The sequence below is a fragment of the Roseateles sp. AC306 genome, assembly GCF_979253795.1.
Genome location: NZ_CEEDEB010000004.1, coordinates 175718 through 286024, shown reverse-complemented (window position 1 = coordinate 286024; position 110307 = coordinate 175718). Strand labels below are relative to the sequence as shown.

Here is a 110307-nt window from a genome sequence, read left to right as displayed (position 1 = left end):
CCGGCGCATGTCACGCGAGCCGGTCTCGTGGTCGATGATGCCCACCGACATGAACAGCGACGCCTTGAAGGTGGCGTGGTTCATCATGTGAAAGACCGCGGCCACCGCGGCCAGCGGGCTGTTCAGACCCAGCAGCAGCGTGATGAGGCCGAGGTGGCTGATCGTCGAATACGCAAGCAGGCCCTTCAGGTCGTTCTGGAACATCGCCGCGTAGGCGCCGAGCAGCAGCGTGACGAGGCCCGCGCCGCCGACGATCCAGAACCATTCATCACTGCCCGCCAGCACCGGCCACAGCCGCGCCAGCAGGAACACGCCGGCCTTCACCATCGTGGCCGAATGCAGGTAGGCCGACACGGGCGTCGGCGCCGCCATCGCGTGCGGCAGCCAGAAGTGGAAGGGGAACTGCGCGCTTTTGGTGAGGGCGCCGAGAAGGATCAAACCGAGCGTCAGCGGATACAGCGCATGGCCGCGGACAAGCTCGCCCGCCGCCAGCACGCGGTCCAGGTCATGGCTGCCGACGATGTGCCCCAGCAGCAGCACGCCAGCCAGCAACGCGAGGCCCCCGGTGGCCGTGACCGTGAACGCCATGCGCGCGCCACGGCGGGCATCCTGGCGGTGATGCCAGTAGCCGATCAACAGGAAGGAGAAGACGCTGGTCAGCTCCCAGAACAGCACCAGCTGCAACAGGTTACCGGAGACCACCACGCCCAGCATCGAGCCCATGAAGCCGAGCAGCAGCGCATAAAAGCGCGCCGCCGGGTCCTCGGGCGAGAGGTAGTAGCGCGCATACATCACCACCAGCACGCCCATGCCGGTGACGAGCATCGCGAACATCCATGCGAAACCGTCGATGCGCACGACGAGGTCGAGGCCGAGCGAAGGCAGCCAGCTCCATCGCTCGACCACCACGCCGGCGTCCCGCACCTCGGGGTACATCAGCGCCAGCGGCACGGCCACGCACAGCGCCACCAGCCCGGCCCACAGCAACTCGACGTTGCGCGCACCGGTCGGCAGCACCGCGGCGACGGCGCTACCGATGAAGGGCAGCAGGAGCAGCAGCAGAAGGGACATCGCCGCAGTCTACGGACGGTTTCCTTCACGGGCTCCTTGGCGTCTGGGTCAGGACGCGTTTTGCGCGGAGAAGCTGGGGGCCTTGTGCAGCCAGGGCGCGTCCGCGGGCGGGCCGGCAAGTGCGGCGCCCGCAAGCGGCGGCGCACTGCGCGGCCGCGGCACGATCATCATGTCGCAGTCGGCGTCCCCCAGCACGCTGCTGCTGACGCTGCCCAGCATGAAGCCGAAGGTCGACTGGCCATTCTTGCCGGCGACGATCAGGTCGGCATCCAGCGTCCGGGCGCTTTCAAGCGCCACGAGATGAGCCGGGCCGCGCGCCACCGAGAAGGTGGTGCGGTTGCGGTCCACGCCTAGCCTGCCCAGGCCACGCCGCATGCGCGCCATGACACCCGCCTCCGCTCGCGCCCGCACACCGGCGATGGTCGCTTCGGCCACGCCGGCGCGCCGCAGCATCGACTCGACATAACTGTCCGTCGCGTGCACGAGATGCCGACGGGCGTCGACCGCGAGATGAGCGCCAGCCTGCACCGCGGTGTCGGAACCGCTCGTGAAATCCACCGGCATCAGCACGTGCCGGTAAGGCTCGACAGCAGGCCGCTTGACGACCAGCACCGGCCGGCGCGAGATGCGCAGCATGCGGTCCACGGTCCTGCCGACCAGCAGACTCTCAAGGCGGCGGTGTCCGCTACGCCCAAGCACCACGAGGTCGGCGCGCTCGGAGGCCTGGGTGAGGAGGATCAGCGGATCACCGACCTGGACCTCCACCGTCGTCTTCACGTCGTAGGCGCCGGTGATCTCGACGGCCACGCGACGCAGCGCGGCGCGTGCGAGCGCGGCCTTCAGGTCGAGGTCGATCATCGGCGAGAGCCATTCGCGCAGCGGCCGGATGCCTGTGGGCTTGAGCACGTGAAGGATGTGCAGCCGCGCGCTGTGGGTGTGTGCCAGCAACGCGGCACGCCGCACGGCGTTGTTGCCGTCGACGGAAAAGTCGGTCGCAACCAGGATGTTGTTGAACGTGGTCATGGAATGCCTTTCATCGCAAGGAGTCGTTGATGCACAGCGCGCGCTGCGCCTGGCAGCTACATCGCGTAGTCGCCGTTCGACTCGGGCTGGAAGAGGATGGCCATCAGGTACGCCGCCTTCGGCTCGCCGTCCGGCGTCAGCCAGCGTGCGGTGCTGCCGATACGCAGGCCGAGCAGCGCACTGCCCACTGGCGACAGCACCGACACACGGCCCACGGCGGGCTCGGCATCGGCGGGATAGCACAGCGTCATCAGGGTCTGTTGGCCGGTCTGCGGCTCGTGCAGCACCAGCTTGGAACCCATCGTCACGACGTCCGGGGCCACGTTGCGGGAAGGCACGACGGCGCAGTCGGCGAGCACGTCGTTCATGACGTCCGCCCCTGCGAAGCCGCATTCCGCATGCGCCTCGCGGCGCATCAGGTTCAACAGGCGAACGTGGTCGAGTTCAGTGAGCGTGCGCTCAAGGGTCATCACTTCCATGATGCGGTCCTTCAGTCATGCGCGCATCCCGAGTGGACACGCGCGATCGCGCGGGCTTAGAGGCCCGGCGATCTGAAGTTGCGCAAATGGTGGAGGGTGATCGCCGGGCTCAGTGATGTGCGACCGGCTGATGCGTTCGCCGTTTCACGACGTCGCGCCTGGCCTGCAGGCGCGCACGGCTCGCCGCTGCGGCGCGCGGGGCGCAGCACTTGGCAACGGTGTGAGGGATCGAACGCATGGGCCCAGTCTAGTGACGTGGGCATTTCGTGCAAGCAAGCGCGCGCAAGTCGCACTAAAGCGTGCGTGTATTGCAGAAGGGCCGCCCTTCAGACGTCCAGCCCCAGTTCCTGGATCTTGCGCGTGATCGTGTTCCGCCCGATACCGAGCTTCTGCGCGGCCTCGATGCGGCGGCCGCGGGTGATGTCCAGCGCGGTCAGGATGAGCTGGGCTTCGAAGCGCTTGGTGAGCGCGTCCCACACGTCGGGCTCGCCGGCCAGCAGGCGGGTGCGGGCGTCGGCGGCCATGTCGGCCAGCCAGCCTTCGCCGCTGCTGGTGCTGGCTGGCGCGGCGGCAGCGACCGGTACGGCGGCGACGGCCACGTTGAGCTGCGCGTTGGTGACCTGGCCGGGCGACGGCGCGGCGACATAGCCGGGCTGGATCTCGTCGGGCAGGTCCTTGGGCTCGACGGTCTGGCTGGGCGCCATGACGCTGAGCCAGTGGCAGATGTTCTCCAGCTGGCGCACATTGCCGGGGAACTCGAAGTTGGTCAGCACGACCAGCGCCGCGTCGGACAGGCGCTTGGGCTCGACGCCCAGTTCCGTCGCGCTGCGCTGCAGGAAGTGGCGGGCCAGCGAGGCAATGTCTTCCTTGCGCTCGCGCAGCGGCGGCAGGCGCAGGCGGATGACGTTGAGGCGGTGGAACAAGTCCTCGCGGAACACGCCCTGGCGCACGCGTTCTTCCAGGTTCTGGTGAGTCGCGGCGATGACGCGCACATTGCTCCGCATGGGGCTGTGGCCGCCGACGCGGTAGAACTGGCCGTCGGACAGCACGCGCAGCAGCCGCGTCTGCAGCTCGAAGGGCATGTCGCCGATTTCATCCAGGAAGAGCGTGCCGCCGTCGGCCTGCTCGAAGCGGCCGCGCCGCGAGGCCTGCGCGCCGGTGAAGGCGCCGCGCTCGTGGCCGAAGAGCTCGCTCTCCAGCAGGTCCTTCGGAATGGCCGCCGTGTTGATGGCCACGAACGGGCCTTCGCCGCGCGGGCTGTGCTTGTGCAGCGCGCGCGCCACCAGCTCCTTGCCCGAGCCGCTTTCGCCCGTGATCATCACGGTCACGTTGCTCTGCGATAACCGCCCAATTGCACGGAAGACGTCCTGCATGGCCGGCGCCTGCCCCAGCATCTCAGGCACCTGCGCCGAGGCTTCCTGCTCACCGGCTTCGCGCTGGCTTTCTTCCTGCGCGCGGCGGATGAGTTCGACGGCACGCGGCAAGTCGAAGGGCTTGGGCAGATACTCAAACGCGCCGCCCTGAAAGGCCGACACGGCGCTGTCCAGGTCGGAGTAGGCGGTCATGATGATGACCGGCAGCGCCGGCAGGCGCGCCTTGACCTTGGCCAGCAGTTCCAGGCCCGAGCCGCCGGGCATGCGGATGTCGGACACCAGCACCTGTGGTGAATCGTCTTCCAGCGCGGCGAGCATGTCTCGCGCATTGCTGAAGCTGCGCACCGGCAGCCCCTCGCGGGCCAGGGCCTTCTCGAGCACGAAGCGGATCGAGTGGTCGTCGTCAACAACCCAGATGGATTTCATGAGGTTCCTCAACCGTGCCCCTCACCTTGTGAGTTAGGGCAACGGCAGCGTGATTCGGAAATTCGTCAGGCCCGGCTCGCTTTCACAATCGATCATGCCCTGGTGTTGCTGCGCAATCGTCTGTGCAAGCGTGAGTCCGAGGCCCGAGCCGCCGTCCCGCCCCGAGACCAGGGGGAAGAAGATGCGATCCCGGATCTCGGCGGGGACGCCGGGACCGTTGTCCTCAATATGCAATTCCAGTGCCAAGCGCCAGCGCTGCTTGCCAACGGTGACCTGGCGGGCGACCCGCGTGCGCAGCACGATCTGCGCGTCGCCTGCGGCAATGCGTGAAGCGAGCACCTGGGCGGCGTTCTGCACGATGTTCAGCGTCATCTGGATCAGCTGCTCGCGGTCGCCTCGGAAGTCGGGCAGCGAGGTGTCGTAGTCGCGTGCGATGTCGAGGCCCTTGGGGTACTCGATCAACACCAGTGCCCGGACCCGCTCGCAGATCTCGTGGATGTTCACGTCGCCGACGACCTGGGCCTTGCGGTGCGGCGCGAGCAGGCGGTCCACCAGGCTTTGCAGCCGGTCCACCTCGTGGACGATGACCTGCGTGTATTCGGTCAGCTCGGGGTCACCCTCCTGCAGCTCCAGCGCCAGCAACTGGGCTGCGCCGCGGATGCCGCCGAGCGGGTTCTTTATCTCGTGAGCCAGGTTGCGCGTCAGCTCCTTGGTGGCCTGCACCTGGTCGAGGTTGCGCTCGTCACGGTCCTGGCGGGCCAACTGGGCAATCTCGATGAGCTCGACAAGCACGCGCGGCCCGCCATCGTCGTCCGGGTCCATCTGCGACACGATGACATGCACCGGCAGGCCGTCTTCATGGGCCCAGGCGCCACGGCGCAATACGGCGTCGAAGCGGCTGCTGGAGTAGTGGTTGGCGGCCACGCCGCCCAGCGTTTCGACCAGTCGCTGGGAGTCGTCGAACCAGTCGGGCAGCTGGGACTTGTGTACCGCGCGGCGCGACAGCCGCATCGCGTTCTCGAAGGCGGCGTTGGCGAACAGGCATTCACCGTCGGCACTGACGACGACGACCATGGTCGCAAGCAGGTCCAGGCCGGAGAACTCGGCCGGCAACAGGGAGGTATCGGTCATGGCGCTTGGGAATTCCCGTGGCGCCGCGCGCCGTCAGGAAGGTAGTTTGGCGATCTCTCGCTTGAGGGCCTGGACGTCGGCCTCGTAGCGGGCGATGTTGTCCTTGAGCTCGGCCATGCGGTCGAGGTACTTCTGGTAGTTGCGCTCGTCACCGCGGCGCTCCTGGCCGGCAGCGAACTCGCGCTGCGCATTGGCCAGGCGTTCCTCGGCCTGGCGCAGTTCGTTCTGCAGCACGCGGCGGCGCTCATCGTCGCGCACCCGCTGCTGGCCGGCCTCGACGCGGCTTTCAGCACCGCGCGCCTCCGCGGACGGCGCCGATGCCGTGCCCGTGCGGGGCCGGGGTGACTGGACGACGGTGATGGGCGTGCCCTCGATGGTCCGGCAGCCCTTGTCGTGCGCTTCCTTGGCGGACAGCGCGTCGGTGTAGAGCACCGGCGGGCCGGGGCAGCGGTAGACCGTGCCCTGCGCCTGCGCGCCCAGGCTGGCCAGGACGAGCAACGGTGCCAGCAATCGATTCAGCATGGCTGGATTGTGAATCAGACGCGGACATGAAAAAGGGGCCGCAGCAGCGGCCCCCTTTGCTGGGGATGACCAAGGCAGCGGTGAGGCTGCCCACGATCATCACAGCGCGTAGTACATGTCGAACTCGACCGGGTGAGTGGCCATGCGGAAGCGGGTCACTTCCTGCATCTTCAGGTCGATGTAGGCGTCGATGTAGCTGTCGGTGAACACGCCGCCCTTGGTCAGGAAGGCGCGGTCCTTGTCGAGATATTCCAGCGCCTGGTCCAGGCTGTGGCAGACGGTCGGGATCTTCGCGTCTTCTTCCGGTGGCAGGTGGTACAGGTCCTTCGTGGCGGCTTCGCCCGGATGGATCTTGTTTTCCACGCCGTCCAGGCCCGCCATCAGCAGAGCGGCGAAGCACAGGTAGGGGTTGGCGGACGGATCCGGGAAGCGCGCTTCGACGCGGCGGCCCTTGGGGTTGGCCACGTAGGGGATGCGGATCGAGGCCGAGCGGTTCTTGGCCGAGTAGGCCAGCTTCACCGGGGCTTCAAAGCCGGGCACCAGGCGCTTGTAGCTGTTGGTGCCAGGGTTCGTGATGGCGTTCAGCGCGCGAGCGTGCTTGATGATTCCGCCGATGTAGTACAGCGCGAAGTCGGAGAGGCCTGCATAGCCGTCGCCAGCAAACAGGTTCTTGCCGTCCTTCCAGACGGACTGGTGAACGTGCATGCCAGAGCCGTTGTCGCCAACCAGGGGCTTGGGCATGAAGGTCGCGGTCTTGCCATAGGCGTGAGCGACGTTGGCGACGATGTACTTCTGCAGCTGCGTCCAGTCAGCGCGCTCGACCAGCGAGCTGAAGCGCGTGCCGATTTCCATCTGACCCGCGTTCGCCACTTCGTGGTGGTGAACTTCGACGGGGATGCCGCACTGCTCGAGGATCAGGCACATCTCCGAGCGCATGTCCTGGCCGCTGTCGACCGGGGGCACGGGGAAATAGCCGCCCTTGACGGTGGGGCGGTAGCCGCTGTTGCCGTGCTCGTATTCCTTGGAGGAATTCCAGGCGCCTTCTTCCGATTCGATCTTGAAGAACGAGCCGGACATGTCGTTGCCCCAGCGGACGCTGTCGAACACGAAGAATTCGGGTTCCGGGCCGAAGAAGGCGGTGTCGCCCAGACCGGAAGACTTGAGATAAGCCTCGGCGCGCTTGGCCAGCGAACGCGGGTCGCGCTCATAGGCCTTGCCATCGGTCGGGTCGATGACGTCGCAGGTCAGGATCAGCGTCGGCTCTTCGAAGAAGGGGTCGATGTTGGCGGTGTTGGGATCGGGCATGAGGAGCATGTCCGAAGCCTCGATGCCCTTCCAGCCGGCGATCGACGAGCCGTCGAAGGCGTGGCCCGACGTGAACTTGTCTTCATCGAAATGGGACACCGGCACGGTGACGTGCTGTTCCTTGCCACGGGTATCAGTGAAGCGGAAGTCGACGAACTTGACTTCGTTTTCCTTCACAAGGGTCATCACATCGGCGACGGTCTTGGCCATCAATTGCTCCTACGGGATCGAGGGGGTTGGTTGCCGCCGCGAGCGCTCAATGCGCCCGCAGCCACGGGGGAAAGCAAAGCAGTTTGCATGCCAATTGCACCGACATGGGTTGTCGCTTGGCAGCTCTCAACATTATCGTTCTGGGCACAGCGATAGCGGCGAGGCTATCGCACCAGTTCCGTGCTGATTGATGCACCAAACTGGATCACGCCCCGTTTCAGGGCGCCATAGGCCGGATCAAGCTGATCCGCCTCGCCTTTGACGCCGAGTTCGATGCAGCGGCCCCATTGCGGGTGATCCACGCTCGGCAGGCTGAAAACCTTGATGCCGGTGAACTCGGCCTCGACCGCTTCCATCAGCGGCGTGAGGCTGGCCTCCATCGCGCCCTGCACGATCAGTGAGCGTTCGATGACGCCGAGCTTGCGGTGCAGTTGCGGGAAGCGGTCCAGCACCCAGGCCATCATCGGGTGGGCCATCACCGGGAAGCCGGGCACGAAATGCACGTTGCCGACGAAGAAGCCCGGGATCTTGTTGAAGGGGTTGGGGATGACGCCCGCGCCTTCGGGGAAGACGCCCATCTCGAAGCGGCGCAGCGTGTCAGGCTCGTCGGCGGCCACGGTTTTGCCCTGCTCGGCGGCCGTCTGCTGGATGCGCTGCCAGATCAGCTCGCGCGCCTCGGGGTGCAGGGCCAGCGGCCGGCCCAGGGCGGCGGCGGCGGACTGGCGCGTGTGGTCGTCCGGCGTGGCGCCGATGCCGCCACAGCTGACGATGAGGTCGCCGCTGGCAAAGGCTTCGCCCAGCCTGGCGGTCAGCAGTTCGCGGTCGTCGCCGAGGTACTGGGTCCAGGCGAGCTCCATGCCGCGCTCGGACAGCAGTTCGATGAACTTGGCCAGATGCGAGTCCCGGCGCTTGCCGGACAGGATCTCGTCGCCAATGATGATCAGGCCCACCTTCATTTCAAGCTCCGGTCAGGACTTCCGAGATGACGACCGGCTCGGCCGCGCGCCGCGCCTGCAATGCCGCAAGCGCGTAGTGCGTGAACCACGCCGTCGAGAAGGCAAAGACCAGCGTGTAGAGCCAGATGGCGAGCAGCACGAGGAACGGTGCAAAGATGACCGCCATCGCGCTGAAGGCCCAGATCAGCGACGGCGCCGCGCCCAGGTAGCCGCAGATGATGCCCATGGCCAGCATGGGCGTGCGGTGCTCCTTCAGCAGCGCACGGCGCTCATCGGCCGAGGCGTGTTCGGCCAGCACGTCGAAACCGAAGACGCGGTAGGTCAGCCAGCCCCAGATCAGCGGCGGCAGCACCATCACCAGCGGCGGGATCAGCCACAGCGGCATCGACAGCAGGATGAGCACGAGGGCAAGCAACGTGGCGCCCAGCGAGGCCAGCACGCTCTGCGCCAGCGTGCCGCCGCGCTTCTTCTCCAGCAGCGGGAAGCGCCGCTCGGCCACGAGGCGCACGATGGCCGGCGTCATGCACAGCGCCACCAGCAGCAAGCTGAGCAGGATGACCACCGGCAGCACGCCGGCCAGCACGACGATGGCTGCGAGCGCGCTGCGGAAGGCCTGCAGGCCGAAGGAGTCCAGCCAGTGCAGCAGGCTTTCGATCAGCATCCAGCTCTCCAGCGTGGCGCGCACGCTGGCGATGGCCCCCTCCCAGAAGAAGAACATGAAGCTGAACACCAGCACGCCGCAGATGAGCAGCGGCAGCAACGACAGGCCGATGACGCGCGGGTGCAGGCAGTAGGCGACGGCGCGCCAGAAGGAGTCGGCGAGACCTTGCATCAAATGGGCTTTCGGTAGGACGTGGCGAGGCGCACCAGCCCCAGCCACTGCTGGCGCCAGAAGCCCTCGCCGTAGTCGCGGCCGCCCTCGTCGGGCAGCTGGTCGCGCACGCCGGTGGGGTCGAAGCGGTTGTCGAAGTTGTGGGTGCGGAACAGCAGGTCCCAGACCGGCAGCAGCACGCCGAAGTTGTGGCCGCCCAGCGTGCCGCGGCCGGCGGATTCGTGGCCGATGCCGATGCTGTGATGCAGGCGATGAAAGCGCGGGCTGACAGCCAACCGCTCGCCGAAGCGGCCGAAGCTGATGCGTGCATTCGCATGCTGCAGACTCTCGTGCAACTGGGTGATGACGGTGATCGCGACGAACTGCCCCGGCTCGACGCCGATGAATCGTGCCAGCAGCGCAAAGGCGGTGCCCATGATCACGTCGTCCAGCAGATGGCTGCGGTTGTCGCTCCACATCGTCATCTGGCGCTGGCTGTGGTGCAGGCTGTGCAGGGCCCACCACCAGTTGAACTGGTGCTGGGCGCGGTGCAGCCAGTAGCCGACGAAGTCGAAGACGACCAGGTAGAGCAGCAGGCTGACCCAGGCGATGTCGGTCACGCCGGGCCACAGGCCATCGAGCTGCCAGGTCGACAGGCCGGCCAGGCGCAGCCCGCTGGACATGCTGTCCCATATCGGGTCGATGGCGAAGAACATCGCCAGGCGCACGAGGCCCAGGCGGTGGATCAGCGTGTAGAAAACGTCGACATGCACGGCCGCGTGGTCGGTCACCGGCTCGACGGGCCAGCGCCGCTCCAGCACACGGATGCCGATCAGAATGAAGACGATCTGCATCAGGCCCAGCAGCAGCCAGCCGGTCGCGTCGAACGCGTCTTCCAGCAGGTTGCCAAAGCCAAGCCCGAACACCAGCGGCTGCACGGCGCTCTCGTACAGCGCGAGCTGCACGCTGTCGAAGGTGTTGGAGATCCAGTCGATCACGGCTTCTTGAACAACGACGAATAGCGCGGATGATCGCGCAGCGGCGCGAAGCACATCCCGCGCTGCTCCAGGCCGGTCATCAGCGGCTCCAGCACGGCCGGCGCCCAGGGGTCCTGGCGTTCCCAGATGCCGAGATGGGCGATGAGGATGTCGCCGGCCTTGATGTCGCGCAGCGCCTTCTCCAGCAACTGCGCGTTCGGGTGGGGGCCGCTGGGCAGCTCGTCGCCCAGAAAGCCGGCGCGGGCCCAGCCCACATGGCTGAAGCCGCAGGCCTTGGCCGTGCTCAGCAGCGCGGCAGAAGTGCGACCGGCCGGCGCCCGGAAGATGGGCGCGAGCGGCTGGCCCGTCATCGCCATGAAGCGGTCCCCCACCTTCTTCAAACTGGCGCAGTACTGCTCGGTCGACAGCTCGCGCACGACGGGCGGGTTCACGCCGGCCTGGGTGCGGAACCTGAAGCGCGTGACCTTGCCCTCGGCATCGGGCAGGTCCTGCAGGAAGACGTCGTGGTCCCAGGTGTGGGCGCCGAAGTCATGCCCCTCGGCTGCGCGCTCGCGCCACCACGGCGCCCAGGTCTCGTCCAAGGTCGTGCCGCCGGTCTGCGTAGGCTCGCTGGCCAGGAAGAAGGTCGCCTTGGCGTTGTGCTTTTTCAGCGTCTGCGCGATCAGCGGCGCGACGCCCATGTGGCCGGTGTCGAAGGTCAGGTAGACCGGCTTGTCGCAAGCCGCCGAAACATGCGCACAGGCCGCCGCCGTGGAGACGACGAGCGCGAGGAGCCGGGCTTTCATAGACGGGGTTGGTGATCCAGCGTCCAGATGCCGTGCGGCGACTTGCCGACCTTGACCTGGCGCACGACCTTGCGCGTGACCGTGTCGATCTGCGTCAGCTTGCCGGCCCAGCGCGACGTGACGAGCAGCGTCTTGCCGTCAGTCAGCAGTTCCATGTCGTCCGGTCCGGCCGGTGCGGGGAACTGGTCGACGACGGTCAGCGTGGCCAGATCGATCTTGCTGATGGTGTTGGCGGCGCGGTTGGACACCAGCACATGGCGCTTGTCGCCCCAGGCGCGGAAGGAGTGGGCACCGTTGCCGGTCAGGATGCGCTTGGCCAGCTTGGGGCTTGCACCGCTGACGTCCCAGACCTCGACGAACTTGTCGCCCGTCAGGCCGATCAGCACGAAGCGGTCGTCGGGCGACAGATAGATGTCGGCCGGCATCTTGCCCACAGCTGTCTTCCACTTCACGGCCTGGGTGGCGAGGTCGATCGCCAGCAGCTCATCGCTGTCCTGCAGGCTGACGTAAAGCGTCGTGCTCCTGCTGTCGATGTTCAGGTGGCTGGGCGTCTTGGGCGCAGGGATGCGCTTGACAAGCTGCAGCGGCTCGGTTGCGACGCTGCCCTGCCAGCGATAGAGGTCGACGCGGTCGAGGCGGTTGGAGGCGGTGACGAGCCACTTCATGTCCGGCGAGAAGCGCAGGTGGTAGGGGTCGGAAATGCCGCGCACCACGCGCTGCACTTCGGCTGTCCGCGGGTCGACAAAGGTCAGCGAATCGCCCAGCGCGTTGGCAACGATGAGGGACTTCTCGTCGGGCGACAGGTAGAGATGATGCGGTTCCTTGCCCGTCGGGATGCGCTTGATGACCGTGAAGCTGACGGGGTCGACGACGGCGATGTCGGCGTCGAGGGAATTCAGAACGAATACGGGGGGCCGCGCCGGTTGGGCACTGGCCAGACCAGCCGACATCAACAGGGCCATGAAGCCGCTACGAAACATTCCGAGTCCTCAAAAAGCAGAAAGGGCGGCAGCCGCCGCCCTCACCCCGCCAGTTTACCGGGGCGACTCAGTCGTCGCTGCCGCCGAGGATGCCGCCCAGGATGCCGGCGCCGGCAAAACCACCGAGAACCGAGCCCTCTTCACGGCCACCGCCGCCGGTCTGCGGCGCCGCTGCGAAGATGCGCGACGCCAGGCGCGAGAACGGCAGGCTCTGCAGCCAGATCTCGCCCGGGCCGGTCAGCTTGGCCAGGAACAGGCCTTCACCGCCGAACAGCGCCGTCTTGATCTTGCCGACGTACTGGATCTCGAAGTTGACGTTGGGCGTGTAGGCCACCACGCAGCCGGTGTCCACCAGCAGCGTCTGGCCGTGGGCCAGCGTGCGGCGCACGACGGTACCGCCGGCATGCACGAAGGCCAGGCCATCGCCTTCGAGCTTCTGCATGATGAAGCCCTCGCCGCCGAAGAAGCCAGTCGACAGCTTCTGCTGGATGGCGATGCCCAGCGACACGCCGCGGGCGGCGCACAGGAAGGCATCCTTCTGGCAGATGAGCGTGCCGCCCAACTGGCGCAGATCCATCGGCAGGATCTTGCCCGGGTAGGGCGCCGCGAAGGCCACGCGCTGCTTGCCCGCGCCGTTGTTGGTGTAGACCGTCGTGAACAGCGACTCACCCGTGACCAGGCGCTTGCCAGCGCCCAGCAGCTTGCCAAAGAAGCCGCCGCCCTGGTTGGCCGAGCCGTCGCCGAACACGGTGTCCATCGCGATGCCGGCGTCCATGAACATCATTGAACCGGCCTCGCCAATCGCCGCCTCACCGGGGTCGAGTTCGACCTCGACGAACTGCATCTCGGCACCCTTGATTTCGAAATCCACTACATCCATCGCCATGCCCATCTCCTGCTGATCACACTTGGCTGAAAACGGCCGGCATCATAGCCAGGACGCGCAACGGACGCTTCTAATTCTCTATTGACAGAAATTTCAGCCAGCGTACGCTCTGCGCCATGGAACTCACCGACATCAGCCGCCGATTCATCGTCCACTGGGGCGAAATGGGCTCCAACTGGGGCGTCAACCGCAGCGTCGCCCAGATCCATGCGCTGCTTTATGTGCACGGCCAGCCCCTGCATGCCGAAGACCTCGCCGACACGCTGGCCCTCGCCCGCTCCAACGTCAGCAACAGCCTGAAGGAGTTGCTGAACTGGCGGCTCATCCGCGTCACCCACCTGCTGGGCGACCGCCGCGACTACTACGAGACTTCCGGCGACGTCTGGGAGCTGTTCCGCACCATCGTGCGCGAGCGGAAGGAGCGCGAGTTCGACCCCACCGTGGCGCTGCTGCACGAGCTGTCGCGTGACCCGGCGCTAGACAAAGAATCGCCCGCCATGCAGGACCGCCTGCGCAGCACGCTGGACTTCATGCAGACCCTGGGCAGCTGGAGCGACGAGATGCTGCGGCTCTCGCCCGCCACGCTGGAAAAGATCCTCAAGTTGGGCGCGCAGGTGCAGCGCTTCGTCCGCCCGGCCGACGCCGCCGACGCACCCAGCGTCTTTCCCGTCACCCCGCCGATCCCGCCCATGGGATGAAGCTGGCGCAACAAGGCTCCACGCCCTTTTTTTGTCCACTAATTTCTCTTCATACAGAAATAACAGCCATGACAACCAACAACAACATCCATACCGTCTACTACGACGGCGCCTGCCCGCTGTGCAGCGGCGAGATGGCGCTGCTGATGGCGCGTAACAGCGCCGGGCGCCTCGCCTTCGTCGACATTGCCGCGCCCGGCTTCGACCCGGCACCGCTGGGCGCCAGCCTGGACGCGATGCTGAAGCTGATGCACGTCCGCCGGCCCGACGGCGGCTGGCTCATCGGCATCCCGGCCTTCGTCGTCATCTACGAGGCCACGGGCTTCGACGGCGTCGCCCGCTGGCTGCGCCGGCCCTGGTTCGCCCGCCTGGCCGCGCGGGCCTACCCCTGGCTGGTGCGCCACCGCTATCAGCTGCCGCACACGCTCATCCGGACGGCCTTCCGCGTGCAGGAGCGCGCCTGCCCGGCCGATGGCGCCTGCCGCATCAATTGAATTCAACCCAAGGAGAGAACCATGTCTGAACTGAATTTCGCCCTCACCCTGTTCATCGCCATCGCCGGCCCCATCCTCGCGATCAGCTATCTCCGGCCCATCCTCGTGCCGGTGCTGAACGCCTTGTGCGTGGAGCCCATGCCGGGCGCCGTCGGCGCGCAGTTCTGGGTGCGCAGTGCCTACGTGCTCGCAGTTGCCGGCACGTTGGTGCTGGCGCTGTTGTTCGGCGACTTCAAGGGCGAACCGCTGGCCGCCGTGCATCGCGCCCTGCTGCTGGCAGCGGGCGGCTGCTTCATCAGCATCGCCGTCATCACGCGCCGCGTCTGGGCGCCCGTGCAGGCGCGGCTGGCCAAGCCCGCAGTGGCAGCGCCGCGCGGCCCCATCGCTGCGGCAGCAGCCTCCGACAGGTGGGTCTGAGCCATGAAGATCCTCGTCATCGGCGCTGGCGGCTTCATCGGCAGCCATCTGTGTCGCGCGCTCACCGAGGCGGGTCATGAGGCAGTTCGGGCCGGCTTGGTTCCCGTCACCGATTGGGGCCAGCCCGAAGCCTGGCGGCCGCTGCTGGCCGGCGTGCATGGCGTTGTCTACGCCGCCGGCTGCCTGCGCGACCAGGCCGGTGGCGTGGCCGACCTGCTCGACCTGCTGCACCACCGCGCACCCGTCGCGCTGGCCGATGCCTGCGAGGCGGCGGGCATCACACGCTTCGTGCACGTGTCGGCGCTGTGCGGCGGCGTCAGCGCCTATGCGCGCAGCAAGCACGCCGGCGAGGTGGCGCTGGCGGGCCGCGCCTGCATCGTGCGGCCCAGCCTCGTCGTCGGCCTGGGCGGCGTCAGCAGTCGCATGCTGGACCTGCTCGCCCGCCTGCCCTGGCTGCCGCTGCCGGCCGAGGTGGCGCGCTGCCGCGTGCAACCCATCCGCGTCGAAGACCTGGCCGGCGGTATCGTTGCGGCGCTGGTCTCGCCACAGCCACCGGCCTCATGGACGGCCGTCGGCCCCGAGGTCGCAACCGTGGCCGAGTGGATCTCCCGCCGCCGCGCCGCGCGTGGCAGTGGCGCGGCCCGCCACATCGAACTGCCGCAGGCACTGACACGCGCATCGGCTCGGCTGGGCGACCTCGTCCCATTCGGCCCCTGGTGCAGCACCGCGCTGGAACTGCTGGCTCACGACAGCGCCGAGCCGCAAGCCCAGTCACCGCTGGACCGGCCACTGCGCGATGCGATGGAAGGGGCCTGGGCATGAGGCCTGTGAACATCGCCCGCGCATCGCTCGTGCTGCTCTGGTGGGGCACGGTCGCAGCCAGCCTGCACGACGGCGGCGCGGCCGGCATCGCGCTGTTGCAGCAGGCCACCGGAATCTCCGCTGGCGCGGCGTTGGCCCTGGTGCTGCTCGGCTGCGCGTGGGACGCGGCCATCGGCCTGCTGCTCCTGCTCCGCCCCGGCGCCCTCACCTACCGGCTCGCAGCAGTCGGCGTTATCGGCATGACGCTGCTGGCGACGGCCCTCGTGCCCGCGCTGTGGCTGGATCCCTTCGGCGCGCTGCTGAAGAACCTGCCGGTGCTGGCCCTGCTCGCCCTGATGACAGAGAAGGACGCTCGCGCATGAACAGCTATCTGCTCATCAAGTGGCTGCACGTCGTCTCCAGCGTCGTCCTCGTCGGCACCGGCTTCGGCTCGGCCTTCTACCTGTTCTTCGCCAACCGCAGCGCCAGCCTTGAAGCCCGCGCCGTCGTCGCCCGACTCGTCGTGCGTGCCGACCTGTGGTTCACGACACCCGCAGTGATCGTGCAGCCAATCACCGGCATCTGGCTCGCGCACACCGCCGGCTGGTCGCTGGCCACGCCGTGGCTGCTGGCATCGGTGCTGCTCTACGCGCTGGCCGGCGCCTGCTGGCTGCCGGTGCTGTGGCTGCAGTTGAAGATGGCACGTGAAGTCGAAGCGGCGTTGGCAAAGGGCCGGCCGCTGTCAGTGCAATACCGGCGTTGGCAACGCGCCTGGGAATGGCTGGGCTACCCCGCCTTCGCTGCCATGCTGGCGGTGTTCTTCCTGATGGTGAACAAGCCGGCACTATGGGCCGTACCCTAGCCGCAGGCCCCGTTGGCGCGCCGCAACGACGCAGGCCCTTGCCGCTTGCGCACTCGCGTCGACACCCCCATCATTCGCGCCCTTGCTGAAGGCGCCCACGACAGCGCCCGCAAAACGGAGATCCCTCTTATGTCCTCCCTGTTCATCTCGACGATCGACTGAACACGGTTCCCGAGCCCCGGCTGGACCGTGTCTGTTCACAGATACGGCTTCAGACCGCGCTGGCTTAGCAAAGCCCCGCTGCCCTTGAGCCGGGGCTTTTGCTTTTCGGAACCGAAATGAGTGCACAACTCCGTTCCCGTGCCTTGCAAGAAGGCCGGGTCAAGGCCCTGCGCCGCATGAAACAGCCAATGACGCTGGTGCTCGAAACGAGCCCCGGTGCGCGCGACCCCGTGGCGCGCGCATTGGCCCAGCGTGGCTTGCGCGGCGCAGGCCAACACATCCAAAGCCGCGGCGCCCAGCGCCGTGCCGACCGCGTGGCGCTGCAGGCGCTGCTGCGAAGAAAGGATTGGGATGAGTGATTCCCAGAATGAATTGCGCTTGCAGCTGGCGCAAAGAAACCAGCAGCTGCAGGGCGTCGCCGCCCAGCTCAAGACCGAGCTGTTCGGCATCGACGCCATCATCGACCGCGTCATCGACTCGGTGCGCGCCTGGTACGTGCTGCCCGGCCTCGTCTCGCGGCCCGTCATCGTCTGCCTGTGGGGCCTGACCGGCACCGGCAAGACCCAGCTCGTGCGCCGCCTGGCGCAACTGCTGGGCTTCTACGACCGCTTTGTGGAAGTGCAGATGGACGGCTTCTCCAACGGGGCGAGCTGGCGCGGCGCGCAGAGCATCTCGGGCATGCTGGCGCAGTCAGGCGTGCGCGAGGGCGAGCCCGGCATCCTCGCGCTGGACGAGTTCCAGCGCTTTCGCACCATCGACGCCAAGCGCAACGAGGTGCGCGTCGAGCGCTACCAGGACGTCTGGGCCCTGCTCTCCGACGGCCGCCTGCCACCCGCACTCTCGCTGCTGGGCGACATCGAGTCGTCCATCGCCGAGGCCGCCTTCGACGCCGAGCGTGCCGAGGCCGACGACGCCCGGCTGCGCTTCAAGCTGAGCAGCTGGGACGCGAAGGAACTGCGGCGCACCCTCAAGCTCGACGTGCCGCTGCTGGAGATCATGGCCTGGACGCCCGAGCAGATCCAGGAGCGCCTGCACGCCTTCCGCGAGAGCGGCCAGCAGCAGTGGGACACCGACTACAGCCGGTTGCTCGTCTTCGTCTGCGGCAATCTCGACGAGATGTACGAGGATCTCGCCACCAGCGTGGACGACTGCGACAGCGACGCGGACACCTTCCACGCGCTGACGGGCAAACTGAGCGTCATCGACGTCAAGCAGGCACTCAACAAGCGCTTCAAGCCCGAGCAGGTGGCGCGCCTGGGCAACGAGCATGTGGTGTATCCGTCGCTGTCGCGCCGCGCCTACGAGCAGCTGATCGAGCAAGGCTGCACCCGCTATGCCCGCGAGACGGCGGACCGCTGTGGCCTGCGCTTCGAGCTGGCTACCACCGTGCGCGAGCAGATCTACGCCAACGCCGTCTTCCCCGCCCAGGGCACCCGGCCGCTGTTCTCGTCGCTGCACGCCATCCTGGGCGCCGGCCTGGCCAAGGCCGCGCTGTGGGCGCTCGAACACGGCGCTGACGCCGGCGAAGTCGTGGGCCTCACGGCCGACGGCCGCAGCCTGATCGCGCATTGGCGCGGCCAATCTCAGCCAATCGCCGCACCCTTCGAGATCAGCCGCCTGCGCCAGCGCAACAACGCCGACTTCCGCGCCCTGCTGGCCGTGCACGAGGCCGGCCACGGCCTGGTCCATGCGCTGCTCTTCGGCCGTGCGCCACAGGAGATCAAGATCCACGTCGCCAGCTTTGAGGGTGGCTACAACGCCTACACCTCGCGCAAGGTCTGGTCGCGCCACAACCTGCTGGACAGCATCTGCACCAGCCTTGCCGGCCGCGCCGCGGAGCTACTGGTCTTCGGGCCCGAGCTGTGCTCCAGCGGCGCGGAGAGCGACCTGCGCAAGGCCACCGAAACGGCGGCCCGCATGCTGCGCCACCTCGGCCACGGCGAGCGCATCGGCCGCATCGACGTGTCTGCCGACAGTGAGGACAACGTCTGCACCGACGTGGAAGCCACCAACGCTCCCCTCGAGGCGCTGCTGCAGGCCGAGCACGCGCGCGCAACGGGGCTGATCGAAACGCATCGCGGCGCGCTGCTGGCGCTGGTGGACGAGCTGATGACTCAGGGGCAGGTCACGCCGGCACGCTTTGCAGTCTTGGTGGGGCTGCCGCTGGCGAGGCCCGAGGACGCGCTGGACCCGTATGCGCAGAGCCTGGCGAACTTCCGCCTGGCGGACATTGCGGGGCGGGAACGGCTGAGTGCGTAGCCGGCGAGCCGACGGGAGTCAGGCCTCCGCCGTCCTGAACCTCGCCGCTGCATCCCGCAGCTGCCCCGCCCTGTCCTCCAGCAAGGACGCCGACGCCGCGGTCTCCTCCACCAGCGCCGCGTTCTGCTGTGTTGTCGTGTCGACCTCGCGGATGGCGACAGCGAGCTGGCGGATCTGGTCGGCCTGTGAGGTGGACTGGCTGGTGATGTCGCCGACGATGGCCGCCACGCGCTGGATGGCCTGCACGATCTCACCCATGGAGCCACCGGCCTGGGTGACGTAGGCCTCGCCCTGATGGACAGTCTCGATGGAGGTGTTGATCAGCGTCTTGATCTCCTTGGCTGCTTCGGCAGACCGTTGGGCCAGCGAGCGCACTTCGCTCGCAACGACCGCGAAACCGCGCCCCTGCTCGCCTGCGCGCGCCGCCTCCACAGCAGCGTTGAGCGCCAGGATGTTGGTCTGGAAGGCGATGGAGTCGATGACCTGGATGATGTCGCCGATCTTCCGCGAGCTGGCGGTGATCGCCCCCATCGAATCCACGGCGCGCCGCACGATCTCGCCGCCGCGGCCGGCCAGCCCGGCGGCGCCCTGCACCAGATCATGGGCCTCGCGCGCGCTGCTCATGTTGTGGTCCACCGTCTGCTCCAGCATGCCGGTGCTGGCGCTGGTCTGCTCGACGACGGAGGCCATGGCGTTGCCGCGCGATGACAGGTCGCGGTTGGCGCCCGAGATCTGCGTGGCGGACGTCGAAATGTGCTCGGCCCCGGCACGCACCTCGTGCACCAGGCCGCTCAGGCGGTGGACGGCGTTGCGCAGCGCGTTGGTGGCGAGAACCACCTCGTCGCGCCCGTCCAAGCCGTCGGTATCGCTGAGGTCGCCGGCACCGAGCGCCTCAATGCGCCGACCAAGGTCCACGCAGGTGCTCAGCGAGGCCATGTAGTAACTGATCAACGCGTAGGTGGCGATGGCGACGAAGACGATGGCCAGCGTCATGGCCATCCACAGGCCTCGAGTCAGGCGCTCGACACGCACGGTGACCAGCTCGGCCAGGCGCGCTTCGGCGGCGCGCTGCAGCTTGTCGGTCGCGGCGATCTGCTCGGTGCCGATCGCGAACCAGGCGGCCGGCTCGACCTTGGGCGCCTCGCCCAATACGAAGCTCTGGCCGAACTTCTCGCGAAAGTCCTTGCGGATGCGGTCGGGAAGCTGAAGATCCAGACCCTTGACGGCGTCCGGGTTGGCGGCGGCCACGCGCGTCAGCGCGCCGGTCAGGCGGGTCAGGTATTCCTCGGTCAACGTGTCGGCCTGGTGCAGGCGCTGCTGGACGCCATAGGGCGGGGTGCCCATCTGCGCTGCCGCCGCGCCCAGCGCGCGCATGCGGCCGATGGCGTCCTGCAGGCGCGGCAGCGCATCAGTGACGGTGAGCATCAGGTAGTAGGTGTCGGCATCCGGATCCAGCGCCAGGTTCGACTCGGAGGACGCCTGCTCGATGAGGGCCAGCGCCGTGTCGGTCAGCGCATAGCCGGCGGCAGTGACGGTTTCGGGTTCGGCCGCGCCCAGGGTCACCAGCGCCTTGGCCTTGTCGCGCGTGGCGGCCAGGCCGGGAGCCAGCTCCAGCGGGTCCTGCTCGGCAGCAATGAGCTGCTCCACGGCCTTGGCCTGGGCATTGAACTTGAGCAGCGCCTCGTCGCGCTTGGCCTCGCCGCCAGGCGATTTGGCGCTCAGGCCTATGGACGTGCCGCGCAGCACCATGGCCGCATTCAGCAGGCTGCTGGCCTGGCGCAGCTGGACGATGCCGACCAGTTCCTTGGCTGAAAAGTCGCGAGCGTCCGAGCGGTCACCCGCCAACGACACCAGCAGATAGACCAGCGGAATGGCAAAGCACAGGCAGACGATGAAGAACTTGTGCGCCATCGGCAGGCGGCGCATCAGCCTCACGGCGGGCAGGAAGACAAAGTTCATCTGACTCATTCCCAACCGCGGGTAGCGGCATCAGCGGCCCAATGTAGTCAGCTCCGGCGGCCGTTTGAATGGGGCATCTGCGCGGTGCGGCGTCCGTTTCTGCGCCAAGCGTGCATTTGTAGCCAGGCGCTGGGCAGCAAAAAGCCGGCTGCTTGCGCAGCCGGCTTGGCGGTGGCTTCACCCCGATGGGTGCGTCAGCCCATGTGCATGCCGCCGTTGCAGGAGAAGTCCGCGCCGGTCGAGAAGCCCGAATCCTCGCTGGCCAGCCAGACGACGATGGAGCCGATCTCCTCGGGCTTGCCCAGGCGCTTGACGGGGATGGTCGCGACGATCTTTTCCAGGATCTCGGGCTTGATGGCCTTGACCATATCGGTGCCGATATAGCCCGGGCTGACGGTGTTGACCGTCACGCCCTTGGATGCCAGCTCCTGGGCCAGCGCCATCGTGAAACCGTGCATGCCGGCTTTGGCGGCCGAGTAGTTGGTCTGGCCGGCCTGGCCCTTCTCGCCATTGACGGAGCTGATCTGGATGATGCGGCCCCAGCCCTTTTCGACCATGCCCGGCACGACCTGCTTGGTCACGTTGAACATGGAGTTGAGGTTGGTGTCGATGACGGCCTTCCAGTCCTCGGGGCTCATCTTCAGGAACATGCGGTCACGCGTGATGCCGGCGTTATTGACCAGCACATCGATGGCGCCATGCTCGGCGATGGACTTCTGGAAGGCTTCGACCGTCGACTCCCAGTCGGCCACATTGCCGACCGAGGCGTAGAACGTGTAGCCCTGGGCCTTCTGCTCGTCCAGCCACTTCTGCGCGTCGCGGCTGGGGCCACAACCGGCGATGACCTTGAAGCCGGCCTTGGCGAGCTTCTGGCAGATGGCGGTCCCGATGCCACCCATGCCGCCCGTGACGTAGGCAACTTTCTGGCTCATGGTTTGTCTCCTTCAGTGGTGATTTGAAAAATGGAATGAAACGAGGCGTGCAGCAACCGTAGCGAGCCGGCCCAGGGTGGGTCGAGCAGCGCAGCCGTACACCCGTACGGCGAGCAGCACAGGCCCGCCATGGGTTGGCGCAGTAGGTTGATGCATGCTTCGTTCAACGTTCGACGGTCAGGGCGACGCCCATGCCGCCGCCGATGCACAGCGAGGCGATGCCCTTCTTGGCGTCGCGCTTGACCATCTCGTGCAGCAGCGTGACGAGCACGCGGCAGCCGCTGGCGCCGATGGGGTGGCCCAGCGCGATGGCGCCGCCGTTGACGTTGACCTTGCTCGTGTCCCAGCCCATCTCGTTGTGCACGGCGCAGGCCTGGGCCGCAAAGGCCTCGTTGATCTCCAGCAGGTCCAGGTCGGCCGCCTTCCAGCCGGCGCGCTCCAGCGCGCGCTTGGCGGCAGGCACGGGGCCCATGCCCATGTAGGCAGGGTCCAGGCCGGCGGAGGCATACGACGCGATGCGCGCCAGCGGCGTGAGGCCCAGCGACGCGGCCTTGGCGGCCGTCATGACGACGACGCCGGCGGCGCCATCGTTCAGGCCCGAGGCATTGCCGGCGGTGACGCTGCCCGCCTTGTCGAAGGCGGGGCGCAGGCCGGCCAGGGCCTCAGCGGTGGATTTGCGGTTGATGAATTCATCGGCCGAGAAAACGACGGGGTCGCCCTTTTTTTGCGCAATGCTGAACGGGACGATCTCGTCCTTGAAGCGGCCGGCGTCCTGCGCGGCGGCGGCCTTCTGCTGCGAGCCGAAGGCCAGCGCGTCCTGCTGCTCGCGGGTGATGCCGTACTTCTTGGCGATGTTCTCGGCGGTGATGCCCATGTGGTACTGGTTGTACACGTCCCACAGGCCGTCGACGATCATCGTGTCGACCAGCTTCCAGTCGCCCATGCGCTGGCCGTCGCGCGAGTTGGGCAGCACGTGGGCGCTCAGGCTCATGCTTTCCTGGCCACCGGCGATGACGATGTCGCTGTCGCCGTCACGGATGGCCTGGGCGGCCAGCATCACGGCCTTCAGGCCCGAGCCGCAGACCTTGTTGATCGTGAACGCCGGCACCCCGTTCGGCAGGCCGGACTTGATGACCGCCTGGCGCGCGGGGTTCTGACCTACACCGGCCGTCAGCACCTGGCCGAGGATGACCTCGTTGATCTGGTCAGCCGCCAGGCCGCTGCGGCGCAGCAGGTCCTGGATGACGGCGGCGCCCAGCTCGCTGGCGGGTGTCTTGGCGAGCGTGCCGCCGAACTTGCCGATGGCGGTGCGCGCGGCGGCGACGATGAGGATGTCTTGTTGGCTCATGGTGTGTCTCCTAAAAAAACGATCAAGCCTTGACCTTGACGTAGCGGCCCGGGGCGGGCTCGATGGCTTTGAACTTGCGGTTGCCGGGCGTCTTGGGCGCCGGCTTGGCCTCCCCGGCATGCGAGGCCAGCCAGGCGGACCAGTCCGGCCACCAGCTGCCCGGATGCTCGGTGGCGCCCTTGAACCACGCGTCGGATTCAGCCGGCAAGGTAGCACCAGTTCGACCTTCGGCAATCCAATGGCTGCGTTTGGGTGGTTTGCCCGGCTTGGGCGGCGGGTTGATGACGCCGGCGATATGACCGGAGGCGCCCAGCACGAAGCGCTTCTTGCCCTTGAGCAGCTGGGTGCTGCGGTAGGCGCTCGTCCAGGGCACGATGTGGTCCTCGCGCGAGCCGTAGATGTAGACCGGCGCGTCGATGGCAGCAAAGTCCACCTTCTCTCCGCAGACGGTCAGCTTGCCCGGCTCCTTCAACTCGTTCTGCAGATAGGTATGGCGCAGATACCAGCAGTACATGGGCCCGGGCAGGTTGGTGGAGTCGCCGTTCCAGTACAGCAGGTCGAAGGCCGGCGGTGCCTCGCCCTTGAGGTAGTTGCCGACGACGTAGTTCCACACCAGGTCGTTGGGGCGCAGGAAGCTGAAGGTGGTGGCCAGCTCCTGGCCGTGCAGCAGCTGCGGGCCCTTGGGCGACTGGGCACTCAGCGTGGTCTCGCGCAGGCGCACCGAGGCCTCGTCGACAAAGATGTCCAGGATGCCGTTGTCGGCGAAGTCCAGCAGCGTGGTCAGCAGCGTGACGCTGGCGGCAGGCTGTTCGCCGCGCGCGGCCAGCACGGCCAGCGCGGTGGCGAGGATCGTGCCGCCGACGCAGAAGCCCAGCGTGTTGATCTGCTTCTGGCCGGAGATTTCCTGCGCGACGCGGATGGCCTGGATGGCGCCCGTCTCGACGTAGTCGTCCCAGCCCAGATGCTTGATGGACTCGTCCGGGTTGCGCCAGCTGACGACGAAGACGCGGTTGCCCTCGGCGACCGCATAACGGATCAGTGAGTTGTCAGGCTGCAGGTCGAGGATGTAGAACTTGTTGATGCAGGGCGGCACCATCAGCAGCGGCCGCGCCTTGACCTGCGGCGTCAGCGGCACGTACTCGATGAGCTGGAAGAGCTCGTTCTCGAACACGACGTTGCCGGCCGTCGTGGCCACGTTCTTGCCGACCTCGAAGGCGCTCTCGTCCGTCTGGGACACATGGCCGCGCTGCACGTCGCCCCACAGCTGCTGCAGGCCGCGCGCCAGCGTCTCACCCTTGCTGTCCAGGGCCAGCTTCTGCGCCTCGGGGTTGAGCGCCAGGAAATTGCTGGGCGAAGCAGCCTCGACGAACTGCTGCACCGCAAAACGGATGCGCGCCTTGGTCTTGTCGTCGCCCTCGATGGCCGCAGCCATCTGCTGAAGCGTGCGACCGTTGAGCAGGTAGAGCTGGGTCACGAAATTGGCGACCGGGCTGGCCCGCCACTCCGGCGCCGCGAAGCGCCGGTCGCTGATGGCGGGCGCTTCACCCTGGCCCAGCGACGCATTCCACAAGGCCGAAGCCTGCTTCAGGTACTCGGCCTGCAGGTCGGCCAGCGTGGTGGGAGAGATCTGGGGCAGATGCGTCATCTGCTGCATCAGGTCGGCAAAGGGCGGCTGCCCCTCGGTCGCGGGCGACGCATCGTTGCTCTTGCGGGTGGCCATGAATCTCCTAGGAACTCTGTCGCTTCAGCGGTCTCGCCGGTCCATTGCAATAAGCTTGCCACATCCTGCCGACCGGAAGTTTTAAACCCGGGCGTTGACGCGCCTATGACACACCCCGCAACACGCCGACCAGCCGATCATGCCCCTGTACCTCGTCGCCATCGCCTGGGCCTATGTTGCATTGATGATGGCAGCCGCGGAAGCGATCAGCCCGCAGGGCACGATCTTCGGCGCCCTCGTCACGCTGCTGCTCTACGGTGTTCTGCCGCTGGGCCTGCTGCTCTACATCCTCGGCACGCCGGGCCGCAGGCGGCGCAGGCGCGCTGCCGAGGCTTCAGCGCAGGCTGATGCAGGCGGCCATGCGCCCGCGGGGCCGGCCGAGGGGCTCCCCCCGAAACGAGAAGAAGCGTGAATCATCGGTCAGCGTGCACCAGCCGCCGCCGCTGATTTGGGTGACATTGACCGACGTCAAGCGTTCGCGAGCCAGCAAGGGCAGATTGGCCCGCCAGCGCGGCTCTGGGTTGGGGCGGTAGAGAAAGCCGGGCTGGTCGCGCGCTACGGGTTCGCGGCCAAAGGCGGTGACCACCTCGGGGCCGACCTCGAAGGCCTCGGGGCCGATGCAGGCGCCCAGCCAGGCCTTCACGTCGCGCGGCTCACAGCCGGCGGCGCTGCACAACTCGGCGACGGTGTTCTCCAGCACACCGGCCGCCAGGCCACGCCAGCCCGCATGCGCGCCCGCCACGCCGCCGGGCGCCGAGAAGAGCACGGGCAGGCAGTCGGCCACGAGGATGGCGACGGCCAGTTCCGGGTCGGTGGACACGGCGGCATCGGCCGTGGGCGCGTTGTCGTCATCCCAGTCGGCGCGCAGGCGGGCAACGTCGGTGCCATGCACCTGACGCACAAAGATCGGCCGCGCGCCCAGCAGTTCGGCGAGCCCGGCGCGGTTGGCCTTCACCTCCTCGGCGCTGCCTGCCGTGCGGCCGAAGTTGGGGCCGAGCGTGGTCATGAAGGCCGTGACGCCGGGCCAGTCGGGCCGCAGCCAGTGGGGGTCAAGCAGCATCGGGGCAGGCGTCCGGGTGGGTGCGGGCGAAGGCGGGAAGGGCCAGGCAGGCGGCGTTGACGCGCAACACCGTCGGGTAGGCCTCGAGCGGGCATTCGAAGCGCTGGGCGTTGTAGACCTGGGGCACGAGCAGGCAGTCCGCCAGCCCCGGCGTGTCGCCGAAGCTGAAAGTGCCGGCCGTCTTCGCCAGCCGCTGCTCGACGATGGCCAGGCCCGTCGCGATCCAGTGGCGGTACCAGGCGTCCACGTCCTCCTGCGAGTGGCCCAGGCCATGTTTCAGATGGCGCAGCACGCGCAGGTTGTTGATGGGGTGGATGTCGCAGGCGATGTCCTGGGCCAGCGCCCTCACCTGCGCGCGGCCGACCGCGTCGCGCGGCAGCAGCGGCGGCTCAGGGTGGGTCTCGTCCAGGTATTCGAGGATGGCCATGGACTGGCTCAGCCAGGTGCCGTCGTCCAGCACCAGGGCCGGCACGAGGTGCGAGACCTGCTGCGCCGCGAAGTCGCCGGCGAACTGCTCGTTCTTCGCCAGGTGAATGGACTCGTATCCGTAATCCATCCCCTTCAGCGCCAGGCCGATGCGCACGCGCCAGGAGGCCGAGGAACGGAAGTAGTTGTAGAGCTTCATGTCCGTCATTTTGCGACCTCTAAACTCGATGCCATGCCCTTCCCCAGCCGCTTCAAGCACTGCCCGAACTGCGGCACCGCCGTGGACTACCGCATCCCACCAGACGACAACCGCGAGCGTGCCGTCTGCCCGGCCTGTGGCGCCATCCACTACCAGAACCCGCTGAACGTCGTCGGCACGCTGCCGGTCTGGGAAGAAGATGGCCGCGTGCTGCTGTGCCGGCGCGCCATCGAGCCGCGCTACGGGCTGTGGACGCTGCCGGGCGGCTTCATGGAGCTGGGCGAAACCGCGGCTGAAGGCGCGCTGCGCGAGACCCACGAGGAAGCCGGTGCCGACGTGGAGATGGGCTCGCTCTACACCGTGCTCAACGTCGTGCGCGTGGGCCAGATCCACCTCTTCTACTACGCGCGGCTGCGCTCGCCGGACTTCAACCCCGGCCCCGAGTCGCTGGAGGCGCGGCTGTTTGCCGAAGCCGAAATTCCCTGGGACGAGATTGCCTTCAAGACTTCGCGCGAGACGCTGCGCTGCTTCTTCGAGGACCGCCGCGCGGGCCGTGAGCTGAGCCTGCATACCATCGACATCGCCTGAGCGGCGCCGTCGGCATCGACGGCTGAGGTTCGCACCGCCGACTCACGGCGCAGCCCTGTTTTCGTGACGCATTGGACAGCGCAGCCGTTTCGCTGCGGTTGACCCCGCACGCCCGATTGATCGGCGTCAAGCCCGGGGCACCAGGGCGCTTCTACGCTGACGTCGGCCAGCAAACATCAGGGAAGGGCCGCCACATGACCGCAATTTCACTGCTCGAACGAAGCGCCGTCACCGCCGCAGCACCGCCTCGCCAGGTTCTCAGCTCGCGGCTCGGCGGCGAGGAGTACGGCATCGACATCCTGGCTGTCCAGGAGATCCGCCGCTACGAATCGCCCACCCGAATCGCCAACGCAGCCAGCGACGTGCTGGGCATCATGAATCTGCGAGGCGTCATCGTGCCCATCGTGGACCTGCGTGAGCGCCTCGGCCTGCCGGTGGTCAACGGCACGGACACCGTCACCGTGGTCGTCAACCTCGGTGTGCGCACCGTGGGGCTGGTTGTGGACGGCGTCTCCGACGTCGTCTCGCTGACGCCCGCGCAGGTTCAGCCGCAGCCCCGCCTCGGCGGTCAGTGGGACGCGGAATTCATCGTCGGCATCGCCTCGCTGAACACCACCGCCGGGCAGCGCCTGCTGCTGCTGATCGACCTCGCCGCCCTGCTGCGCGATCTTTGAGACACGGACCTCCCGGAGCACAGACATGAACGCATTGAAGAACCTGCGCATCGGCGCCCGCCTGGCCATCGCCTTCGCCCTGGTGGCGATTCTGATGGCAGGCACGGCCGCCGGCACCCGCCTGGGTCTGGCGGATATCGGCAGCCGCATGGACGGCGCGCTGCACGATCGCTACGCCAAGCTCAAGATCGTCAACGACATCGCCGACCACGTGAACCTGCAGGCCCGCGTGGTGCGCAACCTGGTGATCTTCGACAGTGAGGACCAGCGCCGCCAGGAGATCGACGCGCTGCTGACATCGCGGCAGGGCATCGCCAAGGCCTACGACGACCTGCGCAGCCGCCTGAACACGACCCACGGCCGCGAGATGTTCGACAAGGTGCAGCAGGAGCGCGCCAGCTTCGTCGCCGAGCAGGACGAGCTCATCACGCTGGTGAAGACCGGCGACGCGGCGGGCGCGAAGGCCGTGCTCATCAACAAGCTGCGCCCCCGCCAGCTGGCCTACCAGAAAGGCCTGGAAGAGCTAACGACGTTCCAGGAGCAGCTCATGGAGACGGACGGCGCCAGCACCATCGACACCATCAGCAAGGTCACCGCGCTGACAACGGGTGGCGCGCTGGTGGGTATCGTCATCGCGATTGCGGCGGGCGTGATCGTCACCCGCTCGGTGACCCGTCCCCTCGATCGCGTCGTCGACGATCTCAGGACCATCGCCGGCGGCGACCTGACCGTGGATGTGCTGGTGGACCGCGGCGACGAAGTGGGCGAGCTGCAACGCGCGCTGTCCGGCACCGTGGATGCCCTGCGACAGCTGGTGGGCGAGGTGCGCTCGGGCATCGACTCGGTGACCACCGCGTCGGGCCAGATCGCAGCGGGCAACCAGGACCTGTCCAGCCGCACGGAGCAGCAGGCCTCCAGCCTGCAGGAAACCGCCAGCTCGATGGAACAGCTGACCGCCACGGTGAAACAAAGCGCCGACACGGCCCGCGCCGCCCGCGGCCTGGCCGCCAGCGCCAGCACGGCGGCCAGCCGGGGCGGCGACGTGGTGGCCCTGGTGGTGGGCACGATGGAAGACATCAGCCACAGCAGCCGCAAGATCGGCGAGATCATCGGCGTCATCGACAGCATCGCCTTCCAGACCAACATCCTCGCGCTCAATGCCGCCGTGGAGGCTGCGCGCGCCGGCGAACAGGGCCGGGGCTTCGCGGTCGTCGCCAGCGAGGTGCGGCTGCTGGCCCAGCGCAGCGCCGAAGCGGCCAAGGAAATCAAGACGCTGATCGGCGCCAGCGCCGACAAGGTCGAAGCGGGCAGCCGCCAGGTGGCCGAGGCGGGCCGGACCATGCAGGACATCGTGGCGGAGGTGTGCAAGGTCAATGACCTGATCGGCGAGATTGCCGGCACTGCGGGCGAACAGAGCCGCGGCATCGAACAGGTCAACATCGCCGTGACGCAGATGGACCAGGTCACCCAGCAGAACGCGGCGCTTGTGGAGGAAAGCGCGGCGGCGGCGTCCAGCCTTTCTCACCAGGCGCAGTCGCTGGCCGCTGCCGTCGCGGTCTTCCGGGTGGACGCCGCGAACCCCGCCGCGACCGCTGTCTCGCGCGTCGTGGCCAGAGCCGCGCGCGCAGCGAAGCCGGCGGCGGCGCCTGCGCTGGAATTGGCGTCCACCTGGCAATCGTTCTAGGCGCTCTGCCGGCCGGCGTTCACGTCGCGAGCCGACCGACCTGCGACGTCGATGAACACGGCGATCTCGCCTAACGCCCGCCCAGCACGCGGGCCGGCAGCATGACAACGGCACGTAGCAGGCAGAACACACCGTCGACGGCGATGCCCAGCAGTCGGAACGGCAGCGTGATCAACCACACCAGCGGCCACAGCAGCAGCGCCAGGATGGCCAGCGGCCAGCAGACGATGAACAGGATGCACCAGAGCAGAAAGCCGAGCATCTCAAAGCTCCTTTTTGAACGGACTGGCTGCACCTTAGCCTGCGCCGACACCCGGATCACGCCGCCTGTGACGAAGCGGCGATCGACCCGGATGAACCGTCAGACCCGCTGACGGCCGGCCACGTAGCAAGCGGCCAGGTTGCGCTCGTCCGCCAGCGTCATCCACGCGAAGACGCGCTCGTGCAGCTCGCGGGCGACAGCGTCGCGCGCCTCGGCAACCGGGCCCTTTGCCCAATCCCAGACGCAGATGTCCGCCGTCTGGCCGACCGACAGGCCGCCGATCTCGCCGCCCAGTTGCAGCGCCTCGGCCGCGCCGCGCGTGCTGGCGTGCAGCGCCGTCCATGCCGTCAGCCGCTCACCGCGCAGGGCCTGCACCTTGTAGGCGTCCAGCATGTTGCGCGGCAGGCTGAGCGTGGTGCCGCCACCCACGTCCGACGCCAGGCTGATGTTGAACGGCGCGCCCGGCCAGTCGAACAGACCGCTGCCCAAAAAGAGGTTGCTGGACGGGCAATGCGCCACCTGGGCGCCGCGCTCGGCGATCAGCGCCTTGTCGTGCGCATCCAGCCAGATGCCGTGAGCCAGCACCGCGCGCTCGTGCACGAGGCCGACGCGCTCGTAGACGTCCAAATAGCTGCGCGCGTCGGGGAAGAGCTGAGCCACCCAGGCGACCTCGGCGCGGTTCTCGGCCACATGGGTCTGCATGTAGAGGCTGGCGTCGGCGCGGCACAGCGCACCGGCCATGGCGAGCTGCCCGGGCGTGCTGGTGGGCGCAAAGCGCACGGTGACGGCGTAGGCCAGGCGGTCGCGGCCGTGGAAGCGCTGGATCAGATCGGTGCATTCCCGTTCCGCCTGCACCACATCGTCGCGCAGGCCGTCGGGGGCATGGCGGTCCATCAGCACCTTGCCGGTGATGAGGCGCATGCCACGCGCGGCGGCGCTGTCGAACAGCGCCTCGGCCGAGACCTTGTGCACGGTGGCGAAGACGACGGCCGAGGTCGTGCCGCTGGCCAGCAGCGCGTCCAGGAAGACCTCGGCCCCGGCGCGGCTGCGCGCCGGGTCGGCAAAGGCGCATTCGCTGGGGAAGGTGTAGCGCTCCAGCCAGTCCAGCAGCTCGGTGCCGTAGGAGCCGATGACCTCCAGCTGCGGGCAGTGGACATGCGTGTCGATGAAGCCCGGCAGCACGAGCTGGCCGGCATGGTCCTTGCGCGCCCAGCTGGCGTCCGGCTCGGCGGCCTGGCGCCCGACGATGCGGCCGTCTTCGATCAGCAGCCAGTGATCGCGGTCGAAACGCACCTCCGGGGTGTCGGTCTCGCCCCAGGCGGGTGCGGCGGTGAAGTCGAGCAGATCGCCCCGCAGCGCCCATCGCCGGGGACTGTCAGCGAATTTTTCCTGGTTAGTAAAACTCATATGGCAATTCTGGGGCAAGGTTCGACAATCGAGGCCAGCATGAATACTCGACCCATCCGCTTTTTCCACCGTGGCCAGATCGCCGAAGTGGCAAGCCTGCCCACCACCACGACCGTGCTGCAGTACCTGCGCGAGCACGCCCATTGCACCGGCACCAAGGAAGGCTGTGCCGAGGGCGACTGCGGCGCCTGCACCGTCATCCAGGGTGAGCTGGACGCGACGGGCCAGCTGCAGCTACGCAATGTCAATGCCTGCACCCAGTTCCTGCCCACGCTGGATGGCCGCGCACTGCTGACGGTGGAGGACCTGGGCGGGCCGGAGGTGCTCAACCCCGCACAGCAGGCCCTGGTGGACTGCCATGGCTCGCAATGCGGTTTCTGCACTCCGGGCTTCGTCATGACGATGACAACCTGCTATGAGGCCCACCAAGCCGCCGGCACGCGTCCCGACCGCCAGGAACTGGCCGACGCGCTGTCCGGCAACCTGTGCCGCTGCACCGGCTACCGGCCCATCCTGGATGCCGGGGAACGCATGTTTGACGTGCCCGCCCGCCTGCTGGACCGCGAGCCCATCACCGCCGCGCTGCACGAGCTGGCCACCGACGAGCCGCTGGGCTATCAGCACGCCGGCAGCCGCTTCCATGCACCGCAGAGCATTGCCGACCTCGCCCTGCTGCGCGAGACCTACCCGCAGGCGACGCTGCTGGCCGGCTCGACCGACATCGGCCTGTGGGTCAACAAGCAGTTCCGCGAGCTGCCGGCGCTCATCTACACGGGCCGCGTCGAGGCGCTGCGCGAGATTCGCGCGGAGGACTTCAACGGCCAGCCTGGCCTGTGGATCGGCGCCGCCGCCTCACTGGAAGATGCCTGGGCCGCGCTGACCGAACTGGCGCCGTCTCTTGCTGAGCTGTGGCGGCGCTTTGCCTCGCCGCCGGTGCGCCATGCCGGCACGCTGGGCGGCAACATCGCCAACGGCTCGCCCATCGGTGACGGCGCGCCGGCCCTCATCGCGCTCGGCGCCGACGTCATCCTGCGCCGCGGCAGCCAGCAGCGCCGCCTGCCGCTGCAGGACTTCTATCTCGACTACATGAAGAAGGACCTGCAGCCCGGCGAGTTCGTCGAGGCGCTGCATGTGCCAAGGCCCGACACGAGCTGGGCGATCTCGGCGCACAAGGTCTCCAAGCGGCATGACAGCGACATCTCCGCCGTCTGCGCCGTGCTGGCGCTGCAGCTGCGCAATGGCAGCGTGCAGCAGGCCCGCTTCGTGTTTGGCGGCATGGCGGCCATCGTCAAGCGCGCGACCGGGGCCGAGGCCGCTGTCGTGGGGCAGCCCTGGGTCAAAGCGACCGCCGAGGCCGCAGCCATCGCGCTGGTGAATGATTTCAAGCCCATGTCCGACGTGCGCGCGTCTGACCGCTACCGGATGAAGGTTGCACAGAACCTGCTGCGCAAGCTCTGGCTGGAAAGCCTGGACAGGCGTACGGTGACCGTGTGGCGCACGGCGAGGCTGGCAGCATGAACAAGCCTGAAGCCCTGCCGGCCTTGCAACCCGTGGTCGGCCAGTCGCTGCCGCATGAGTCGGCCCACCTGCACGTCAGCGGCGCCGCGCCCTACACAGACGACCTCCCCGAGCCCGCCGGCACGCTGCACACGGCGCTGGGCCTGTCGCCCATCGCCCATGGCAAGCTGCTGGGCATTGACCTCGAGCGCATCCGCAGGATGCCTGGCGTCGTCGCCGTGCTGACGGCTGCGGACATCGCCGGTGAGAACAACTGCGGCCCGCTGCTGCATGACGACCCCATCCTGGCCGACGGCGAACTGCGCCACGTCGGCCAACCGGTATTCGCCGTCATCGCGACCGACCGCGAGCTGGCGCGGCGCGCGGCCGGGCTGGCGAAGCAAGTCATCCAGGCCGAACCGCTGCCACCGGTGCTGACGGCGCTCGAAGCCCACGCGCTCGGGCAGTACGTGCTGCCGCCCATGCACCTGACACGCGGCGAGCCGGCCGAGCATCTCGCCGTCGCGCCGCACCGCCTGCAGGGCACGTGGAGCCTGGGCGGGCAGGAACAGTTCTACCTGGAGGGCCAGATCAGCCTGGCCGTACCGCAGGAAGGCGGCGACGGCATCCTCGTGCACTGCTCGACGCAGCACCCCAGCGAGATGCAGCAGCTCGTCTCGCACGCCCTGGGCTGGCCGGCCCACCGCGTCGTCGTGCAATGCCGGCGCATGGGTGGCGGCTTCGGCGGCAAGGAATCGCAGTCGGCGGTGTTCGCCTGCGTCGCGGCCATCGCCGCGCTGAAGCTGAAGCGGCCCGTCAAGCTGCGCGTGGACCGCGACGACGACTTCCTCATCACCGGCCGCCGCCATGGCTTCGACTACCGCTGGGACGTGGGCTTCGACAGCCAAGGCCGCATCGTCGCGGCGGACGTCGACCTGATCGCCAACGCCGGCCACAGCGCCGACCTGTCCGCGCCGGTGATGGCCCGCGCGCTCTGCCATTTCGACAATGCCTACTGGCTGCCGCACATCGCCATGCACGGCTACTGCGCAAAGACGAACACGCAGAGCAACACCGCCTTCCGCGGCTTTGGCGGGCCGCAGGGCGCCATCGCCGTCGAGATGATCCTGGACGGCATCGCGCGCCAGCTGGGGCTGGACGGGACCGAAGTTCGCCACCGCAACTTCTACGCACCAGGCCGCGATGTGACGCCCTACGGCCAGCAGGTTGAGGAGCTGCACGCCCAGCCGCTGACGGCCCAACTGCTGGCCAGCAGCCGCTACGCCGAACGCCGCGCCGAGATCGCCGCGTTCAACGCATCGAGCCCGGTGCTCAAGAAGGGCCTGGCCTTCACGCCGGTCAAGTTCGGCATCTCTTTCAACGTCGTCCACCTGAACCAGGCCGGCGCGCTGGTGCATGTCTACACCGATGGTTCGGTGCTCGTGAACCATGGCGGCACGGAGATGGGCCAGGGACTCAACACCAAGGTCGCCCAGGTCGTGGCGCATGAGCTGGGCCTGCCTCTGGCGTCGGTGCGCTGCTCGGCGACGGACACGAGCAAGGTCGCCAACACCTCGGCCACGGCCGCATCCACCGGCAGCGACCTCAACGGCAAGGCGGCGCAGGATGCCGCGCGCAAGAGCAGGCTGAGGCTCGCGGCATTGGCCGCTGAACGCTTCGGCTGCCCGCCCGAACTCGTTGCTTTTGAAGCTGGCCAGGTCAGCGGCGGCGGTCAGAGTTTGGCGTTCTGTGAACTCGTCGCCGCGGCCTACATGAAGCGAGTGCAGCTCTGGAGCGACGGCTTCTACGCGACGCCCGGCCTGCACTGGGACCGCGTCAAGCTGCAAGGCCACCCCTTCTATTACTACGCCTGGGGCGGCGCCGTTTGCGAAGCTGTCGTCGACACGTTGACCGGCGAGAGCCGCATCACGCGCGCCGACCTGCTGCACGATGTCGGCACCAGCCTGAACCCGGCGCTGGACATCGGCCAGATCGAAGGCGGCTTCATCCAGGGCATGGGCTGGCTGACCATGGAAGAGCTGGTGTGGCACCCCACCAGCGGCCTGCTGACGACACACGCCCCCAGCACCTACAAGATCCCGACCGCCAACGACTGCCCAGCCGAGTTGAACGTCGAGCTCTTCGGCGTGGCCAACGCCAGCGAAACCATCCACCGCAGCAAGGCCGTCGGCGAGCCGCCGCTGCTGCTGGGCTTTGCGGCGCTGCTGGCGATCAAGGATGCTTGCGCGGCCTGCGGGCCGGAGCGCTGCGACCCGCCGCTGCGCGCGCCGGCCACGGCCGAGGCGGTGCTTGACGCGATAGATGCCGTGCGGGTTTAACGGACCTTTTGCGTCGCCGCGACAACGGCCTGGGTGCGGGAGCTGACGCCCAGCGCCTTCAGCACCGCAGCGACATGGTCCTTCACCGTGTCGACGCTGACGCCGAGTTCACGGGCGATCAGCTTGTTGGGCAGGCCCTCGACCAGCAGATTCAGCACGGCCTTCTGGCGCGGCGTCAGTGGCAGATGGGCCCAGTCCTGCGGTGGCTGCGTGGCCTCCGGTGCGGGTTTGCCGGGCAGACGCGTCAACGTCGGTACATAGGTGCCGCCGGCCAGCACGAGATGAAGCGCCTGCACCAGCGTACTCAGATCACTGCGCTCGGGCACATAGCCGACCGCACCGGCGCCCAGGGCCTGCAGGGCGTCATCGATGCTGTCGGTGCCTGAAATGACCACCAAGGGCAGTGCAGCGTGTTCGCGATGGATGTACTCGAGCAACTCGGCGCCGCCGTCCATGCGCAGGTCCAGCAGCACCAGACCCGGCAGGGCTTGCTCAAGCGTCGTACGGGCGGCGGCAACGCTGTCGACACCCTGCACCTGGAAACCGGCGAAGTGCCGCTCGATCAGCCCGGTGAGCGCGGCACGCACCATCGGAAACGCATCGACCAGCAAGACCCTCATCTTTTCATCCCCCAAGTGCAGACGATGATAGTCAACGCAAGGCGGCGGCCAGCAGGGGTTTGGCCCAGGCGGGCACGCTGCGCAGCGGGGCGTGCGCCACCATGCGGCCGGTCTGCATCTGCAGCAGCAACACCGGCTGAGGCCTCTTGCCGGCGCGCGGGTCGGCCTCGAAGCTGTTGTCGTAGATGCGCAGGCTGGCCAGGTGAGGCATCAGCTTGACGAGGTTGCTGCGGCTGGCATCGAAGCGCTCGCGCACTTTCGCCGCAGGGATGTCATGGCCGCCGGCCGCCACGCGCGCGGCGATGCGTCTCAGATGCAGTTCGGGCGTCGCCAGGCCGGCAAACCAGACATGCACCGGGGCGCCGTTGCGGGCGCCATCCAGCAACAGCTTGACGATGGTGTTGCCGCCCAGCGTGGTCTCGAAGGCAAAGGTCAGGCCGTCGGCCAGTGCCTTCTCCAGGCCGCGCCGGCCCAGCGTCCAGGCCAGGCCGTTGGCTTGTTCGGCGGACAAGCCGGGCTGCTGCTCGCGCAAGCGTGCGGCGGCGATGTCGGGGTTGAAGAACTCGGCGCCGCTGGCCTGGATGGCTGCGCCGCCCAGTGAACTCTTGCCGGCGCCGTTGACGCCAGCCAGCACGAAGATGGGCAAGGCTCAGGCGGCCTTCTTGATGCGAACACGGGAGGGTTTGGCGGCCTTGGTAGCCGCCACGCCGATGGCCTCGGGCGTCATCGCAAAAGCATCGGTCAGCGCGTCACCCTGGCCCTGCATGCGCGCCAACATCGCGTCGAACTCGCCGCCCAGGGCGCCGAGGTCCGGCTCCGCGGCACGCTGCATCTCGCGGTAGCGCTCCACCGACATCAGCACGAAAGCCGGTTGATCGTGCTTGGTGATGAGCACGGCGCCATGCGCGGCCACCGTGCGGCCGACCTGCTGGATGCCGGCCACGAGCTGGGTGGCCGACACGCTGGGCAGTTGGTCGGCGATGGCTTGTTCGAGGACGGCGGACATGGCATCTCTCCTGGCGATCTGGGTATTTTGCCTGTTTTCTGTAAATTACCCAAATACCCGCACGACCGGCCCAGGCGGCGTGGCCGCCTGGGCGGGATATCAATGAGCCTCTTCCCAGTTCGAGCCGACACCCACCTCGGCCAGCAGCGGCACCTTGAGCGCTGCCACGCCGGCCATCAAGCGCGGCACCTCGGTGCGCATCCAGTCCAGTTCGGCCTCGGGCACCTCGAACACCAGTTCGTCGTGAACCTGCATGACGATCTTCGCCCGCTTGCCCGCCCGGTCCAGCTCGGCCTGCACCTGTAGCATGGCCAGCTTGATGAGGTCGGCCGCCGTGCCCTGCATGGGCGCATTGATGGCCTGGCGCTCGGCACCCGCGCGGCGCTGGCCGTTGCCGCCGCGGATCTCGGGCAGGTAGATGCGCCGGCCGAAAAGCGTCGACACATAGCCCAGTTCGGCCGCGCTCGCCTTGGTCTCGTCCATGTAGGTCTTCACGCCGGCAAAGCGCGTGAAATAGCGGTCGATGTAGTCCTTGGCGGCCTTCTGCTCGATGCCCAGCGCAGAGGCCAAGCCGAAGGCGCCCATGCCGTAGATGAGGCCGAAATTGATGGTCTTGGCGTAGCGGCGCTGCTCGTTTGAAACCTCGGCCAGCGGCACGCCGAACACTTCCGACGCCGTCGCCTTGTGCACGTCCAGGCCCTCCTGGAAGGCCTTGAGCAGGCCCGGGTCCTCGCTGATGTGGGCCATGATGCGCAGCTCGATCTGCGAGTAGTCGGCGCTGACGATGCGGCAGCCCTCGGGCGCGATGAAGGCCTCGCGCACGCGCCGGCCCTCGGCCGTGCGGATGGGGATGTTCTGCAGGTTCGGTTCGTTGCTGGACAGCCGCCCCGTGATGGCCACCGCCTGCGCATAGTTGGTGTGCACACGGCCGGTGTGGGCGTTGATCTGCAGAGGCAGCTTGTCGGTGTAGGTGCTCTTGAGCTTGGACAGGCCGCGGTACTCCAGGATCTTGGCCGGCAACGGGAAGTCGGCCGCCAGCTCGGTCAGCACCTCTTCGTCGGTGGACGGCGCGCCGGTGGCCGTCTTCTTCACGACCGGGAGGCCCAGCTTGGTGAAGAGGATGTCGCCGATCTGCTTCGGGCTGCCGATGTTGAAGGGCTGGCCGGCGATGTCGTAGCACTGCGATTCCAGCAGCACCAGGCGTTGACCGATCTCATGGCTTTGCGCTTGCAGCCGCTCGGAATCGATCAGCACACCCTGGCGCTCGACGCGGGCCAGCAGGTCGGCCGTCGGCATCTCGATGTCGCGGTAGATGTGCGTCAGGCCCGCATCGGCCTCGATCTGCGGCCACAGCACGCTGTGCAGGTGCAGGCACATCTCGCTGTCTTCGCCCGAGTAGGTCGTGGCCTTGTCGACGCTGACCTGCGCGAACGGGATCTGGTGCGCGCCCTTGCCGCACAGGTCCTCGTAGCTCAGGCCCTTGCGGCCCAGGTGGCGCTCGGCCAGCGCTTCGAGGTTGTGGGTCTTGTGGGCTTCGAGCACATAGCTCTGCAGCAGCGTGTCGTGCTGTACGCCGGCCAACGCGATGCCGGCGTTGGCCAGCACATGGCGGTCGTACTTCAGGTTCTGGCCGATCTTCTTGGCGGCCTCATCCTCCAGCCAGGGCTTCAGCCGCGCCAGCACCTCGTCGAAGGGCAGCTGCTCGGGCGCGTCCGGGCCGCTGTGGTGCAGCGGGATGTAGGCCGCCTCGCCGGGCTTGTCGGCAAAGGAAATGCCGACGATGCGCGCGGCCATCGGGTCCAGCGAATCGGTCTCGGTGTCCAGCGCGCACAGCGGCGCGGCGCGCAGGCGGGCGATCCAGGTATCGAGCTGTTCGAAACTCAGAATCGTGTCGTACCGGCCTGCCACGTCGGATGCACCGGCGGGCGGCTCGGGTTCGTCGAACAGGCCGGGGTTGGCCACAGGCGCCGCGGCCTTGGCTTTCGGCGCGGGTGCCGCACCCGTCAGTTCCTCCAGCCAGGCCTTGAAGCCGTTGCGCGTGTAGAACTCACCCAGCGCCGCCTTGTCCGGCTCGCGGAAGGCGAGTTCCTTCAGCGCGGGCCAGCCGGCGACATGCTCGGCCAACTCGCAGTCCACCTTCACGGTGACCAGCTTGCGGCCCATCGGCAGCCAGTCCAGTGCTGCACGCAGGTTCTCGCCGGCCTTGCCCTTGATCGCCGGCGCGGCGGCGATGACGCCGTCCAGCGAGCCGTATTCCGCCACCCACTTCGCCGCCGTCTTGGGGCCCACGCCCACCACGCCCGGCACGTTGTCCACCGTGTCGCCCATCAGCGTCAGGAAGTCGACGATGCGATTCGGCGGCACGCCGAACTTGGCCAGCACGCCGGCCTCGTCCAGCCGCTCGCCGCTCATCGTGTTGATGAGCTCCACGTCCGGGTTGACGAGCTGGGACAGGTCCTTGTCGCCGGTGGACACGATGACACGATGACCCTGGTTCGCGCCGATGCAGCACAGCGTGCCGATGACGTCGTCCGCCTCCACGCCGGGCACCGTCAGCGTGGGCCAGCCCAGCAGCTTGACGACCTCGTGGATGGGCTCGATCTGCGCGCGCAGCTCCGGGGGCATGGGCGAGCGCTGGGCCTTGTATTCGGGGTACCACTCGTCGCGGAAGGTCGGGCCAGAGGCGTCGAACACGCAGACCGCATGCTCGGCGCCGACATCGCTTTGCAACTTCTTCAGCATGGCCACCATGCCGCGCACGGCGCCAGTGGGCTGCCCTTCGGGCCCACGCAGGTCGGGCATGGCATGGAAGGCACGGTAGAGGTAGCTGGAGCCGTCGACCAGCAGCAGGATGGGTTTACTCATAGCGAGGCATTCTCGGCGAGCGCGCCACCTAGAATCGACAGCATGCGTCGCCTTGCCGTACCCCTGCTGATCGCTGCCTTCACCGGCAGCGCCCTCGCCGACCCACCGCCCGAGCCCAAGGTCGAGAAGACCGTGGCCGAGGACGACCAGGTGCGCATCGAGGAGCTGAAGGTGCGTGGCGAGGCGAAGAAGGTCACGGTCAAGAACAAGCTGACCAGGGCGCCCGACTACGAAATCGTCGTCAACGACGCGGGCCGCGAGTCGGCCGGTGGCACCGGCACAGGCATGCCCAAGAGCGGCTCGGGCTCACGGGTCTGGAACGTTCTCAAATTCTGATTGCGCGCGGCCCCCGGGTCGCCAATTTCCCAGACCCATGGCCGTTTTCACCGAAGTCAGCGCCGAGCAGGCCCAAGCCCTGCTGGACCACCTCCAACTCGGGAGCTTGAGCTCGCTGCGCGGCATTGGCGCCGGGATCGAGAACACCAACTATTTTGTCGACTGCACGCGCGACGGCCATCTGCACCGCTATGTGCTGACGCTGTTCGAGCGCCTGACGGCCGAGCAGTTGCCCTTCTACCTGCGGTTGATGCAGCACCTGGCCCAGCGCGGCGTGCCGGTGCCCGAGCCGCATGCCGACACGACCGGCGAGATCCTCTTCGAAGTGGCGGGCAAGCCGGCAGCCCTCGTCGACCGCCTGCACGGCGGCCACCAGATGGCGCCGGACGCTTTCCACTGCGCCCAGGTCGGCGCGACGCTGGCGCGCATGCACCTGGAAGGCAAGGACTACCCGCTGCACCAGCCCAACCTGCGCGGCCTGGCCTGGTGGCGCGAGGTGGTGCCGCAGCTGCTGCCCTTCCTGGCCGCCGAACAGGCCGAGCTGCTGACGAACGAACTGGCCTACCAGGAGCAGCTGGCCGCGTCGGCGCGCTATGGCGACTTGCCGACCGGCCCCATCCACGCCGACCTCTTCCGCGACAACGTGATGTTCGAGCCGGGCGAGGGCGCCGGCCGTGAGCGGCTGACCGGCTTCTTCGACTTCTATTTCGCCGGCGTCGACACCTGGCTGTTTGACATCGCCGTCTGCCTGAACGACTGGTGCATCGACCTGAGCGACGGCCGCCTCATCGAGGAACGCGCCGCCGTCTTCGTCGACGCCTACGAGCGGGTGCGGCCGCTGTCCGGCGCCGAGCACCGCCTGCTGCCGGCCCTGCTGCGCGCGGCGGCGCTGCGCTTCTGGGTGTCGCGCCTGTTCGACCTGCACCTACCGCGCGAGGCGTCGCTGCTCAAGGCGCACGACCCCACCCATTTCGAGCGCGTGCTGCGCGAGCGCATTGCCAAGCCCTGGCATGCCTTGCATGACGAGGCCCTTCAATGACGATGCAACTGCATCTGCAGGATGTGCCGGCTCGCAACGGCCGGCTGTGGATACGCCATGGCTTCAAGGTCTTCCAGCGCCAGCCGCTGGCCCTGTCCAGCCTGTTCGGCCTGTTCCTGTTCGTCGGCTTCGTCGCCTTGCTGCTGCCGGGCGTCGGGCCGCTGCTGACCTTTGCCTCGCTGCCGCTGCTGTCGCTCGGCTTCATGCTGGCCACCCACCTGGTGCTGCAGAAGAAGACGCCGACGGCCAGCGTCTTCGCCGCGCCGCTGAAGCTGACGCCCGAGCGGCGGCGCAGCCAGCTCGTGCTGTGCTTCAGCTATGCCGTCGCCGTCGTGCTGATCGGCCTGCTGGCCGACTGGGTGGACGGCGGCAGCACGCGTGACCTGCAAAAGCTCATCGCCGAGAACGCCGACAACGAGGTCATTGCCAACGCAGCGACCGACCCGCGCCTGTTCTGGGGCGTGGCCACGCGGCTGGGCCTGGTGGCATTGCTGTCCGTGCCCTACTGGCATGCACCGGCCCTCGTGCACTGGGGCGGCCAGGGCGTGGCCCAGGCGCTGTTTTCCAGCACGCTGGCGCTGTGGCGCAACAAGGGCGCCTTCGCACTGAACGCCCTGCTCTGGGCCGCGGTGCTGATGGGCGTGGCCGGTGTCATCAGCCTGGTGTTCGGGCTGCTGGGCCTGGCGCAGTTCGCGCCCATGGCACTGATGGCCACCGGGCTGCTGCTGTCGACGGTGTTCTACGCCTCGCTGTATTTCAGCTTCGTCGACTGCTTCATGTTCGGCGCGCCTCCGGGCCTGCTCGACGATCAGCCCTGACGAGGTATCGCGTAGGTGCCCGTCGCATGAGCGACCGGCTCGTCTTCACCTTCTGAGTAGATCCACACCTCGCCCACCGCGAGGGTTTTGCCCAGCTTCATCAACCGGCAGCGCGCCACCACGCGCCGGTCCGCGCGCGGCTTGCGCAGGAAGTTGATGGACAGATTGGTCGTCACCGCCAGCGGCACGATGCCGATGCGCGCCAGGATGGCGATGTACAGGGCCACGTCGGCCAGCGTCATCATGACCGGGCCCGACACCGTGCCACCGGGGCGCAACTCTGCTTCGCCGACGGGGTGGGCGACGACGACGCTGCCGTCCTCGTCCAGTTCCTCAAGCGTGCAGCGGTTCTGCGGGAATTCGGCCTGGAGGAAGGCGATGAGTTCCTGCAGGTTCACGGCGGGGGAAGGCGTCACGGCACGCTCCTGGAAAAGATGACGCAGCTTATGGGATGGACGGACGCAAGAGGCCGGGTAGGCCTGATGCTTCGTGTCCCCCGGGCCGCTACGCAGCCCTCCTCCTTTACCTGCGCATCAGGCCTACCCGTCCTCCTGCTCGCGTTGCGTTCGTTGATCGCCCCGAAACCCGCTGAGGGAGAAGCCGGGGTGCGGGGCGCGCAATTGCGCAGGTAAAGGAGGAGGGTCGCGTAGCGACCCGGGGGACACGGAGCAATTGCGCGCCCCCGCACCCCGGCGCTGGCCAAATCTCCACCCATTCAATCAATCGGCGTCAGCTTCGCCACCGACAGCGCCAGCCACTTGGTGCCGTGACGCCCGAAGTTCACCTGCGCCCGCGCATCCGTGCCGGCGCCTTCCAGCGTCAGCAGCACGCCCTCGCCGAATTTGGTGTGGAAGACGCTCTTGCCCACGCGCAGGCCGCCGTGTTCGTTGGAGACCTTCTGCTGCATGCTGGCTGGCACCGGCGGCTCGACCCATGCCGCCTTCTCCACGCGGCCGGCGCCCACCATGCCCTTGAGGCCCGTGCCGCGTTCCCAGGCCTGCTGATACTCACGCGCAAAGCCTGAGCCGAAGCCCTGATTGCGCGGCGTCAGCCACTTCAGCGCTTCTTCAGGCAGCTCGTCGAAGAAGCGGCTCTTGACGTTGTAGCGCGTCTTGCCATGCAGCATGCGCGTCTGGCAGAAGCTGAGTGACAGCTTCTGGCGCGCCCGCGTGATGGCCACGTACATCAGGCGCCGCTCTTCCTCGATGCCGTCGTGGTCGGACATCGAGTTCTCGTGCGGGAACAGGCCCTCTTCCAGGCCCGTGATGAACACCGCGTCGAACTCCAGGCCCTTGGCGGAGTGCACGGTCATCAGTTGCACGGCGTCCTGGCCGGCCTGGGCCTGGTTGTCGCCGGCCTCCAGTGACGCGTGAGTCAGGAAGGCCACCAGCGGCGACATGATCTCGCCCGTCTCCGCATCGGGCACCGCGCCGGGCGTGCCTGCCTCGGCCACCTCGTCGACCGGCAGGCCCACCGCGTTCTTGCCAAAGCCCTCCTGCATGACGAAGGCCTCGGCCGCGTTGATGAGTTCGTCCAGGTTCTCCAGCCGGTCGGAGCCGTCCTTGTCGGCGCGGTAGAAGTCCAGCAGGCCCGAACTTTCCAGCACCTGCTCGATGATCTCGCGCAGCGTCATGCCCTGCGTGAGGTTGCGCGTCGAGTCGATGAGGTTGGTGAAGGCCAGCAGGCTGGCGCCGCCCTTGCCCGCGAGCGCGCCCACGCTCTGGTAGAGGCTGCGGCCACTGGCCTTGGCGGCGTCCTGCAGGTTCTCCAGCGTCTTGGCGCCGATGCCGCGGGTCGGGAAGTTGACGACGCGCAAAAAGCTGGTGTCGTCGTTGGCGTTCTCCAGCAGGCGCAAGTAGGCCAGCGCGTGCTTCACCTCGGCGCGCTCGAAGAAGCGCAGGCCGCCGTAGACGCGATAAGGGATGCCCGAGTTGAACAGCGCCGACTCGATGACCCGCGACTGCGCATTGCTGCGATAGAGGACGGCGATCTGCTGCCGGTCCAGCCCGCCGCGCACCAGGCTCTGGATCTCCTCGATCAGCCACTGCGCCTCGGCAAAGTCGCTGGGCGCCTCCTGCACGCGGATGGGGTCGCCCAGGCCGGCGTCCGTGCGCAGCGTCTTGCCCAGGCGCTGGCTGTTGCGGCTGATCAGCTCATTGGCCGCATCCAGGATGTGGCCGAAGCTGCGGTAGTTCTGTTCCAGCTTGATGACCCGCTTGACGCGGTACTCGCGCTCAAAGTCGGCCATGTTGCCCACACGAGCACCGCGGAAGGCATAGATGCTCTGGTCGTCGTCGCCCACGGCCAGCAGGCTCTGGCCGTTATCCAGACCCGGCGGCGCGAACATCTTCAGCCACGCGTACTGCAGCTTGTTGGTGTCCTGGAACTCATCCACCAGCAGATGGCGGAAGCGCCGCTGGTAGTGCTCGCGGATCGCGGCGTTGTCGCGCAGCAGCTCGTAGGAGCGCAGCATCAGCTCGGCGAAGTCCACCACGCCTTCGCGCTGGCACTGGTCCTCGTAGTTGGCGTAGATCTCGACCAGCGTCTTCGTCTGGTCGTCGCGCACTTCCACGTCGCCGGGGCGCTGGGCTTCCTCCTTGCAGCCGGCGATGAACCAGCTGACCTGCTTGGGCACGAAGCGCTCTTCATCGAGCTTCATCGCCTTGATGACGCGCTTGATGGCCGACACCGTGTCGCTTGAATCCAGGATCTGGAAAGCCTGCGGCAGGTTGGCCTGCTTCCAGTGCGCGCGCAGGAAGCGGTTGCACAGGCCGTGGAAGGTGCCTATCCACATGCCGCGCACGTTGAACGGCAGCATGGTGGAGAGGCGGGTCAGCATCTCCTTGGCGGCCTTGTTCGTGAAGGTCACGGCCATGATGCCGCCGGGGCTGACCTGGCCCGTGTTCAGCAGCCAGGCGATGCGGGTGGTCAGCACCCGTGTCTTGCCCGAGCCGGCGCCGGCCAGGATCAGCGCCGGTTCGGCCGCTGCGGTGACGGCGGCAAGCTGCTCGGGGTTGAGGTTCTTGAGGAGGGGACTGGTCTGAGCAGCAGCGTCGGGAAAAACGTCTTGCACGGGGTTCATCGACGCATTTTAAAGAGGCGCCCTTCGGCACCGCCGCCGGCCGGCATCGCGCTGCGGCCGCGTCAATACTCCAACGGCGACAAGTGACACGAGGCGCCTCGCTCAACTGAGCAATAAGCAGCGGCTGCCATCGGGCGCCGGCTGCTTTCATTTGCGCCTTGCCCCTACCGGCGCCGCACCTTGCCGGCCCGTCCGGCCTTGGACCACTCGTAGGCCTCGCCGTCCGGCGTCCTGCCGCCCTCCACAGCCGAGACGCCCGGCCGCCCGACGCTTTCCGCCAGTTCAGTGGAGATGCTGACGTGGCGACGGCCCAGCCTTCGCTGGCTCTCTGCCCAACCCAGCGCCTGCGTCAATTCATTGCTACTGAAAAACTCGCACACCGGCAGCGCCGCGTCGCCCTCGCCTTCCAGCCAATACACCACGATGCCCACGCCCGCTCTCCCTTCAGATGCCTGGCGACAGCGTAGCGCGTCGCGGCATGATGCGCGCCATGGAACATGCCATCGAACTGCGCTCGCCACAGCCCGGCGACCTCGGCTGGATCGTCGAGCGCCACGGCGCCTTCTATGCCGCCGAGTACGGGCTGGACGTTCGCTTCGAGGCCTTGGTCGCCCGTATCTGCGCCGACTTTGTCGACCGCCTGCAGCCCGATCGCGAAGCCTGCTGGATTGCCGCGCGCGGGCCGGAGCGGCTGGGCTGCGTAATGCTCGTGCACGCCCGGGAGGAATCCACCGGCAAGCTGATCCCCGGCGTCGCCAAGCTGCGCCTGCTGCTGCTGGAGCCGCATGCGCGCGGCCTGGGGCTGGGCAAGCGGCTGGTGCGCCAGTGCAGCGACTTCGCCCGCGCCGCCGGCTACCAGCGCATCGAGCTGTGGACGCAGAGCGCGCTGACCTCGGCGCGGGCCATCTATGCGGCCGAGGGCTACCAGCTCGTCCACAGCGCCGCCGGCCACGGCTTCGGCCAGGACGTCATCAACGAGACCTGGGCGCTGACCCTCTAGAAGGCTGCACCTGCACCAGCCCTGTGCGACAAACCCGGGCAGCGAAGCATCAAAGGCACGTTTGCGGAGCTGCCTCCCGGGGCGAGCGCTGGCATGCGATTTGCGCCACCCCGCGCATGAACAGTCCCCAGGGTTACCGCACGCCAGCCGTTTCCGTCGAGCCCAGGGCACCGCGCGCCACCAGCAGCATGGCGGCGATGCCGCCGGACCTGGAGCGCGCCGCCGGCTTCGGCCGGTGGTGGCATGAGCCGCTGACCGGCCACAGCCAGCTGTCGCCCGTCGCGAGCGAGTTCCTGGAGATGCCGGGCGACTCTGCCGACAGCCTATACGCCTGCTTCGGCCATGTCGTCGAGGACGACATCCCCGAGTTGATCCGCCTGTGGACCGGCGCGCAGAGCGGGCAGCCGCTGGACATCCGCGTCATCGGCCTGGCGCGCGGCATGCGCTGGCTGCGCGTGACGCCGCTGCCACCCGACCCGGCGCGGCCCGGCTGGCACCACGGCCTGCTGCAGGACATCACCGACCTGACCCAGGCGGCCGTGCGCGAGCGCCTGGGCTACGCACTGACCGAATACCTCATCGGCACGCACACGCTGCAAGACGCCATCACCAACGTCATCCAGCTCATCTGCCGCAACCTCGGCTGGGAATGGGGCGCCTACTGGAGCATGGCAGAGGACGGCGCGGCAGGGCCGGCCACAGGCCTGCTGCGCTGTCGCCACTTCTGGCACCCGCCCGACCGCGATCTGGAGCAGTTCAGCGAGGTCAGCGCGGGGCTGGGCATGGCGCCGGGCGAGGGCCTGGTGGGCCGCGTCTGGGCCAGCGGCCAGGCCGAGTGGGTGGAGGACATGAGCACCGACGCGCGCTTCCTGCGCCGGGGCAGCGCGCAGATGTGCGGCCTGTGGTCGGGCTACGTCTTCCCCGTCACCTACGCCTCCGACAACGGCGAACACCACCGCCCCGGCGTGCTGGAGTTCTACAGCAGCCTGGCCCGCCAGCCCGATGCGCAGCTGCCCAAGGTCTCGGCCACCATCGGCGCGCTGATCGCGCAGACGGCCCAGCGCCTGGAGACCGAGGCCGTCATCCACCGCCTGGCCGAGGTGGACGAGATGACGGACCTGGACAACCGGGCCCACTTCTACGCCCAGCTCAACCGCCACTGCGCCTTCAGCCAGCGCGAGGGCGGGCGCTTTGCGTTGATGTTCATCGACCTGGACCGCTTCAAGCCCATCAACGATGCCTTCGGCCACGAGGCCGGCAACGCGGTGCTGCAGGAATTCGCCCGCCGCCTGCAGGCGCTGGCGCCACCGCCCGCCCGCGTCGGCCGCCTGGGCGGCGACGAGTTCGCCGTGCTGGTGCCGGAAAGCGGCGACGAGCGCGCGCTGGCGTTGCTGGTAGACGGCGTGCTGGCCGCCGCGAGCCGGCCCTTCGTCTACGACGGCGCGGTGCTGAACGTGTCGGCCAGCGTCGGCGTCAGCCGCTTCCCCGAGAACGGCGCGACCGGCCCTGAGCTGCTGCGCAGTGCCGACGCGGCCATGTACCGGGTCAAGCAGAACGGCCGCAACGGCAGCAACGTCTTCTCCACCAGCAGCCCCGACACGCTGGCCCTGCAGCGCGCCAGGCTCGCCCAGCGCCTGGGCATCGAGGCCGAACTGCGCGAGGCCTTGCAGACCGGCCAGCTGCACCTGGTTTATCAGCCTATCGTCGACATCGCCTCGGGCGCGCTGCACGGCGTGGAGGCATTGATCCGCTGGCGCAAGCCGGATGGCGAAATGGTGCCGCCCGACGTCTTCATCCCGATTGCCGAGCAGAGCGACCTCATCATCGACATCGGCCGCTGGGTGCTGGGCCAGTCGCTGCGCGACCTCGCCTCGCTGCAGGGTGGCGCGCTGGCGCCGCTGAAGGTGCACGTCAACATGGCCGCGTCGGAGTTCACGAGCAGCGCCCTGCCGGAAACGCTGCGCGCCATGTCCGCCGAGCTGGCCGTGCCGGCCTCGCAGGTCGTGCTGGAGCTGACCGAAAGCATGCTGATGCGCCAGCCCGAGCAGGTGCGGCGCGTCATGCACCAGCTGCGCGAGATCGGCTTCGAGATCTCGCTGGACGACTTCGGCATGGGCCACTCGTCGCTGGCCATGCTGAAGAGCCTGCCCATCAGCTCGCTGAAGATCGACCGCAGCTTCGTGCGTGACCTGCCCTGCGGCGAGCGTGACCGCGCCATTGCCCGGACCATCGTCGACCTGGGCCAGCACCTGCAGCTGGAGGTCATCGCCGAGGGCATAGAGAGCGAGGCCCAGCTGGCCGTGCTGAGCGCCTGCGGCTGCCGCTTCGGGCAGGGCTTTCTGCTCGGGCGGCCGCGGCCGCTGCAGGAGTTGATCCGCACCTTCCCGCACGGTCGATCGCTAACGGCCTGACACGCCGGCTGCGGCCGGGCGATGTAGAGTTTCAGCCAGCCCCGGTAGCTGGCCTCGGCGCCCAGAACGCCTTCGCCCAGCATCGAGACAGACGCTGCAAGCGACAAAGGCGTAAGCATGGACATCTCCACCTTCGTGGCGGCGGCAGCCCACGACATGAAGAACTCGGTCAGCGTGATCGCGGCCTACCTGGAGGACGCGCTTGCCAAGATGGCCGCCGACCCGCCCTCCCCAGCCGCGCTGTCCACGGCCCAGGCGCTGTACGAGACACAGCGCGTCAACGGCAACCTCGTGCAGCTGATGGCCATCTTCAAGATCGAGGAAGGCATGTACCCCTTCGAGCCGGCCGAGGTGGCGCTCGACGAGTTCGCCAACGAGCTGCTGGGCCGTGTGCGCCCGTTGGTTGCCCTCAAGGGGCTGGATCTGCAGTGCGACATCCAGGCCGACATGGCCGACTGGATCTTCGACCACGACCTGATCGGCAGTGTCGTCATGCAGTCGCTGTTCAACGCCGTGCGCTACGCCAGCCACACGGTGCGGCTGTCGATGCGGGTCACCGAGCATGGCCTGGCCATCGAGGTGGCAGACGACGGCCAGGGCTTCCCCGGCTTCATGCTGGAGCAGGGCTTCCCGTCGCGGCAGGGCATCGACACGCGCACCGGCAGCACCGGGCTGGGCCTGTATTTCTCGCGCCTGGCTGCGGGCCTGCACCGGCGCGGCACGCAGACCGGCAGCACGCGGCTCGCGAACGGGCAAGGGTCGACCGGCGACCTGGGCGGCGGCCACTTCATCGTCGAGCTGCCATGAAGGTACACACCTCGCCCGAGGACAAGCTGCGCGCCAGCGAGTTCCTGCTGGTGGAAGACTTCGAGGCCATGCGCACCGTGCTCAAGGGCCAGCTACTACGCTGCGGAGCCCTGCGGGTGGACACCGCCAAGGACGGCCGCGAGGCTGCAGCCATGCTCAGCGCCAAGTCTTACGGCGTGGTCATGTGCGACTACAACCTGGGCCCCGGCAAGAACGGCCAGCAGTTGCTGGAGGAGGCGCGCCTGAAGAGCTGGATTGGCCCGGCCACGGTCTGGCTGATGATCACCGCCGAGAAGACCAGCGTCATGGTCTCGGCCGCCGCCGAGGACGCCCCCGACGACTACCTGCTCAAGCCCATCACCGAGAGCCTGCTGCAGACCCGCCTGCTCAAGCTGGTGGAGCGCAAGTCGGCGATGGCGGGCATCGCCGTCGCGATGAAGGCCCAGGACTGGCGCGGCGCGCTGAAGCTCTGCGACGAGCAGCTGACCGCCGGCACCAAGAACCTGGCCGAGGTGCTGCGCCTGCAGGCCCAGCTCTACCAGAAGCTGGGCGAATGGCCCAAGGCGCAGGCCCTCTACGAAAGCGTGCTGCAACGCGGCCAGATCGCCTGGGCCAAGCTGGGGCTGGCTCAGGTGCGCGTCCAACTCAACGACCTGGCCGGCGCGCGCGCGCTGCTGCAGGACGCGGTGCGCGAACACCCCCAGTACCTCGAGGCCTACGACGAACTGGCCGGCGTGTTGCAGGCGCAGGGCGAGGGCCAGCAGCAGGTGGCCCTGCTGGAGCGCGCCGTCAACCTGTCGCCCAACTCCGCCCACCGCCAGTCGGCCCTGGGCGTGGCGGCGCAGGCGCAGGGCCAGCACGACATGGCGGAGCGGGCCTTCTCGCGTGCCATCAAGCTGACCGAGTTCAGCGCCGTGGAAGACCTGGAACCCTTCCTCGGTCTGGCCAGGCTGCACACCGAGGCCGGCGCCCCGGGCGAGGCGCAGAAGCTCATCGCCACCATGGGCCAACGCTACGACAGCCACGACGCGCAGCTGCTGGGCAAGGCCGAACAGGTGCGCGCGCTGCAGGCCATGGGCGACAAGGCCGGCGCGGCCAAGCTGGCCCGAGAGCTGGTGGCCCTGAGCGCGGACGAAAGCTCGCCCGGCGCGGCCGACACCGCCGCGCGCATCGCCGAGACCTTGATCGAGGCCCAGCAGGCCGACGCTGCCACCGAGCTGCTGAACCACCTCACGCGCAACCATTACGACGACGAGCGGCTGCTCAGGCGCACCCAGCTCGCCTTCGAACGCATGGGCCTGGGTGCCAGCGGCGGCGACCTGGCTGCCGCCGCCCGTCGCGAAGCCACCAATGCCATGAAGGACAGCATGCAGCTCATGGCCGCAGGCGACACCCAAGCCGCGCTGGAGAGCCTGCGCAGCGCCAAGACGTCCATGCCCCGCAACACCCGCGTGCTGCTGAACTTCGCCGCCGTGGCGCTTACCTGCCTGCAGCGCCACGGCCGCTCGGCCACGCTGGAGGCCGAGATGCGCAACAGCATCGCCACGGCGCAGGCGCTCAGGCCCGACGATGCGCGTGCGGCGGATCTGCTACAGCAGCTGGCCAGATGGACCAGCGCCTCCTGACGCGCCAGATGCCTGCGGCATCATGCGCGGCCTATGACCTCCTCGTCCCCCTGCCCCTGCGGCAGCGCCGTCGCCTACGGCGCCTGCTGCGGCCGCTGGCACACCGAGCACGCCGCTGGCGGCAAGCTCACCGCGCCCAGCCCCGAGGCGCTGATGCGCTCGCGCTACGCCGCCTTCGTGCTGGACCTGCGCCCCTACCTGCTTGCCAGCTGGCATGCCAGCACCCGCCCCGCGTCGCTTGAAGCGACCGAGCCCGGCCTGAAGTGGCTGGGTCTTGATGTGAAGCGCTGTGCGCAGCAGGACGCCGACCACGCCACCGTCGAGTTCGTCGCCCGCAGCAAGCTGGGCGGCCGGGCGCACAGGCTGCACGAGATAAGCCGCTTTGTCCGAGAGAACGGCGAATGGTTCTACGTCGATGGCGATCTCCATGTTTAGGCGTCAGACCATCCGCGTTGCCCTCACCTTGCTGGTGACGCCGCTGCTGCTGCTGCATGCGAGCTCAGCGGCTGCGAGTCTGCCGATCAGGCTCATGTCCGTGACGGCCTGCCTCTCCTTTGAGGCAGATGACCGCGCCACGTTCGACGCCGCCGGTGAAGGCGCGTGGCGCCGATTCGCGGAGATCACCGCGCAGGCTCATGCGACGCCCAACAGCGTCTCCATCGAGATTCCGCTGCAATGGGGCGGAACGCTGCGCCTGGACCACAACGGCAAGGCGGTGACCGACGCGCAGCAACGCTGGGCCGACCGCAGTCATCGCCTTGCCAACGAACTGCTGCGCGGCCATTCCGACTGGGCAAGCGCGCCGCTCAGCCTGCGGATAGGCGAGCAGACCAGTTACGCAGGCCGGCGCTGTGGTGCAAGGGTGTCGGTGCTGTTTCCGTTGAGCGAGGTCCCTCGCCTGTGCCCCGACGCGATCACAGGCAGCTGCATGGTGATTTGCGACCACATCGCATGCGAGCGGCGTTGAGCGGGCATGACGCTGACGGTCCTGCACCTCGACGAGCACCTCGTCGCCATCGACAAGCCGCCTGGCTTGCTGGTGCACCGCACCCAGCTCGCCGCGCGTGAGGAGCAGGCCGCGCTGCAACTGCTGCGCGACCAGCTCGGCCGGCCCGTCTGGCCCGCGCACCGGCTGGACCGTGGCACCTCGGGCGTGCTGCTGTTCGCGCTGTCGCCCGACGTCGCATCGCTGCTGGGCGCGATGTTCGAGCAGGGGCGCATGGCCAAGCGCTACCTGGCCCTCGTGCGCGGCTGGCCGGCGCTGGACGACGGCCTCATCGACCATCCGCTGGCCCGCGACCCCGAGCTGCCGTCGGCTGGACAGACCATGCTCGCGGCGCAGACGCGCTGGCGCGTGCTGGACCGCATCGAGTGGCCCGTCGCCATCGACCCGCGCTTTGCAGGCACCCGCGTCGCACTGCTGGAGGCCGAGCCGCTGCAGGGCCGCCGCCACCAGATCCGCCGCCACCTCAAGCACATCGCCCATCCCATCCTCGGCGACGCCACGCATGGCAAGGGACCGTTGAACCGCGCAGTCGCGGCCTTCCTCGGCGTGAACCGGCTGTGGCTGCATGCCCAGCGGCTGGCGCTGAAGCACCCGATCAGCGGTGCGGCGCTGACGCTGGAAGCGCCGCCCGCGGCCTGGCTGCTGCCTGGCGCAGCGTGGCCGTCGATTCCAGCCAGCGGCTGCGAATCCGCCGCAGTTCCCCCTGCGCATCCAGACGCAGGATGGCCTCGTTGAAGCGAGCCACCTCGGCCTCGCCGAAGTGCTTGCGGCTCAGCTTGTAGGCCACCACATCGCGGCGCACGGGCAGAGCCAGCTCGGTCACGGCGACACCGGCCGCGCGGGCCGCAAACAGCACGGCAAGCCGGTCGCCGATGAGCACGTCGCCCCGCTCCAGCTTGAGCAGTCGCACGCCCTTGGCGTAGTCCTCGAAGGAGGTGAGCCGCCGGCGCGCCGCGAACTCGTCGACGATGGGCACGACGCTGGGGCCCCGGTGGGCCAACAGACGCAAGCCAACCTCCAGCACCTGGGACAGCGTCTGCGGCGGCGGCCGGGCGCGCCGGTCGTCCGCACGCATGAAGGCGCCGAACTCCTCGTCGCGGTAGGGGCGGGTGAACCAGGACACCGCCGGGTCGTCCGGCCCGTCATAGGACGCGGCAACCAGCAGGTCCAGTTCGCCCGCAGCCAGCATGGGCAGGCGGCGGTTGCGTGGCAGGTCGCGCACGTACTCCACCGTGCAGTCCATCTCGCGAGCGACGGCGGCGAGCATCTCGGTCTCGAGGCCGGTGTGGCGCCCCGAGGCGTCGATGAAGGAATACGGCCGCCAGTCCTCGAAGGGCACGCGCCACGGCCGCACGCAGCCCGCCGCAGCCTCGAACGGCGCGCACAGAACCAGCAGCGCAATCAGCAGTCGTTGTCGCATCTCGGCGCCCGTCTTTGGGCCGTCAATAAAGAATAGCTGGTGATCACTGCGACACGGTGATTTCAGGTAAGGGGCGGAGTCCGACAGCGGCCCGGCGGCCGTGACGTTAGGCTGCGACTCTGCCCCGCTCACAGGAAGATGCATCCATGCCCGTCGACACCTCGGCCTACCGCGTCCCGCAAGGCGAAAAGGTCAAGCTCAAGCATTGGCCCACGGCCGTGGAAGCGCTGTATAGCGACGAAGACGACTACAAGCGCCAGCTCGGTGCCCAGGTCGAGCGCCTCAGCGAGCTGCAGAACCTGCTCTACGCCCACAACCGCTACTCACTGCTGCTGGTCTTCCAGGCCATGGACGCGGCCGGCAAGGACAGCATCATCAAGCACGTGATGTCGGGCGTGAACCCGCAGGGCTGCCAGGTCTTCAGCTTCAAGCACCCGAGCGCGCAGGAGCTGGACCACGACTTCCTGTGGCGCACCACGCAGTCGCTGCCCGAACGCGGGCGCATCGGCATCTTCAACCGCTCCTACTACGAGGAGGTGCTGATCGTGCGTGTGCACCCGGAGATCCTGGCGGCGCAGTCGCTGCCGAAGTCGACGGCCAAGCCGACCAAGCTCTGGGACGAGCGCTACGCCTCCATCAACAACCTGGAGCAGCACCTGCACCGCAACGGCACGCGGGTCATCAAGTTCTTCCTGCACCTGTCCAAGGAAGAGCAGCGACAGCGCTTCCTGGCGCGGCTGGACGACCCGGCGAAAAACTGGAAGTTCAGCGCCGCCGACCTGGACGAGCGCGAACTGTGGCCCAAGTACATGCAGGCCTACCGCGAAATGCTGCAGGCCACCAGCAGCAAGCAGGCGCCCTGGTACGTGGTGCCGGCGGACGACAAGCGAAACGCGCGGCTGATCGTGTCGCAGGTCGTCGTCGACGCGCTGGCAACGTTGAAGATGAGTTATCCGGAGTCCAGCCTCGGCGAGGCCGAACTGGCCGATATCCGGGACCGGCTCAGCCGAACTTGACGGCGTAAATGGGCGGCAGGTGGGCCGAGATGGTCTGCCAGCTGTCGCCCGCGTCGCCGCTGGCCCACAGGCCGCCGGTGGTCGAGCCCATCACCAGTTGCTCGCCGCTGTCGTCCACCGCCAGGCCGTGGCGGTAAATCAGGTCGTAGCAGTGCGTCTGCAGCAGGCCGGTGCGCAAGGCCTCGAAAGTCTGGCCGCCGTCGCGGGTGCGGGTCACGCACAGGGCGCTGTCGACGGGGATGCGGCGTTCGTCCTTGATGGCGGGTGCGAACCAGGCGGTCTGCGGGTCGTGCGGATGCGCGGCGACCGCGAAGCCGAAGCTCGATGGCTGGGCCTGCAGCTCCACCCACGTCGCACCGTTGTCGCCGCTGCGGAAGATGCCGCAGTGGTGCTGGCACCAGAGCACGTCGGGCACGTCGCGGCAACGGGCGATGAGGTGCGGGTCCTGCGAGTTTTCGTCGCCGGCCATTTCCGGCGGCATGAAGTCGGCACGCATGCCCTTGGCCCGCAGGCCCCAGCTGCCGCCGCCATCGGTGGTGCGCCAGGCGCCGCCGCAGGACACGCCCACGAGCAACTCCTCGGCATGCTGGGGATGCGGGCAGATCGAGTGCAGGGCCGGCGCCGGGTTGCCGCCGCCCATCCACTGCTCGCGGCGCGGGTCCCGCCACAGCGTCTCATCAAGCTGCCACGACTCGCCACGGTCGCGGCTGACGAACAGCCCGCCGGGGATGCTGCCGCACCAGATGGCGTCGCCCGAACGCTCCAGCGCGAACACCTGCTCCAGCTTCCACGCCGGCCCTTCGGCACCCTCGGGCTGCGGCGGAAAGCTGGGTGAGGCCACCTCGCGCCAGGTCCGGCCGGCATCGTCGCTGGCCTGCAGCTTGGCACCGAAGTGGCCCAGGTTGAGCCCGGCCAGCATGTGGCCCGAGGCATCGGGCGGCAGCAGCATGGTGACCGGGTCGGCCACGAAGCTGAGGTTCTCGATGCGCCAGCTGCCGGCGCGGCGGCGCAGCTCGAAAAGGCCTTTTCGGGTCGCGGCCCAGGCGCGGTCTGTGGTCATCTCAACCTCCGGAGAGTGCTTGCAGGACATGGATGCGGCTGTCGGCCCGCAACGGGTCGGTCAGGCCGCGCAGGTCACGCGCCCGTCGGCCATCGATGAAGACGACCACGTTGACGCGCAGATGGCCCTGCTCGTCGAGGATGTAACCGCGCAGCCGCGGCTGCTCGGCAAAGGCGGCATCTAGCGCTTCGCGCAGCGTGGCCGCTTCGCACTGGCAGGACGGTGCATCGACGAAGCGGCGCAACTGGGGCGTGAATTCAACAAGGGCCATCAAAGCATGACGAATGAGGTGGTGTCGATTCGACCGCCGAGCCCCTACGAAAACCTCCGGACTAACCCGCAACGAGAATGCCGGCGATGAACTCCGGTGTCCTCTTCGCCCTCGGCGCCTACCTGAGCTGGGGCCTGTTCCCGCTCTACTTCCGCCAGATCGCCAGCGTGCCGGCCCTGCAGATCGTTGCGCACCGGACCCTGTGGTCGCTGGTCTTCGTCGCCGTCGTGCTGCTGGTGACACGCCATCTGGTCTGGCTGAAGACGGTCAGCGGGGCGACCTGGCGGCGCTTTGCGGTGTCGGCCACGCTGATCGCCATCAACTGGCTGACCTATGTCTGGTCCGTCGGCCATGGTCATGTCATAGACGCAAGCCTGGGCTACTTCATCAACCCGCTGGTCAACGTGGCGCTCGGCTTCGCCGTGCTGCATGAACGGCCGCGGCCGGTGCAGTGGTTTGCGGTCGGCCTGGCGGCCTTCGGCGTCATCTGGCTGACCGTGGCGGCCGGGCGCCTGCCCTGGGTGGCCCTGGTGCTGGCGGTCAGCTTCGGCCTCTACGGACTGATGCGCAAGACGGCCGCGCTGGGTGCCATCGAGGGCCTGACGCTGGAGACGCTGATCCTGGCGCCGCTGGCCGCCGCCGGGCTGATCTGGTGGTCGCAGGACGGCAGCATGGCGGGGCAGACGGCGGTGGACTGGGCCTGGCTCGTCGGCACCGGGCCTGTGACGGCCGGCAGCCTGCTGCTGTTCGCGGCCGGTGCCCGGCGCCTGCCGCTGGCAACGCTGGGGCTGGTGCAGTACGTGTCGCCGTCGCTGCAGTTCCTGCTCGGCGTGTTCCTGTTCAAGGAGCCCATGGACGCGACGCGGCTGGTCGCGTTCGCCTTCATCTGGGGTGCCTTGGCGGTCTACAGCGCAGAAGGCCTGTGGCAAGCGCGTCGCCAAGGGCAACGCATGGTTACGGCTGATCTGGCCGGCCCGGTGTAAACCGAAACCCGTAACGCAACGTTGACGCTTGTCACCTCAGTGGGTTCGCCATGAAAACGCTCGTCCGCACTTTGATCGTCTCCACGCTCGTCGCCGCCGCCGGTGCTGCCAGCGCCGGGCCGCGCTACTACTCGCAGCAGCGCCACCATCACCACCACCACTACCGTGGTTCGGGCCTAGGCGGCTTGGTGTTTGGCCTGGCAGTGGCCGTGCCGCTGATCGCACTGGCCAACCAGGCGGACCGCGCGGAACGGGCGCCCGAAGTGGTCTACGTGCCGCCACCGGCCCCGCTGCCTCCCCCCGCGCCGGTCTATGCGCCAAGCCGCGCCGAGCCGGTCATCTATCCGCGCAACGGCCAGAGCAGCGCGCAGTTGGAGGCCGACAACCGCGAATGCAACCGCTGGGCGACGACGCAGCAGGCCGCAATGGCCGACGCCAGCGTGTTCAACCGCGCCGTCGAAGCCTGCATGGACGGGCGCGGCTACACGCTGCGCTGAGCCGTCTCCTGCGGACCGCTCGGGTGCCACGACAGTCGCCCGCGGCCGTAGTGCATGTTTTTGGGCCGAGCGCCGGGCCGCTCCCAAGCCGGCCCATCTGGCGATGTGCTTGCGGCTTGATGCCGAAAGCATCGCCGTCCCCTCGGGGGACCGACCAGGCCCACCGCGTTCAGCGAGGTGGGACTGGGCGAGGGGCCGTCAGTTCCGCATCAGGTAGTCGAAGGCACCCAGCGCCGCCTTCGCGCCGTCACCGGCGGCGATGATGATCTGCTTGAAGGGCACGGTCGTCACGTCGCCCGCTGCGAACACCCCCGGGAGGGACGTGGCGCCCTTGGGGTCGACGACGATTTCGCCGTGCTTGCTCAGCTCCAGCGTGCCGCGCAGCCATTCGGTGTTGGGCACCAGGCCGATCTGCACGAAGCAGCCTTCAACCTCCACGCGTCTGCTTTCACCGGACACACGGTCGGTGTAGTTCAGGCCGTCGAGCTTGCCGTTCGTGCCGGTGAACTCGGTCGTCTGCGCATTGGTATGGATGGTGACGTTGGGCAGGCTCTTGAGCTTGTTGACCAGCACCGCGTCGGCGCGCAGCTCGGCGCCGAATTCAATCAGCGTCACGTGTCTGACGATGCCGGCCAGGTCGATAGCGGCCTCGACGCCCGAATTGCCACCGCCGATGACCGCGACCGGCTTGCCCTTGAACAGCGGGCCGTCGCAGTGCGGGCAGTAGGCCACGCCCTTGTTCTTGTACTCGGCCTCGCCGGGCACATTGACGTTGCGCCAGCGAGCGCCAGTGGACAGGATGACGGTCTTGCCCTTGAGCTTGGCGCCGTTGGTCAGTTCGACTTCGACATAACCACCCGGCTGAGCGGCAGGCGTGAGCTTCTCGGCGCGCTGCAGGTTGTGGATGTCGACCTTGTAGTCCTTGACGTGGCCTTCCAGCGCGGCGGCAAACTTGGGACCGTCGGTCACGGAGACGGAGATGTAGTTCTCGATGCCCAGCGTGTCATTGACCTGGCCGCCGAAGCGCTCGGCGGCCACGCCGGTGCGGATGCCCTTGCGGGCGGCATACACGGCCGCCGCAGCACCCGCAGGGCCGCCGCCGATGATGAGCATGTCGTACGGCTCCTCGGCATCGAGCTTCTTGGCGTCACGCGCGGCGGCGCCGGTGTCGAGCTTCGCGACGATCTCTTCGAGTGACATGCGGCCCGAAGCGAACGGCTGGCCGTTCAGCCACACGGCCGGCACGGCCATGATGTCGCGCCCCTCGACCTCGCTCTGGAACAGGCCGCCGTCGATGACGGTGGTGCGGATGCGCGGGTTGACGATGGACATCAGCGACAGCGCCTGGACGACGTCCGGGCAGTTGTGGCAGGTCAGGCTCATGTAGACCTCGAAGTCGAGATCGGCGTCCAGCGCCTTGACGGCATCGATCTGCGCCTGCTCGACCTTGGGCGGGTGGCCGCCGGTCCACAGCAGCGCCAGCACCAGCGACGTGAATTCATGGCCGAGCGGGATGGCGGCGAAGCGCAGCGACTGCTCCGTGCCCGTTCGACGCAGAAGGAATGACGGCGTGCGCGTGTCGACGCCATCGGCACGGAACGAGATCTTGTCGTTCATGCCGACGATCTCTTCGAGCAGTTCACGCATCTCGTCGCTGGACGCGGAGTTGTCCAGCGAGGCGATGATTTCGAAGGGGACCTTGACGTGATCCAGGTAACCCTGGAGCTGGGTCTTCAGTGCGGCGTCCAACATGGTGAGGTCCTTTCAGTAAGGCGTGGCGACATCGGCCACTGCTGAAAGGGTCCCCGGGGGCGGAGGCCCTTTCAGCAGAACCTGTGAGGCTCTGCGGAAGGAAGGAGCCCTCCCGGGCTCCCTGCAAATGGCATCTTGATCAGTTGGGGTCAGAGGTCGCCGCTGCGCGGCTGCGGTCTGACCCTCAAGGTCATCAGATTTTGCCGACCAGATCCAGCGACGGAGCGATCGTCTTGGCGCCTTCGTTCCACTTGGCCGGGCAGACCTGACCAGGGTGAGCGGCGGTGTACTGGGCGGCCTTCAGCTTGCGCAGCGTTTCCTTGACGTCACGGGCGATCTCGTTGGAGTGGATCTCGGCGGTCTTGATGACGCCGTCCGGGTTGATCACGAAGGTGCCGCGCAGTGCCAGGCCCTCTTCGGGGATGTGCACGCCGAAGGCGTTGGTCAGCGTGTGCGTCGGGTCGCCCACCAGCGGGAACTTGGCCTTGCCAACGGCCGGCGAGGTTTCGTGCCAGACCTTGTGCGAGAAGTGGGTGTCGGTCGTGACGATGTAGACCTCGGTGCCCAGCTTCTGGAACTCGGCGTAGTTGTCGGCCGCGTCCTCCACTTCGGTCGGGCAGTTGAAGGTGAAAGCGGCCGGCATGAAGATCAGCACGGACCACTTGCCCTTCAGCGTTTCGTCGCTGACGGTCACGAACTTGCCGTTGTGGAAGGCTTCGGTCTTGAAGGGTTGGACTTGGGTGTTGATCAGGGACATGAGTTGCTCCGTGGGGGTGGGTGGATGGGATAAGAGGAACTATATCGGCGAAGCGTTTTCAGTTGAAAACATTTATCAAATCGGTGTTATTGATTCAGCCTATTGCGGGCCATCGACTCAGGCTCCGTAGCGGCGGCCGTAGAGCTTGTTGGGCGTCAACTGCACGCGCTGCTGCTGTTCACTGACGATGCCCGTGATGGCGTGCTCAGCCGACGCGCTGTCGCGGCGAACCGACGAGCCGAAGGCATCTCCTTGACGATTCATGACGGCGCTGACGATAGGTGTGTTGCCTGTGGTTCCGCGGCGCACGGCGACGGCGGTTTCACCGCTCGCGAGCTTAACCAACGTACCGGGCGGGAACATCCCCAGCTCCTTGACCTGCAGCGCCGCAAACGGATGGCCGTTCAGCGCCGCGCCGACGAGGCTCTTCTGGCGCTCCGGCGGCGAGCCCAGGCGGCGAGACAGCAGCCGGCAGACAGCGGCCGTGTGCAGCAGCACGGACAGCCGCGTCTGCAGCGCCTCCCAGCGGGCGAAGAAATCCTCGCCGCCGCTGCCGTCGTTGTTGCCGCGCCGCGAGGGGTCGCGTACTTCCTCCATGTCGACGAAGACGCTGCGGTTCAGAAGCGCCTCGCGCATCTGCTCGTTCGGCACCGACTGGCCCTTGGCCAGCCGCAGCTTGCCCTCGGCATCACGGACTCCGAACGGCAGCGCCGCCCCAGCCCTGACATGGCCGCCAACCTGTTGAATTGGGACGAGTTTTCAGGGCCGGATGACCTCCGGACTTTGGGCTAACGGGTTCAGCCAGCGGCAGCAGCGATGGCGCTGACCACGCGGTCCTGCTGCTCGCCCGTTAGGTCCGCACTCATCGGCAGGCTCATCACGCGCTGCGCTGCGGCAATGCTGTGCGGGCAGTCATGGGGCCGCGCGTAGCGGGCGTAGGCGGGTTGGTGATGCAAAGGCCGTGGATAGTGCACGGCTGTCGGAACGCCGGCCGCCTTCAGCTTGGCTTGCACGGCTTCGCGGTCGTCCACGAAGACCGTGTACTGCGCCCAGACGCAGTCGCGGTCGTCTCGCACAGCAAGCAGTTGTAGGCCCGGCGCCGCGGCTCGCAGCTTGCGCCGGTAGCCGTCACCGAGTTCAAGGCGGCGGCGGACTTCCCACTCGAAACGATCCAGCTTGCCGAGCACGACGGCGCATTGCAGCGTGTCCATGCGGCCGCCCACGCCCAGGCGCGTGTGGAGATAGCGCTGGCTCTGGCCGTGAGTTCGAATCTCGCGGCAGGCCTGGGCCAGCCTGTCATCGCTCGTGAAGATGGCGCCGCCGTCGCCGTAGCAGCCCAGCGGCTTGCTGGGGAAGAAGCTGGTGCAGCCAAAGGTGGAGAGGTTGCAGCTCTTCCTGCCTTTGTAGCTCGCGCCGAAGCTCTGCGCCGCGTCTTCGATGACGGCCAGACCATGCTGGCCGGCAATCGCGTTGATGGCGTCCATGTCGGCCACTTGTCCGTACAGGCTGACCGGCATGATGGCCTTGGTCCGCGCCGTGATGGCCGCTTCGATCAGCGTCGCGTCGATGTTGGCCGTGTCCGGCTCGATGTCGACAAACACCGGCACGCCGCCGGCCAGCACGATCATCTCGGCGGTAGCCGCGAACGTGAAGGGGCTGGTGATGACTTCGTCGCCGGGCTGCAGGTCCAGCGCCATCAGGCAGATCAGCAGTGCCTCGGTGCCGCTGGCGACGCTGATGCAGTGCTTCGCACCCGTGTAGGCGATGAGGGCAGCCTCCATCTCCTTGACCTCCGGGCCGAGGATGTACTGGCCATGGTCCAGCACCGCCTGGATGCGGGCGTTGATGTTGTCGCGCAGCGCCGCGTACTGGCTCTTGAGGTCGATGAAGTCCATCAGATCAGGTTCAAGGTTTGGCCGATGAGGCGATAGCGGTCACCGGTATGCGGACAAGTCGCTTCCACGGGATCGGTGCTGCGCACGGGCAGTTCGAGCTTCTCGCCGAAGCGGCTCATCCAGCCGATCTGCTTCGCCGGCACGCCGACCATCAAGGCGAAGTCAGGCACGTCGCGGTTGATGACGGCCCCGGCGCCGATGAATGCGTAGCGGCCGATGGTCGTACCGCAGACGATGGTGGAGTTGGCGCCCAGCGTCGCGCCCTGTTTGACCAGCGTGCGGCGGTACTCATCCTTGCGCGTGACGGCCGAGCGCGGGTTGTAGACGTTGGTGAACACCATGCTCGGGCCGCAGAAAACGTCGTCCTCCAGCGTCACGGCGTCGTAGACGGATACGTTGTTCTGGATCTTGACGTTGCTGCCGATGAGCACGTCGTTGCCGACGTAGACGTTCTGGCCGAAGGAGCACTTCGCACCGATGCGCGCACCGGCGCTGATGTGCACGAAGTGCCAGACGCGGCAGTCATCGCCGAGCTGAGCGCCGTCGTCAACGATGGCACTGGGGTGGATCGTCGTGGCCATCAGTAATTCAGCGGCAGGTTGACGCGCTTGCCGTCCCGGGCCGACATATAGAGCGCGATCAGCAGTTCCAGCGACTTCAGGCCTTCGCGGCCATCCGTCTCGGCCGGCGCTTCACCGCGCAGTGTGCTGATGACGTTGTCGTAGTAGGCCGGGTGGCCGAAGCCGTAGACCGATGTCGTCTGATAGCTCGCATCGGCCACCTGGGCGTCCATGTCGTGAGGCGCGTCGAACTCCCAGTGCTTGATCTCATTCACCGCCAGCCCGCCGATCCGCGCAGTGCCCTTTTCGCCTAGCAGCGTGATCGAGCCTTCAAGGTTCTTCGGGTAGGTCAGCATGCTGACGTTGACCGTGCCCAGCGCGCCACTGCGCCATTTCAGCGCGGCCACGCCCGTGTCCTCGACCTCGATATTGCGCGCCAGCGTGCCGGTGTAAGCCATGACGCTTTCCACCGGGCCGACGATCCAGTCCAGGAGGTCGATGTAGTGGCTGGCCTGGTTCATGAACGCGCCGCCGTCGAACTCCCAGGTGCCGCGCCAGTCGGCGCTGTCGTAGTAGGCCTGCGGGCGCGTCCAGAACACATTGACGGCGACGTTGTAGAGGCGGCCGAAGCGGCCTTCGGCCACCGCGCGCTTGAGCAGTTGCAGCGTCGAATTGCGGCGGTTCTGCTTGACGACGAAAAGGCGCACGCCGGCGTCATCACAGGCCTTGACCATCGCCAGCCCGTCCTGCCAACGCGTGGCCATGGGCTTCTCGGTCATCACGTCCAGGCCCGCCGCTGCGGCCTCGATGGCCTGGCGCGGGTGCAGTCCGCTGGGCGTGGTCAGCACGACGCAGTCGATGCCCAGCTCTGCCTTGGCGGCGAGCAGGTCGGTCAAGCTCGTGAAGCTGCGTGCACCGGTCTTAGCGGCCGCTGCCTGAAGCGCCACGGGATCGGTGTCGCACACGGCGACCAGCTCTGCGCGCTCGGCATGCCGCTTGACGGCTTCAATGTGGTTCTGGGCGATGCGGCCGCAGCCGATCAAGGCGAAACGAACCTTGCGGCCCTGGACGGGCGTGCGGGAGGTGGGCATGGGCGATTCGGGGAATTCAATCCCCGGATTGTCAGACCTCCAGAGCGAGCAATTCCTCGACCGTTTGCCGGCGGCGAATCAACCGCGCCGCATCGCCATCAACCAGCACCTCGGCCGCAAGCGGCCGGCTGTTGTAGTTGCTGGACATGGACGCACCATAGGCGCCGGCGTCGTGAATCACCAGCAGGTCGCCCACTTTTGCCTCGGGCAGGGCACGCGTCAGCACCTCGCCGCCGGCCGCCTGCGTGAACACGTCGCCCGACTCGCACAGCGGGCCGGCCACGACCGACTCGCGCACCGGCCGCGCCACGCCGTCGTTCGGCAACAGCGTCATCGCGTGGAAGCTGCCGTACATGGCCGGGCGCATCAGCTCGTTGAAGCCGGCATCCACCAGCACGAAGCGGTTGGCGCCGGCGCTCTTGACCGCCCTCACCTCGGCCAGCAGCACGGCGCTTTCGGCGACGAGGTAGCGGCCGGGTTCCAGCTCCAGCGTCAGCTTGTGGCCGACCAGTGCTTCCGCCTGGCGGCGGGAGGCGTCCCACAGGCCGAAGTAATGGTCGACGTCGATGCCGGCATCGCCTTCCCGGTACGGAATCGACAGCCCGCCGCCCGCCGAGATGGCGTGCAGGTCATGACCGGCCGCGACCGTCTGGCGGACCAGGCCCACCATGGCCTCGCCGACCTGGGCCAGATGGCCGTAGTCCACGCCGGAGCCGATGTGCATGTGCAGGCCGACGAGCTTGAGGCCGTGGCTGCGGATCACGCCCAGCGCTTCGACCAGATCGGCATGCCAGATGCCGTGCTTGCTGTGCTCGCCGCCGGTGTTGGTCTTGTGGCTGTGGCCATGGCCGAAGCCGGGGTTGATGCGCAGCCACACCGGGTGGCCGGGTGACGCCACGCCCAGCTGATGCAGCATGTCGATGGACCCGGCGTTGACGGGGATGCGGTGCTCGACGACGGTGGCCAGCGTGGCGTGGTCCAGCAGATCAGCGGTGAAGACGATCTCGTCGCCGCCCGTCTGGTAGCCGGCGGCCAGGGCGCGCAGGATCTCGCCTCGCGAGACGGAATCGACCTTGATGCCCGCCTCGCGCAGGAGCTTCAGCACATGGATGTTGGAGCAGGCCTTCTGCGCAAAGCGGACGACGTCGAACTGCTTGAGCGACGCGGCGCGAGCGCGGATGGTGGCGGCGTCATAGACCCAGAGCGGCGTGCCGTGTTCGGCGGCCAGGGATTGCAGGCGGCCGGGGGTCAGCGAGGAAGGCAGAGGCTTGGTCATGGCTTGCAGCATGCCCGGAGCAAGCGATTCAATCAAATTGCGATTTGTCGTCCGATAATCCAGTTCTGATATGGATATCCAGCACCGCCACATCGAAGTCTTTCGCGCCGTCATGACGGCCGGCAGCGTCACGGCCGCCGCCGCGCTGCTGCACACCTCGCAGCCGACGCTGAGCCGCGACCTTGCGCGCCTGGAACAGCTGCTCGGCTACGCCCTCTTCGAGCGCGAGCGCGGCCGGCTCAAGGCGACGGCGCGTGCGCGGGCCTTGTTCGACGAGGTGGAGCGCAGCTTCCAGGGCCTGGCCCGCGTCATCGAGCGCGCTGAGGCGCTGGGGCGCGATGCGGACGCGGAGTTGAGCGTGCTGAGCCTGCCGGCCTTGAGCCATGCGCTGCTGCCCGCAGCGCTTGCGGCCTTGCTCGCGCAACATCCCGGTGTGCGTGTCGACATCACGCCCGCCGAGCCGCCGCTGCTGGATGCCTGGATGAGCGAGCAGCGCTTCGACCTGGGCTTGGCCGAGCAGGCGACGCCACTGCCCGGCGTGCGCGTGGAGCCGGTGCTGGAGGTGGACGAGGTGGCCGTGCTGCCGGCCGGCCATGAACTCGCGTCACGCAAGCGGCTGGCGCTGAAGGACTTTGCCGGCCAGGACTTCATCAGCCTGGCCCAGGACGACCCTTACCGGCGCGAAATCGATGCCCGGTTCGATGCGGCGGGCGTGCAACGGCGTCTGCGCTTGCAGACGCACAGTGCCGTCGCCGTCTGCGAACTGGTGCGCGCAGGCCTGGGCGTGGCCATCGTCAATCCGCTGACTGCAGCGGCCTGCGCAGGATCAGGCCTGGAGGTGCGGCAGCTGACCGTGTCGATTCCCTACCGCGTCAGTGCCTTGATCCCGCTGCACCGCCCGGCGCAGCCGCTCGTCGACAGCCTGCTCAGCGCGTTGCGGCGCGGGCAACGACGGTAGGCTTCGCGCCAAAACGCTTGACGATGCTGGCCTCGATGCCGGCAGCGTCCAGGCCGCAGAGGCTCATCAGCTTCGCCGGGTCGCCGTGCTCGACGAACTCGTCGGGCAGGCCGAGTTGCAGCACGGGCACGTTGATGCCAGCCGCTGCGAGCGCCTCGGTCACGGCGCTGCCGGCGCCGCCCATGATGCAGCCGTCCTCGACGGTGACGATGGCGTCGTGCGTGCGCGCCAGCTCGGCGACGAGGTCGGCGTCCAGCGGCTTGACGAAGCGCATGTTGGCGACCGTGGCGTCCAGGCGCTCGGCGGCGGCCAATGCTGGATAGAGCAGCGTGCCGAAGGCCAGGATCGCCACGCGCTGCCCCTTGCGGCGCACCTCGCCCTTGCCCCAGGCTTGCGCCGTCATCGCCTTGACGGGCGTCACACCGGCACCGGCGCCGCGCGGGTAGCGCACCGTCACCGGGCCGTTGTGCATGAAGCCGGTGTACAGGGCCTGACGGCACTCATCCTCATCGGCCGGCGTCAGCACGGCCATGTTGGGAATGCAACGCGTGTAGGCGATGTCGTAGTTCCCCGCGTGCGTGGCACCGTCCGCCCCCACCAGGCCCGCACGATCCAGCGCGAACAGAACCGGCAGGTTCTGTATGGCCACGTCGTGGATCATCTGGTCGTAGGCGCGCTGCAGAAAGGTCGAGTAGATCGCCACGACGGGCTTGATGCCCTCGCAGGCCATACCGGCGGCAAAGGTGACCGAGTGCTGCTCGGCGATGCCGACGTCGTGATAGCGCTGCGGGAAGCGCTTGTGGAACTCGACCATGCCCGAGCCCTCGCGCATGGCCGGCGTGATGCCGACGAGGCGCGGGTCGGCCTCGGCCATGTCGCACAGCCAGTCGCCGAAGACCTGCGTGAAGGTGGTCTTGCCCGGCGTGGCCGGCTTGACGAAGCCCACGGCCGGATCGAACTTGCCTGAGGCCGCGTGGTACTTGACCGGGTCGGCCTCGGCGAGCTTGTAGCCCTGGCCCTTCTTGGTGACGATGTGGAGGAACTGAGGTCCCTTCTTGCCGCGCAGGTTCTCGAGCGTCGGGATCAATGAGTCGAGATCGTGGCCGTCGATGGGACCGACGTAGTTGAAGCCGAACTCCTCGAAGATCGTGCCCGGCACGACCATGCCCTTGGTGTGCTCCTCGAACTTGCGTGCGAACTCGTAGAGGGGCGTGTTCTTCAGCACGCTCTTGGCGCCTTCGCGGGCGGCGGCGTAGATGCTGCCGCTCATCAGCCGCGCGAGGTATTTGTTCAGCGCACCGACCGGCGGGCTGATCGACATGTCGTTGTCGTTCAGGATGACGAGCACGTCGCCCATGAGGCCGCCGTGGGACACGCCGGCGTTGTTCAACGCCTCGAAGGCCATGCCGGCCGTCATCGAGCCGTCGCCGATGATGGCCACGGCCTTGCGGTTCTCGCCCTTGAGCTTGGCCGCCATGGCCATGCCGTGGGCCGCGGAGATGCTGGTGGACGAATGGCCGGTGCCGAAGGTGTCGTACTCGCTCTCGTCGCGGCGCGGGAAGCCGCTGATACCGCCCAGCTGGCGCAGGCCCGGCATGCGGTCGCGCCGGCCGGTCAGCACCTTGTGCGGGTAGGTCTGGTGGCCGACGTCCCACACCAGCCGGTCTTCCGGCGTGTTGTAGACGTAGTGCAGGGCCACGGTCAGCTCCACCGTGCCCAGGTTGGAGCCCAGGTGACCGCCGGTCTTGGAGACGCTGTCCAGCACGTAGGCGCGCAGTTCGTCGGCAAGATTGCGCAGCTCGGTGCGCGGCAGCCGGCGCAGGTCGGCCGGAGTGTCGATGCCGTTCAGCAACGTGTATTCCATGGCAAAGCCCTCAGTTCACGCGCTCGACGACCGAATCGGCCAGCAGGCTCAGGTGGCTGACGTCGGCCAGCTCGCTGGCGACCAGCGCCCGCTTGGCTTCGATGCGCAGTTCCTGGGCCAGCCTGCGAGCCGGCTCCAGTCCCAGCACGCTGACATAGGTCGGCTTGTTGGCGTCCTGGTCCTTGCCGGCGGTCTTGCCCAGCACATGCGATTCCTGGGTCACGTCGAGGATGTCGTCGACGACCTGGAAAGCCAGGCCCAGCGCTGCACCGTAGTCGGACAGCGCCTTCGTGGCCTGCGCGGATGCAACGCCGCAGGCCGCGCCCATCATCACGCTGGCCTGCAACAGCACGCCGGTCTTGCGGCGGTGCATGTCGCGCAGCGTGCGTTCGTCGAGCTGCTTGCCGATGCTGGCGAGATCGATAGCCTGGCCACCGGCCATGCCGTCGTAGCCGGATGAGCGGGCCAGCAGCGCACACAGCCGGGCCTGCAACGCGGGCTCGATGCCGTCGTCCGGCGTGAGCACATCAAAGGCCAGGGCCTGCATCGCGTCACCGGCCAGCATGGCCTGGGCTTCGCCGAAGGCCACATGTGTGGTTGGCTTGCCACGGCGCAGCACGTCGTTGTCCATGCAGGGCATGTCGTCGTGTACCAGCGAGTAAGCGTGGATCAGCTCGACGGCGCAGGCGGCACGCATCGCCGCAAACCCGTCGCCGTTGACGGCTGCGCAGCTCGCCAGCACCAGCAGCGGCCGCAGCCGCTTGCCGCCGCCCAGCACGGCGTAGCGCATGGCCTCGCCGAGGCCGGCCGGCGCATTCGCGGGCACCAGGCTGTCGATGACCGCTTCAAAAGCGCTCAGCGACGTGTCCACCCAGTGGTCAAAGTCCTTTGCATCCATGTTCAGGAGCCCTCCCAGGCCTTCAATTCAGCACCGTCCAGCAGCTTGACCTGCTGTTCCACCGCCTGCAGGCGACCACGGCACAGGGTCAGCAGTTCTGCCCCGCGCTTGTAGCTTTGCAGGAGCTGGTCCAGGGGCAGCTGCTGGCCCTCCATGGCCGCTACCAGGCGCTCAAGCTCATCGAGCGCTTGCTCGTAGCTGAGTTCACTGCCGTCTGTCGCGGCGGCCTTGGTGCGGGGGGAGGACTTTGTCATTTCAGAACGCGAAACAGCGATTGTAGTCAGCGGGTTTTGACATTCCCCGCCTCCAAAGCCTTGCGGTAGCCGGTGACGGACGCCCTGGGTAGAATCCCGACCCTCTCCCCGCGGCCGCGCGATCGCGCAATCTTCATGGTTGACGCGCGCCAGCGCGATCCGCCCCCATCCACCACCTAGCAACCTGGCCGACTCGGCAACGAGATGCGCCGGAGGGACGCAGCACCCCTACCCCCCTGAAAGACCCGCCTGGATCATGTCCGACCTGAGTCTTCCCGTCTCGGCGCTCCAACGCAGCCAGACCCAGCTCCCGGTGAGCGCCTATTTCGATCCCGATCTGTTCCATCGCGAGCAGGCCAGCATCTTTCAGCGAGGGCCCCGCTATGTCGGCCATGCACTGGCTGTCCCTGAAATCGGCGACCATTACGCCCTGCCCCAGGAAGGCGAAGGCCGTGCGCTGGTGCGTTCGGCCCAAGGCATCGAGCTGATCTCCAACGTCTGCCGCCATCGCCAGGCGGTCATGCTGCGCGGGCGTGGCAACACGAAGGCCAACATCGTCTGCCCGCTGCACCGCTGGACCTATTCACATCAGGGCGAATTGATCGGCGCGCCGCATTTCGAGCAGGACCCCTGCCTGAACCTGAACCGCTACAAGCTTCAGGAATGGAACGGCCTGCTGTTCGAAGCCAACGGGCATGACGTCGCCGCCGAACTCGCCCAGCTCGGCCCGCGCGCCCAGCTCGACTTCTCTGGCTACGTGCTCGACAAGGTCCAGGCCCACGAGTGCAACTACAACTGGAAGACCTTCATCGAGGTCTACCTCGAGGACTACCACGTCGGCCCCTTCCACCCCGGCCTGGGTGGCTTCGTCAGCTGCGACGACCTGGCCTGGGAGTTCGGCAAGCACCACTCGGTGCAGACCGTCGGCGTGCAGAACGACCTGGAGCGCCCCGGTTCGCCGGTCTACCAGCGCTGGCACGACCAGTTGCTGAAGTTCCGCGAAGGCCGCCCGCCCGAGTCAGGCGCGATCTGGCTGACCTACTACCCGCACATCATGGTGGAGTGGTACCCGCACGTGCTGGTCGTGTCGACGCTGCATCCGCAGGGGCCACAGAAGACGCTCAACCTCGTCGAGTTCTATTACCCCGAGGAGATCGTCGCTTTCGAGCGCGACTTCGTCGAGGCCCACCAAGCCGCCTACATGGAAACCTGCGTGGAAGACGACGAGATCGCCGAGCGCATGGACGCCGGCCGCAAGGCGCTGATGATGCGCGGCGACAACGAAACCGGCCCTTACCAGAGCCCCATGGAAGACGGCATGCAGCACTTCCATGAGTGGTATCGCAAAGAACTCGGCAACGAGATCGGTACGCCGCCGTAATGCCCGCCCCGCTGCTCATGGTGCTGGCGACGCTCTTGTTCGCCACCATGGGCGTCTGCGTCAAGCTGGCCAGTGAGCTCTACGCAGCCAGCGAGATCGTCATGTACCGCGGCCTCGTCGGCATGACCGCGATGGCTTTGCTGATGCGGCAGCAGGGCATCAGCCTGGGTACGAAACTGCCCGGCATGCACCTGTGGCGCAGCATCTCGGGCGTCACCTCGCTGTGCCTGTGGTTCTACGCCATCGCCAAGCTGCCGCTGGCCACGGCCATGACGCTGAACTACATGTCTTCGGTCTGGATGGCCCTCTTCCTGCTCGGCGGCGCCGTGCTGATGGGCGCGCAGAAGCTGGACTGGCGGCTGATGGCCTCCGTGCTGCTCGGCTTCGCCGGCGTCGCGCTGATCCTGCGCCCGACACTGGACCAGCAGCAGCTGTGGCACGGTTTGGCCGGGCTGGTGTCGGGCATGCTGGCGGCGATGGCCTATCTGCAGGTCACGGCGCTGGGCCGGGCCGGCGAGCCGGAGCTGCGCGTCGTCTTCTATTTCTCGATGGGAGGCGCCATCGCCGGCGCCCTCATCACCGCCGTGACGGAGGGGGGCCTGCAGACGCACACGCTGTGGGGCGCGGCGCTGCTGCTGGCCGTCGGCCTGCTCGCCACCTCTGCCCAGGTCTGCCTGACACGTGCCTACGCCATCGGCCGACCGCTGGTGAACGCCTGCCTGCAATACCTTGGCATCGTCTTCTCTTTTGGCTACGGCATGCTGCTCTTCAAGGACCCGCTGACGTGGCAGGCCACCGTCGGCATGCTGCTCATCATCGGCGCCGGCCTGATCGCCACGCTGCTGCGCGCCAAGGTGGCGCCGCCCCCCAAGGACAGCCAGTTCAACCCCAACGAGGGATAGCCCACCCCCTACGCGCTTCGCGCGCCCCCTTCAAGGGGGCAACTGCCAGCGGCCTGGCAAAGCCGGTTCCGCAGCAGTCGCTGGGAAAGACACCACGCAGGATGATCCGAATGTCATTCAACACCTTGATCTCCCCCGCCGAGCTGCGCGCTCTTCAAGACCCGCTGATCCTCGACTGCGGCTTCGACCTTGCCGACACCGCTGCGGGCGAGCGTGCCTACGCCGCCGGCCACATCCCGGGTGCCTTCTACCTGCACCTGGACCGCGACCTCGCCGGTGCCACGACCGGGCCGGACGGCATCTTCCGGGGCCGCCACCCGCTGCCCGAGCGCGAGGCCTTCGCCGCGCTGCTGCGACGCCTGGGCCTGAGGGCCGGCCGCCAAGTCGTCACGTATGACGCCCAGGGCGGCATGTACGCGGCACGCGCCTGGTGGATGCTGCGCTGGCTGGGCCATGCCGAGGTCGCCGTGCTCGATGGCGGCTGGGACGGTGACCGCACCACCGACGTGCCCACTGCCATCCCTGGCGATTGGCAGCCGGGCGAGCCGCTGACCCAGCAGATCGACGCCACCACGCTGCTCAAGCAGCTCGGCAACGTCCGCCTCATCGACGCTCGCGCCGCCGAACGCTTCCGTGGCGAGGTCGAACCGCTGGACAAGGCGGCCGGCCACATTCCCGGGGCCAGCAACCGCTTCTTCAAGGACAACCTCGACGCCGACGGCCGTTTCAAGCCCGCCGCCCAGTTGCACGCCGAACTGGAGCCGCTCGCCACAGGCACTGTCGTGCACCAGTGCGGTTCGGGCGTCACCGCCTGTCACAACCTGCTCGCCATGGCGCATGCCGGCCTGGGCGACGGTGTGCTCTACCCAGGTTCATGGAGCGAATGGTCGGCTGACCCTGCCCGACCGATTGCCAAAGGCTGAGCAAAGGGTTGATCTCCGACAAGCAGCACGGCGCCTGATGGGCCACACTGCGGCTCTCCGCAACGACTGGAGGACCGAATGTTCAAGCGCATCCTCGTCCCCACGGACGGCTCCGACATCACCAGCCATGCCGTCGCCACCGCCATCGAACTCGCCAAGGTGCATGGCGCCCAGCTGCTGACGCTCAGCGTCATGGAGCCCTTTCCCTACAGCGCGGTGTCCGAGATCCAGCCCGTGCCGCCACAGGAGTTCATCGATTCCCAGCAGCGCGTCGCGGTGAAGCGCGTGGAAGACGTCTGCGCGGCTGCGGCGGTCCAGGGTCTGTCTTGCAAGGGGCACACCATCGAGGCGCTGCATGCCTGGGAAGCCATCGTCGACCACGCCCGGGCCGAGAACGTGGATCTCATCGTCATGGCCTCCCACGGCCGCAGCGGCCTGGCCGCGCTGCTGCTGGGCAGTGAGACGCAGAAGGTGCTGAACCACATCGACCTGCCCGTCCTCATCGTCAAGTAGGGCCGCCCAGAAGATGGCGGCGGAAGAAGTCCACCGCCGCAGCCACCCATCGCGCAGTGGCCGCCGCGCGGTCGAAGCCCGGCGGGTCGCACAGCATGGCGCATGCCAGCGCGTCCAGATCGGCGGCAGACGGGGGCGGAGCCAGCAGCGCGCCATGGCCGGCCCCTGGCAGGTCGGCCAGCAACACACAGCCAGCGCAGGCTGCAAGCAGCGGGTCGCTGTGAAAGCGCGGTAACAACCAACGGTCGTCACTGGCCGTGATCAGGCCCAGCGGCACGCGCGGCCGGGCCAGCGTGGCCAGGTCGAAGTCAGCTGCCAGCGGGACGCCGGCCACGACGGCCGCGATGCGCGGGTCGGCGTGTGTCTGCGGCGCGGCGTCGCCGCCGAACCTCCAGTTCAGCACGCGCTGGGCAAGCCAGAGCTTGAAGCCGTCCAGCGCACCGCCGGTCAGCCGCGTGGCCAGGCCGATGCAGGCCTGGAAGTCTTCGGCCAGGTGCCGCTCGCAGTGGGAGCGAAAGCGCTCGGGCGACCAGGCGCCGCCGGCCAGCGTCAGCACCGTGTGGCCGCCGGCCGACATGCCGAAGGCGCCGACGCGGTTCAGCCTCAGCCCGGCAAACCGCGGATCGGCCGCGACGCGGTCAATGGCGTGGCTGATCTCGGCCGGGCGCTGCTTCCAGCTGTCGGGACCGGGGCGGCCAGGGTCCTGCCAGTTGTCGCCACGGTGCAGCGGCAGCACGACGACGAAACCAGCGTCCACCAGCGCCCGCGCCAACGTCGTGTGCACCGAGGGCCCGCCGCCCGAACCGTGGGAGATGGCGATGAGCCGGCCATTGCCTGGTGCAGGCACGGCGTCGGGCGCCAGCATCAGCCGCAGATCGCCGCGCGTCTCGGGCTTGCCCACGGCGGCGGTGGGATAGAACAGCGTGACGGCACCGCCCTGCGCGTCGGCGGGCAAGGTCAGCGTGCCGAGCGTGGCGGCGTGCGCGGACAGGCTGAGCGTGAGGCCGGCCAGCAAAGTACGAACGAACATGAAGACTCCTCGGGTATGAGAAGCCTTCAGCGTCGGCGTCCGCAGCCGCCACGTCTGGCCGAAACCTGCGTCTTGCAGGTTTCGGCGCTGTTTTGAAGAAACGCCGAGGCGTTTCTAGGAATTGGCGAGGGCCTTCTGGCGGAATTCCGTCGGCGTCATGCCTGTGTCTGCCTTGAAGGCGCGGTTGAACGGCCCGATGGAGCCGAAGCCGACATCCAGCGCAATGCTCAGCACGGGCAGCGCGCGCTGAGCCGGATCGGCCAGGCGGTGCCTGGCTTCGGCCAGGCGCAGACCGTTCACATAGGCCGTGAAGTTGCGGTGGCCCAGACCCTGGTTGATGACGCGACGCAGCCGGTACTCGGGCGTGCCGAGCTGCGCAGCCAGGCCGGCCAGGCTCAGGCCTTCCTGCGCATAGCCACGGCCCTCGCCCATGAGCCTGGCAAGGGCTGCGGCGACCGCCCGGTCCTGCGCGTCAGCGGCCGGCGGCGTGGGCGTTGTTGCCGGTGTGTCTTCGCCCCAAAGCGCTTGAGCACGCGGAGCCAGCAGTTGCCAGGCGACCAGGCAGGTCAGCGTCAGCATCATGGCCACGTCCACCAGTGCGCCGATGTCGCTCAGGCTGCCGTCTGGAGAGCGGATGCGCTGGCTCACCATGACGAGGGCGTACAGCGCCCCGCCGCCGACGATGACACCTCGCCAGCGCCGCCGCTTCTCGACGAGGTCCACCCGCCATGGCCCCACCACGGCGGCCAGGCCCAGCAACGCGAAGGCGATGGGCACGGCGCGCAGCAGCGCGAACGCCAGCCAGAAGCCGGCCCAGTGGCAGATGGACGCGCCGAACGCCACCACCACCGCCCACAGCGCGCCGTGCCAGGCGCGCAGCCGGAAGCCGTCCTCGAACACCGCCCGCGCGAACAACCAGAACAGCGCTGCCGTGCCCAGCGACAGGCCGATGCCGGGCGACTGCGCCGCGCAGCTCAAGTGGTACTCGACCCAGGGGGATGCCGAGACGGCCTGCACAGCCAACGACAACGCCAGCGCGATGCTGACGCGCACCAGGCCGGCATGGCGGGCGTGCCGCCAGTGCGGCGCAAGGATGGCGACGATCAGGGCCAGCAGCGCGATCAACGCGCCGCGCAGCCCCGCGTCAATGAGTGCCATGCAGCAGCGTGGACACCCCGAAGGCCACGGCCAGGCCGACGGCCAGCCAGGCGACCTGGGCGAAGGTCTCGCGCCAGGCCAGACGCTGCTGCAGCTGCGGCAGCAGGTCGGCCACCGAGATGTAGATGAAGCTGCTGGACGCCAGCACCAGCAGATACGGCAGCGCCGCCTCGAAGCTGCCGATCAGGAAGTAGCCCAGCACGCCGCCCAGCACCGAGGCCATGCCCGAGATCGCATTGAACAGCAGCGCCTTGGCTCGGCTGAAGCCGGCGTTCAGCAGCACGATGTAGTCGCCGACTTCCTGCGGAATCTCGTGCGCCACGATGGCCAGCGCCGTCGCGAAACCCAGCCGCGTGTCGGCCAGGAAGGCCGCCGCGATGATGGCGCCGTCGCAGAAGTTGTGGATGCTGTCGCCCACCAGCACGGTGAGGCCGCCACGGCCGGCCTGCTCGGCGTCGAAATGGTGGTGGTGGTGATGGCCGTCGCCTTCGTGGTGGTGCACGTGGCGATACAGCTCGACCTTCTCCAGCAGCCAGAAGAACAACAGGCCACCCAGCAGCACGGCGAACAGCGTCTGCGGCGCGGCGGTGTGGCTCTCGAAGGCCTCGGGCAGCACATTGAGCAGCGAGGTGCCCAGCAGGATGCCGGCCGACAGGCTGACGAGGCTCTTCACCAGGCGGGTCAGCACGCCGACGGTCAGGCTCGCGGCGACGAGCACGGACAGCAGGCCGCCCGCGAAGGTGGCGAGCACGATGTAGAGAAGAGTCATGGAATCAGGCAAAGCAACGGGCCGCTATCGCGGCCCGAGGGCGGTCAGCGTAGCAGAGGCTTCAAGCGACGCCGTTCTTGCGGAACCAGGCCAGGCACTTGGCCCAGCCGTCATCCGCCGCCGCCTTGCGGTAGCTGGGCCGGTAGTCGGCATGGAAGGCATGCGGCGTGTCGGGGTACACCACGAACTCGCTCTTCAGGTTGCCGGCCGCCTTCAGCGCCGCTTCCAGCTGCGTCAGCGTCTCGACCGGGATGCCGCCGTCGGCCGCGCCATACAGCCCCAGCACCGGCGCCTTGATGCTGGCGGCGCGCTCGACGACGGTCTTGTCGCCCGGGTGGTAGCTGCGCGCCACCGGACCGTACCAGGCCACGCCTGCGGTCAGCTTGGGGTTGTGCGCGGCATAGACCCAGGTGGTGCGCCCGCCCCAGCAGAAGCCGGTGATGCCGAGCCTGGACGTGTCGCCGCCGTTTGCCGCAGCCCAGGCGACGGTGGCGTCCAGATCGCCGTTCACCTGCGCGTCGCTGGCCTTGCCGACGACGTCGCTGATCAGCTTGGGGATGTCCGTGTAGGCCGCCGCATTGCCGTGGCGCACGAAGAGTTCCGGCGCGATGGCCAGGTAGCCCAGCTTGGCGAAGCGCCGGCACACGTCGGCGATGTGCTCGTGCACGCCGAAGATCTCGCTGGCCACGAGGATGACCGCCAGGTTCTTCTTGCCGGCCGGCTGGGCACGGTAGGCGGGCATCTTGAAGTCGCCGACCGGGATGGTGACCGTGCCTGCCTCCAGGCCCGCTGTGTCGGTCGTGATGGTCTGCGCCGTCACGGGCAGCACGGCGGCCGCAAAGCCACTGCCGACCGCGGTCTGAACAAAGCCGCGGCGGCTGAAGTCGCGGCCGGGGGCGAGGCTGTCGATCTCTTCTTTCAACATGGAGGCTCCTGGGGGGCAGGGTTACGAAGAAGCGTCAAATTTTGCCCCGACAATCCGCGCCCATGACGACGCGCCCCGACCCGAACAGCCAGCCCTGGGCCTCCATCGACATCGGTTCCAACAGCTTCCGGCTCGAACTGGCCCGCCTCAGCGGCGACCGTTATCAGCGCGTCAGCTACATCAAGGAAAGCGTGCGTCTGGGCGCCGGCCTGGATGCCGAGGGCATGTTGACCGAAGCCGCCATGCAGCGCGGCCTGGACTGCCTGACGGCCTTCGGCGAGCAACTCGTCGGCATCCCGCCCGAGCGCATCCGTGCCGTTGCCACGCAGACCCTGCGCGAGGCGCGCAACCGCAACGCCTTCCTGGCCCGCGCCGAGGCCGCGCTGGGCCATCCGGTGGAGGTGATCTCCGGCCGCGAGGAGGCCCGCCTGATCTTTGCCGGCGTGGCGCGCCTGCAGCCGTCGGACAAGCCGCGTCTGGTCATCGACATCGGCGGCCGCTCGACCGAAATGATCCTCGGCAAAGGCCGCAAGCCGCTGTTGGCGGAGTCCTTCGGCGTCGGCAGCGTCGGCCTGTCCATGCGCTTCTTTGCAGAGGGCCTCTACACCGCAGAGGCCTTCCGCGCCGCGCAGGTGGCGGCCGGCGCCGAGCTGGAAGAAGCGCTGACGCTGTTCCGCCCCGAGCTGTGGAAAGAGGCACTGGGCTCGTCGGGCACGGTGGGCGCGGTCTCGCACATCCTTGCGGCCACGGGCCAGACCGATGGCCGCATCACGCCGGACGCGCTGCGCTGGTGCATGGCCCAATGCATCGCCGCCGGCGCGCAGGACAAGCTCCAGCTGCCCGGTCTCAAGGACGACCGCCGCCCCGTCGTGGCCGGCGGCCTGTGCATCCTCTACACGCTGCTGACGCAGTTCGGCATCGCCGAACTGCTGCCCACCAAGGGCGCGCTGCGCCAGGGCGTCATCTTTGACCTGGCCGAGCGCCTTCAGCCCAGCGGCGCTCGCGACCCGCGCGCGGGTTCGGTCGCCGAGCTGCAGCAACGCTTCGGTGTCGACACGGCGCAGGCCGAGCGCGTCGCCACCCAGGCCGAGCAGCTCTACCGCCAGCTCGTGCCCAAACCCCTGCCCGAGCCGCTGCGCGAGCTGCGCTGGGCCGCTGCCCTGCACGAAGTGGGCATGCTCGTCTCGCACCACGACCACCACCGCCACAGCGCCTACGTCATCGGTCACGTCGATGCGGCCGGTTTCTCCACCAACCAGTTGCAACGCCTGGCCACCCTGGCGCTCGGCCAGCGCGGCGGCCTGCGCAAGCTGGAGTCACAACTGGCCGACGCCAGCCTGCTGGACCCGCTGATCGCGCTGCGCCTGGCCGTCATCCTCTGCCACGCGCGCACGCCGGTGGCAGCGGGCAGCCCAAAACTCGAGCGTGCGGCCAGGCAGCTGACATTGCGCGTTCCCAAGAGCTGGTCGGGCGAGCAGGCGCGCACGCGCTTTTTGCTGAAGGAAGAGGCCGAGGCCTGGGCGCGCACGGGCGTCATGGAGCTGCTGGTCGCCTGAGGTCGAGTAACGGTCGGCAACGGTCGTTCTGCTGTCACAAGCTGACAGCGATGCTGGCGAGGATCTCCATTCCTCAACCACCCCGAGACCGCCATGCTCAAGACCTACACCGGCAGCTGCCACTGCAAGGCCGTGCGCTTCGAAGTCGACCTCGACCTGGCCCAGGGCACCGGCCGCTGCAATTGCTCCATCTGCTTCAAGACGCGCAACTGGAGCGCCAGCACCAAGCCCGAGCACTTCCGGCTGCTGACGTCCGAAGACGCGCTGAGCGACTACCAGTTCGGCTCCGACAGCATCCACAACCTGTTCTGCAAGACCTGCGGCGTGCGCTCCTTCGGCCGCGGCTATCTCGAGGAGATGGGCGGCGCCTTCGTGTCGGTCAAGGTCAATTGCCTGGACGACGCAACGCCTGAGGAGCTGATCGCCGCGCCGGTGACCTACTTCGACGGGCTGCACAACAACTGGTGGAACAAGCCGGAAGAGACGAGGCACCTTTAAAGCGCGTCAGGTCCTTGCACCGCGTGCAGCGTCACCTCCGGCTCGCCGTCGCGCTGGCGCCAGCGCAGCCACCAGACGGCGCCCTTCTTGACCGCCCAGTCCTGCTCCACGCCAGCCAGCAGATGCGCCGCCAGCTGCCCCAGCGTTGGCTGGTGGCCGCAGATCAGCACCGGCTCGCTCGCCCTGGGCCAGCGGGAGGCCTCGATCAGCGCGGCTATCGGCGCCTCAGGCGCCAGCGTCGGCACGATGCGGAGCTCGCGGCCGAGCGCATCGGCCGTCTGGCGGCAGCGCAGCGCCGGACTCACCAGCACACGCGTCGTTGCGGCCAGGCGGTGGTTGAGCCAGGCCGCCATGCGCCGCGCCTGCCGCTCGCCCTTGGGCGTGAGCGCGCGTTGCAGGTCATCCTGGCCGGCGGCAATGATCTCGGCTTCGGCGTGGCGCCAGAGGATCAAGTCCATGCGAGTGCCTTCTACTCCGAAAAGCGCCGCATCAAGGCCTGCTGGGCGCTGGCGCCGTGATCGCTGACGCGCACCGAGCGGCCATCGGGGCCAAGCTGCCAGGCGTCCATCGTGTCATGCAAATAGGGCGTCAGCGCCTCGTCGATGACACGCTGGCGCAGCTTGGGGTCGATGACCGGCCAGGCGACCTCGATGCGGCGGAACATGTTGCGGCTCATCCAGTCGGCGCTGGACAGGAACATCGCCTCACCGTCGTCACCCTCGGCCCAGCGGAAATAGCAGATGCGCGAGTGCTCCAGGAAGCGGCCGACCACCGAGCGCACGACGATGTTCTCGCTGACGCCCGGCAGGCTGGGCGGCAGCATGCAGGCACCGCGCACGATCAGGTCCACCTTGGCACCGGCCTGGGCCGCGCGCAGCAGGCCGTGGATGAGTTCGGCATCCGTCAGCGCATTGATCTTCACGACGACGCGCGCGCCCTTGTAGCCGCCCAGCGCCGCCGCCTCCACCAGCCCGAGCAGCTCCAGCATGCGGCTGTGCATATTGAACGGCGCCAGCAGCATGCGCCGCAGCGGCTTGAACTTGCCCAGCGACGCGAGCTGGCGGAACACCGAGTCGGCATCGGCCGTCAGGTCGCCGTCGGCGGTCAGCAAGCCGAGGTCGGTGTACAGGCGCGCCGTCTTGGGGTTGTAGTTGCCGGTGGAGATGTGGCCATAACGGCGCAGCTTGCTGCCTTCGCGGCGCGTGATCAGCAGCAGCTTGGCGTGGGTCTTGTAGCCGACGATGCCGTAGACAACCTGGGCGCCCACGGCCTCCAGCCGCTCGGCCCAGTTGATGTTGGCTTCTTCGTCAAAGCGCGCCTTCAGTTCCACGACGACCATGACCTCCTTGCCGCGCCGCGCCGCCTCGATGAGCAGGTCCATCAGCTCCGACTTGGCGCCGGCGCGGTAGATGGTCTGCTTGATGGCCAGCACATCCGGGTCGTCCACGGCCTCGCGCAGCATCGCCACTACCGGCTCGAAGCTCTCGAAGGGATGGTGCAGCAGCACATCGCCCTTTTTGAGCTTCTCGAAGATGGACTTGTGGCGCGGCAGGCGGCCCGCCGGCCAGGCCGGCTCGTAGGGCGAGAAGCGCAGCGCGGGCGCATCGGTCTGGTCGATCAGCTCGTTCAGGCGCACGAGGTTGACCGGGCCGTTGACGCGGTACAGCGCGGCGTGGGGCAGGCCGAACTGCTCGAGCAGGAATTCCGACAGCTCGGCCGGGCAACTGTTGACGACCTCCAGCCGCACCGCGCGGCCGAAGTGGCGAGTTGTCAGGCCTGAGCGCAGTGCATGGCGCAGATTGGCGAACTCCTCCTCGTCCACTTCCAGGTCAGAGTCGCGCGTGACGCGGAACTGGGAAAACGCCTCGACCTTGCGCCCCGGAAACAGATCCTCCAGATGAGCGCGGATGACGCTGGTCAGCAGCGCAAACGCCTGGCGGCCATCGCTCAGATTGGCCGGCAGCTTGATGACGCGCGGCAGCACGCGCGGCACCTTGACGATGGCGATGCGGTTGTCGCGGCCGAAGGCGTCCTTGCCCGACAGGCGGGCGATGAAGTGCAGCGACTTGTTGGCCACCTGCGGGAAAGGATGGGCAGGGTCCAGCCCCACGGGCACCAACAGCGGCTTGACCTCGCGCTCGAAATACTTGCCCACCCATTGCCGCTGCGGCTCATCGCGGTCGGCGTGGTTCAGGATGACGATGTGCTCTTTCATCAACAGCGGCATGACCTGCTCGTTGAAGACGTGGTACTGCTCGTCGATCAGCGTGTGCGCGGCGCGGCCGACCCGGTCGACGTCCTGGCCCGTCACGGTGCTGAGCGGGTCACGCGCGGCGTCCAGCATGTCGGCAAAGCGCACCTCGAAGAACTCGTCGAGGTTGCTCGACACGATGCAGATGTAGCGCAGCCGTTCCAGCAGCGGCACGTCTTCACGCTGGGCCTGGGCGAGCACGCGCCGGTTGAATTCGAGGATGGCGTGTTCGCGGTTCAGCAGCTTCAGCGGAGTCGGGTCGGTCATGTTGAAAAGTGTATGAAGCTTGTGTGACAACGCGTTGAAAAACCCCCCGGGATAATCCTGGTCATGCATCTGATGATTCCCCATGCCAGCGCCCTGGACGAGGCTGCGCGGCATGCGTTCTCCAGCCTGGCGCTGCCCAACCTGTCCGCGCTGCTGAGCCGGCTCAGCCCGGCCGAAACCTGGGGCAGCGACGAGTTCTCGCCCCAGCCGCCCCACCATCTCGCCCTCGCCGCCTTGCGCGGCCAGGCGGAGCCGAGCGCCGCCGCCTGGGCGGTGGACGCCGGGCCTGAACTGGCCTGGGCGTTGATGACGCCGGTACATCTCGCCGTCGGCAGCGACGGCGTGGACGTGCTGCCCCCGGCGGCGCTCAACCTGTCGGAATCCGACGCGGCCCGCTTCACCGCCCTGCTGCACCAACTGTGGCCGGACAGCGAAGGCTGGCAATGGCGACTGCTGGACGCGACGCATTGGGTGATCGGCCATGCCAGCGCACTGGACGGTTTGCAGGCCGCCAGCATCGAACGTGTCGCCGGCCGGCCTATCGAGCCGTGGCTGCCGCAAAGCCGCGTGCTGCGCCGCTGGCAGAACGAGGCGCAGATGCTGATGCATGGCCACGCACTGAACGAGGAACGCGAGGCGCGCGGTGAGCATGCAATCAACTCGGTATGGCTCGGCGACATCGGCCGCTCGAACGGCAAGCCCGCAGGCGTGACGATTGACGCCCGCCTGACCGAACCGCTGCTGAACGGCGACCTCGCCGCCTGGGCCGAGGCCTGGCAGCGCCTGGACGCCGGGCCGCTGGCCCAACCGCTGACCGGCCTGACGCTTTGCGGCGAGCGCTTCGCGCGTCACTTCAGCGCCCAGCCGCTGTCGCTGATCGAGAAGCTCAAGCGCCGCTGGCAGGCGCCCGACGTGGCTGCCGTGATGGAGTCCCTGTGAACTCTCCGAAGCTGATCGAACGGGAGGTGAATCCGCGAACCGCCTGGGCGCTGGAGCAGGCCGGCGTGGCGCCGCTGCTCGCCCGCCTGCTGGCTTCCCGCGGCGTGCGCGAGGCGACCGAGCTCGACGAAAGCCTGGCCCAGCTGCTGCCGCCGACCGACCTCAAGGGCCTGCCCGAGGCCGGCCGGCTGCTGGCAGACGCCATCCAGCACGGCGAGCGCCTCGTCATCGTCGCCGACTACGACTGCGACGGCGCCACCGCCTGCGCCGTGATGCTGCGCGGCCTGCGGCTGCTGGGCGCGCGGCCCGAGCAACTGGGCTACGTCGTGCCCGACCGCGCGGTGCACGGCTACGGCCTCACGCCCACCATCGTCGACCTGGCGCTGGAGCAATCTCCCGCCCTGCTGGTCACGGTGGACAACGGCATCGCCAGCCTGGCCGGCGTGGCCCATGCGCGCGCGCTCGGCCTCAAGGTGCTGGTGACCGACCACCATCTGCCCGCCTTGATCGACGGCGTCATCGTCGTGCCCGAGGCCGAGGCCATCGTCAACCCCAACCAGCCGGGCTGCACGTTTGCGAGCAAATCGCTGGCCGGCGTCGGCGTGGCCTTCTATGTGCTGATGGGCCTGCGCGCCGAGTTGCGCTCGCGGGGCGCCTTCACCGAGGTGCCGCGCCTCGATGGTCTGTTGGACCTCGTCGCGCTCGGCACCGTCGCCGACGTGGTGAAGCTCGACGCCAACAACCGCCGCCTCGTCGCGCAGGGCCTCAAGCGCATGCGCGCCGGCCGCGCCCAGCCAGGCGTCATGGCGCTGTTCTCGGCTGCGAAGTGCGACGCCAGCAAGGCCCACAGCTACAACCTCGGCTTTGCGCTCGGCCCGCGCATCAACGCCGCCGGCCGCCTGGCCGACATGACGCTGGGCATAGAGACGCTGACCACCGACGACCCCGAACGCGCCCTCGAACTCGCGACCCAGCTCGATACCATCAACCGTGAACGCCGCGAGATCGAGAGCGGCATGCGCGAGATGGCCGAGGCGCGGCTGGACGGGCTGATCGAGGCTCTCTCTGGCGCGCTGCCCCCGGCGGTCGCGCTGTTCGACGCGGACTTCCACGAAGGCGTCGTCGGCATCGTCGCCTCGCGCATCAAGGACCGCGTGCACCGCCCCACTTTCGTGTTCGCGCGCGGCGCCGACGGCCACCTCAAGGGTTCGGGCCGCTCGATCCCGGGCTTCCATCTGCGCGACGCGCTGGACCTCGTCAGCAAGCGCGAGCCCGACCTGCTCGCCAAGTTCGGCGGCCACGCGATGGCGGCGGGGGCCACGCTCGCGGTCGACGACATCAACCGCTTCGCCCTCGCCTTCGCGCGCGTCGCCGAGGAATGGCTGAACGAACAGGACCTGACCCGCACGCTGCGCCATGACGGCGCGCTGGCACCCGAAGCGGCCACGGCCGAGACGGCGCGGTTGCTGGACGCCCAGGTCTGGGGCCAGGGCTTCGAGGCGCCGGTGTTCTGCGACCGCTTCGAGGTCATCTCGCAGCGGCTCGTGGGCGAAAAGCACCTCAAGCTGCGCCTGCGCCAAGGCGGCCGCCTCATCGACGCGATCTGGTTCAACCATGTCGACATGCTGCCCGAGCGCGCCACGCTGGCCTACCGACTCAGCCTGGACGAATGGCAGGGCCAGCAGCGGGTGCAATACCTCGTTGAAGCACAAGCGATGGGCGCGACTCCTTAAACTCGGGACGTGAACCTCGACCCCACGCTCAACGCCGACCTGCACTGCCATTCCGTCATCTCGGACGGCACGCTGACGCCGGAAGCGCTGGCCGAGCGGGCCAAGGCGGGCGGGGTGCAGCTGTGGTCGCTGACCGACCATGACGAGATCGGCGGCCAGGCCCGCGCCATCGCGGCCGCCAAGGCCGTTGGCCTGCCCTACCTGACGGGCACCGAGATCTCCGTCACCTTCGCTGGCCGTGTCGTGCACATCGTCGGCCTGGGCTTCGACCATGAGGCGCCGGAGATCATCGACGGCCTGCGCGCCACGCGCGGCGGCCGCGAGCCGCGCGCCCGCGAGATGGCCGCCGGCCTGGCGGCGGTGGGCATCCAAGGCGCCTTCGAGGGCTCGTTGAAATACGTCGGCAACCCCGACCTGATCTCGCGCACCCACTTCGCACGCTTTCTCGTCGATGCGGGCCATTGCAGCGACATCCCCGAGGTCTTTCGGCGCTTCCTGACCGAGGGCAAGCCGGGCTTCGTGGCACACAAGTGGGCGGCGCTGAAGGACGCGGTGGGCTGGATCACGCGCGCTGGCGGCGTGGCGGTCATCGCCCACCCGGGCCGCTACGACTTCACGCCGACCGAGGAGTACGCGCTCATCACTGAATTCATCGGCCACGGTGGGCGCGGCATCGAGGTCGTCACCGGCAGCCACACACCGCAAGAGTTCATGAAGTACGCCGACACGGCCCTCGAGTTCAGCCTGCTGGCCTCGCGCGGCTCGGACTTCCATTCCCCCGATGAAAGCCGCATCGACCTCGGCACATTGCCGCCGCTGGCGGCCAAGCTGACACCGGTATGGGCGGCGCTTGAATCGCGCATCCACATGCCATGACGCCCCCACGCCCATTGCGCTCACTGCCCCCCAAGGGGGCGCCAACCTGCCTGGGGCGACCCGGCGCGCGTTGACATGGCCCAGCTCTTCGAAGTCCACCCCGACAACCCGCAGCCGCGCTTTCTGCGCCAGGCGGCGCAGATGCTGCAGGCCGGCGGCCTGGGGGCCATCCCGACCGACTCCAGCTATGCCTTCGTCTGCCGCCTGGACGACAAGGCCGCCGCCGAGGCGCTGCGGCGCGTGCGCGGCGTGGACGACAAGCACCACCTGACGCTGCTGTGCCGCGACCTGTCGGAGCTGGCCAACTACGCGATGGTGGACAACCGCCAGTACCGCCTGCTCAAGCTGGCCACGCCCGGCGCCTACACCTTCATCCTGCCGGCCACCAAGGAAGTGCCGCGCCGCCTGTCCCACCCGAGCCGCCGCACCATCGGCCTGCGCGTGCCCGACCACCGCGTCACGCAAGACCTGCTGTCCCTGTTCGGCGAACCGCTGCTGTCGACCACGCTGATCCCGCCCGGGGACAGCGAGCCTATGAACGACGCCGCCGACGTCTGCGCCCGGTTGGACCGTCAGCTCCAGTTCGTGCTCGACGCCGGCGCATGCCCGGCCCAGCCCACCACGGTGCTGGACCTGAGCCAGGGCGACGAGCCGGTGCTGGTGCGCCAAGGGCGTGGCGACCTCGCCCGGCTCGGCATTCACGTCGAGTAGTACCGGGTTTGCGGGCTTTCCCGCAGCTCATCCACCCGTCTTGCAGTTCATCCAGTCCTGCCCGCGCTTGATCGCAGGCCCCTGGAAGCGAGTGGCCGTGATGACGAAACTGACTCCATCGAACAAGCAATCACGCGGTTCGAAACCCACCGAACGGAGTCCATCATGAGCCTGCAAACCACCCTCTTCACCGCTGCTGCCGCCGTCGCCGCCGTCGTCTTCTCCGTTGCCGCCCAGGCTGCACCGCAAGAGATCGTCAAGCTGGAACGCGTCGTCATCACCGGCAAGGCCGTCCGCGCCGACACCCAGGTCGTCGCCCAACTGCCCCGTGTCGTCGTGACCGGATACGCCGTGCGTGAAGTGGCCCAACTGCCGCGCGTCGTCGTCACCGGCTACAGCGACGCCACGCTGCTGCGCAACACCACGCTCGCCGCTGCCAAGACCGGCACCAAGCGCATCTGAGACCGACGTCGTCTGAACATGCAAATGACGTTTTTTTCCACCGCCGCCGAGCCGAATCGCCAGCGCTGCTGAGTCAGCGTTGCCGATTCGGCTCGGCTTATTTCAGGATCTCGAGGATGCGCGCCCGGTCGAAGCCGACAACGCGCTGGCCGCGCACGACGAGCGTGGGCGTGCCCGCGGCGCCCAGGGCCTGGTAGTCCGCCAGGCATTGCGCATCGCGCTCGATCAGGCATTCCTTGAAGGGCACGCGCTGCTGCGTCATCCAGCGCCGCGCCGCCAGGCAGTAGGGACAGGTCTCGGACGAGATCATGCGGATGTCGCCCGGCTTCACGCGAGCGGCCAGCAACTCGCCATCCTGCGCCGCCACATGGCCGCGCCAAGCCCAGGAGGCCAGCGCGGTAGCGCCCACGACAACGAACAAGGAAAGCGGTGGCCACTTCATGGCCTCGATGCTAGAGGTTGATCAATAGACCTCGGGCACGATGAGGTTGTCCGGCACCGGGTTGCGCAGATAGTCTTCCCGCCGCTCGCGTGCGGGCAGTTCGATGTCGGCGTGTGGCACGTCCTGGTAGGGCATCTGGCTCAGCAGGTGGTGGATGCAGTTCAGCCGCGCGCGCTTCTTGTCGTCGGCCGGCACGACCCACCATGGCGACTCCGGCGTGTGGGTGCGCTCCAGCATCACCTCCTTGGCGTGGGTGTAGGCCTCCCAGCGGCGGCGCGACTCCAGGTCCATGGGGCTGAGCTTCCACTGCTTGAGCGGGTCGTGGATGCGACCCAGGAAGCGGATGCGCTGCTCGTCGTCGCTGATCGAGAACCAGTACTTGATGAGCTGGATGCCCGAGCGCTGCAGCATGCGCTCGAACTCGGGCGCGGAGCGGAAGAACTCCTCGTACTGCTCATCTGTGCAGAAGCCCATCACGCGCTCGACGCCGGCGCGGTTGTACCAACTGCGGTCGAACAGCACGATCTCGCCCGCCGCCGGCAGGTGCGACACATAGCGCTGGAAATACCACTGCGTGCGCTCACGGTCGTTGGGCGCCGGCAGCGCGGCAACTCGGCAGACGCGCGGGTTCAGCCGCTGCGTGATGCGCTTGATGACGCCGCCCTTGCCCGCCGCATCCCGGCCCTCGAACAGGATGACGACCTTGTGGCCGGTGTGCTGCACCCAGTCCTGCAGCTTGACGAGCTCGCTCTGCAGGCGGAACAGCTCGCGGAAATAACGTTTTCGTTCAGCGGAAGCCTCATCGCTGGGCATCACGCCATGCTGGCGGTCCTCCAGTTCAAGCTCCAGCTCTTCGTCGAAATCGTCCTGCAGGTCGCGGTGAATGCGCTTCACCAGTTCGTCTTCGATGTGGCTCATGGCGACTCCCCGGCCGCGAGAGCGGCCCATGTTGCCAGCCTAGCGCCGCTGCATGGCGACCCTGTGACAGCAATGGGCTTGACGAATCCGTTTACAGCCGTAATCATCGACCATCGTTTACAGGCGTAATCATGAAGAAAGCCACTCCACCGCCGATCAGCGAGGCCGAAGCCCTGGTCATGCAGGAACTCTGGGCCCGCTCGCCCCAGGGCGCCGACGAGATCGCTGCCAAGCTGGGCCCGCGTCAGGGCTGGCAGCTCGCCACCGTCAAGACGCTGCTCAACCGCCTGCTCAACAAGGGCGCCGTGACGGCCGAGCGCGACGGCCGGCGCTTCCTGTATGCCCCCGCCGTGCCGGAAGACGCCTGGGTGGCCGACACCGGCCTGTCGCTCATCGACCGCCTGTTCGGCGGACGCCTGGCGCCGCTGGTGGCGCAGTTCGCGTCGGAGCGCAAGCTGAAGCCCGAGGACGTCGAGGCGCTGAAGGCGCTCCTCAAGGAGCAGGGCCATGAGTGAGCGGCTGCTGGCGGTGCTGTTGCAGCAGGCGTTGCTGCTGAGCGTGGGCGTTGTGGCGATGGCGGCGTTGCGGCCGCTGCTGCTCAAGCGCCTCGGCGCCGGCAGCGCCTACGCGGCCTGGCTGCTGGCGCCGGTGCTGCTGCTGACGCCCTTTCTGCCGCGCCCCACACAGGAGCCGTTGCGCGTGGTGCTGCAGGCTACGGGCAGCGCTGAGGCGCTGGCCGGGCCTGCGCTGCCGGCACCGCCGCCGGATCAGGCCTTGATCTGGCTGTCGCTGTGGCTTGGCGGCATGGCGCTCGTTGCAGCAACCCAAGCCTGGCGGCAATGGCGCCTGACGCGCCTAGGCCCGCAGCTGCCCGCTGGCAGCAGCCCCGCCCTCGTCGGCCTGCTGCGCCCACAGGTCGCGCTGCCTGCCGATTTCGAACAGCGCTTCTCGCCCGCCGAACGCGAATTGATCCTGGCCCACGAGCAGGTGCACCGCGACCGGCTGGACAACCTCTGGAATCTGCTGGCCTGCACGCTGACGGCGCTGCACTGGTGGAACCCGCTGGCCTGGTGGGCGGCGCGGCGCATGCGGGCCGACCAGGAACTCGCCTGCGATGCCACCGTGCTGGCCAGCCGGCCCAAGGCTCAAGCCGACTACACCCGCGCATTGCTGGCGGCCCATGACCTCACAACCCACGGCGCGCCGCTGGCGAGCCGCTGGGGCACGACCCATCCGCTCGTTGAAAGGATCGCGATGTTGAACCGCCCCCTGCCCCTGAATCGCCGCCGGGCGTTGCTGCTGGCCGCCGGGGTAGCCGGCCTGTCCACCCTGGCGTATGCCGCCGCCAGCCCCGCACCAGCAGGCGGTCGCTTCGTCAAGCTGCAACTGATGGTGGAGCGTAGCCAGGCGAGCGCCGGCAGCGCTGACAGCTGGAAAAGCAGCATCCAGGTCCCGCTGGTCGGCCGCGACGGCGAGCGCATGAAGGTGCGGCTGAACGCCATGCCCGCAGACAAGCCGGGCTGGACGAACGAAGCTCTGTGGATCGAGTTGCAGCCGCAGATCAACAAGGAGGCCAACGCGGTTCTGATCAAGACTCAGATCCGCCGAGGCGACCCCGGCGTAGAACTGGGCCATCCCAGTGTCATGTCCGCCTGGGGCACCAAGGCGCGCATAGAGATCGGCCGGCCGGAGTCCGGCGAGAAGTTCGTTCTGGAGATGACGCCGACGATCCTGCCCACCGACTACCAGCCGCCGAAGAACCTTGGGATACGGGAGGCCGCTACAGTGCCGCCTCCCTGACCCTGCCCTCCCCGCAATGAGCCTCGCCGACCTCCGTTCGGCCCTGAACGCCGAACTGTCGGCCACGCCCGAGTACTACGACTTCAAGGTGCTGCACACCGCCCGCGACGGCGTGCTGTGGCGGGTGACGCTGGAGCCCGGCTATGTGTTCGCTGAAGGCCAGCGGCCCGGCGCGGCGTCGGCGCAGGCGCTGCTGGACGACAGCCTGGATGGCGCCAGTGCCTGGTGGGGCGCGCCGGCCAAGGGAGGCGCCAGCGTGCTGGCCGTGCTGGCCGAGGACGACCAGCTGGTGCTTCAGAACGCCAGCGGCCCGCCGCCGCCGGCCGGGCATCTGATCCGCCTTTACCCCACGCGCTTCCTGAACGCCGTGGCCGATGCCTGGTACGACACACCCTGGGCCGAGCAGGCGCTGGCCTGCCTGCCCGACCTGTCGAAGCCGCAGCCGGTGCACAGCAGCACCGCGCTGACGGGTGAGCCCTTCCGCTGGCTGCGCCCGGCGCAACGCGCGGCGCTGGCGCTGGCCCAGCACAGCAGCGGCTTCCTGTGGGGCCCGCCGGGCACGGGCAAGACGACGACGCTGGGCGTGCTGCTGGCCGAGTACCTCGAGCGCCACCCCCACGCCCGCGTGCTGCTGCTGTCCACCACCAACCAGGCGGTGGACCAGGCCACGCTGGCCGTCGACAAGGCCTTGCAGAAAGGTCGCCGCGAGCATCTGCGCGGCGACGTGCAACGACTGGGCACGCGCTTCGACGCAGCGGCTTACGAAGGCCGCGAGCACCTTCTGCCGACGCAGGACCGCGAGCTCATCTCCCGCCTGGCCCGTGCTGAAGGTCAGCGGCCATCGGCCCGGGATGCGCAGGCGTTGAAGGCCTGGGCCGACCGCGTGGCCGACCTGCGTGACGAGCTGCGCAGCGCGTCGCTGAGGGTGCTGCGGCGCTGCCGGCTGGCCTGCATGACGACGACCCGCGCCGCCTTCACGCTGAAGACGCTGCGCGAACTGAAGCCCGATGGCGAGCCGCCGTTCGACCTGCTGGTGTTCGACGAGGCCAGCCAGGTCAGCCTGGCGCACGCGCTGGTGCTGATGCCGCTGGGCCGCGCGCGGCTGTTCGCGGGAGACCCGCAGCAGCTGTCGCCCGTGCTTCGCAGCGACGACCGCCTGGCTCGCCGCTGGCTGGGCCGCTCGGCGTTTGCGGAGATGCCACGCGGCGGGCCGTCTGTAGCGCTGCTGGACGAGCAATCGCGCATGGCGCCGCCCATCGGTGAGCTCGTCAGCCAGCTCTTCTACGACGGCGCGCTGCGCGTGGCGGCGGATGCCGCTGCATCGCCCAACTGGCAGGCCGCGCGCCAACGGGCATTGGGCGACATCGCCGCCGACGTGCACGTCCGCGTGCACCGCTTGAAGACCGACGGCAGCTGGGTGGCCGCCGAGCGCGGGCCGGTGCGGCGCGAATCGGCCGAGGCGATTGCCGCGCTGCTGGAGCAGGCCCTGGCCAGCGGCCAATGGCGGCCCGAGGAGTTGATCGTGCTGACGCCGTTCCGCGCCCAGCGCGCCCTGATCCGCCAGCGGCTGCGGGTGCGGGGCCTGCCGGAGCAGTTGCGTGTCAGCACCGTGCACCGCGCCCAGGGCAGCGAGGCGCCCGTGGTGCTGTTCGACCCGGCCGACGGCGCCCAGCCCTTCCTGCACGGCGAGGAGGCGCAGCGCCTGCTCAATGTCGGCTTGAGCCGGGCCCAGGCCAAGCTGGTGCTGTTCGTGTCGCCGGCCGATGCCGCGAGCCCGCTGCTGGCGCCGCTGATGCAACGGCTGCGGCTGGCGGGCGACACGCGGGCCGTGACGCCGCTGCTGGCGCTGGCCGGCGAGCCGGGCTTTCCGGCCAACGCACTGGGCCTGCGGGTCAGCGCCGGGCGGCATGAAGGCGAGGTGGCGCGCATCAGCGCCGATGGCCGTCAGTTCTGGCTGGTCAACGCGCGCACCGGCGCGGAGCAGCTGATCGACGTGGGGTTCTGGCGCGAGCGCGCCGCCAGACAAGCCTAGGCAGATCGGGACAGAGCTACTCGCTTCGCCCGGTCGGTCTGTCCCGCAAAGTCGTCAGACGGCTGCCGTTACCAGGATCTCCACCTTCCACTCCGGCCGCGCCAGACCGGCGATGACGGTGGCGCGGGGCGGCGTGTGGCCGGCGGAGACCCAGGCTTCCCAGGCGGTGTTCATGCCGGCGAAGTCGGCGCGGTCGGCCAGGAAGATCTGGGCGCGCAGGATGCGGGCCTTGCTCGTGCCCGCGCGATCCAGCAGCTTGTCGATGGCAGCCAGCACCTGGGCCGTCTGGCCCTCGATGCCGACGGTGGTGTCCTCGGGCACCTGGCCGGCCAGGTAGGCCACGCCGTTGTGCACGGCCATCTCGGACATGCGGGCGCCGACGTCGAAGCGTTCGATTTCTTGCTTGCTCATGATTTCTTGCGGTGTTTCGCGGAAGGGGTGGATTTGACGGTCTTTGATGCAGCGGTAGCGGCCTTTGACCCAAGCTTGCTCTCGGTACCGGCCAGCAGCTTTTTGATGTTGGCCTGGTGGCGCCACACGAGCAGCAGGCCCATGATGATCAGGGCCAGCGCCGTGGGGCCGGCTTCCCAAATGAGCAACTGATACATCGGCGCGAAGGCGGCAGACACGATGGCCGCGAGCGAGGAATAGCGGCTGAACCAGGCAATGATGAGCCAGGTCGCCAGCGTCGCAACCCCTAGCAGGGGGTTCAGGCCGAAGATGACGCCGGCCGCGGTGGCCACGCCCTTGCCGCCCTGGAACCTGAAGAACACCGGGTACAGGTGGCCCAGAAAAGCGGCCAGGCCAACGAGGGCGGCGGTGCCTTCACCCAGGCCGTAAGGTGCGCCCCACAGGTAGACGGCCAGCACGGGCAGGTAACCCTTGAGGGCATCAAACACCAGCGTCAGGACCGCTGCCGCCTTGTTGCCCGAGCGCAGCACATTGGTGGCACCCGGGTTGCCGGAGCCGTAGGAGCGCGGGTCCGACAAACCCATCGCGCGGCTGACGATGACGGCGAAGGACAGCGAGCCGATCAGATAGCCCGCCAGCGCGGCGAGCAGGGGAAGAGCGTTTTGCAGAGCGATGGGCATGGGGCGGCATTGTCATGCAGCCCATGGCACGCACGCGGCTCAGTGGCGCCGTGCTTGCCACCAGGCCTGCAAGCGCCTCGCCTGCTTCAGCAGGAACAGGATGAGGCGGCCCACCGGCTTGCGCAGGAAGGGCACGTCCTCGGCGAGCAGCAGCAGGCCGACGGGCAGCCACTCGATGCCGATGATGGGCATGAACCAGAAGGCTGCGGCCGCCAAGCACAGCAGCGCCGCCGGGATGCGCAGCCAGATGCCCTGCGGGCTGCGCAGCCAGGCCAGCCACCGCGTCGCCCTTGCGGGCAGCACCTCTTCGAGCCGGGCGTAGGCGAGGTCCAGCGTTTCCCGGCCGCTCATGGCCTGCGTTCGTGTCGACATCGGTGCAAGTCTGCAAAGCGCCCCGGCGGCCGCACATCGGAGCGGTCCGGTCGGGCGGTAGGACGAGGCCGCGCGCGGGTTCAGCGGCTGTCGCGACCCACCAGGCGCGGCACCACCGCCAGCACCAGCAGCGCCAGCAAGGCACTCAGCACGGCCGTCGACTCTCGGCCCAGGCCGCATGCGACGCCGATGGCGGCCGTCATCCAGATGCCGGCGGCCGTCGTCAGGCCTTGCACATCCTCCTCGCTGCGGTTCTTGATGATGGCGCCCGCGCCGAGAAAGCCGATGCCCGTGACGATGCCCTGGATGACCCGGCTGAGATCGCCCACAGGCATGCCGCCGAGCTGCGGCACCAGCACGAAGAGGGCCGAGCCCATGGCCACCAGCATGTGGGTGCGGATGCCAGCCGCCTTGCCCTTGTGCTCGCGCTCATAGCCGAGCACACCGCCCAGCAGCGCCGCCAGCAGCAGCCGCGTCAGGATGCGCGTGACCTGTTCTGCATCGGGCGCGTCGGAGAATTCGGAGCGAAGCGTGTCGAGGATGGTCTGCCACATGCCGGCGCCTTGGCAAACGGCACGCCTGCTCCGATTTCAGTTGGCGCAGTTGACGGGCCGCGCGCCGAGCAGTTCGGTCAGCACCTGCGGCGCAATGCCGACGAGGTAGCCGCGCCGCCCGCCGTTGATGCAGATCTTCTCCAGCGCCAGGATGCTGGACTCGACGAACACCGGCATGGCCTTGCGCACGCCAAATGGCGAGGTGCCGCCGACCTGATAGCCGCTGTGCCGCTGCGCCACCTCGGGCTTGCAGGGCTCGACCTTCTTGCACGGGATCTGCCGCGCCAACTCCTTGAGGCTGACCGAGCAGTCGCCATGCATCAGCACGATCAGCGGCTCGGCCTTTTCGTCCTGCATCACCAGCGTCTTGATGACGGCGTGCTCGTCCACGCCGAGTTGCTTGGCCGACTCGGCCGTGCCGCCGTGGTCCACATAGTCGTAGACATGCTCGGTGAAGGCGACGCCGGCGCGCTTGAGTTGCTGGGTGGCGGGGGTCTCGCTGACGTGGGCGGTCTTCTTGCTCATCCCCTGATTCTCGGAGAGGTGAATGATTCTGTTGCAGAGCAACTAATTATTGTTTTACAGTAAGTTTTCTTGTTTTTGCCAGCCGCCATGCCTGACTCCTTCTCCGCCGACGGCCTGCGCCGCATCCGCCGCCTGGCTTGGATCGTGCGGCTGCTGTGCCTCTTCGGCGTCGCGGTCATCGGCACCCTGCCCTTCATCTTCTGGGCCCAGCCCGAGTGGGTGGCCGAGGTGGCGGCCCGCACCTGGAACCTCAGCAAGCTGCAGTTGGACATGGGCTCGCGGCTCTGGGGTCTGGCCGCGTCCATGGTGCCCACCACGGTCAGCCTGTTCACGCTGTGGCAGATGTGGGCGCTGTTCGGCTGCTTTGCCCAGGGCGAACTGCTGGCGCGCCAGCCGGCCCAGCATCTGCGCCGCCTGGGCCTGGGCCTGTGCGCCACGGCCGCCGCCCAGCCACTGGGCCACACGCTGGCCATCCTGGCGGTGACCTGGGGCAACCCGGTGGGTGAACGCCAGTTCTGGTTCGGGCTGTCGTCCGACCACTACCTGGCTCTGCTGTTCGGGCTGCTATTGCTTGCTCTTGCGCAAGTCCTGCACGAAGCCGCACGCGTTGCCGACGAGAACGCCGAGTTCATCTGATGCCCATCGTCGTCACCCTCGACGTCATGCTCGCGCGCCGCAAGATGCGCTCGCGCGAGCTGGCCGAGCGGGTGGGCATCACCGAGGCGAATCTGTCCCTGCTGAAGAGCGGCAAGGTGCGCGGTGTGCGCTTCGACACGCTGTCGCGCATCTGCGAGGTCCTGCAATGCCAGCCCGGCGACCTGCTGGCCTGGGAGGCCGGCCCGGAGCCCGACGACGACGACGCGGGCTGACCCCGCGCACCACCCACTGTTCCTTCCCCACTTGCCACCGCTTATGCGACCTTTGCTGCTGCCCGCCCTGTTGCCCGCCCTGTTGCTCGCCACCGTTACCGCCTCCGCCCAGACCCCGACCCCGACCGAAGTCCTGCCCACCGTCAGGACGGAACTCAAGCGCGACAGCAATGTCCTGCCCTATGGTCAGATCAACAGCCTGCTCACCAAGCTTCGCCAGCATGGCGAGGGCCTGTTCCGCATGGACTTCAAGGTCCTCGTCGACAAGAGCCCCATTCCGGCCGCCGATATCCGCCTGGCGGTGCGAAGCGACGACGCCGACTACCCCATCAAGCTCGACGGCGAAGGCCGCTTCGACCTGCCGCTGTTGCCCGAGGCCGAGGCCAAGACGGCCGACATCGCCACCAACGTGCCCAAGGGCAAGATGCCCGTCCAAGGCCTGCTCGAGCTGACCACACCGCCCGAGCAGCTCAGCATGGCCAAGGTGCGCCAGGTCATGCGCGTGGCGCACACCTTGCGCGAGGAGCTGCTGCCCTGGTATTTGCGCTGGCTGTTCCCGCGCATCCAGGGCGTGCGCATCTGCAGCCCCACGCCGACCTGGGAGCTGGAGTGGCAGGAGAACGGCAAGCTGCTGGGCCTGCCCCTGCCCCAGGCCGCCAATGAGCGCGAGCCCGGCACGAAGAAGGGCGAGAAGAGCCGCCCCTGCGCCGTGCTGACCGGCCAGGAGAACTGGCCCGACGCCGCCCGCCTGCTGCCGCCGGCCGACACCAAGTTGAGTGTGAAGCTGTAGCGCTGTGAACCCCCGCTGGCTCGCCCGCATCCTCGTCGTGGCGCTGCACGCGGCGCTGCTGGCGGCGCTGTGGCTGCACCAGCCCCGCAGCCTCGATGCCGACGTGGAGCGGCACAGCGTGACCGTCAGGCTGATCCTGCCCAAGCAGCGCGTGCCGCCGCCGCAGCAGCCCGATGGCCCCCGGGTCAAGCCGCTGCCGAGCCCGGCCGCTGCGCCGGTCATCACGCCGCCGCCCTTCAGCGTCGAGGCAGCAACGCCGGCTGATGCGGACACAGCCGTCGCGCCGACGGCCGCCGCTGCTCCAACCGCCGAGCCGCTCCGCAGCACGCTGCGCCTGACGCTGCCGCCCGGTTATGCCGCGTCGTCCGCAGCTGCGCGCAACCCGGCGCTCGATGACCCGCGCAGCAACACGCCGCGCTTGACGCTGGAGGACCGCATCGCCGACGCCACCGGCGGCGCTGGAGCCTGGGTCGAAGAGCAGACCAGCGAGAACCGCTCCCAGGCCGTCGGCGCGCTGGGCGAGCACCGCACCGTCATGCGCCGCGGCAACACCTGCGTCGAGATCTTTCGCTCGCGCATCTCGGACACCGATCCCTTCAATGCCAACGTCGCGCCGCGGGCCGGCAAGATGGTGGGCAAGCCGTACAAGTGCAGGTGAGCCGTCGCGTCAACTGGCCCTAGACTCCGCGCCAAACAATCAGGGAGGGATGGCCAGCATGCTGCTGACCACGGAAGCCGTACTCGCGCTCGCACCGGATGCCGCCTCGGCCAAGGCCGCCCATGGCCTGGTCAGGCCGTCGCAATGGCCCACGCTCGGTGCCAACGATGCGGCCGTCTGGGGTGAATGCCAGGGCAGCGGCGCCAAGCCCTACCAGACCCAGGTCGACCTCGCCGGCCCCGCCTTCCGCTGCTCCTGCCCCAGCCGCAAGTTCCCCTGCAAGCATGGCCTGGCGCTGCTGCTGATGCGCGCCCAGCACGCGGCCGAGTTCGCCAGCGGCGACGCGCCGGCCTGGGTGGCCGAGTGGCTGGCCAGCCGCAGTGAGAAGGCCGAAAAGCACGCCGAGAAGCAAGCGGCCAAGCTTGCCGATGCGCCACCGGCCGACCCCGCCGCCGGCGACAAGCGCGAAGCCCAGCGCTGGCAGCGCATCGAGGCCGCCGCGCAGGACCTGCGGCGCTGGCTGGCCGACCAGATCGCGCGCGGCCTCGGCGCCCTCGACGACACCGCGCTGCAAGCCTGGGCGACGATGGCGCGCCGCATGGTGGATGCACAGGCGCCGGGCCTGGGCCAGCGCATCCAGATCGCCGCCGCCGGCGTTCGGCGCGGCGCCGATTGGCCCGAACAGACCTTGGCGCGCCTCGGCCTGCTGCAGCTTGCCTGCGAGGGATTGAGCCGGCGCAGCCTGCTCACCGCAGGGGAACAGGCCGACCTGCGTGTCGTCGCCGGCTGGCCCATGGACCGCGACGAGGTGCTGGCCCACGGCCCTCGCCAGGCCGACCGCTGGACCGTGCTCGGCTGCGTGACCGAAGAGCGGGACGACCGCCTCAGTGAGCGCCGCGCCTGGCTGCACGGCGAGCGCAGCGGCCGGCGCGCCTGGCTGCTGGACCACGCCTTCGGCGGCCGCGGCTTCGAGCAGGCCTGGGTCAGCGGCAGCGCGGTCGAGGCCACGCTGGCGTTCTTCCCGAGCAGTGACAGCAGCGGCCTGCGCGCCCTGCTCGTGGACAGCGCCACGCCGGCCGGCAACGCCCGCTGGCCTGTCGCGCAGGCGGCCGACGAGTTCCTCGCCGTGGCCCGGCGCGTGGCCGGCTGCCCGTGGGTGGGCCTGCATCCCGTGGTGCTGAATGACGCCCTGCCGTTGCGCCATGGCGAGCGGCTGCTGCTCATCGTCGACGGCCGCGCGCTGCCGCTGAGCTTGAGCGACACCGACGTCTGGACGCTGCTGGCCACCTCCGGCGGCCGGCCCCTCAGCGTGGCGGGCGAATGGAACGGCCAGTCCTTTGCGCCGCTGACGGCCTGGCAAGGCAGCGACCTGCTGTGGCTGAGGAGCGCCGCATGAGCGGTGCGTGGACCGCCCTGCTGCCGGCCGCCACCGTCGGCACGGACCGCCAACCCGGCCCGTGGCCGCTGCCGCCTGGCGACATTGGCGCGCTGGCCCGCCAGGCCGTTGAAGGCGCCGAGCCCGCCACCGGCCTGCTGCGCGCCGCCGCCGTGCTGGCCACCTGCGCACTGGCCGGCGCGCAAGGCCCGCTGTGGGCCGAGCCGCTGCCGGCCGCCGCGCCCAGCGACACGCTGCCCGCGCTCGCCCTGGGGCCGGTGTTCGGCGCGCTGACCCAGGTCCTGTTCGACGGTCCGCAGCGGCTGCAACACGAGGCCTTGCTGATCCTGGCGCGAGCCGGGCTGCGTCTGCCTGAGAACCTGCTGCCGCAGGCGCTGGAGCTGGGCCGGCGCTCAATCGCACTGCGAGCACCGCTGCTGGCCGTGCTCGGCGAGCGCGGCCTGTGGCTGGCGGCGCAGCGCGCAGACTGGGCCTTTGCCGCCGGCACCAGCGCGGCAACGAACGACGGCGATACCGCCTGGACCGACGGCACGCTGGAACAGCGCCGCGCCTGGTTCACGCTGGCCCGCCAGGCCGACCCCGCCGGCGCGCGCGAGCGGCTGAAAGCGGCCCTGCCCGAGTTGCCCGCCCGCGAGCGCGCCGACCTCGTCGCTGCACTGGCGACCAGTCTCGGCCCTGACGACGCGGCGCTGCTGGACTCACTGCGCAGCGACCGCAGCCGCGAGGTTCGCCAGACCGCGCTGCAACTGCTGCTGCGCCTGCCCGAGGCCGCCCACCCGCAGCGCGCCGCAGCAAGGCTGGCGCCGCTGCTGACCTTGGAGCGCGGCCTGCTGCGCAAGCGCTGGGTCATCGATGCGCCCACCGCGCCGGGCAGCGACTGGAAGGCCGACCAGCTCGACGCCACACGGCCGCAGCAGCATTCGCTTGGCGAGCGCGCCTGGTGGCTTTATCAGCTGGTGGCCCAGGTGCCGCTGGCCTGGTGGCGCACGCACACCGGCATGGCGCCGGCCGAGCTGCTCGCTTGGGCTGCCGGCACCGACTGGACCGAAGCGCTGCTGCGCGGCTGGGCCGACGTGCTGTTCGCCGCGCCGTCCGACGACTGGTGCGATGCCTTGCTCGACCACTGGCCGCCCGGCCTGCGTGAAGACCCGGCCCGCGTGCTGGGCCTGCTCCCGCCCGCCGCCCGCGACCGTCACCTGCTGCGATACGCGCGCGCTGGCTCGCAGCCTGTGGCGACCGTGCTCAGCCACGCGCTGACCGCCTGCCCACCCGGACAGGCGCTGTCGGCCGAGCTCTCCGGCCTGCTGGCGCGCGCGCTGCAAGCGCAAGTCCGCGACGGCGCGCTGAACACCGACTATGGCCTGCGCGGCTCGCTCGCCGAGTTCGCCTGCGCGGCCCACGCCGACAGCCTGGACACGCTGGCCGCGCTGCCCCGCCGCGCCGACGAAACCCCTTCCTGCGCCGAGGCGCTGCTCACGGTCGAACGCATCGTGAGCGCGCGTCGCGCCCTGCACACCTTGACTGCGACGAGGACGCCATGACCCCGAATGTTCTGCGCCAGCACGCCGAGATCCAGTTCGCCGAAGAACTGGCCGAACTCAAGCGCGCCGACACCCGCCAACGCCCGGCCAACTGGGAGCTGTCGCCCTGGGCCGTGGTGCGCTACCTGATGGGCGGCCGGCTGGACAACGGCTTCGAGCTGAGCGCCAAGTACATCGGCGACGCCCGGCTGATGGAGATCGCCGTCGCCACGCTGGCCACCGACCGCGCGCTGCTGCTTTATGGCGTGCCGGGCACCGCCAAGTCGTGGGTGTCGGAGCACCTGGCTGCAGCCATCAGCGGCGACTCGACGCGCTTGATTCAAGGCACCGCCGGCACCAGCGAGGAGCAGCTGCGCTACGGCTGGAACTACGCGCAGTTGCTGGCCCACGGCCCCTCCGAGGCGGCCCTGGTGCCCAGCCCGCTGATGCAGGCCATGCGCGCCGGCAAGATCGCCCGCGTCGAGGAGCTGACGCGCATCCCCGCCGACGTGCAGGACAGCCTCATCACCGTGCTGTCCGAGAAGACGCTGCCCATCCCCGAGCTGGGCAGCGAGGCGCAGGCGGTGCGCGGCTTCAGCGTCATCGCCACCGCCAACAACCGCGACAAGGGCGTCAACGAGTTGTCGGCAGCGCTGAAGCGGCGCTTCAACACCGTGGTGCTGCCGGTGCCGGCCAGCGCGGCCGACGAGATCGCCATCGTCACCAAGCGCGTGGGCGAGATGGGCCGCGCGCTGGAGCTGCCGGCCGAGCCGCCGGCGCTGAAGGAGGTACAGCGCGTGGTGCAGATCTTCCGCGAGCTGCGCAGCGGCCAGACCGAGGACGGCAAGACGCGCATCAAGTCGCCGAGCTCGACGCTGTCCACCGCCGAGGCCATCTCGGTCATCAACAGCGGCATGGCGCTGGCCGGCCATTTCGGCGACGGCGTGCTGCGGCCGGCCGACATGGCGGCCGGGCTGATCGGCGCCGTCATCAAGGACCCGGTGCAGGACCAGGCGGTGTGGACTGAGTACCTGGAAACGGTCGTCAAGGAACGCGGCGACTGGAAGGACCTGTACCGCGCGTTCCGCGAGCTGAATTGAACGTGGCGCACCTCTTCGGCATCCGCCACCATGGCCCGGGTTGCGCGCGCAGCCTGGTGCGGGCGCTGGACGCGCTGAAGCCCGACTGCGTGCTGATCGAAGGCCCGCCCGAGGCTGAAGCGCTGCTCGGCGCGGTGCTGCACGAGGGCATGGTGCCCCCCGTGGCGTTGCTGAGTTATGCGCCGGACGAACCGGGCCGCGCCGTCTACCACCCCTTCGCCGAGTTCTCGCCCGAATGGCAGGCGCTGCGCTGGGCCGCCACCGCAGCCGTGCCGGCGCGCTTCATCGACCTGCCAGTCGCGCAGTCGCTGGGCCGTGAGCGCGAGGAGGCCACCACCGAGCTGCGCGCCGACCCGCTCAGCCGCCTCGCCGAAGCCGCCGGCTACGGCGATGGCGAGGCCTGGTGGAACGACCAGGTGGAGGAGCGCGGCGACGGCGAGCATCTGTTCGCCGCGATTGCCGAAGCGATGACCGCGCTGCGTACCGATGCCGGCGAAAGCGACCCGCGCGACCTGCTGCGCGAGGCCCACATGCGCCAGTGCCTGCGTGCGGCCAAGAAGGAAGGTTTCGAGCGCATCGCCGTCGTCTGCGGTGCCTGGCATCTGCCGGCGCTGCAGGCCGACGTGACCGCCAAGGCGGACGCCGCGCTGCTGAAGGACGCCCAGGCCGGCCAGAAGAAGCTCAAGATCGCCTGCACCTGGGTGCCGTGGACCTATCGCCACCTGACGCGCGCCAGCGGCTACGGTGCCGGCATCGCCTCGCCCGGCTGGTACGAGCACCTGTGGGCCAGCACGGCGGGCGACCAGCCGCGCGCCATCGGCTGGCTGGCCCGCGTGGCCGCGCTGATGCGCTCGCGCGACCTGGACTGTTCCTCCGCCCATCTCATCGAAGCCGCGCGGCTGGCCGACGCACTGGCCGCGCTGCGTGGCCGCCCGGCGCCGGGGCTGGAGGAGTTGCACGAGGCCACGCGCACGGTGCTGACGCTGGGCGACGACGCGGTGCTGCGCTTCGTCGCCGATGCCCTCGTCGTGGGCGACCGCTTCGGCCAGGTACCGCCCGACGTGCCCACCGTGCCGCTGCAGCGCGACCTGGAGCAGACGCAGAAGAGCCTGCGCCTGAAGGCCGAGGCCCTGCAGAAGACGCTGGACCTGGATTTGCGCCAACCCAATGACCTGGCGCGCAGCCATCTGCTGCACCGGCTGCAGTTGCTGGACCTGCCGTGGGGTGCGATCAGCAGGCTCGGCCGCTCGGCGCGCGGCAGCTTCCACGAGGTGTGGACGCTGCAATGGCAGCCCGAGTTCGCGCTGCGCCTCATCGAGGCCAGCCGCTGGGGCCAGACGGTGGCACAGGCCGCCACGAACTGCGCCGTCGAACGCAGCGCCGAAATCGAGAAACTGGCCGACCTGTCCGCACTGGTGGACCGCGTGCTGCTGGCCGACCTGGAAGGCGCCGTGGCCGCCACCACCCGCGCACTGGAGGACCGTGCTGCGCTGACCGGCGACGCCGCCCAGCTGCTGGCCGCGCTGCCGTCGCTGGCCAACGTCTTCCGCTACGGCAATGTGCGCCAGACCGATGCGGCCATGGTGGGCCATCTGCTCGACGGCCTGATCGTGCGCGCCGCGCTGGCGCTGCCGCTGGCCTGCACCGCGCTGGACGGCACGGCCGCCGAGGCACTGCGCGAGCACCTGCTGGCCGCCCATGCCGCCATAGGCCTGCGTGCGGGCGAGGCGCAGAGCGCCGCCTGGCGCCAGGCGCTGGAGCAACTCGCCGGCCTGCCAACCGCCCACGAGCTGCTGCAAGGCCTGGCCACGCGGCTGCTGCTTGACGGCGGCGACTGGGGCAGCGAGCGTGTGGCGCAGCAGCTGTCGCTGCACCTGTCTTCCGGCGCGCCGGCAGCCGATGCGGCCGCGTGGCTGGACGGGTTCCTGAACCGCAATGCTGTCGTGCTGCTGAATGACGACGCGGTATGGCACCTCGTCGACGACTGGCTGGCGGCCTTGAGCGAAGACCACTTCATCGGCGTGCTGCCGCTGGTGCGGCGCAGCTTCTCCCACTTCGCAGCCGGTGAGCGGCGCGACCTGGGCACACGCGCCGCGCGTGGCGCCGTGACGGCTCAAGTGAGCGGTGCTGCCGACTGGGACGAGGCCCGCGCCGTACTCCCCCTGCCGCTGTTGCGGCGCCTGCTGGATCTGCATTCATGAGCGCAGCGCCGGGCCGCCCCAAGCAAGTTCGCTCCCGCTTGGCGGGAGAGGCCGCAGGCCGAAGGGTGCACAAATGAGCACGGACGACACCGAACGCCTGCGCCGCTGGCGCCTGGTGCTGGGCAGCGAGGCCGAGGCCGCCTGCGGTGGCCTGCAAGGCCCGGCGCAGGAGATGGACCGCGCGCTGACCGCGCTGTACGACCCGCAAGGCCCCGGCGGCCTGCAGTCGCGCCGCGGCGGTCGGGACAAGTCGGCGCCCAGCGTGGCGCGCTGGCTGGGCGACATCCGCAACTACTTCCCGAGCCAGGTGGTGCAGGTCATGCAGCGCGACGCGCTGGAGCGGCTGAACCTGCGCGACATGCTCCTGCAGCCCGAGATGCTGAACGCCGTGCAGCCCGACGTGCACCTCGTCGCCCAGCTGATGGCGCTGTCGCGCGTCATCCCGGCCGGCACCAAGGACACGGCGCGGCTGGTCGTGAAACGCGTCGTCGACGAGCTGATGAGGCGCCTGGACGAGCCGCTGCGCTCGGCCATCAGCGGCGCGCTGGACCGCAGCCAGCGCAACCGCCGGCCGCGCCACGCCGAGATCGACTGGCACCGCACCATTCGCGCCAACCTGCGCCACTGGCAACCGGCCTACCGCACCATCGTGCCGCAAACGCTCGTCGGCTACGGCCGCAAGGCGCGGCGGCCGCAGCGCGAGGTGGTGCTGTGCATCGACCAGAGCGGCTCCATGGCCAACTCCGTCGTGTACGCCAGCATCTTTGGCGCGGTGATGGCGTCCCTGCCGGCCGTGGCCACCCGGCTGGTCGTCTTCGACACAGCCGTCGTCGACATGACCGAGCAGTTGCACGACCCGGTGGAGCTGCTGTTCGGCGTGCAGCTGGGCGGCGGCACCGACATCAACGGCGCGGTGGGCTATTGCCAATCCGTCATTCGCGAACCACGCAACACCATCCTCGTGCTGATCTCGGACCTGTTCGAGGGCGGCGTGGAGGCAGGCCTGTTGAAGCGCGCGGCCGAGCTGGTGGAGAGCGGCGTGCAGTTCGTGGCGCTGCTGGCGCTCAGCGACGAGGGCGCGCCCTCGTATGACCACGGCCTGGCCGCCAAACTGGCAGCCCTGGGCGTGCCGTCGTTCGCCTGCACGCCGGACGCCTTTCCCGGCCTGATGGCCGCGGCCATCCGGCGCGACGACATCGCGGCCTGGGCGGCCGGCCAGGGCATGGTCACGCAGCAGAAGGCCCGGTGATTGAAGGTGCAATTGAATCGGTTCAGTTGACAATTTATTGAGCAAACGCTTGTTTATCGCCTGATTCCGAATCAATAGAGTGCGGCCATCGACCATCCACCCGCTGAGGAATCCCGATGAAAAGCCGCACCCTCCTGCCCCTGGCCCTCCTGCCCGCAGCCATGACGCTAGGCGTCGTTGCCACCGACGTTGCCGCGCAGCCAGCGCCGCCGCTGACCGTGCAGGTCTACAACGCTGACGGGGCGAGCTTCCACGTCAATGCCGTGCTGGTGGCCGGCAAGACCGATGCGGTGCTGCTCGACACCGGCTTCACGCGGGCCGATGCGCTGCGCATCGCGGCGATGGTGCTGGACAGCAAGAAGACGCTGAAGACCGTCTACATCAGCCAGGCCGACCCGGACTACTACTTCGGCATCGAGGTGATCAAGCAGTATTTCCCGGATGCCCGGGTCGTCACGACGGCGCCCACGCTGAAGAAGATCGAGGCGACGCTGGCCAACAAGCTGCAGGTCTGGGGCCCGCGCATGGGCGCCAACGCACCGAAGCAGGTGCCGCTGCCCGAAGTGCTGGCCGGCAACACGATCAAGCTGGAAGACCAGGTGCTCGAGATCCGAGGGCTGGATGACAGCCTGCCGCACCGCAGCTATGTCTGGATCCCGTCGATCAGGACGATTGCCGGCGGCGTGAACGTGTACGCCGGGCTGCATCTGTGGACGGCCGACGCGCAGAGCGTGCAGGAGCGCGCCGACTGGGCCGGCAAGCTGGGCACCATGGCCGCGTTGAAGCCCGTGACGGTGATCCCGGGTCACAGCCTGCCCGGCCAGAAGCAGGACGCCTCGCAGCTGGCCTGGAGCCAGGCCTACCTGACCCGCTACGAGCATGAACTGCCTAAGGCCGCCAACAGCGCCGCGCTGATCGAGGCCATGAAGAAGGCCTACCCGGACGCCGGCTTGGGTATCGCGCTGGAGATCGGCGCCAAGGTCAACAAGGGCGAGATGAAGTGGTGAGCCAAGCAACGGTCTCCGATGCACAACGCATGAGCACGATATGAACACCCCGACCCTGCACTACATCTACGATCCGCTGTGCGGCTGGTGCTACGGCGCCGCGCCACTGGTGCGCGTGGCCCGCGACACGCTGACTGTGCAGGCCCACGGCGGCGGCATGATGGCGGGCGCCGCGCGCCGCCAGGTCACGCCCGAGTTGCGGTCATTCGTCATGACGCATGACCGCCGCATCGCCCAGGCCAGCGGCCAGCCCTTTGGGCCGGGCTACTTCGAGGGCCTGCTGCGTGATAACGACGCGGTGCTGGACTCGGCGCCGCCGATCACGGCCATGCTGGCTGCCGATGAGCTGGCCGGCCTGGGCTTAGACATGCTGGCGCGCCTGCAGCGGGCCCACTACGTCGATGGCCAGCGCATTGCCGACGTCGCCGTGCTCACGCGGCTGGCAGCCGAGTTGGGCATCAGCGCCGACGCCTTCGGCAGCGCGTTTCAGCGCTTGCAGGGCGCCGCCACGCAAGCCCATATCGAGCAGAGCCGGGCGCTGCTGGCGCGCGTCGGCGGCCGCGGATTCCCGACCTTCGCGCTCGAACACGGCGGCCGCTTCACGCTCGTGGACATCAGCCCCTACCTCGGCCGGCCGCAGGCATGGCAGGCCTGGCTGACTGAACAATTGAGCGGCACCGATGAAGTGGCCGAGCTGGGCACGCTGCCGGTCTGCGGCATCGATGGCTGCACGCCATGAACGAGGCGCGTCCCGCTGATCTCCGCCCGGTCCTGGCCCACCTCCGCGCGGGGCAGTGGACCGAGGCGCACGACCTCGTGCAGCACGACGACTCGCCGCTGGCCGCGTGGCTGCATGGCATCCTGCACATCCAGGAGGGTGACCTGGAGGACGCCGAGTACTGGTACGGCAAGGCCAACCGGCATTTCCGCAGCCGCGGCACGCTGGCCGAGGAGCTGGACCACTGGGACGCCGCGCTGCGGAGCGCCACACCGCGCTGAGCGACCCACGCCGGACCACGCGGTGGCGTCTAGGCGCGGCCCGCGGTTTGCACCGGCACGTGGATCTCGACAAGCGAGCTGGCGTCATCCGGGCAGAAGGCCTCGCCGTAGCGCTCAAGCATCGGGCCGTCGCCCTGCACCAAGCCGGACGCCGGCAGCAGGCGCTCGAAGATCTCGCCGAAGCCCGCCGCCAGGCCCGACAGCGGATACGCGAAAACGGCGTAGCGGCCGGCCGGGATGGCGAGCCGCACCATGCCTTGGGGCGGCGGGCCTTCACCTGCCACCGCCACCGCGGCCATGTAGTCCAGCTGGCCTGCTGCGCCGGCCATGACGCCATAGGTGACACCAGGCTCGGTCCGGCCGGCAATGCCGGCCATGCGTGCCACGAACCTGGGCCACAGGGCGGGGATGTCGGGCGACATGGGCACGGTGCGGATCTGCATGCCGACGACGGTGAACGCAGGGCGTTCAACGATGTTGAGACTCATGAGGCACTCCTGGAAGTTGGCAAGGCGGCGGGGGCCGCCTTCTGACGACGACTGGGCGGCGGCGTTCTCGACAACCGATGCAGCAATTTATGCAACGCACGTGGACCCGGCAACACCCTAGGCTGCACCAACGCCGACCGGCACGCCGCCGGCTTCGTCCAGCAGGGCTCAGGTGATGAGGGCGGCGCCGCGACGGCGCAGCGGCGGCTGGCGCAGCAGCACCAGCGTGAACAGGGCGGCGCCCAGCGCCAGCGCCCAGGCGGCGGCAGCCGGCAGCGCCAGCAGTGTGGCGGCCAGCACGGCGAGGAAGACCGCCTTGGCCGCCGTGCCGTCCAGGTAGCCGCCCAGGAAGCGGCAGGCCACGGCCGCGCCTTGCCGGCCATGCAGGCCGTGCAAGGTGCTCATGCCCACCACGGGCAAGGCTGCCAGCAGACCGCAATGGCTCGGCCCGCCCATCTGGACCAACGCGCCGATCAGCGCGGTCAGCAGCGCAGACACACCTGCAGTCAGCAGCAGCTCGCGATGCCAGCGGCCGGGCCGCGCCGCGGTGGCGGCAGGCTTGGGCATCAGCCGCAGGGCCAGCGCGCTCAAGGCCGCAGCCAGCACCAGGCCGCCCATCACGCTGCCGCCCAGCCAGGGCTGCAGCAGCACGACGCCCAGCGCGCCCGCCGCCAGGCCGGCGGCCAGGCAGCGCCACGGGCCATGGCGCAGGCTCAGGCGGCCGTAGACGAGCACGAGCAGCGGCGTCAATGCCGTGCACAGCAAGGCCGACGTGGCGGCCTTGGCCGCAAAGGGCGCGCCCTGCTCCACGCCCAGCCAGAACAGCGCGGGCGCCGACGTCAGCGGCAGCGCGGCGGCCAGGCCGCCGAAGCGCGGGCCGGCGCGCCGCAGCAGCACCAGCAGGCCGGCGACGACGACCGCGGTGGCGAAGGCTTTGAGCATCAGGTCCATCGAGATCTCCCTTGGGCCTGTGGACGGCCCTCAGATGACTCAACGGATTGCGGCCCGGGCGCCTATCAGCCGTCTTTCATGAATCGAAGGCGCCAGGGCGACGCGGCGGCGTGGGCGGCTGCGGCTGGCGCCAGCAGGCGCCGAAGGGCCCGCACTTCGTCGGCCAGGCCGGCTTCGCGCAGCCGCCGCTGGTGCACCAGGCCGAAGGGCAGCAGCCCGGCATGGCCAGGCACCAGGCTGGCCTGCAGCGCCGCCCACGACTCTCGGCTCCAGCGCAGCGCCGCCGCGGCGTCGCCCGCGCGCTCGGCCAGCGCGGCGCGCAGGCGCAGGGCGTGTGCCTGCTGGCTCTCGTTGAGCGGCTGGCGCTGCAGCGCGTCGAGCCGGTCCGGCAGGCCGTCGGTGCCGGGCGCGCGGGCCAGGGCCAGCTCCACACCCAGCAGTTCGGCGAACAGGCGGTCGGTATCAGCCGGCTTGCGGCTGGCGCGCTCGGCCCAGAGCGCGTCGAACACCGTCTGCGCCTCGGCCAACTCGCCCTGCAGCAGCAGCCAGCGCAGCAGGTTTGTGCGGGCGGGCTGCACGAACGCGGCGTCGCTGCGGCCCGACACGCGCAGCCGCTCGGCCACCGATGACCGCAGCAGCTCACCGGCCTCGGCATCGCCCACCGCCATCAGCTGCTTGCCCAGGTTGTGCTGGACCATGGCGAGCCGGCGGCTCGGCTTGCCGCCGGCGAGCCCCTCCTCGATCGCCAGGCCGCGGCGCAGCGTGAGCCCCGCCGCGGCCGTCTCGCCGGCATCGAGCTCGATCGTGCCCAGCTCGTTCAGCGCCAAGCCCACGTGCTCGTTCTGCGGGCCCCACACCGCTTCGCGGGAGACCACGGCCTCGCGCATCAGGCGCAGGGCTTCGGGGAACTGACGCCGGTCAGCAAGCAGCCGGGCCAGCTGGGTCTGGGTGTCCAGCGCCGTGTCGGAGCGCGGACCGAGGGTCTGCTGCATGGCCGCCAACCCGCGGCGAAAGAGAGACTCAGCCCCAGCCAGGTCGCCGCGCTTGACCGCCAGGCGGGCCAGGTTGTGCAGCAGCGAGCCGGTGCTTTCGTTCGGCTGGACCGGTGCCTTCTGATAACGCGCCAGCGACGACTGCAGCAGCGGCTCGGCCTCGGCGAAGCGGCCGCTGTTCGTCAACGCGACGCCGAGCCGGTTCTCGATGGTGGCCAGCAGCGCCTCGTCGGCGGGCTGCAGCGCCTGCGCCAGCACAAGGGCGCGCTGGCCGGCGATGACGCCTTCATCGCTACGGCCGCTGTTGGCAAGCATCAGCACGCGCCGGGCCTGCAGGCGGGCCTCGCGGTCGGGCGGAAGGTCGCCCGTCTTCAACGCCTCGTCGAAGGCCTCCAGCGCCTTGGGGAAGGCGCCCAGCCGGTCGTAGACATCGCCCAGCACCTCCAGCAGCCGGGCGCGCTGGGCCGGCTGCGCCTGCAGCTGGGCCTCCAGCCTAGCGCGACCACGGTCGAGCAGCTCGCGGGCGGTCATGTCATGCCGGCTGCCGACCTGGCTCGGGTCGGCGCCCTCGAACAACGAGACGACGAACTCGCTGACCTCGCGCGTGGTGACCACCTCCTGCTGTGCGCGGTCGCGCTCCAGCACCAGCCGGTGCGTGAAGGCGGCGCTGCCAGCCAGCACCAGCCCGCCGGTCAAGGCCCAGGGCCAGCGCCGCCGCAGCCATTTGCCGAACCGGTAGGCCGGGCCGCTGGTGCGCAGCGCCGCCAGCGGCGCGTGGTGGCGCAGGCGCTGCAGGTCGTCCAGCAAGGCGGGCACGCCGGCGTAGCGCCGGGCCGGCTCGGCGGCGCAGGCGCAGTCGATCAGCGCGCGCAATTCCCGGGCGCGGCGCCCTGCCTGGGCGGTGGCCAGGCGCTCCAGCAGGCGGCCCAGCGCAAACACGTCCCAGGCCGGCGCGGGGTGGTCACCGGCCAGCTGCTCGGGCGGCGCGAAGCCCGGCGTGGCTGCGGGGCTGAAGTCCTGCGCGTCGCCCTGCCCGGCGAGCTGGGCGATGCCGAAGTCCAGCAGGCGCACCTGGCCCTCGCTGTTGACCAGCACATTGCCCGGCTTGATGTCGCAGTGGATGACCAGGCGCGCATGCGCATGCGCCACCGCGCCGCAGACCTCCTCGAACAGCAGCAGCCGCGCATCCAGCCCCAGGCCCTGCGCGTCGGCGTGGGCATCGATGGGCTGGCCGTCGACGTACTCCATGACGAGATAGGGCTGGCCGGCCGGCGTGGTGCCGCCGTCGAGCAGCCGCGCGATGTGCGCGTGGTTCAGCGACGCGAGGATCTGCCGCTCGCGCGCCAGGCGCGCCAGCCCCTCCTGCCCGCTCCAGCCGCGCAGCAGCTTGACGGCCGCGCGCTGGCGGTAGTGGCCGTCATCGCGCTCGGCGCTGAACACGAGGCCCATGCCGCCTTCGCCCAGCGGCTCGCCGATCAGCCAGGCGCCGAGGCGGTCGCCCGGATGCAGCTCGGGCGCCTGCAACGCCTGGGCGGCCTGGGCTAGCGGCAGCGAGAAGCGCGTCGGCTCGGTGGCGTGGCCCAGCAGGCGCAGCACGCGGGCGGCCTCCTCGGGTGTGGCATCGGTCTGCTCGCGCAGCGCGCGCGCCGGGTCGGCGGTGTCGGCGACCGTGTTGAACAGCGACTTGATGCGGCCGAGGCTGCTCACGCTTCGAGCGAGCGGCCAAGCTGCTCGGACAGCCAGGCGCGGGCGAAGCGCAGTTCGCGGTCCACGGTGGGCACCGAAACGCCGAGCACCTCGGCGATCTCGTCGCGCTGCAGGCCGCCGAAATAGGTCAACTCCAGCACCTCATGGGCGCGCGGGTCCTCGGCCAGCAGGCGGGTGAGCAGCTGATCCAGCGTCAGCAGGTCGGCCACCCAGCTGTCTTCGCCGTGCGCCGACAGCGTGTAGGTGACCCGCCGCCAGGCGGCCTCGCCGTGGCCGCCGCGCTTGTCGGCCTGCCGGGCGCGGGCATGGTCGACCATGACACTGCGCATGGCCGTGCTGACGGTGGCAAAGAAATGACTCCGGTCCTGCCAGGCCGGCGGGTTCTCCATCAGCTTCATCAGTGCTTCCTGAAGCAGGTCGCCTGCGGCCAGGGAGGGTGTCTCGACGCCCCGCAGCCGCGAGGTGGCGAGCCGGCGCAACTCGCCTTCGAGCTGCCCGACGAGCCGCGCAAAGGCGTCGCGGTTGCCCGCTTTCCAGGCGTGCAGCAAGCGGGTCACGGTTGCGTCGCCGGGCGTGTCGGGGGTCGGGCTCACCATGGCTTCATGCTGCCACAAGTGGAACGACCGCCAGGCCGTGCGTTGCAAGCTAGGTGACGGCTGCGGCCTGCTCGCGCAGGCGCAGCACGCGGCGCTGCACCTTGCCCGTTGTCGTCATCGGCAGCTCGGCGATGAACTCGATTTCCTTGGGGTATTCGTAGGGCGCCAGTCTTGCCTTGACGTGCGCCTGCAGCGCCTTCACCAGCGCCTCGTCACCGTTGTGGCCCTCCGCCAGCACGACATAGGCCTTCACCAGCGCGCCGCGCTCGGCGTCCGGTTTGGGCACCACGGCTGCGTTGGCGACGGCCGGGTGCTTGAGCAGGCAGTTCTCTATTTCCCCAGGGCCGATGCGGTAGCCGGCGCTCTTGAAGACGTCGTCGGCGCGGCCCTCGTACCAGAGCGTGCCGTCGGCATCGCTGCGCGCCAGGTCGCCGGTGCGGCACCAGCTGTCGTCGGGCGCGCCGGTGAACTTGGCACGCGTCGCGGCGTCGTTGTTCCAGTAGCCGAGGAAGAAGACCGGGTCGGGGTCGCCGTGGCGGTCACGGGCATGCACGGCCACCTCGCCGGTCTCACCCGGCGCGCATTCACGGCCGTCGTCGTCGATGACGGACACGCGGTGGCCCGGGTAGGCGCGCCCCATGCTGCCGGGCTTCGCCGGCCACAGCGCCTGGCAGTTGCCGACGACGTAGTTCATCTCGGTCTGGCCGAACATCTCGTTGACGGGCACGCCCAGGGCGTCGCGGCACCAGCCGAACACCGCGTCGCCCACCGCCTCGCCCGCGCTCATCAGCGCGCGCAGCTTGAGCTTGTCGCGCTGGGGCCTCGGCTCGGCCTTCATCATGGCCTTGAGCGCCGTGGGGAACAGGAAGGCGTGCGTGACGCCGTAGGCTGCCATCAGCTCGAATGCCTTGGCAGCCGAGAAACGCCCCTGGTAGGCCACGATGGGGCGGCCGAAATAGAGCGTGGGCAACAGCGCGTCCATGAGGCCACCGGTCCAGGCCCAGTCGGCCGGGCTCCAGAAGATCGCGTCGCTCGGCTGCTTCGCATCAAAGGGATCGAAGCCCAGCCAGTTCTGGCTGGCGACAAAGCCCGTCAGGTTGCCGATCAGCGCGCGCTGCGGGATCAATGCGCCCTTGGGGTTGCCCGTCGTGCCGCTGGTGTAGATCAGGATGGCCGCGTCACCCGCCTGGGTCGCAACGGGCCTGAAACGCGCCTCCTCCGCCTGCAGGGCCTCCATCCACGGCA

Annotated in this window: 112 protein-coding genes and 1 pseudogene (2 of these 113 only partly in view); 54 read left to right on the top strand and 59 right to left on the bottom strand. The window is 68.8% G+C overall.

Features of this window, described 5'->3' with window-relative positions; all coding sequences use genetic code 11:
* The 13 genes from AC0IZJ_RS11805 to AC0IZJ_RS11745 all read right to left on the bottom strand — a co-directional run.
* On the bottom strand, nt 1-1071 hold the 5' end (the start) of the coding sequence (locus AC0IZJ_RS11805; RefSeq protein WP_471849852.1) for a monovalent cation/H+ antiporter subunit A. Its footprint begins 1836 nt before the window's first position; only the first 1071 of its 2907 coding nucleotides appear in the window; the start codon lies at nt 1069-1071; its stop codon lies beyond the left edge, outside the window.
* Nucleotides 1072-1119: 48 nt separating this feature from the next.
* Nucleotides 1120-2094 (bottom strand): universal stress protein, encoded by a 975-nt coding sequence (locus AC0IZJ_RS11800; protein WP_471849850.1) that lies wholly within the window; start codon nt 2092-2094, stop codon nt 1120-1122.
* A gap of 56 nt (nt 2095-2150) precedes the next feature.
* Nucleotides 2151-2573, bottom strand: a complete 423-nt coding sequence (locus tag AC0IZJ_RS11795) for a GreA/GreB family elongation factor (protein WP_471849848.1) — start codon at nt 2571-2573, stop codon at nt 2151-2153.
* A gap of 326 nt (nt 2574-2899) precedes the next feature.
* Entirely contained in the window at nt 2900-4372 is a 1473-nt protein-coding gene (gene ntrC, locus AC0IZJ_RS11790) for a nitrogen regulation protein NR(I) (RefSeq protein ID WP_471849846.1), read from the bottom strand.
* A gap of 33 nt (nt 4373-4405) precedes the next feature.
* Nucleotides 4406-5503 carry a nitrogen regulation protein NR(II) gene (glnL, locus tag AC0IZJ_RS11785; RefSeq protein WP_471849844.1) on the bottom strand — a complete coding sequence of 366 codons (1098 nt, stop codon included), beginning with the start codon at nt 5501-5503 and terminating at the stop codon, nt 4406-4408.
* A 33-nt stretch (nt 5504-5536) separates the two neighbouring features.
* On the bottom strand, nt 5537-6025 hold the full coding sequence (locus AC0IZJ_RS11780; RefSeq protein WP_471849842.1) for a hypothetical protein: 489 nt from the start codon (nt 6023-6025) through the stop codon (nt 5537-5539).
* A 99-nt stretch (nt 6026-6124) separates the two neighbouring features.
* On the bottom strand, nt 6125-7540 hold the full coding sequence (gene glnA, locus AC0IZJ_RS11775) for a type I glutamate--ammonia ligase (protein WP_471849840.1): 1416 nt from the start codon (nt 7538-7540) through the stop codon (nt 6125-6127).
* A gap of 164 nt (nt 7541-7704) precedes the next feature.
* Nucleotides 7705-8496 (bottom strand): competence/damage-inducible protein A, encoded by a 792-nt coding sequence (locus AC0IZJ_RS11770; protein ID WP_471849838.1) that lies wholly within the window; start codon nt 8494-8496, stop codon nt 7705-7707.
* A 1-nt stretch (nt 8497) separates the two neighbouring features.
* Nucleotides 8498-9328, bottom strand: a complete 831-nt coding sequence (locus AC0IZJ_RS11765) for an EI24 domain-containing protein (RefSeq protein ID WP_471849836.1) — start codon at nt 9326-9328, stop codon at nt 8498-8500.
* On the bottom strand, nt 9328-10302 hold the full coding sequence (locus AC0IZJ_RS11760; RefSeq protein WP_471850017.1) for a sterol desaturase family protein: 975 nt from the start codon (nt 10300-10302) through the stop codon (nt 9328-9330). Before AC0IZJ_RS11760 ends, AC0IZJ_RS11765 begins: the two co-directional genes overlap by 1 nt.
* Nucleotides 10302-11090, bottom strand: coding sequence for a polysaccharide deacetylase family protein (locus AC0IZJ_RS11755; RefSeq protein WP_471849834.1), 789 nt, complete (start codon nt 11088-11090; stop codon nt 10302-10304). The genes AC0IZJ_RS11760 and AC0IZJ_RS11755 overlap by 1 nt, the downstream gene beginning before the upstream one ends.
* Nucleotides 11087-12070: a YVTN family beta-propeller repeat protein gene (locus AC0IZJ_RS11750; RefSeq protein WP_471849832.1), complete on the bottom strand. Its 984-nt coding sequence runs from the start codon at nt 12068-12070 to the stop codon at nt 11087-11089. The genes AC0IZJ_RS11755 and AC0IZJ_RS11750 overlap by 4 nt, the downstream gene beginning before the upstream one ends.
* 67 nt (nt 12071-12137) lie before the next feature.
* A complete protein-coding gene (locus AC0IZJ_RS11745; protein WP_471849830.1) occupies nt 12138-12956 on the bottom strand; it encodes a TIGR00266 family protein in 819 nt (272 codons plus the stop codon).
* Between the two features lie 116 nt (nt 12957-13072).
* Between AC0IZJ_RS11745 and AC0IZJ_RS11740 the strand changes: the two genes are divergently transcribed.
* The 8 genes from AC0IZJ_RS11740 (at nt 13073) to AC0IZJ_RS11705 (ending at nt 18649) form a co-directional block, all read left to right on the top strand.
* Complete coding sequence (locus AC0IZJ_RS11740) at nt 13073-13654, top strand: GbsR/MarR family transcriptional regulator (RefSeq protein ID WP_471849828.1); 582 nt, start codon at nt 13073-13075, stop codon at nt 13652-13654.
* 68 nt (nt 13655-13722) lie between these two features.
* Complete coding sequence (locus AC0IZJ_RS11735; protein ID WP_471849826.1) at nt 13723-14148, top strand: thiol-disulfide oxidoreductase DCC family protein; 426 nt, start codon at nt 13723-13725, stop codon at nt 14146-14148.
* 21 nt (nt 14149-14169) lie between these two features.
* Entirely contained in the window at nt 14170-14565 is a 396-nt protein-coding gene (locus AC0IZJ_RS11730; RefSeq protein ID WP_471849824.1) for a hypothetical protein, read from the top strand.
* A 3-nt stretch (nt 14566-14568) separates the two neighbouring features.
* Entirely contained in the window at nt 14569-15387 is an 819-nt protein-coding gene (locus tag AC0IZJ_RS11725) for an NAD-dependent epimerase/dehydratase family protein (RefSeq protein WP_471849822.1), read from the top strand.
* Nucleotides 15384-15749: a DoxX-like family protein gene (locus AC0IZJ_RS11720; RefSeq protein ID WP_471849820.1), complete on the top strand. Its 366-nt coding sequence runs from the start codon at nt 15384-15386 to the stop codon at nt 15747-15749. The genes AC0IZJ_RS11725 and AC0IZJ_RS11720 overlap by 4 nt, the downstream gene beginning before the upstream one ends.
* Complete coding sequence (locus AC0IZJ_RS11715) at nt 15746-16228, top strand: DUF2269 family protein (protein ID WP_471849818.1); 483 nt, start codon at nt 15746-15748, stop codon at nt 16226-16228. The genes AC0IZJ_RS11720 and AC0IZJ_RS11715 overlap by 4 nt, the downstream gene beginning before the upstream one ends.
* A 338-nt stretch (nt 16229-16566) precedes the next feature.
* Entirely contained in the window at nt 16567-16749 is a 183-nt protein-coding gene (locus AC0IZJ_RS11710) for a hypothetical protein (protein ID WP_471849816.1), read from the top strand.
* A complete protein-coding gene (locus AC0IZJ_RS11705; RefSeq protein WP_471849814.1) occupies nt 16742-18649 on the top strand; it encodes an AAA family ATPase in 1908 nt (635 codons plus the stop codon). The genes AC0IZJ_RS11710 and AC0IZJ_RS11705 overlap by 8 nt, the downstream gene beginning before the upstream one ends.
* Before the next feature lie 18 nt (nt 18650-18667).
* Here AC0IZJ_RS11705 and AC0IZJ_RS11700 read toward each other — a convergent pair whose 3' ends face one another.
* From AC0IZJ_RS11700 to phaC, 4 genes are all read right to left on the bottom strand, one after another.
* A complete protein-coding gene (locus tag AC0IZJ_RS11700) occupies nt 18668-20608 on the bottom strand; it encodes a methyl-accepting chemotaxis protein (RefSeq protein WP_471849812.1) in 1941 nt (646 codons plus the stop codon).
* A 194-nt stretch (nt 20609-20802) separates the two neighbouring features.
* Nucleotides 20803-21540 carry an acetoacetyl-CoA reductase gene (gene phbB / locus AC0IZJ_RS11695; protein WP_471849810.1) on the bottom strand — a complete coding sequence of 246 codons (738 nt, stop codon included), beginning with the start codon at nt 21538-21540 and terminating at the stop codon, nt 20803-20805.
* 163 nt (nt 21541-21703) lie between these two features.
* Nucleotides 21704-22888 carry an acetyl-CoA C-acetyltransferase gene (locus tag AC0IZJ_RS11690; protein WP_471849808.1) on the bottom strand — a complete coding sequence of 395 codons (1185 nt, stop codon included), beginning with the start codon at nt 22886-22888 and terminating at the stop codon, nt 21704-21706.
* A 22-nt stretch (nt 22889-22910) separates the two neighbouring features.
* Complete coding sequence (gene phaC, locus AC0IZJ_RS11685; protein ID WP_471849806.1) at nt 22911-24608, bottom strand: class I poly(R)-hydroxyalkanoic acid synthase; 1698 nt, start codon at nt 24606-24608, stop codon at nt 22911-22913.
* Between the two features lie 139 nt (nt 24609-24747).
* Between phaC and AC0IZJ_RS11680 the strand changes: the two genes are divergently transcribed.
* Complete coding sequence (locus AC0IZJ_RS11680; RefSeq protein WP_471849804.1) at nt 24748-25020, top strand: hypothetical protein; 273 nt, start codon at nt 24748-24750, stop codon at nt 25018-25020.
* Here the strand turns inward: AC0IZJ_RS11680 and AC0IZJ_RS11675 are convergent.
* A complete protein-coding gene (locus AC0IZJ_RS11675) occupies nt 24943-25668 on the bottom strand; it encodes a purine nucleoside phosphorylase YfiH/LACC1 family protein (protein ID WP_471849802.1) in 726 nt (241 codons plus the stop codon). The genes AC0IZJ_RS11680 and AC0IZJ_RS11675 overlap by 78 nt on opposite strands.
* Nucleotides 25658-26293: a maleylacetoacetate isomerase gene (maiA, locus tag AC0IZJ_RS11670; RefSeq protein WP_471850015.1), complete on the bottom strand. Its 636-nt coding sequence runs from the start codon at nt 26291-26293 to the stop codon at nt 25658-25660. Before maiA ends, AC0IZJ_RS11675 begins: the two co-directional genes overlap by 11 nt.
* 33 nt (nt 26294-26326) lie before the next feature.
* Between maiA and AC0IZJ_RS11665 the strand changes: the two genes are divergently transcribed.
* The 3 genes from AC0IZJ_RS11665 (at nt 26327) to AC0IZJ_RS11655 (ending at nt 29239) form a co-directional block, all read left to right on the top strand.
* The gene (locus tag AC0IZJ_RS11665; RefSeq protein ID WP_471849800.1) at nt 26327-26881 is read left to right on the top strand and encodes an NUDIX hydrolase; all 555 of its coding nucleotides are present in this window, start codon (nt 26327-26329) and stop codon (nt 26879-26881) included.
* A gap of 194 nt (nt 26882-27075) precedes the next feature.
* A complete protein-coding gene (locus AC0IZJ_RS11660; protein ID WP_471849798.1) occupies nt 27076-27555 on the top strand; it encodes a chemotaxis protein CheW in 480 nt (159 codons plus the stop codon).
* 25 nt (nt 27556-27580) lie between these two features.
* Nucleotides 27581-29239 carry a methyl-accepting chemotaxis protein gene (locus tag AC0IZJ_RS11655; RefSeq protein ID WP_471849796.1) on the top strand — a complete coding sequence of 553 codons (1659 nt, stop codon included), beginning with the start codon at nt 27581-27583 and terminating at the stop codon, nt 29237-29239.
* A 70-nt stretch (nt 29240-29309) separates the two neighbouring features.
* Here the strand turns inward: AC0IZJ_RS11655 and AC0IZJ_RS11650 are convergent, their stop codons facing one another.
* Together AC0IZJ_RS11650 and guaD are read right to left on the bottom strand one after the other, a co-directional pair.
* Nucleotides 29310-29501 (bottom strand): hypothetical protein, encoded by a 192-nt coding sequence (locus AC0IZJ_RS11650; RefSeq protein WP_471849794.1) that lies wholly within the window; start codon nt 29499-29501, stop codon nt 29310-29312.
* Between the two features lie 99 nt (nt 29502-29600).
* Nucleotides 29601-30908 carry a guanine deaminase gene (gene guaD, locus AC0IZJ_RS11645; protein WP_471849792.1) on the bottom strand — a complete coding sequence of 436 codons (1308 nt, stop codon included), beginning with the start codon at nt 30906-30908 and terminating at the stop codon, nt 29601-29603.
* 39 nt (nt 30909-30947) lie between these two features.
* On the opposite strand from guaD, the gene xdhA reads away from it, so the two are divergent.
* Nucleotides 30948-32426, top strand: coding sequence for a xanthine dehydrogenase small subunit (gene xdhA / locus AC0IZJ_RS11640; protein WP_471849790.1), 1479 nt, complete (start codon nt 30948-30950; stop codon nt 32424-32426).
* Nucleotides 32423-34744 (top strand): xanthine dehydrogenase molybdopterin binding subunit, encoded by a 2322-nt coding sequence (gene xdhB, locus AC0IZJ_RS11635; RefSeq protein ID WP_471849788.1) that lies wholly within the window; start codon nt 32423-32425, stop codon nt 34742-34744. Before xdhA ends, xdhB begins: the two co-directional genes overlap by 4 nt.
* On the opposite strand, the gene AC0IZJ_RS11630 is transcribed toward xdhB, so the two are convergent.
* The 4 genes from AC0IZJ_RS11630 to polA form a co-directional block, all read right to left on the bottom strand.
* On the bottom strand, nt 34741-35364 hold the full coding sequence (locus AC0IZJ_RS11630; protein ID WP_471849786.1) for a response regulator transcription factor: 624 nt from the start codon (nt 35362-35364) through the stop codon (nt 34741-34743). The genes xdhB and AC0IZJ_RS11630 overlap by 4 nt on opposite strands.
* A gap of 31 nt (nt 35365-35395) precedes the next feature.
* Nucleotides 35396-36010 carry an AAA family ATPase gene (locus AC0IZJ_RS11625; RefSeq protein ID WP_471849784.1) on the bottom strand — a complete coding sequence of 205 codons (615 nt, stop codon included), beginning with the start codon at nt 36008-36010 and terminating at the stop codon, nt 35396-35398.
* Between the two features lie 3 nt (nt 36011-36013).
* Nucleotides 36014-36370 (bottom strand): type II toxin-antitoxin system prevent-host-death family antitoxin, encoded by a 357-nt coding sequence (locus AC0IZJ_RS11620; protein ID WP_471849782.1) that lies wholly within the window; start codon nt 36368-36370, stop codon nt 36014-36016.
* Nucleotides 36371-36469: 99 nt separating this feature from the next.
* On the bottom strand, nt 36470-39235 hold the full coding sequence (gene polA / locus AC0IZJ_RS11615; protein ID WP_471849780.1) for a DNA polymerase I: 2766 nt from the start codon (nt 39233-39235) through the stop codon (nt 36470-36472).
* Between the two features lie 42 nt (nt 39236-39277).
* Here polA and AC0IZJ_RS11610 point away from each other — a divergent pair, with 42 nt between their 5' ends.
* From AC0IZJ_RS11610 to AC0IZJ_RS11600, 3 genes are read left to right on the top strand one after another with little or no spacing between them, the layout of a single operon-like run.
* Nucleotides 39278-39571: a hypothetical protein gene (locus tag AC0IZJ_RS11610; protein ID WP_471849778.1), complete on the top strand. Its 294-nt coding sequence runs from the start codon at nt 39278-39280 to the stop codon at nt 39569-39571.
* A gap of 37 nt (nt 39572-39608) precedes the next feature.
* Complete coding sequence (locus AC0IZJ_RS11605; protein ID WP_471849776.1) at nt 39609-40610, top strand: homoserine kinase; 1002 nt, start codon at nt 39609-39611, stop codon at nt 40608-40610.
* Nucleotides 40607-41428 (top strand): BPSS1780 family membrane protein, encoded by an 822-nt coding sequence (locus AC0IZJ_RS11600; protein WP_471849775.1) that lies wholly within the window; start codon nt 40607-40609, stop codon nt 41426-41428. The genes AC0IZJ_RS11605 and AC0IZJ_RS11600 overlap by 4 nt, the downstream gene beginning before the upstream one ends.
* Here AC0IZJ_RS11600 and AC0IZJ_RS11595 read toward each other — a convergent pair.
* The 3 genes from AC0IZJ_RS11595 to AC0IZJ_RS11585 form a co-directional block, all read right to left on the bottom strand.
* Nucleotides 41419-41844, bottom strand: coding sequence for a PaaI family thioesterase (locus AC0IZJ_RS11595; RefSeq protein WP_471849773.1), 426 nt, complete (start codon nt 41842-41844; stop codon nt 41419-41421). The genes AC0IZJ_RS11600 and AC0IZJ_RS11595 overlap by 10 nt on opposite strands.
* Nucleotides 41845-42143: 299 nt before the next feature.
* Complete coding sequence (locus tag AC0IZJ_RS11590) at nt 42144-44510, bottom strand: UvrD-helicase domain-containing protein (protein ID WP_471849771.1); 2367 nt, start codon at nt 44508-44510, stop codon at nt 42144-42146.
* Between the two features lie 164 nt (nt 44511-44674).
* Nucleotides 44675-44941, bottom strand: coding sequence for a hypothetical protein (locus tag AC0IZJ_RS11585; RefSeq protein ID WP_471849769.1), 267 nt, complete (start codon nt 44939-44941; stop codon nt 44675-44677).
* Nucleotides 44942-45000: 59 nt separating this feature from the next.
* Here AC0IZJ_RS11585 and AC0IZJ_RS11580 point away from each other — a divergent pair, with 59 nt between their 5' ends.
* From AC0IZJ_RS11580 to AC0IZJ_RS11550, 7 genes are all read left to right on the top strand, one after another.
* Nucleotides 45001-45510, top strand: a complete 510-nt coding sequence (locus AC0IZJ_RS11580) for a GNAT family N-acetyltransferase (protein WP_471849767.1) — start codon at nt 45001-45003, stop codon at nt 45508-45510.
* A 116-nt stretch (nt 45511-45626) separates the two neighbouring features.
* Complete coding sequence (locus tag AC0IZJ_RS11575; protein WP_471849765.1) at nt 45627-47921, top strand: putative bifunctional diguanylate cyclase/phosphodiesterase; 2295 nt, start codon at nt 45627-45629, stop codon at nt 47919-47921.
* A gap of 117 nt (nt 47922-48038) precedes the next feature.
* Nucleotides 48039-48728 carry a sensor histidine kinase gene (locus tag AC0IZJ_RS11570; RefSeq protein WP_471849763.1) on the top strand — a complete coding sequence of 230 codons (690 nt, stop codon included), beginning with the start codon at nt 48039-48041 and terminating at the stop codon, nt 48726-48728.
* The gene (locus tag AC0IZJ_RS11565) at nt 48725-50353 is read left to right on the top strand and encodes a response regulator (protein WP_471849761.1); all 1629 of its coding nucleotides are present in this window, start codon (nt 48725-48727) and stop codon (nt 50351-50353) included. The genes AC0IZJ_RS11570 and AC0IZJ_RS11565 overlap by 4 nt, the downstream gene beginning before the upstream one ends.
* Before the next feature lie 33 nt (nt 50354-50386).
* Nucleotides 50387-50788, top strand: a complete 402-nt coding sequence (locus AC0IZJ_RS11560) for a YchJ family protein (protein WP_471849759.1) — start codon at nt 50387-50389, stop codon at nt 50786-50788.
* Nucleotides 50769-51320, top strand: a complete 552-nt coding sequence (locus AC0IZJ_RS11555; RefSeq protein WP_471849757.1) for a hypothetical protein — start codon at nt 50769-50771, stop codon at nt 51318-51320. Before AC0IZJ_RS11560 ends, AC0IZJ_RS11555 begins: the two co-directional genes overlap by 20 nt.
* A gap of 6 nt (nt 51321-51326) precedes the next feature.
* Nucleotides 51327-52094, top strand: a complete 768-nt coding sequence (locus AC0IZJ_RS11550; protein WP_471849755.1) for a pseudouridine synthase — start codon at nt 51327-51329, stop codon at nt 52092-52094.
* Here AC0IZJ_RS11550 and AC0IZJ_RS11545 read toward each other — a convergent pair.
* Nucleotides 52087-52626: pseudogene (locus AC0IZJ_RS11545) on the bottom strand (substrate-binding periplasmic protein); the annotation flags it as partial. The gene AC0IZJ_RS11550 and the pseudogene AC0IZJ_RS11545 overlap by 8 nt on opposite strands.
* A 299-nt stretch (nt 52627-52925) precedes the next feature.
* Here AC0IZJ_RS11545 and AC0IZJ_RS11540 point away from each other — a divergent pair.
* Nucleotides 52926-53795, top strand: a complete 870-nt coding sequence (locus AC0IZJ_RS11540) for an ADP-polyphosphate phosphotransferase (protein WP_471849753.1) — start codon at nt 52926-52928, stop codon at nt 53793-53795.
* Here the strand turns inward: AC0IZJ_RS11540 and AC0IZJ_RS11535 are convergent.
* Complete coding sequence (locus AC0IZJ_RS11535) at nt 53782-54855, bottom strand: WD40/YVTN/BNR-like repeat-containing protein (RefSeq protein ID WP_471849751.1); 1074 nt, start codon at nt 54853-54855, stop codon at nt 53782-53784. The two genes, AC0IZJ_RS11540 and AC0IZJ_RS11535, sit on opposite strands and share 14 nt — an antisense overlap.
* Before the next feature lies 1 nt (nt 54856).
* Nucleotides 54857-55126, bottom strand: coding sequence for a MoaD/ThiS family protein (locus tag AC0IZJ_RS11530; RefSeq protein WP_471849749.1), 270 nt, complete (start codon nt 55124-55126; stop codon nt 54857-54859).
* Nucleotides 55127-55212: 86 nt separating this feature from the next.
* Between AC0IZJ_RS11530 and rarD the strand changes: the two genes are divergently transcribed.
* Nucleotides 55213-56109 (top strand): EamA family transporter RarD, encoded by an 897-nt coding sequence (gene rarD / locus AC0IZJ_RS11525; protein WP_471849747.1) that lies wholly within the window; start codon nt 55213-55215, stop codon nt 56107-56109.
* A gap of 50 nt (nt 56110-56159) precedes the next feature.
* On the top strand, nt 56160-56606 hold the full coding sequence (locus tag AC0IZJ_RS11520) for a hypothetical protein (RefSeq protein WP_471849745.1): 447 nt from the start codon (nt 56160-56162) through the stop codon (nt 56604-56606).
* A gap of 198 nt (nt 56607-56804) precedes the next feature.
* Here AC0IZJ_RS11520 and ahpF read toward each other — a convergent pair whose 3' ends face one another.
* From ahpF to lysA, 7 genes are all read right to left on the bottom strand, one after another.
* A complete protein-coding gene (gene ahpF, locus AC0IZJ_RS11515; RefSeq protein WP_471849743.1) occupies nt 56805-58358 on the bottom strand; it encodes an alkyl hydroperoxide reductase subunit F in 1554 nt (517 codons plus the stop codon).
* 193 nt (nt 58359-58551) lie between these two features.
* On the bottom strand, nt 58552-59115 hold the full coding sequence (gene ahpC / locus AC0IZJ_RS11510) for an alkyl hydroperoxide reductase subunit C (RefSeq protein ID WP_471849741.1): 564 nt from the start codon (nt 59113-59115) through the stop codon (nt 58552-58554).
* Nucleotides 59116-59232: 117 nt separating this feature from the next.
* On the bottom strand, nt 59233-59766 hold the full coding sequence (locus tag AC0IZJ_RS11505; RefSeq protein WP_471849739.1) for a hypothetical protein: 534 nt from the start codon (nt 59764-59766) through the stop codon (nt 59233-59235).
* A gap of 146 nt (nt 59767-59912) precedes the next feature.
* Nucleotides 59913-61010 carry a DegT/DnrJ/EryC1/StrS family aminotransferase gene (locus AC0IZJ_RS11500; RefSeq protein WP_471849737.1) on the bottom strand — a complete coding sequence of 366 codons (1098 nt, stop codon included), beginning with the start codon at nt 61008-61010 and terminating at the stop codon, nt 59913-59915.
* Nucleotides 61010-61591, bottom strand: coding sequence for an acyltransferase (locus tag AC0IZJ_RS11495; protein ID WP_471849735.1), 582 nt, complete (start codon nt 61589-61591; stop codon nt 61010-61012). Before AC0IZJ_RS11495 ends, AC0IZJ_RS11500 begins: the two co-directional genes overlap by 1 nt.
* The gene (locus AC0IZJ_RS11490; RefSeq protein ID WP_471849733.1) at nt 61591-62661 is read right to left on the bottom strand and encodes a Gfo/Idh/MocA family protein; all 1071 of its coding nucleotides are present in this window, start codon (nt 62659-62661) and stop codon (nt 61591-61593) included. The genes AC0IZJ_RS11495 and AC0IZJ_RS11490 overlap by 1 nt, the downstream gene beginning before the upstream one ends.
* Nucleotides 62662-62692: 31 nt before the next feature.
* Nucleotides 62693-63937 carry a diaminopimelate decarboxylase gene (lysA, locus tag AC0IZJ_RS11485; RefSeq protein WP_471849731.1) on the bottom strand — a complete coding sequence of 415 codons (1245 nt, stop codon included), beginning with the start codon at nt 63935-63937 and terminating at the stop codon, nt 62693-62695.
* Nucleotides 63938-64007: 70 nt separating this feature from the next.
* Between lysA and AC0IZJ_RS11480 the strand changes: the two genes are divergently transcribed.
* Nucleotides 64008-64895 carry a LysR family transcriptional regulator gene (locus tag AC0IZJ_RS11480; protein ID WP_471849729.1) on the top strand — a complete coding sequence of 296 codons (888 nt, stop codon included), beginning with the start codon at nt 64008-64010 and terminating at the stop codon, nt 64893-64895.
* Here the strand turns inward: AC0IZJ_RS11480 and dxs are convergent.
* From dxs to xseB, 3 genes are read right to left on the bottom strand one after another with little or no spacing between them, the layout of a single operon-like run.
* Entirely contained in the window at nt 64864-66759 is a 1896-nt protein-coding gene (gene dxs, locus AC0IZJ_RS11475) for a 1-deoxy-D-xylulose-5-phosphate synthase (protein WP_471849727.1), read from the bottom strand. The genes AC0IZJ_RS11480 and dxs overlap by 32 nt on opposite strands.
* 10 nt (nt 66760-66769) lie before the next feature.
* The gene (locus AC0IZJ_RS11470) at nt 66770-67657 is read right to left on the bottom strand and encodes a polyprenyl synthetase family protein (RefSeq protein WP_471849725.1); all 888 of its coding nucleotides are present in this window, start codon (nt 67655-67657) and stop codon (nt 66770-66772) included.
* 2 nt (nt 67658-67659) lie between these two features.
* The gene (xseB, locus tag AC0IZJ_RS11465) at nt 67660-67911 is read right to left on the bottom strand and encodes an exodeoxyribonuclease VII small subunit (protein WP_471849723.1); all 252 of its coding nucleotides are present in this window, start codon (nt 67909-67911) and stop codon (nt 67660-67662) included.
* 256 nt (nt 67912-68167) lie between these two features.
* On the opposite strand from xseB, the gene AC0IZJ_RS11460 reads away from it, so the two are divergent.
* The 4 genes from AC0IZJ_RS11460 (at nt 68168) to AC0IZJ_RS11445 (ending at nt 71630) form a co-directional block, all read left to right on the top strand.
* On the top strand, nt 68168-69292 hold the full coding sequence (locus AC0IZJ_RS11460; protein ID WP_471849721.1) for an aromatic ring-hydroxylating oxygenase subunit alpha: 1125 nt from the start codon (nt 68168-68170) through the stop codon (nt 69290-69292).
* Nucleotides 69292-70194, top strand: a complete 903-nt coding sequence (locus AC0IZJ_RS11455) for a DMT family transporter (protein WP_471849719.1) — start codon at nt 69292-69294, stop codon at nt 70192-70194. The genes AC0IZJ_RS11460 and AC0IZJ_RS11455 overlap by 1 nt, the downstream gene beginning before the upstream one ends.
* 101 nt (nt 70195-70295) lie before the next feature.
* The gene (locus AC0IZJ_RS11450) at nt 70296-71117 is read left to right on the top strand and encodes a sulfurtransferase (protein WP_471849717.1); all 822 of its coding nucleotides are present in this window, start codon (nt 70296-70298) and stop codon (nt 71115-71117) included.
* 78 nt (nt 71118-71195) lie between these two features.
* Nucleotides 71196-71630 (top strand): universal stress protein, encoded by a 435-nt coding sequence (locus AC0IZJ_RS11445; protein WP_471849715.1) that lies wholly within the window; start codon nt 71196-71198, stop codon nt 71628-71630.
* Here AC0IZJ_RS11445 and AC0IZJ_RS11440 read toward each other — a convergent pair.
* The 4 genes from AC0IZJ_RS11440 to AC0IZJ_RS11425 all read right to left on the bottom strand — a co-directional run bounded on the left by AC0IZJ_RS11440 (nt 71623) and on the right by AC0IZJ_RS11425 (nt 75512).
* Entirely contained in the window at nt 71623-72660 is a 1038-nt protein-coding gene (locus tag AC0IZJ_RS11440) for an alpha/beta hydrolase family protein (RefSeq protein WP_471849713.1), read from the bottom strand. The genes AC0IZJ_RS11445 and AC0IZJ_RS11440 overlap by 8 nt on opposite strands.
* Nucleotides 72661-72774: 114 nt before the next feature.
* A complete protein-coding gene (locus AC0IZJ_RS11435) occupies nt 72775-73818 on the bottom strand; it encodes an AraC family transcriptional regulator (protein ID WP_471849711.1) in 1044 nt (347 codons plus the stop codon).
* A complete protein-coding gene (locus AC0IZJ_RS11430; protein WP_471849709.1) occupies nt 73805-74587 on the bottom strand; it encodes a ZIP family metal transporter in 783 nt (260 codons plus the stop codon). The genes AC0IZJ_RS11435 and AC0IZJ_RS11430 overlap by 14 nt, the downstream gene beginning before the upstream one ends.
* A 61-nt stretch (nt 74588-74648) precedes the next feature.
* Nucleotides 74649-75512 carry a dienelactone hydrolase family protein gene (locus tag AC0IZJ_RS11425; RefSeq protein WP_471849707.1) on the bottom strand — a complete coding sequence of 288 codons (864 nt, stop codon included), beginning with the start codon at nt 75510-75512 and terminating at the stop codon, nt 74649-74651.
* A 62-nt stretch (nt 75513-75574) separates the two neighbouring features.
* Here AC0IZJ_RS11425 and AC0IZJ_RS11420 point away from each other — a divergent pair, with 62 nt between their 5' ends.
* Both AC0IZJ_RS11420 and AC0IZJ_RS11415 read left to right on the top strand, forming a co-directional pair.
* Nucleotides 75575-77068 carry a Ppx/GppA phosphatase family protein gene (locus AC0IZJ_RS11420; protein ID WP_471849705.1) on the top strand — a complete coding sequence of 498 codons (1494 nt, stop codon included), beginning with the start codon at nt 75575-75577 and terminating at the stop codon, nt 77066-77068.
* Nucleotides 77069-77161: 93 nt separating this feature from the next.
* Nucleotides 77162-77566 (top strand): GFA family protein, encoded by a 405-nt coding sequence (locus AC0IZJ_RS11415; protein WP_471849703.1) that lies wholly within the window; start codon nt 77162-77164, stop codon nt 77564-77566.
* On the opposite strand, the gene sixA is transcribed toward AC0IZJ_RS11415, so the two are convergent.
* Both sixA and ppk1 read right to left on the bottom strand, forming a co-directional pair.
* Nucleotides 77563-78024 (bottom strand): phosphohistidine phosphatase SixA, encoded by a 462-nt coding sequence (sixA, locus tag AC0IZJ_RS11410; RefSeq protein WP_471849701.1) that lies wholly within the window; start codon nt 78022-78024, stop codon nt 77563-77565. The genes AC0IZJ_RS11415 and sixA overlap by 4 nt on opposite strands.
* A gap of 11 nt (nt 78025-78035) precedes the next feature.
* Nucleotides 78036-80084: a polyphosphate kinase 1 gene (gene ppk1 / locus AC0IZJ_RS11405; protein WP_471849699.1), complete on the bottom strand. Its 2049-nt coding sequence runs from the start codon at nt 80082-80084 to the stop codon at nt 78036-78038.
* A gap of 63 nt (nt 80085-80147) precedes the next feature.
* Here ppk1 and AC0IZJ_RS11400 point away from each other — a divergent pair, with 63 nt between their 5' ends.
* From AC0IZJ_RS11400 to AC0IZJ_RS11380, 5 genes are all read left to right on the top strand, one after another.
* Nucleotides 80148-81023 (top strand): hypothetical protein, encoded by an 876-nt coding sequence (locus AC0IZJ_RS11400; RefSeq protein ID WP_471849697.1) that lies wholly within the window; start codon nt 80148-80150, stop codon nt 81021-81023.
* Nucleotides 81020-82756 carry a single-stranded-DNA-specific exonuclease RecJ gene (recJ, locus tag AC0IZJ_RS11395; RefSeq protein WP_471849695.1) on the top strand — a complete coding sequence of 579 codons (1737 nt, stop codon included), beginning with the start codon at nt 81020-81022 and terminating at the stop codon, nt 82754-82756. Before AC0IZJ_RS11400 ends, recJ begins: the two co-directional genes overlap by 4 nt.
* Before the next feature lie 9 nt (nt 82757-82765).
* Complete coding sequence (locus tag AC0IZJ_RS11390; RefSeq protein ID WP_471849693.1) at nt 82766-83632, top strand: 3',5'-nucleoside bisphosphate phosphatase; 867 nt, start codon at nt 82766-82768, stop codon at nt 83630-83632.
* 75 nt (nt 83633-83707) lie between these two features.
* Nucleotides 83708-84343, top strand: coding sequence for an L-threonylcarbamoyladenylate synthase (locus AC0IZJ_RS11385; protein WP_471849691.1), 636 nt, complete (start codon nt 83708-83710; stop codon nt 84341-84343).
* 165 nt (nt 84344-84508) lie between these two features.
* Nucleotides 84509-84805: a hypothetical protein gene (locus tag AC0IZJ_RS11380; RefSeq protein WP_471849689.1), complete on the top strand. Its 297-nt coding sequence runs from the start codon at nt 84509-84511 to the stop codon at nt 84803-84805.
* Nucleotides 84806-84902: 97 nt separating this feature from the next.
* Here AC0IZJ_RS11380 and AC0IZJ_RS11375 read toward each other — a convergent pair whose 3' ends face one another.
* Together AC0IZJ_RS11375 and ppk2 are read right to left on the bottom strand one after the other, a co-directional pair.
* A complete protein-coding gene (locus AC0IZJ_RS11375) occupies nt 84903-85247 on the bottom strand; it encodes a glutaredoxin family protein (protein ID WP_471849687.1) in 345 nt (114 codons plus the stop codon).
* A 21-nt stretch (nt 85248-85268) separates the two neighbouring features.
* Entirely contained in the window at nt 85269-86165 is an 897-nt protein-coding gene (ppk2, locus tag AC0IZJ_RS11370; protein ID WP_471849685.1) for a polyphosphate kinase 2, read from the bottom strand.
* Nucleotides 86166-86296: 131 nt separating this feature from the next.
* On the opposite strand from ppk2, the gene AC0IZJ_RS11365 reads away from it, so the two are divergent.
* From AC0IZJ_RS11365 to AC0IZJ_RS11355, 3 genes are read left to right on the top strand one after another with little or no spacing between them, the layout of a single operon-like run.
* Nucleotides 86297-86680, top strand: a complete 384-nt coding sequence (locus tag AC0IZJ_RS11365; protein ID WP_471849683.1) for a BlaI/MecI/CopY family transcriptional regulator — start codon at nt 86297-86299, stop codon at nt 86678-86680.
* A complete protein-coding gene (locus tag AC0IZJ_RS11360) occupies nt 86673-87965 on the top strand; it encodes a M56 family metallopeptidase (RefSeq protein ID WP_471849681.1) in 1293 nt (430 codons plus the stop codon). The genes AC0IZJ_RS11365 and AC0IZJ_RS11360 overlap by 8 nt, the downstream gene beginning before the upstream one ends.
* A gap of 16 nt (nt 87966-87981) precedes the next feature.
* Entirely contained in the window at nt 87982-89997 is a 2016-nt protein-coding gene (locus AC0IZJ_RS11355) for a DEAD/DEAH box helicase (RefSeq protein WP_471849679.1), read from the top strand.
* Between the two features lie 54 nt (nt 89998-90051).
* On the opposite strand, the gene AC0IZJ_RS11350 is transcribed toward AC0IZJ_RS11355, so the two are convergent.
* The 5 genes from AC0IZJ_RS11350 to AC0IZJ_RS11330 form a co-directional block, all read right to left on the bottom strand.
* The gene (locus AC0IZJ_RS11350; protein ID WP_471849677.1) at nt 90052-90408 is read right to left on the bottom strand and encodes a RidA family protein; all 357 of its coding nucleotides are present in this window, start codon (nt 90406-90408) and stop codon (nt 90052-90054) included.
* On the bottom strand, nt 90405-91088 hold the full coding sequence (gene plsY / locus AC0IZJ_RS11345) for a glycerol-3-phosphate 1-O-acyltransferase PlsY (protein WP_471849675.1): 684 nt from the start codon (nt 91086-91088) through the stop codon (nt 90405-90407). The genes AC0IZJ_RS11350 and plsY overlap by 4 nt, the downstream gene beginning before the upstream one ends.
* Nucleotides 91089-91127: 39 nt before the next feature.
* Nucleotides 91128-91460 carry a hypothetical protein gene (locus AC0IZJ_RS11340; RefSeq protein ID WP_471849673.1) on the bottom strand — a complete coding sequence of 111 codons (333 nt, stop codon included), beginning with the start codon at nt 91458-91460 and terminating at the stop codon, nt 91128-91130.
* Nucleotides 91461-91540: 80 nt separating this feature from the next.
* Nucleotides 91541-92014, bottom strand: a complete 474-nt coding sequence (locus AC0IZJ_RS11335; RefSeq protein ID WP_471849671.1) for an MgtC/SapB family protein — start codon at nt 92012-92014, stop codon at nt 91541-91543.
* A 36-nt stretch (nt 92015-92050) separates the two neighbouring features.
* Entirely contained in the window at nt 92051-92539 is a 489-nt protein-coding gene (locus tag AC0IZJ_RS11330) for an aminoacyl-tRNA deacylase (RefSeq protein WP_471849669.1), read from the bottom strand.
* A gap of 87 nt (nt 92540-92626) precedes the next feature.
* On the opposite strand from AC0IZJ_RS11330, the gene AC0IZJ_RS11325 reads away from it, so the two are divergent.
* The 12 genes from AC0IZJ_RS11325 (at nt 92627) to AC0IZJ_RS11270 (ending at nt 104328) form a co-directional block, all read left to right on the top strand.
* Nucleotides 92627-93175: a DUF2975 domain-containing protein gene (locus tag AC0IZJ_RS11325; RefSeq protein WP_471849667.1), complete on the top strand. Its 549-nt coding sequence runs from the start codon at nt 92627-92629 to the stop codon at nt 93173-93175.
* Nucleotides 93175-93408, top strand: coding sequence for a helix-turn-helix domain-containing protein (locus AC0IZJ_RS11320; RefSeq protein WP_471849665.1), 234 nt, complete (start codon nt 93175-93177; stop codon nt 93406-93408). Before AC0IZJ_RS11325 ends, AC0IZJ_RS11320 begins: the two co-directional genes overlap by 1 nt.
* 43 nt (nt 93409-93451) lie before the next feature.
* Entirely contained in the window at nt 93452-94198 is a 747-nt protein-coding gene (locus AC0IZJ_RS11315; RefSeq protein WP_471849663.1) for a hypothetical protein, read from the top strand.
* Between the two features lie 4 nt (nt 94199-94202).
* The gene (locus tag AC0IZJ_RS11310; RefSeq protein ID WP_471849661.1) at nt 94203-94856 is read left to right on the top strand and encodes a hypothetical protein; all 654 of its coding nucleotides are present in this window, start codon (nt 94203-94205) and stop codon (nt 94854-94856) included.
* 58 nt (nt 94857-94914) lie between these two features.
* Nucleotides 94915-96252, top strand: coding sequence for an SWIM zinc finger family protein (locus tag AC0IZJ_RS11305; protein ID WP_471849659.1), 1338 nt, complete (start codon nt 94915-94917; stop codon nt 96250-96252).
* Nucleotides 96249-97793, top strand: a complete 1545-nt coding sequence (locus AC0IZJ_RS11300; protein ID WP_471849657.1) for a DUF5691 domain-containing protein — start codon at nt 96249-96251, stop codon at nt 97791-97793. Before AC0IZJ_RS11305 ends, AC0IZJ_RS11300 begins: the two co-directional genes overlap by 4 nt.
* Nucleotides 97790-98872, top strand: a complete 1083-nt coding sequence (locus AC0IZJ_RS11295) for an ATP-binding protein (protein WP_471849655.1) — start codon at nt 97790-97792, stop codon at nt 98870-98872. The genes AC0IZJ_RS11300 and AC0IZJ_RS11295 overlap by 4 nt, the downstream gene beginning before the upstream one ends.
* 2 nt (nt 98873-98874) lie before the next feature.
* Nucleotides 98875-101073, top strand: a complete 2199-nt coding sequence (locus AC0IZJ_RS11290; protein WP_471849653.1) for a DUF5682 family protein — start codon at nt 98875-98877, stop codon at nt 101071-101073.
* Nucleotides 101074-101146: 73 nt separating this feature from the next.
* On the top strand, nt 101147-102322 hold the full coding sequence (locus AC0IZJ_RS11285; protein ID WP_471849651.1) for a VWA domain-containing protein: 1176 nt from the start codon (nt 101147-101149) through the stop codon (nt 102320-102322).
* Nucleotides 102323-102438: 116 nt separating this feature from the next.
* Nucleotides 102439-103329, top strand: a complete 891-nt coding sequence (locus AC0IZJ_RS11280; protein ID WP_471849649.1) for an MBL fold metallo-hydrolase — start codon at nt 102439-102441, stop codon at nt 103327-103329.
* Between the two features lie 40 nt (nt 103330-103369).
* On the top strand, nt 103370-104068 hold the full coding sequence (locus AC0IZJ_RS11275) for a DsbA family protein (protein ID WP_471849647.1): 699 nt from the start codon (nt 103370-103372) through the stop codon (nt 104066-104068).
* On the top strand, nt 104065-104328 hold the full coding sequence (locus AC0IZJ_RS11270) for a hypothetical protein (RefSeq protein WP_471849645.1): 264 nt from the start codon (nt 104065-104067) through the stop codon (nt 104326-104328). Before AC0IZJ_RS11275 ends, AC0IZJ_RS11270 begins: the two co-directional genes overlap by 4 nt.
* Before the next feature lie 29 nt (nt 104329-104357).
* On the opposite strand, the gene AC0IZJ_RS11265 is transcribed toward AC0IZJ_RS11270, so the two are convergent.
* The 5 genes from AC0IZJ_RS11265 to AC0IZJ_RS11245 all read right to left on the bottom strand — a co-directional run.
* Nucleotides 104358-104816, bottom strand: coding sequence for a GyrI-like domain-containing protein (locus AC0IZJ_RS11265; protein ID WP_471849643.1), 459 nt, complete (start codon nt 104814-104816; stop codon nt 104358-104360).
* Between the two features lie 168 nt (nt 104817-104984).
* Nucleotides 104985-105767, bottom strand: coding sequence for a hypothetical protein (locus tag AC0IZJ_RS11260; RefSeq protein WP_471849641.1), 783 nt, complete (start codon nt 105765-105767; stop codon nt 104985-104987).
* Nucleotides 105768-105832: 65 nt separating this feature from the next.
* On the bottom strand, nt 105833-108466 hold the full coding sequence (locus tag AC0IZJ_RS11255; RefSeq protein WP_471849639.1) for a protein kinase domain-containing protein: 2634 nt from the start codon (nt 108464-108466) through the stop codon (nt 105833-105835).
* A complete protein-coding gene (locus AC0IZJ_RS11250; RefSeq protein ID WP_471849637.1) occupies nt 108463-109062 on the bottom strand; it encodes an ECF-type sigma factor in 600 nt (199 codons plus the stop codon). The genes AC0IZJ_RS11255 and AC0IZJ_RS11250 overlap by 4 nt, the downstream gene beginning before the upstream one ends.
* A gap of 49 nt (nt 109063-109111) precedes the next feature.
* Nucleotides 109112-110307, bottom strand: partial view of an acyl-CoA synthetase gene (locus AC0IZJ_RS11245; protein WP_471849635.1) — the 3' portion only. 487 nt of this gene lie beyond the right edge of the window; only the last 1196 of its 1683 coding nucleotides appear in the window; its start codon lies off the right edge, out of view; its stop codon occupies nt 109112-109114.

Coding starts and splice junctions, on each gene's coding strand:
- AC0IZJ_RS11800 (WP_471849850.1), bottom strand. CDS start 2,094: ATGACCACGTTCAACAACATCCTGGTTGCGACCGACTTTTCCGTCGAC.
- AC0IZJ_RS11795 (WP_471849848.1), bottom strand. CDS start 2,573: ATGGAAGTGATGACCCTTGAGCGCACGCTCACTGAACTCGACCACGTT.
- ntrC (WP_471849846.1), bottom strand. CDS start 4,372: ATGAAATCCATCTGGGTTGTTGACGACGACCACTCGATCCGCTTCGTG.
- glnL (WP_471849844.1), bottom strand. CDS start 5,503: ATGACCGATACCTCCCTGTTGCCGGCCGAGTTCTCCGGCCTGGACCTG.
- AC0IZJ_RS11780 (WP_471849842.1), bottom strand. CDS start 6,025: ATGCTGAATCGATTGCTGGCACCGTTGCTCGTCCTGGCCAGCCTGGGC.
- glnA (WP_471849840.1), bottom strand. CDS start 7,540: ATGGCCAAGACCGTCGCCGATGTGATGACCCTTGTGAAGGAAAACGAA.
- AC0IZJ_RS11770 (WP_471849838.1), bottom strand. CDS start 8,496: ATGAAGGTGGGCCTGATCATCATTGGCGACGAGATCCTGTCCGGCAAG.
- AC0IZJ_RS11765 (WP_471849836.1), bottom strand. CDS start 9,328: ATGCAAGGTCTCGCCGACTCCTTCTGGCGCGCCGTCGCCTACTGCCTG.
- AC0IZJ_RS11755 (WP_471849834.1), bottom strand. CDS start 11,090: ATGAAAGCCCGGCTCCTCGCGCTCGTCGTCTCCACGGCGGCGGCCTGT.
- AC0IZJ_RS11750 (WP_471849832.1), bottom strand. CDS start 12,070: ATGTTTCGTAGCGGCTTCATGGCCCTGTTGATGTCGGCTGGTCTGGCC.
- AC0IZJ_RS11745 (WP_471849830.1), bottom strand. CDS start 12,956: ATGGCGATGGATGTAGTGGATTTCGAAATCAAGGGTGCCGAGATGCAG.
- AC0IZJ_RS11740 (WP_471849828.1), top strand. CDS start 13,073: ATGGAACTCACCGACATCAGCCGCCGATTCATCGTCCACTGGGGCGAA.
- AC0IZJ_RS11735 (WP_471849826.1), top strand. CDS start 13,723: ATGACAACCAACAACAACATCCATACCGTCTACTACGACGGCGCCTGC.
- AC0IZJ_RS11730 (WP_471849824.1), top strand. CDS start 14,170: ATGTCTGAACTGAATTTCGCCCTCACCCTGTTCATCGCCATCGCCGGC.
- AC0IZJ_RS11725 (WP_471849822.1), top strand. CDS start 14,569: ATGAAGATCCTCGTCATCGGCGCTGGCGGCTTCATCGGCAGCCATCTG.
- AC0IZJ_RS11720 (WP_471849820.1), top strand. CDS start 15,384: ATGAGGCCTGTGAACATCGCCCGCGCATCGCTCGTGCTGCTCTGGTGG.
- AC0IZJ_RS11715 (WP_471849818.1), top strand. CDS start 15,746: ATGAACAGCTATCTGCTCATCAAGTGGCTGCACGTCGTCTCCAGCGTC.
- AC0IZJ_RS11710 (WP_471849816.1), top strand. CDS start 16,567: ATGAAACAGCCAATGACGCTGGTGCTCGAAACGAGCCCCGGTGCGCGC.
- AC0IZJ_RS11705 (WP_471849814.1), top strand. CDS start 16,742: ATGAGTGATTCCCAGAATGAATTGCGCTTGCAGCTGGCGCAAAGAAAC.
- AC0IZJ_RS11700 (WP_471849812.1), bottom strand. CDS start 20,608: ATGAACTTTGTCTTCCTGCCCGCCGTGAGGCTGATGCGCCGCCTGCCG.
- phbB (WP_471849810.1), bottom strand. CDS start 21,540: ATGAGCCAGAAAGTTGCCTACGTCACGGGCGGCATGGGTGGCATCGGG.
- AC0IZJ_RS11690 (WP_471849808.1), bottom strand. CDS start 22,888: ATGAGCCAACAAGACATCCTCATCGTCGCCGCCGCGCGCACCGCCATC.
- phaC (WP_471849806.1), bottom strand. CDS start 24,608: ATGGCCACCCGCAAGAGCAACGATGCGTCGCCCGCGACCGAGGGGCAG.
- AC0IZJ_RS11680 (WP_471849804.1), top strand. CDS start 24,748: ATGCCCCTGTACCTCGTCGCCATCGCCTGGGCCTATGTTGCATTGATG.
- AC0IZJ_RS11675 (WP_471849802.1), bottom strand. CDS start 25,668: ATGCTGCTTGACCCCCACTGGCTGCGGCCCGACTGGCCCGGCGTCACG.
- maiA (WP_471850015.1), bottom strand. CDS start 26,293: ATGAAGCTCTACAACTACTTCCGTTCCTCGGCCTCCTGGCGCGTGCGC.
- AC0IZJ_RS11665 (WP_471849800.1), top strand. CDS start 26,327: ATGCCCTTCCCCAGCCGCTTCAAGCACTGCCCGAACTGCGGCACCGCC.
- AC0IZJ_RS11660 (WP_471849798.1), top strand. CDS start 27,076: ATGACCGCAATTTCACTGCTCGAACGAAGCGCCGTCACCGCCGCAGCA.
- AC0IZJ_RS11655 (WP_471849796.1), top strand. CDS start 27,581: ATGAACGCATTGAAGAACCTGCGCATCGGCGCCCGCCTGGCCATCGCC.
- AC0IZJ_RS11650 (WP_471849794.1), bottom strand. CDS start 29,501: ATGCTCGGCTTTCTGCTCTGGTGCATCCTGTTCATCGTCTGCTGGCCG.
- guaD (WP_471849792.1), bottom strand. CDS start 30,908: ATGAGTTTTACTAACCAGGAAAAATTCGCTGACAGTCCCCGGCGATGG.
- xdhA (WP_471849790.1), top strand. CDS start 30,948: ATGAATACTCGACCCATCCGCTTTTTCCACCGTGGCCAGATCGCCGAA.
- xdhB (WP_471849788.1), top strand. CDS start 32,423: ATGAACAAGCCTGAAGCCCTGCCGGCCTTGCAACCCGTGGTCGGCCAG.
- AC0IZJ_RS11630 (WP_471849786.1), bottom strand. CDS start 35,364: ATGAGGGTCTTGCTGGTCGATGCGTTTCCGATGGTGCGTGCCGCGCTC.
- AC0IZJ_RS11620 (WP_471849782.1), bottom strand. CDS start 36,370: ATGTCCGCCGTCCTCGAACAAGCCATCGCCGACCAACTGCCCAGCGTG.
- polA (WP_471849780.1), bottom strand. CDS start 39,235: ATGAGTAAACCCATCCTGCTGCTGGTCGACGGCTCCAGCTACCTCTAC.
- AC0IZJ_RS11610 (WP_471849778.1), top strand. CDS start 39,278: ATGCGTCGCCTTGCCGTACCCCTGCTGATCGCTGCCTTCACCGGCAGC.
- AC0IZJ_RS11605 (WP_471849776.1), top strand. CDS start 39,609: ATGGCCGTTTTCACCGAAGTCAGCGCCGAGCAGGCCCAAGCCCTGCTG.
- AC0IZJ_RS11600 (WP_471849775.1), top strand. CDS start 40,607: ATGACGATGCAACTGCATCTGCAGGATGTGCCGGCTCGCAACGGCCGG.
- AC0IZJ_RS11590 (WP_471849771.1), bottom strand. CDS start 44,510: ATGAACCCCGTGCAAGACGTTTTTCCCGACGCTGCTGCTCAGACCAGT.
- AC0IZJ_RS11580 (WP_471849767.1), top strand. CDS start 45,001: ATGGAACATGCCATCGAACTGCGCTCGCCACAGCCCGGCGACCTCGGC.
- AC0IZJ_RS11575 (WP_471849765.1), top strand. CDS start 45,627: ATGAACAGTCCCCAGGGTTACCGCACGCCAGCCGTTTCCGTCGAGCCC.
- AC0IZJ_RS11570 (WP_471849763.1), top strand. CDS start 48,039: ATGGACATCTCCACCTTCGTGGCGGCGGCAGCCCACGACATGAAGAAC.
- AC0IZJ_RS11565 (WP_471849761.1), top strand. CDS start 48,725: ATGAAGGTACACACCTCGCCCGAGGACAAGCTGCGCGCCAGCGAGTTC.
- AC0IZJ_RS11560 (WP_471849759.1), top strand. CDS start 50,387: ATGACCTCCTCGTCCCCCTGCCCCTGCGGCAGCGCCGTCGCCTACGGC.
- AC0IZJ_RS11555 (WP_471849757.1), top strand. CDS start 50,769: ATGGCGATCTCCATGTTTAGGCGTCAGACCATCCGCGTTGCCCTCACC.
- AC0IZJ_RS11550 (WP_471849755.1), top strand. CDS start 51,327: ATGACGCTGACGGTCCTGCACCTCGACGAGCACCTCGTCGCCATCGAC.
- AC0IZJ_RS11540 (WP_471849753.1), top strand. CDS start 52,926: ATGCCCGTCGACACCTCGGCCTACCGCGTCCCGCAAGGCGAAAAGGTC.
- AC0IZJ_RS11535 (WP_471849751.1), bottom strand. CDS start 54,855: ATGACCACAGACCGCGCCTGGGCCGCGACCCGAAAAGGCCTTTTCGAG.
- AC0IZJ_RS11530 (WP_471849749.1), bottom strand. CDS start 55,126: ATGGCCCTTGTTGAATTCACGCCCCAGTTGCGCCGCTTCGTCGATGCA.
- rarD (WP_471849747.1), top strand. CDS start 55,213: ATGAACTCCGGTGTCCTCTTCGCCCTCGGCGCCTACCTGAGCTGGGGC.
- AC0IZJ_RS11520 (WP_471849745.1), top strand. CDS start 56,160: ATGAAAACGCTCGTCCGCACTTTGATCGTCTCCACGCTCGTCGCCGCC.
- ahpF (WP_471849743.1), bottom strand. CDS start 58,358: ATGTTGGACGCCGCACTGAAGACCCAGCTCCAGGGTTACCTGGATCAC.
- ahpC (WP_471849741.1), bottom strand. CDS start 59,115: ATGTCCCTGATCAACACCCAAGTCCAACCCTTCAAGACCGAAGCCTTC.
- AC0IZJ_RS11500 (WP_471849737.1), bottom strand. CDS start 61,010: ATGGACTTCATCGACCTCAAGAGCCAGTACGCGGCGCTGCGCGACAAC.
- AC0IZJ_RS11495 (WP_471849735.1), bottom strand. CDS start 61,591: ATGGCCACGACGATCCACCCCAGTGCCATCGTTGACGACGGCGCTCAG.
- AC0IZJ_RS11490 (WP_471849733.1), bottom strand. CDS start 62,661: ATGCCCACCTCCCGCACGCCCGTCCAGGGCCGCAAGGTTCGTTTCGCC.
- lysA (WP_471849731.1), bottom strand. CDS start 63,937: ATGACCAAGCCTCTGCCTTCCTCGCTGACCCCCGGCCGCCTGCAATCC.
- AC0IZJ_RS11480 (WP_471849729.1), top strand. CDS start 64,008: ATGGATATCCAGCACCGCCACATCGAAGTCTTTCGCGCCGTCATGACG.
- dxs (WP_471849727.1), bottom strand. CDS start 66,759: ATGGAATACACGTTGCTGAACGGCATCGACACTCCGGCCGACCTGCGC.
- AC0IZJ_RS11470 (WP_471849725.1), bottom strand. CDS start 67,657: ATGGATGCAAAGGACTTTGACCACTGGGTGGACACGTCGCTGAGCGCT.
- xseB (WP_471849723.1), bottom strand. CDS start 67,911: ATGACAAAGTCCTCCCCCCGCACCAAGGCCGCCGCGACAGACGGCAGT.
- AC0IZJ_RS11460 (WP_471849721.1), top strand. CDS start 68,168: ATGTCCGACCTGAGTCTTCCCGTCTCGGCGCTCCAACGCAGCCAGACC.
- AC0IZJ_RS11455 (WP_471849719.1), top strand. CDS start 69,292: ATGCCCGCCCCGCTGCTCATGGTGCTGGCGACGCTCTTGTTCGCCACC.
- AC0IZJ_RS11450 (WP_471849717.1), top strand. CDS start 70,296: ATGATCCGAATGTCATTCAACACCTTGATCTCCCCCGCCGAGCTGCGC.
- AC0IZJ_RS11445 (WP_471849715.1), top strand. CDS start 71,196: ATGTTCAAGCGCATCCTCGTCCCCACGGACGGCTCCGACATCACCAGC.
- AC0IZJ_RS11440 (WP_471849713.1), bottom strand. CDS start 72,660: ATGTTCGTTCGTACTTTGCTGGCCGGCCTCACGCTCAGCCTGTCCGCG.
- AC0IZJ_RS11435 (WP_471849711.1), bottom strand. CDS start 73,818: ATGGCACTCATTGACGCGGGGCTGCGCGGCGCGTTGATCGCGCTGCTG.
- AC0IZJ_RS11430 (WP_471849709.1), bottom strand. CDS start 74,587: ATGACTCTTCTCTACATCGTGCTCGCCACCTTCGCGGGCGGCCTGCTG.
- AC0IZJ_RS11425 (WP_471849707.1), bottom strand. CDS start 75,512: ATGTTGAAAGAAGAGATCGACAGCCTCGCCCCCGGCCGCGACTTCAGC.
- AC0IZJ_RS11420 (WP_471849705.1), top strand. CDS start 75,575: ATGACGACGCGCCCCGACCCGAACAGCCAGCCCTGGGCCTCCATCGAC.
- AC0IZJ_RS11415 (WP_471849703.1), top strand. CDS start 77,162: ATGCTCAAGACCTACACCGGCAGCTGCCACTGCAAGGCCGTGCGCTTC.
- sixA (WP_471849701.1), bottom strand. CDS start 78,024: ATGGACTTGATCCTCTGGCGCCACGCCGAAGCCGAGATCATTGCCGCC.
- ppk1 (WP_471849699.1), bottom strand. CDS start 80,084: ATGACCGACCCGACTCCGCTGAAGCTGCTGAACCGCGAACACGCCATC.
- AC0IZJ_RS11400 (WP_471849697.1), top strand. CDS start 80,148: ATGCATCTGATGATTCCCCATGCCAGCGCCCTGGACGAGGCTGCGCGG.
- AC0IZJ_RS11385 (WP_471849691.1), top strand. CDS start 83,708: ATGGCCCAGCTCTTCGAAGTCCACCCCGACAACCCGCAGCCGCGCTTT.
- AC0IZJ_RS11380 (WP_471849689.1), top strand. CDS start 84,509: ATGAGCCTGCAAACCACCCTCTTCACCGCTGCTGCCGCCGTCGCCGCC.
- AC0IZJ_RS11375 (WP_471849687.1), bottom strand. CDS start 85,247: ATGAAGTGGCCACCGCTTTCCTTGTTCGTTGTCGTGGGCGCTACCGCG.
- ppk2 (WP_471849685.1), bottom strand. CDS start 86,165: ATGAGCCACATCGAAGACGAACTGGTGAAGCGCATTCACCGCGACCTG.
- AC0IZJ_RS11365 (WP_471849683.1), top strand. CDS start 86,297: ATGAAGAAAGCCACTCCACCGCCGATCAGCGAGGCCGAAGCCCTGGTC.
- AC0IZJ_RS11360 (WP_471849681.1), top strand. CDS start 86,673: ATGAGTGAGCGGCTGCTGGCGGTGCTGTTGCAGCAGGCGTTGCTGCTG.
- AC0IZJ_RS11355 (WP_471849679.1), top strand. CDS start 87,982: ATGAGCCTCGCCGACCTCCGTTCGGCCCTGAACGCCGAACTGTCGGCC.
- AC0IZJ_RS11350 (WP_471849677.1), bottom strand. CDS start 90,408: ATGAGCAAGCAAGAAATCGAACGCTTCGACGTCGGCGCCCGCATGTCC.
- plsY (WP_471849675.1), bottom strand. CDS start 91,088: ATGCCCATCGCTCTGCAAAACGCTCTTCCCCTGCTCGCCGCGCTGGCG.
- AC0IZJ_RS11340 (WP_471849673.1), bottom strand. CDS start 91,460: ATGTCGACACGAACGCAGGCCATGAGCGGCCGGGAAACGCTGGACCTC.
- AC0IZJ_RS11335 (WP_471849671.1), bottom strand. CDS start 92,014: ATGTGGCAGACCATCCTCGACACGCTTCGCTCCGAATTCTCCGACGCG.
- AC0IZJ_RS11330 (WP_471849669.1), bottom strand. CDS start 92,539: ATGAGCAAGAAGACCGCCCACGTCAGCGAGACCCCCGCCACCCAGCAA.
- AC0IZJ_RS11325 (WP_471849667.1), top strand. CDS start 92,627: ATGCCTGACTCCTTCTCCGCCGACGGCCTGCGCCGCATCCGCCGCCTG.
- AC0IZJ_RS11320 (WP_471849665.1), top strand. CDS start 93,175: ATGCCCATCGTCGTCACCCTCGACGTCATGCTCGCGCGCCGCAAGATG.
- AC0IZJ_RS11315 (WP_471849663.1), top strand. CDS start 93,452: ATGCGACCTTTGCTGCTGCCCGCCCTGTTGCCCGCCCTGTTGCTCGCC.
- AC0IZJ_RS11305 (WP_471849659.1), top strand. CDS start 94,915: ATGCTGCTGACCACGGAAGCCGTACTCGCGCTCGCACCGGATGCCGCC.
- AC0IZJ_RS11300 (WP_471849657.1), top strand. CDS start 96,249: ATGAGCGGTGCGTGGACCGCCCTGCTGCCGGCCGCCACCGTCGGCACG.
- AC0IZJ_RS11295 (WP_471849655.1), top strand. CDS start 97,790: ATGACCCCGAATGTTCTGCGCCAGCACGCCGAGATCCAGTTCGCCGAA.
- AC0IZJ_RS11285 (WP_471849651.1), top strand. CDS start 101,147: ATGAGCACGGACGACACCGAACGCCTGCGCCGCTGGCGCCTGGTGCTG.
- AC0IZJ_RS11280 (WP_471849649.1), top strand. CDS start 102,439: ATGAAAAGCCGCACCCTCCTGCCCCTGGCCCTCCTGCCCGCAGCCATG.
- AC0IZJ_RS11275 (WP_471849647.1), top strand. CDS start 103,370: ATGAACACCCCGACCCTGCACTACATCTACGATCCGCTGTGCGGCTGG.
- AC0IZJ_RS11270 (WP_471849645.1), top strand. CDS start 104,065: ATGAACGAGGCGCGTCCCGCTGATCTCCGCCCGGTCCTGGCCCACCTC.
- AC0IZJ_RS11265 (WP_471849643.1), bottom strand. CDS start 104,816: ATGAGTCTCAACATCGTTGAACGCCCTGCGTTCACCGTCGTCGGCATG.
- AC0IZJ_RS11260 (WP_471849641.1), bottom strand. CDS start 105,767: ATGGACCTGATGCTCAAAGCCTTCGCCACCGCGGTCGTCGTCGCCGGC.
- AC0IZJ_RS11250 (WP_471849637.1), bottom strand. CDS start 109,062: ATGGTGAGCCCGACCCCCGACACGCCCGGCGACGCAACCGTGACCCGC.